This is a genomic window from Streptomyces sp. NPDC102259, from assembly GCF_044766465.1.
In the GTDB taxonomy this organism is placed as follows: domain Bacteria; phylum Actinomycetota; class Actinomycetes; order Streptomycetales; family Streptomycetaceae; genus Streptomyces.
The window spans coordinates 705,331-819,142 of sequence record NZ_JBIWMA010000001.1 but is presented as its reverse complement, the minus strand read 5'-3'; the positions used below and the strand labels follow the sequence as shown (position 1 = coordinate 819,142).

Genomic DNA, 113,812 nt, shown 5'->3' with positions numbered 1-113,812 from the left:
GGGTGCGGTGACCGCGGCGACCGACGTGTTCGCGCTCGGCCAGACGGCGGCGTTCGCGGCCCTGGGCGAGCCGCTGTACGGGGACGGCCCCTCGGTCAGCGTGCTGTACCGGATCGTGCACTCGGAACCCGACCTGTCCCTGCTGCCCGAACCGCTCCGTCCGCTGCTCGCCCGGTGCCTCGCCGCCGATCCGGAGGAGCGGGCCACCCCGGCGGAGGTCGTCGAGTGGTGCCGACGACGTCTGGACGGAGACGCGGCCGACGCCGAGGACGCCGGACCGGCCGTCTGGCGGGAGGTCAGCGGTCCGGAGGTGACGGTTCCGTCTCCGGTCCCCGAGCCCACCGCGGTGCACACGCTGCCCTTGATCCCACGGCCCACGCACAAGACACCCCAGCACACGATGTCCCCGCACACGACGCCCTCGCACACGATGCCCCGGCCCGCGATGCCCTTGCTCGCGCCGGTGCAGTCGCAGCTCACGCGGCCGGACGGGCGGCCGGCCCGCCGTCGGCGCACCGCGTTGCTCACGGCCGCCGCCGTGACCGCGGGCGCGCTGGTGCTGACCGGCCTGGCGTGGACGGTCATGGAGGCGGCGGACCGGCTCCGCGACCGGGACACGGCCGGGGCGTCCTCGACGCCCGGTCCGTCCGGGTCCACGCGGTCGTCGGCGTCCTCGTCGACAGCCGCGCCGGACTCGGTGGCCGGTGACCGCACAGCGGAGGAGGGTGCGGCCCCCTCCTCGACCACGCCCAAGACACCGCAGGCCACCGCCTACCCCCTCCAGTGGCTCGACGCGAAGACCTCGCTGGACGTCAGGGAGCCGGTCCGGCGCGAGGACAGCAAGGGGGACATCCGCTTCACCTGCGAGCAGACCGGCTGCGCGCTGGAGAGCGACACCAGCGTGTTCTCCATGCTGTACGGCGACCCCGGCGGCTCCCTCGACTCGTGCCGCATCCTCCTCACCGGCGCCAAGAGCCACCGGCTCCCCCTCGCCGCGGCGGCGGCCGGCAGCGAGATCTGCGTCAAGCACCCCTCCGGGGACATCGCGCTGCTCGTGATCCAGGTGAAGTCGACCGCGCTGCCGGACATCGCCTTCGTGACCGCGGACATGACGGTCTGGCGGGCGGCCCAGTAGTGCTACTACTGGTCAGCAGCCCGCCGTCGACCTGATCAACTCAGCTGCCGGCAGGAGGAGTTGTGTCTCCTCGCGGCTCATCGTCGGGTTGGCCGCCCGTCTCCGTAGGGCCTCCGCCAGGCCCTCCTCGGAGGGGTCGGCGAGCAGCGCGGTCAGCATCGCCCGGGCCGGGCCGGCGATCGGCTGGGGAGAGACGGCCACCTGGGCGAGGATCACCGCGGACATGCCCCAGTCGAGCCCGGGGCGCCCCTCCTCCGCGTTGGCCCAGTCGATGACCCGGGGGCCGTCGGGCGTGAGGATCACGTTGTCCGGGTGGAGGTCCAGGTGCAGCATGCGGGCGTCGGCCGAGAGCCGTCCCGGCAGGGCGTGCAGCTCGCGCAGCAGCCGGGCGAGGACGGCCCCCGCCTCCTCGGCGTCCAGGGCGCCCGCCCCGAACGCGTGGAGCATCGTCGGCCCGTCCAGCCGCTCCATCACCAGGTCGGCGCGTGCGCCGGAGGGCCGTACGGCGGGTGCGGGGTAGCCGTGCCGGCGCACATGTGTCATCACGGCCGCGAGGACGGCCGAGTCCTCCCGGCCCTCCCGGTCGCGGCGCAGCACCCACGCCTCGTCGATCTCGTACACGTCGGCCGTTCGGCCCGAGCCGAGCAGTCGGCCCGGCAGCTCGGCGAACGGCCCGCCCGCCAGTCCGCCCGGCAGTCCGCCCGACAGCTCGCCCGGCAGCCCGCCCGGCGCCCTCCCCGTATGGGTCATGGTCAGAAGATATCGGGGCTTCCCGGCCCTCCCGGGGCGCTTTCACAGCCACCCCTCAGGCGTCCGGCTACCTGCCGGTAGAGTGGCCGCGTCGTCATCACGCCCGTACAGGGGGAAGCCGGTGCAATTCCGGCGCTGACCCGCAACCGTGAGCCGTCCGAGCCGTCCAAGTAGGCGCGGTGGCAAGCCGGATCGCCCGGTACGGGACCGTGACCGGCTCACGTGCGTCGGCAGGCCCGTCGTCGCACGGCACCGTCGAGGTATACGGAGCCGAGCCGCCGGGATGTCCCGTGCTGCCCGGCCGCGTGACCTCACCGACCGGGAGAGGCACCCGCCGATCATGAACATCCGCCGCAGCGCCGCCGCTCTGGCCGCCGCCACCGTCGTGCTGGGTGTCGCCGTCCCCGCCGTCGCCGCCACCCCGTCCCCGACCCCAACCCCGTCGGTGGCGATATCCGACGGGCTGTACGGGACCACCGATCCGACGTACGACGGCGTCTGGCGCCAGTCGCTGGCCCTGCTCGCGCAGCGGACCACGGGCGTCACTCCCGCCGACCGGGCCGTGGCCTGGCTGACCGGGCAGCAGTGCGCGAACGGCGCCTTCGCCGCGTTCCGCGCGGACACCGCCAAGGCGTGCGACGCCAAGCTGATGGTGGACACCAACAGCACGGCGGCGGCCGTCCAGGCGCTGGCCGCGCTGGGCGGTCACCAGGCCGAGACCGAGAAGGCCGTCACCTGGCTGAAGTCGGTCCAGAACGCCGACGGCGGCTGGAGCTACACGCCCGGCGGCGCGAGCGACGCGAACTCCACCTCCGTCGTGGCGGGGGCGATGGCGGCGGCCGGGCAGCAGCCCGCGCAGGTGAAGAAGGCCGGCAAGTCGTCGTACGACGCTCTCGTCAAGCTCTCCATCCGGTGCGACGACGACGCCGAGGGCGGCGCGTTCGCGTACCAGCCGGACAAGAAGGGCGGACTCGCGGCCAACGCCGACGCGACGGCGGCGGGCGTGCTCGGCGCCCTCGGCAAGGGGTTCGTGACGAAGGCGGGCACGGCGCCGAAGGACGGCTACGCCTGCGGCAACTCCCCCGAGCCGCTCACCCCGTTCGAGCTCGCCCGCAACGGCTCGGCGTACCTCGCCCAGTCGGTCCAGGAAGCCGGCTACCTGAAGTCCGCCCTCCCCGGCGCCGAGGACCAGCCCGACTACGGCAACACCGCCGACGCCGTCGTCGCCCTCGCCGCGCAGGGGTGGACCAAGTTCGCGAAGAAGCCCCTCGGCTGGCTCGAGCAGAACTCCGCGGCCTGGGCGAAGCAGAGCGGCCCCGCCGCCTACGCCCAGCTGATCTTCGCGGCCCACGCGATGGGCGCCGACCCCCGCCACTTCGGCGGCGCCGACCTGGTCGCCCAGCTCAACGCGACGGGCCCGGCCCCGCAGGCCGCGACGAAGGCCACCGATCAGGCGGCCGACACCGACGCCGACAAGAAGGACGACTCGGATTCCGGTTACGGCGTCTGGTGGATCGTCGGCGTCTTCCTCGTCGTCGGTATCGGCATCGGCTTCCTGATCAGCGGCCGTGGCAGGAAGCGACAGCCGTGACGCGCCGGTGCGCCGCCCTCGTCCTCGCCGCGCTGCTGCTGTCCCTGACCGGCACGGTTCAGTCGGCCCAGGCCGCCGGCTACCGCTACTGGTCCTTCTGGGACCGTTCCGGCGACCGCTGGACGTACGCCACCCAGGGGCCGTCCACCGCCCGCCCCGCCGACGGCGACGTCCAGGGCTTCCGGTTCGCGGTGAGCGCGGACTCCCAGGACGCCTCGCAGCCGCGCGGCGCGGCCTCCTTCGCGGCGATCTGCGCGAGGACGCCCGCGCGGGACGACACGAAGCGGGTGGCCCTGGTCATCGACTTCGGCACGGCGGCCGACGCCCCGAGCGGCGAGACCCCGCCGTCGCCGCGCACGGCCTGCGCCCGGGTCTCCCCCGACGCGACGACGGCCGAGGCCCTCGCCTCGGTCGCCAAGCCCCTGCGCTACGACACGAACGCCCTGCTGTGCTCGATCGCGGGGTATCCGAAGACGGGCTGCGGCGAGCAGGTGTCCGGGCAGGCGCCGGGGACGGCCGAGGGGACGGACGCGCCGACGTCGGCCGCGCAGCCGGAAGCGGGAAAGGCCGAACCGGAAGCGGACGGCGGGCCGTCCGTGGGCCTGTACGCGGGCGCGGCGGTGGTGGCGGTACTGGGCGCGGCGGCGGTCCGGCAGGCCCGGCGGCGAGGATCCCGCAGGGATGGCTGACGGCCGCCCCCGCCTCCGGCGCGCCCCGCTCCACCCCGCCGCCTGGTGGCTGTGGGCCCTCGGTCTCGGCACCGCGGCCACCCGCACCACCAACCCGCTCCTCCTCGGTCTCCTCCTGACCGTCTCCGCCTATGTCGTCACCACGTGCCGTCCGGACACCCCCTGGTCCCGCTCCTACTCCGCGTTCCTCAAGCTCGCCCTCGCCGTCCTCGTCATCCGTCTCGTCTTCGTCGTCGCCCTGGGGTCCCCGATCCCGGGCACGCGGGTGCTTCTCACGCTGCCTGAAGTCCCGCTCCCGGACTGGGCGCAGGGCATCCGGCTCGGCGGCCCGGTCACGGCCGAGGGCCTGCTCTTCGCGTTCTACGACGGTCTGAAACTGGCGGCCCTGCTCGTCTGCGTGGGTGCCGCCAACGCCCTGGCCAGCCCCTCCCGGCTCCTCAAGACGCTCCCCGGCGCCCTGTACGAGACCGGCGTGGCGGTGGTCGTGGCCCTCACCTTCGCCCCGAACCTCATCGCGGACGTCCACCGCCTGCGCGCCGCCCGCCGTCTCCGGGGCCGCCCCGACACGGGCCTGCGCGGCCTGCTCCAGGTGGGCCTGCCGGTGCTGGAGGGCGCCCTGGAACGCTCCGTCGCCCTCGCCGCCGCGATGGACGCCCGCGGCTACGGCCGTACCGCCGACGTCCCCGCCCCCGTGCGCCGGACGACCGCCGTCCTCACGCTCGGCGGTCTGCTCGGCGTCTGCGCGGGAACGTACGGCCTGCTCACCGCGGCGGGCGGCGCCTACGGCCTCCCGGTGCTGTTCGCCGGAGTCGTCGCGGCCCTCGCCGGGCTGCGGCTGGGCGGCCGCCGTTCACCGCGCACCCGTTACCGCCCGGACCGCTGGACCCCGCGGGCGTGCCTGACCGCCGCCTCCGGTGTCGCGGTCGCGGCCCTCCTCACCGTCGCCGCGTCCGCCGATCCGGCCGCCCTGCACCCCGGGGTGGTCCCGCTGACCGCCCCCGCCCTCCCGCTCTGGCCGGCGGCGGCCGTACTGCTCGGCCTGCTCCCCGCCTTCCTCGCCCCCGAAAGCCCCCTGACCGATCCAGCAGATCCAGCAGATGCAGCAGCCACCGAGGAGCCGTCGTGATCCGCTTCGAGAACGTCTCCGTGACGTACGACGGCGCCACCGAACCCACCATCCGGGACGTCGACTTCACCGTCCCCGAGGGCGAACTCGTGCTTCTGGCGGGCCCGTCGGGCGTGGGCAAGTCGACGCTCCTCGGCACGGTGTCCGGCCTCGTGCCGCACTTCACCGGCGGCACCCTGCGCGGCCGGGTCACGGTCGCCGGCCGCGACACCCGTACCCACAAGCCGCGCGAACTCGCCGACGTCGTGGGGACGGTGGGGCAGGACCCCCTCTCGCACTTCGTGACGGACACGGTCGAGGAGGAACTCGCCTACGGCATGGAGTCATTGGGCCTCGCGCCGGAGGTGATGCGCCGCCGCGTCGAAGAGACCCTCGACCTGCTCGGTCTGGCCGCCCTCCGCGACCGGCCCATCGCCACGCTCTCCGGCGGCCAGCAGCAGCGGGTCGCGATCGGCTCGGTCCTCACCCCGCATCCGCGCGTCCTCGTCCTGGACGAGCCGACCTCCGCGCTCGACCCGGCGGCCGCCGAGGAGGTCCTCGCCGTCCTCCTCCGCCTCGTCCACGACCTCGGTACGACGGTGCTGCTGGCGGAGCACCGCCTGGAACGCGTCCTCCACTACGCCGACCAGGTCGCCCTGCTGCCCTCGCCGGGCGCGGCCCCGCTGCTCGGCGCCCCGGCGGACGTCATGGCCGTGTCCCCGGTGTTCCCGCCGGTGGTGAGCCTGGGCCGGCTGGCGGGCTGGTCCCCGCTGCCCCTGACCGTGCGTGACGCCCGACGACGCGCCGGTGACCTGCGCGAACGTCTGACAGGGCGGGAAGCTGCCCGGAGGGTGGACACTCACCCGGCGCCTCCTGCCGGGCTCCCCGCCGAGTACCGGGCGGATCCTCCCGCCCGCCGCCGCTTCCGCCGTCCTCCCCCCGTGCCGTCCGCCTCCGCGGCGCCCGCCGAGGCGCGCTCGCTCTCCGTGCGCCGGGCCCGGGTCCAGGCGCTGCGCGAGGTGGACCTCACCGTCCTGCCCGGCGAGACCATCGCGCTCATGGGCCGCAACGGCGCCGGGAAGTCGACTCTGCTCAACACCTTCGTCGGTCTCGTCGAGCCGTCGGCGGGAACGGTCCACGTGGGCGGTCTCGTGCCGCACCGCACCCCGCCCCGGGACCTGGTCCGCCGCGCCGGTCTGGTCCCGCAGGAACCGCGCGACCTGCTGTACGCCGACACGGTCGCCGCCGAGTGCGCGGCAGCCGACCAGGACGCGTCGGCCGCCCCCGGCACCTGCCGCGCCCTGGTCTCGGACCTCCTCCCCGGCATCACGGACGACACCCACCCCCGCGACCTCTCCGAGGGCCAGCGCCTCACCCTCGCGCTGGCGGTCGTCCTCACCGCCCGCCCGCCTCTCCTCCTCCTGGACGAGCCGACGCGCGGCCTGGACTACGCGGCGAAGGCGCGCCTGGTCGCCGTCCTGCGTGGGCTCGCCGCCGCCGGGCACGCGATCGTGCTGGCCACCCACGATGTGGAGCTGGCCGCGGAACTGGCCCACCGGGTGGTGCTGCTCGCGGAGGGCGAGGTGATCGCCGACGGCCCGACGGCGGAGGTGGTGGTCTCCTCCCCCTCCTTCGCCCCGCAGGTGACGAAGATCCTGGCCCCGCAGGAGTGGCTCACGGTCACCCAGGTGCGCGAGGCACTGCGGGAGGAACCGGGGGAGGACCCGCGATGACGATGCCCAGGCGGCGTCCGGTACACCTGGGCCCCCGGTCGATCGCCACGTTGGCGCTGGTCAGCACGGTGGGCGTGATCGCGTTCGGCTGGCCCTTCCTCGCCCCGCCCACCTCCGCGCTGAACGCGCACGCCCAGGACGCCCCCTGGCTGTTCGCGGGCCTGCTGGTGCTGCTGGTCGCGGTCGTGACGGCGACGATCTCCGAGTCGGGGCTCGGCGCGAAGGCGGTGGCGACGCTGGGCGTGCTGGCGGCGACGGGCGCGGCCCTGCGTCCGATCGGCGCGGGGACGGCGGGCATCGAGCCGATGTTCTTCCTGATGGTGCTGAGCGGCCGGGTCCTCGGCCCGGGTTTCGGCTTCGTCCTCGGCTCGGTCACCATGTTCGCGTCCGCGCTGCTGACGGGCGGGGTGGGCCCGTGGATGCCGTTCCAGATGCTGGCGATGGGCTGGTTCACGATGGGCGCGGGCCTGCTGCCGGGCGGCGACCGGCTCCGTGGCCGTGCCGAACTGGCCCTGCTCGCGGCCTACGGCTTCGTGGCCGCCTTCGCGTACGGCACGGCGATGAACATGGCCGGGTGGCCCTTCATGGGCGCGCTGGCCTCGGGCGTCTCCTTCGACCCGGAGGCCGCGGTGCCGGCGAACCTGGCCCGCTTCGCCGCGTACTGCGTGGCGACCTCGCTGGGCTGGGACCTGGGCCGGGCGGTGGTCACGGTCCTGTTGACCCTCACCCTCGGCCCGGCGGTGCTGAAGGCGCTACGCAGGGCCACCCGCCGCGCGGCCTTCGAGACCGCGGTCACATTCGAGGCCCCGCGGAAGGCTCCGGAACACCGTTGATCGGTGAACCACCCCACATGACTCACATCACCTACTACCCGACCTAGTCGGACAAACCGGACACCATGCCCATGCCATAACGACCTCTGACCTGCACATTGAGAGCCGGCTCACACGGGACGCCGACCCCCCGAATACGACCACAACTAGCAAAAGGGGTCTTTGCGGACAGCGCTCGATCCTGTTTCTCTGGATGACGTCGCAGGGTGCCGACGAGCCCACGGGCCTCGGCACCACGGCATGCAGCCACCCACCGCAACCACACGGTGCGGCCACGCACCGCGTGACTCCGGCATGCAAGCGACCGCCATCGTCCCCGAAGAAAAAGGTTCTCCGTGTCCGTCTCCGTCATCCGTCGCATCGCTTCCCCGAAGAAGGCCCTCACCGGCATCGCCGTGGCCGCCGCCGCCGCGGGGATGGCGCTGTCCGCCGCCCCCGCCCACGCCGCGACGACGTCCTCCGCCTCCCAGGCCCAGGCGATCGCGCACAAGATGATCCCGGACGCGGCTCAGTACAAGGCCTTCTCCAACATCGTGAAGCACGAGAGCGGCTGGAACGTCAGCGCCACCAACGCCTCCTCCGGCGCCTACGGCCTCGTCCAGGCCCTGCCCGCGTCCAAGATGGCCTCGGCCGGTTCCGACTGGAAGAGCAACGCCAAGACCCAGATCAAGTGGGGTCTGGACTACATGAACTCCCGCTACGGCAGCCCCGTCGCCGCCTGGAACTTCTGGCAGGCCAACGGCTGGTACTGAGCCACGCCACCGCGCTGAACAAGCGCCCCCGTACCGTCGAAGGCGGCGGCCCCCGATCCCCGGGGCCGTCGCCTTCGGCGTTCTCCACTCTCGGTGTTTCTCACCTTCGCGTGATCCACTGATCCGATGACGACCGAGTCCCCGCAGGACACCGAATCGCGTGGTATCCCCCTGGTCCCCGTCCTGCTCGCCCTGACGGTGGTCAGCGGCCTGATCGACGCGGTCAGCTACCTGGGCCTCGGCCACGTCTTCACCGCCAACATGACCGGCAACGTCGTCGTGCTGGGCTTCGCGGCAGCCGGCGCCCCGGGCTTCTCGGTCCCGCACACCGCGACCTCGCTGGCCTGCTTCCTGCTGGGCGCGGTCGTCGGCGGACGGACGTCCCGCCGCCTGGGCGCCGGCTCTCGCCGCAGGTGGACGAGGATGACGCTGACGGCGGAGGCGGTGCTGGTGGGCATCTCGGCCGCGGTGGCCTTCGCCGCCCCCGACCACGCCCCCGTCACCGTCTACTCGGTCATCGCCCTGACCGCCTTCGCGATGGGCCTGCGCAACGCGACCGTACGCAAACTCGGCGTGGCCGACCTCACGACCACCGTCCTGACGATGACCCTCACCGGCCTGGCCTCGGACTCCCGGGCAGGCGGCGGCGCGGGCACCCGTTCCCCCCGGCGTACGGCGTCGGTGATCGCCATGGTCGTCGGCGCGACCCTCGGCGCATGGCTGGTACTCCGCTACGGCATCGCCGTCCCGCTGCTGGTCGGGGCGGTGGTCGTGGCCGTGCTGGCACTGACGGCGTCCGGCCGGGAGTGAGACGGCTCCCGGCCGTACGTCATCCCGCGCTGACCCGAAGCTCCTTCACCCCGTTGATCCACGCGGAGCGCAGCCGCCGGGGATCGCTCACGAGCCTCAGATCGGGCAGGGCATCGGCGATGGCGTTGAAGATGAGGTTGATCTCCAGTACGGCGAGTGACTTGCCGAGGCAGAAGTGGGGCCCGCCGCCGCCGAAGCCGAGGTGCGGATTCGGATCCCGGGTGACGTCGAACTCGTCGGGTCGCTCGAACACTTCGGGGTCGCGGTTGGCGGAGGAGTAGAAGAGTCCGACCCGGTCGCCCTTCCTGATCGACTTCCCGCCGAGTTCGGTGTCCTGGGTGGCGGTCCGCTGGAAGGCGTTGACGGGTGTGGCCCAGCGCACGATCTCCTCGGCGGCGGTGGCGGGCCGCTCCCGCTTGTACAGCTCCCACTGCTCGGGATGGGTGAGGAAGGCGTGCATGCCGTGGGTCGTGGCGTTCCGGGTGGTCTCGTTCCCGGCCACGGCCAGCATCAGCACGAAGAACCCGAACTCGTCGGAGTTGAGGTTGCCCTCGTTCTCGGCGGCCACGAGCGTCGAGACGATGTCGTGGGCGGGGCACTGCTTCCGCTCGGCGGCCATGTTCATGGCATACGCGAGGATCTCGGCGGCGGACTGCTGCCCGACCTCGGCGGTGACGGCGAACTCGGGATCGTCGTACGCGATCATCTTGTTGGACCAGTCGAAGATCTTGGACCGGTCGTCCTGGGGTACGCCGATCAGCTCGGCGATGGCCTGGAGGGGCAGCTCCGAGGCGATGGACGTCACGAAGTCGAAGGAACCTTCCTGCGCGCGGGCACGGTCGACGATCGCCGTGGCCCGGTTGCGCAGCCGCTCCTCCAACGCCCGGATGGCCCGGGGCGTGAACCCGCGCTGCACGATCTGCCGCACGCGCGTGTGCTCGGGCGGATCCATGTTCAACAGGATGAGCCGCTGAGCGTCGATCGAATCCCGTTCGATGTGCTCGTTGAACCGGATGATCGCGGTGTTGAGGTAGGAGGAGAAGATCTCGGGGTGGGTGGAGACGTACCGGACGTCGGCGTGCCGGGTCACCGCCCAGTAGCCGTCGTCCTGGAAGCCGGCCACGTTGCCCGTCTGAGGGATCCAGCGGACCGGTTCGGCGAGCCGCAACTCGGCGAACTCCGGCAGCGGCACATGGTGTTGCAGCAGGTCGGGATCGGTGAAGTCGAACCCGTCGGGAAGCGCTGGACAGGGCATCGGCGGCTCCAGCCATCTGACGATGCGATCTGACGGTATCTGACGGTTCATCAGAAATAGATTGTCGTGAAGGTAGTTCAGGACCCTCGAGGCTGCAAGACCCTTGCGGTGACGCACATCACGTAAGCAGACTGCACACAGCGAAGAACTAGAACACGTACTAGTTCCGAAGGGATCCGCACCCATGGCCGCCGAACCCGTGATCGTGGAAGCAGTCCGCACCCCCATCGGCAAGCGCGGCGGCGCGCTGGCCAATCTGCATCCCGCCTATCTCCTGGGCGAGACCTATCGCGAACTTCTCGGCCGCACCGGCATCCCCGCCGACGCGGTCGAGCAAATAGTCGGCGGCACGGTGACCCACGCCGGCGAACAGTCCATGAACCCCGCCCGCACCGCCTGGCTGACCGTGGGCCTCCCGTACGAGACGGCCGCGACGACGGTCGACTGCCAGTGCGGCTCCTCGCAGCAGGCCGGCCACATGACCGCGAACATGATCGCGGCCGGTGCGATCGACGTGGGCATCAGCTGCGGAGTCGAGGCGATGAGCCGTGTCCCGCTGGGCTCGGGCTCGAAGCACGGCCCCGGAAAACCGTTCCCGGACGAGTGGAACGTGGACCTCCCCAACCAGTTCGAGGCGGCGGAACGCATCGCCCGCAAACGGGGGTTGAGCCGGTCCGATGTGGACGCCCTGGGCCTCCTCTCCCAGAACCGGGCGGTAACGGCCTGGTCGGAGGAACGCTTCAAACGCGAGACCTTCGCCGTCCAGGTCCCGACGACCGAGGAGGAACAGGCGGCGGGCCAGGGCATGTGGCGCCTCGTCGACCGCGACGAGGGCCTGCGCGACACCTCACTCGACGCCCTGTCCCGCCTGAAGCCGGTCATGCCGACGGCGATCCACACGGCCGGCAACTCGTCGCAGATATCGGACGGCGCGGCGGCGATCATGTGGGCGTCGAAACGGATGGCTCGCGCCCTGAAGTTGAAGCCGAGGGCGAGGATCGTCGCCCAGGCGTTGGTGGGCGCGAACCCGCACTTCCACCTGGACGGCCCCATCGACGCGACCCGAGCCGTCCTCGGCAAGGCGGGCATGTCCCTGAAGGACATCGACCTCGTCGAGATCAACGAGGCCTTCGCATCAGTGGTGTTGAGCTGGGCGCAGATCTTCGACGCCGACCTGACGAAGGTCAACGTCAACGGCGGAGCCATCGCCCTCGGCCACCCGGTCGGCGCGACGGGCGCCCGCCTCATCACGACGGCCCTGCACGAACTGGAGCGCACGGACAAGGAGTTCGCCCTGATCACCATGTGCGCGGGCGGCGCACTGGCGACGGGGACGATCATTCAGCGCCTGTAGCGCCACCACCGGTCCAGGCGAGGAACGTCGAGAACGCGGCGGGCTCGATCGTGAGGATCGGGCCCGCAGGGGTCTTGGAGTCGCGGACGGCGATGGTGGCGGAGGTCTCGGCGATCTCGACACAATCACCGCCCTGGTCACCGCTGTACGACGACTTACGCCAGACGGTGCTCTCCATAGCGTTCCTCCACCACTCGCCGGATCAGCTCCGCCGAATCCTTGAGGGAGAGAGCGGCAGCCCGGAGATGATCGTAACGGAGTGAACAGTCGTTGACAGTGCCCGGGTTCGCGCTGGGATGCCCGCTGCCATACCCCTCGGTATAGACGATGGCGGGGTCGCTTCCGAAGCGGTAGACGTTGAACGAGCCTTGTGTACCTGCATGCGCTCCGGCCGAGAACGGCAGCACTTGGATGTTGATCCGAGGATTCCGCTCGAACGACAACAGGTGAGCAAGTTGCTCGCGCATGACTTCCCCGCCACCGATCTCCTGGTGCAGCACACCCTCAGTGAGCACGATCCAGAACACCGGAGGCTCGGACTTCTCGAAGATGCGCTGACGAGCGAGCCGGACTGCGGTTCGGTCCTCAAGGTCGGTCTCGTCGAGTACTCCGAGGACGGCGCGCGCGTAAGCCGGAGTCTGGAGCAGACCGTGAACGATGCCGGCCTGGAAGACACAGATCTCAACGGCCCGCGCTTCCAGCTCGGCGACTTCCCTGAACCAGGCCGGAAGTTGACTGCGCAGGACGAGCACGACGAGCCGCGAAAAGAGGCCGCCGGTCCCGAGGGCCGCATCCACCCGCTCGCTGAACTCGACGGTAGGCGCCTTCCTCGCGGTCTCGATCTGCCCAACCAGCGAGCCGGTGTAGTTGAGGATGTCCCCGAGCTGCTTCTGCGTAAGCTCAGCCGCCTCCCGCAACCGCCGCAGCTCGAACCCGTAGTAGTCGAGCGGCGAAGCTCCGGGATCAAGGACGTTGATATGGGTCACGCAGGCCCTCCCACAACACCACGACACAACGGGTTGTATTCAATGCATAGCCCAGAGTAGTCGCCGCAGCTCACCCTCGTACCGTGAACGGATACTTCCCCTCGATCTACGCCTCCCCGATCCCCACGCAGTACCGCATGACCCTGACGGTCGGCGAACACTCGGCCCGCCACATCCGCAGGATCGCCCGCATGCACCTGGAGAACTGGGAGCTGCAAGACCTGACGGACACGGTCGAGTTGGCCCTGCCAGAACTGATCGCCAACGTGACCCGCCACGTCCCTGGCAGCCGCTGCACGGTGCTCCTGCTGAAGCGGCAGAAGGGCGTCAGAGCAGAAGTGACGGACGCCTACGGCCGGTTGCTCCCGGCCCCGGCGGCGAGGCCGCACCCGGAGTCGGAGGCCGGCCGAGGCCTGCTCCTACTGGACGCGCTGGTCGACAGGTGGGGCGTATCTCCGACGGCCGCCGGCGGAAAGACGGTGTGGTTCGAATGCGAAGCCGTCACTTCTCATGGACGTGCAGAGCCCGACAGATGACGAACCCGTCGCCCGAACCATCCGTGACGAGCAGCTTGACGTAATCGGCCTTGTGCTTCTCCGGAATGACCACGAACTCGTCGAGCGGATCACTGTCTGGGGCGGGCGAGATCAGAAGCTCGCGATAGCGGGACTTGACCTTCATCCCCAGGACGTCCAGGAACTCGATCTCGACGGAGCCCTCCGACCCGTCTCCCGCGCCGGCCCGCAGCACGAGTTGCCGATGAGACGCCCCGTAGGACCAGAGGTGGAAGGCCCGCTCGTAACGGAAAGTCAGGTCCCGGTTCGCGACCGACCGGTCACTCAGAACCGAACCCTCACGTCCGCCCTCCGGCCGCTGCGGTTCGGATCCACGAAAACGCCTGCCCTTGAGCCACACGCTGGTGATGACGGGCGTCGTGAAAGCGGCCCCAAGGGACACACACCACGGCAGGCTCCGGGGAATTTCCTTGAGGGGTCCGAGCACCCAGCACATTCCGGACCAGAAAGCCCACATGCCGAGTGACAGCAGCACCATTCTGGTCGGAGAGATTGGTTCCGCCCGAGCGCCGCACGGCCGCCTGTCGAGCTTCCTCGAGCCTGCCCGTCCTCGCTTCGTATCCGTGCTGCCAGCGCGCAAGCCGACACGCACCCCAGGCGAATAGCCCCATCGCCACACCAAGCAGGACCGCCTGAACCCAAACGCCGGGATCGCCGAAACCGGACAAAGCCCACACGAACGACAGCCCCAGCACACTCCCGCAGACCACACCTGAACACACGGGATGAGCACCACCGCCAACTCCACCCGAGTGGGAGGCTCCCCCGTCCCCAACCGGCGATCAGCTTCCATCAACACCCGTAACCATCGACGCACGAGACGCCCCTCCCCAGAGGGGAAGGAAGGAATCCCCCTCTTCTCGCTCATCGGATCAGTCAGCGTTCGCCGCAACCGTTGTTGTCCATTGACGGACTTCGCGAACCCATGCCTCGCTAGCCATCTCCCAAGCGGGATGGCCGACTCCATATGAGACGTGCGCTGTGGAACCCAGCGCCCACCCGACGCGACAACCGGGCCACCGAGCTGCCCGCCAACAGCCACCAACGCGAAACGGTCTGCCGACTCCGTCGACAGACGTCAAGAAAGATCGAGCTAGTCGACAACACTCATTTCACCGACACCTCCCCGACATGAGTAATAAAAGTCATTCGACTTTCGAATTTCGATTTTCACCCCTGGGTCACCTCCCCGGATATTGAGGTGATATCCAGTGTTGAACACAAATCGCACCAGTGCCGATTTGAAGACGACTGCAGAGACCACGGCGGCCCCCATCAGCCCCTCCAACTTCTGCACGGGGAGCTCCTCGCTCGCCACAGCAGCTGACCCTTCGGTGAGATGCAATCGCCCGTCGAAATTCAACTCCGCACCATCAGAAAGGCTCAGCACATAACCTGTAGGAGCTGACCCTCGAAGGACAACCACAACTACAGCACCTCGGACCCCTAGGATCCAACGGTCTTCCAACTCCGAGATCACGGCCCCTCCGGAAGGTAATCGAATATACTTCCGATACTGTCTCCAGGGGTTTCATCAAGCATCTGCAGGTACACTTCACCAATTTGGGGGTAAATGAGCGTATCTGGTTTTCTATTACCACCGATCCCGCGCCAGCCACCCTGCCCACCAGAAACAGATTCTGGTGGGCTTTCTGATTACGATACCGGAATTCACGCGAAGGTCTAGTTCGCGTCAACTTCGTCAGCCCGTTCGGTTAGTTGCCGAATCGCTTTCTCTCGAACCTGATTCCAGGGATGGCCTGCAAGGTGCTGAATAGCGGCCATTGGAGTCCGCGGGTGCCCTGCCACGGCAGAAGCAACGGAATCATGGCTATCGCGCGACAGCATCTCCAAGATTTCCCCTGGACACGATGCGCGACTCGCGATGCGGTGGCGGACTCGCCAATCGCTATCGCTAGCCAAGGTTCGCAAGATTTCGGCTGGCGTAGTGCGGTTATGAGCCACCCAGAACCGCATGTCTGGATAGTTTTCGATGACAGACGTCCACACGGGTAGCGGAGCATCATCCCAGGTGGCAAGCCGTCTCTCCTCCGGATCATCGCTCTCGACCAGGCGAACGAAGTCCGCAGCAGCCTTGATCGTCATTTACACCCCAGTCCCTTGATATTTACCGACTTAAGCTTACTGAATAGGACCGACTTACCGGCGTCACCCTTGTGTTTACCTACGATGTAGGTGCCATTTACGTCCGCATCCCTATACCATTCCAAGCCTTTCTTTGTCTCAGTAAATATCTTCCACTTCGACTCGCCGTGCCCAGTGATGTCCTTGCTCCACCAGTAGACGTTGCCGAGCCTGTCTGCGGGCATCCGATAATACGTTGCACCGAATTGCCCGCCCTGCATGACCTTCGTGGCTGCACTGGGGGTCCAGCCCCCATTTTCGTTGTGGACTAGTACCGGAATGTCCCCAGCCAGCACATAGTACGTGTGGACGTCACCGATGGTGAGGTCGTAGGTAGTCTGCCGTTCTATGAAGTGGCGGGCCTCGGTGACCGTGACAGTGGCGCCCTTTTCGGTGCGCAGCGTCATGCCGGACTTCAGGTCACCAGCATCGACCCAAGTTCCCTGCGAGGGCGACCAGAACGGGTGCGAAGTCGTCGCGATGACCGACGCATCGTCACCTTCACGCTTGACCGAATCCGTCGCGACAGTCAGGTCGACGAAGTCTTTGTCGTCCTGCGTCACGATGGTGTCGACGACTTCGCGGGTCGTGGTCTCGCCGCTGGCCGGATCGGTGGCGACGACTTCGTCGCCGACCTCGATGTCCTCTATGGGCTTGGTCGTGCCGTCAGCGAGCAGGACCTCGGTTCCCTGGACAAAGCTGTGCGTGAGACATCCGCCGAGCCGGGCCCCTACTGCAACCGCATTCTCGCCTTTCCCCAGGAGCTTGGCAGCTTTTGCGATCTTGCCGAACGGGAGGTAACCCGCGGCTGTCCACAGACAGCCGCTGACGCTGCCGTGGGCACAGGCAACGGCATCGTCGACGCCTAGAAGTGCCAGGAGAAGGCCGGAGGACGGACGGATCCAGCCGAGATCGTTCGCCGCCGAGCAGAAGTCCGATGTGGGGTCCGCCATGCACAGGCCCTCGGCCCACTTCACGACCAACATGGAGTAGCTGTCACCAGCGGGGTACGGGCGTGCTCGCAGTTCCTCCTCAGTCGGGACTACGACGCCGGCGACCACCAATTGCTCTGTGCCGGAAGATGTACCTGAGCCACCTTGAGCCGTGCCACCGGCGTCGCCGGAATTGCCGTCGTCGATCCCGTTGCCATCGGGGTCCCATTCGTGCGCGGGGTCCTTGGCCGTGTCGTAGTCGCCGGTCGTGCCGTTACTGCCCGAGCAGTGGTGCGGGTAGCAGGATTCGAGACCCGTGGGGTCGCTCTCCGTGACGGGACTGTTGTTGGCATAGCTATAACCGTTGAGCGAGCCAGGCTGATCGACGCTGAGGAGCGGGTCGACACTGATGAACTGACCGATGCCGGGGTCGTATTCACGGGCCCCTACGTGGGTCAGGCCAGTGGCCGTATCCCGCGTCTTTCCCATGAATGCCTTGTCGTCGGGCCAGGGACCGTACAGAGGCGTGCCACGGTCCGCGCCGAAGGGTGTCATATAGCGCTTTGTGAAGCTTTGGCTGGCGTCCGGGTTGAGCGCCAGTGAGGAGGTGTTGTGCTGGTCGCCGGTCAGGTAGGTGAGTTTGTTACTGCCTGACTGGTTGGTTCGAACGGCGGCCGTGACGCTATCGGCGCTGTAGTACCGCTGCGCCCAGGACGTGCCGTTGGCTCGGAGATGCAGTTCCGTGGAGCCGGCATAGAGGACGCGCTCGCCGTTTCCCGTATTGCGGATCAGAAGGGTGCCGTCGGCGGAATACAGGTAGTCGGTCGACGTCCCGCTCTCCGTGAGTTTGCTCAACTGGCCCTCTGCTGACCAGTCCAGTATCTGTGTCCCGCTCGCACCAGGACGCTTCCAGGTATTGCCGGTCTTGTCGTAGTCGTAGATACGCTCCTGGCTGGAACAGTCGGCCTTGGTCGTGGTTCCGGTCAGGACGTGCTTCTGGGTGGTGCTGGTGTAGCAATAGGTGGTCTTCGTGTCCCCTGTGGTCTTGTGGACCGTCTCACCGGTCCGTTGACCAGCGGAGTTATAGGAGTAGCTCGTCCAGTACGGGGCCGGGCCCGACAGGCTGGAGGCACTCTGGGCGTCGGAGCACTTTTGTGAGGCGGGGGTCCATGCCTCGGCCAGGCGCTGGTGACCGTCGTAGGTGAAGCACTGGGTCTCCGCGGAGCCGGTACCGCCCAGCAGGGTCGGGTCGCTGATTGCCGTGACATTGCCGGCCTGGTCGTACGCGTAATTGAGGTCCTGCAGCATGTAGCCGTGCGTCTGGTCCGTGACGTGGCTGCGGGTGAGGCGGCCGGTGCCCTCCTCGAAGGTGTTGGCCACGTAGACGTTCTTGTTGCCGGTTCCCCCCGTGCCCAGGGTCAGCAGTTGCGGCTGGGTGAGGGCCGAGTAGTCCACGTCCAGCAGATATCCGGTCGCGCCACCTATCGAGGTCACGTCGCCGAGTGCGTCGTAGTCGTAGTCGATGCTCTCGGCCGACAAGCCTCCGAGGGCCGGCTCCTTCGTCTGCTTCAGGGTGCCGTCGACGTTGTAGTACGTCTCGTACGCCAGTGTGGAGGGCGCGCCGGCCTTTACCAGGGGGTCGCTGGCGGGTAGTTGCAGCTGCGTGCCGGTGGCTCGGTTCAAGCTGTCGTAGGCGGTGACGGCCTGTGTGTAAGCCGCGCCCGTCTTGCCGCCGACGTAGCGAGTGGAGGAGGTGGCCAGGCCCTTGAGGAGAGTGTCGTAGACGAGTCCGGTGAGCTGGTTGGCATCCGTCTTGGAGTCTTTCCAGGTGCCCGCGACACGGCCCAGCTCGTCGTAGCCGGTCAGGACGGACGTGCCGCGGGAGTCCGTGGACTTGACCGGACGGTCGAGGGCGTCGTACTCGGTGGTGGCTGTTCCCTTGTCCGGGTCGGTCGTGCTGACCTGGCGGCCGAACAGGTCATATATGTAGGACCACTTAGCGCTGTCCGGCCCTGTGACCGTCTCCTGCTGGCCGTCCAAGCCGTAGGTGAACTTCGTCGAGGTGTACGAGGCACCAGGGGTTGTGCCGAAGGACGCGTCGGCCGGGCTCGCACTCGCGTACTCGCGTGATTCCGTCGTCTGGCCGCGTACGTCGGTGATCATGCGCTGGGCCGAGCCGCCCTCGAGCGCTGTCGTCGCGACGGAGTCACCGGTGTAGCTGCTGGTGGTGGTCCACTGCTTGACGCCGTACACGTACAGGCTGGTGTCGACGGGGCGGCCGGCTCCGTCGAAGACGGTCCCTGACTGAGTGGGAGCTTCGCCGTATTCGGCCCGGGTGTACGCGGTGTTCGGGGTGCTGGTGTTGTCGAAGATGTCGGCATACGTCTCGTACGCCAAACCACGCGTGTCGTATCGGGTGTCCGTCAGCAGCCGGCCGCCCTGTGGTGTCGGGGACTGCGTCTGCAGGGGACGCAGGAGCGAGTCGTAGAGCGAGTAGCTGGTGGTGTAAGTCTCGCCGTCGTTCTTGAGCGTCGAGGACGAAACCCAGGACGGCTTGGTGTTGTCCAGGTGGTAGGCGAACTTCTGGTTGGGGGCCTGGCTACCGCTGATGGTGTTCGGAAGCCACACCTGGGTCAGTCGACCGAGAGCGTCGTACGTCATCTCGGTCTTCTTCAAGTTGACGTCGTACATGCGAAGCGGCTGGCCGCGTCGCGGATCGAAGAAGCTGACCGCCTTGTACGTCTTCGGGTCTGTGGTGATGGTCTTGGTCAGCGGTCCGGCGTCAACGGGGGTGTAGGCAAGGGAAGTGGGCGCGTTCGTGGAGGCGTCGCTGACGTTGAGGGGGCGGCCGAGGGTGTCGTAAGTCGTGGCGGAGATTCTCTGCCAATCGGTCGGAAGCCGTTCGCCGTTGAGGTCTGCGGTGACGGCGTAACCCGTGGCACGGCCCGTCCAGGTAGCCAGGCCCGTGGTGGGCTTCTGGGACGCCGACCACGCCGTGACGCTCGCGGTGTCGTAGACGGTGCTGACGTCGGCGAGTACGTCGCCTCGCGCGGGCTTGGCCGGGTCCATGGTCGCGGGCAGGGCCAGCGAGGTGTCCGCCGTCGCGCAACTTCGGGCGACCGAGCGGGTCCGGGAAGTCAGCGAGGTGATGCCGATGTCGGTGTTGCGGGCGTACCACGTGCGGGTGCAGGTCTCGTCCGCTGTTTTGCCGACCTGTCCGGCGTCGTCGACCGTGACCGGCATCCCGTAGTCGTCGAAGGAGGTGCTCGTCTGGCGCTCACGCCAGGTCTGGGACGCCGTCAGGTAGGTGTAGCTGTGCACCTTCTGCGTACGGACGTAGCGGGCGACGTGGTCACCGGCGCCGGGCGGAGACTGCCTGGCGGTCTCCTGCGACCAGGGGTCGCTCACGGACGCCGAGATCGCCATGGAGCCGTCGTACGTGACCTGCTCGCGCAGTTGTCCCGCGTACTGACCGCTGTCGGTGATCGACGCCGCGCCGAGAGCCGGGGTCGTCAGGGGCGCGACGGAGACCGACTTGGTGGTGCCATCGCTCTTCTGGTCCCCGTGCATGCCCTGGAGGTAGAGCGAGACCGTCCTGGAGCGGGTCACGTCTGTCGCGCCTGTCCACGCCGTGACCTGGGCGTATCCGCGCCATTCGGACCAGGTCCGCTCTTCCTTCTTGGTGAGCGGGTCGTCGCCGTAGTGCCAGGCGGCACCGCTGTAGGAGTAGGCGTGCTCGACCGCCTCGTTGTTGCCGGTGGGGTCGGAGACGCCGACGGCCAACACTCGGTACTTGTGGAACCAGTCGATCGAGGCGTTCTCGGCACCGTTGATGTGCCAGAACTGTGGATAGCAGGAACGCGTGTTGGTGTCGGGGGCCGCGTTCAGGACCTGGCTGCGCACGCACTCCTCGCCCGAGAGGGTCACCGTGGTGATCGCTCCGGTCTCGGACGTGACGGTGGAGACGCGCGGCCGCGTCAGAGGCAGGATGTTGTCCGTGGCGTCGACCCGGTTGGGCCGCATCTGGTAGGTGAACGTCACCGGGTCGAGCGCGACGGCCGTGTCACCGGCCTTCGCGGTCCGCTTGAGCGACTTCAGGGTCAGCACCTGGTCGGAGCTGTCACCGATGTCCCCGCCGTCCAGGTACTGCTCGGTCAGGTCCCAGGAGTCCACGGCGTCGTAGGCGGCACTGGTGGCGTTGTAGGAGTAGGTGTCGATGCCGGTCAGACGCTTGCGGGAGAAATAGGAAGGACCGGCGGCATTGCATTCGTCGTCACCGCTGGAGCAGATCGCGTCGAAGGGTACGTCCGGCCAGTTGTCGGAGGTGTCCTCCGACAGGCTGGAGCAGTCCGAGGCGGTGCAGCGCTCGGCATAGCCGAAGGTGACCTTCGCGTCCGCCTTGTCGGTGAACAGCGCAGCCTTGCGCAGGCCGTACTCGATTTTCGACAGGTATCCACCGCGCGTGTAGACGGCGTTGGCGGTCTCCGACTTGTTCTTCTTGTAGTAGTTCGACTCCTTCACGTACCAGTACGTGGCCGCGTTGCCGCGGGTGTCCTCGACGTAGTCGAGGTTCCAGCGCCAGGCCTGGGTGAGGGCACGGTCCGCGAAGGCGTCACCTGCCGAGTAGCCCGGCTCACCCGAGTCGTCGCCGAACACCGGGACCGTAGCCACGGAGTTGGTGCGCTGTGTGTCCGCCCCGTCCAGCTTGTTCAGGCCGAACACGTACTTCGTGCCGTCACCCGTGACGACGGTCCAGTACTCGCCGTCGTCGTCGCCGTTGTCCGCGCCGGTGGAACGCATCACCTTCGAGGCGTCGTCGTTCTCCAGCCGCCAGCGCCCGTCTTCGTCGTCCTTGACCAGCCGGGTGGACATGCCGTTCAGCACGAGACGCGCGTTGTCGTATTTCCAGCAGAAGTCGAAGACGTCGTCGTGACCGTCGTCGTCACACGGGCCGTAGGAGCGTTCGACGTAGGACTCGGTGAGTCCGAAGCCTTCTCCGACCGAAGTGCCCTGGTTGTTGGAGGTGGCGGTACGACCGTCGACGCTGCCCGAGTCGTACGAGAGCGACAACGGCGGCTGTGGGCCCGCCGCGGCCGGGGGCAGCGTGAAGTCGTACGACCAGGTGAAGGAGCCCGAACTGCCGCCGGCCTCCCAGGACGAGGATTCCGCCAGCGGAGTCGCCGAGTAGTCTCCGGCGCCCTTGGGGGACTCACCGGAGCCGGCCGCAGCGGTGACGGCCAGCACGGTGGCGGCAGGGGCGGCGCTGCCTGCGGCCCTCATCAACTGAGTGGACGGGCCATCGGCGTGCTCCGCGATGCTCACCTTCGCCGAGACCGACTGCTGTGCGAGATCGTTGGCCGATACCAGCGGACTCTGCGTGCGGCACTCTGTCTTCTCCGGCGTCGTCAGCGCGCACGCGGGCAATTGCACCAGACGCAGCCGTTGGGACCAGCCGCCACCGACGGCGGAGGCGAAGCCGCTGTAGTCGACGCTGACCTCGGCGTTGCCCGCAGTGTCCGCGTCGGTGGTCAGAATGACACCGGTGACACCTGCTGCGCGGGCGGCCTTCTGATCCAGCACCGTGACGCGCGCCTTGCCGCCGGCCGCGGCCTTGGGGCCTGGCGGCGGGGCGATGGTGACGGGTACATCTCCTGGCTCGGCTGTCGTCTCCTTGCCGGTCACGAGACCAAGCGTCGCCGCGCCCTTTGCCGGCCAGGCCGACTTCTGCTCCAGGAGGGCCCGGTCGGCCTGAGCCTTGTTGGTCTTCTTCTCCCGGGCGACCTGCTCGCGTGCCTTCTTCGCGCCGAGGTCGTCGACTTCCTCGACCTTGCTCACCCGGGACTCGGGCACGTCGGGGCGCCCCAGACCGGAGGATTCGGCGGCCTGGGCCAGCTGAGCCACACCCAGGGGTACGACCAGTGCCAGGGCCAACGACTGCACCAGCATTCGCCCGGCCGGTCGACGCCCGGCATCTCTACTCGATCTTGTGGTGCCCCTGCCAAAGGCCATTACTACACCCCACCTGGTCCCGTCAGAAGAAGATTCAGCAAGTCGTGCGCAGACCGCTGCGTCCGCCGCGCTCTGTGTGCGGGTGAGGACAGCGCTCCGAGGCTGTCCTCACCCGATGCCGTCAGTCGCCCACGATCTCTTCGACCTGATCGGACCCGGTCATGGCTCCGGCCCACAGCCGCACCTCGGCGACTCGTCCGGGCAGGTAGTGCCGCCACGCACTGCTGGTGTAGCCCTTGCCGACAGCGAAGTCTCCAGAACCGGCCTTGGCAGTGAATGCCTGAGCGTCCCGGTTCTGCACGCCTCCCAGATAGAGGCTGATCGTGCCGCCCTGGTCATGGGCATCGAACACGCCGGTCAACCGAACCATGCCGTCCACCATCGCGGCCTCTTCGGAGGCCACTGCGCTGAACGTACCGTTGGCGTCCAGTCGGCCGAAGCGCCAGAAGCCCACCGGGACGGTCCTCTCTTCCAGGGTCTCCTCGTCGAGCACCGTCTGTTTGTCGGTGAGTTCGTACCAGAAGCCCCAGGCCGACCCGTCGGCTGTTCGCTGTCCGACGACCTGGCCGGTGTAGCCGATGCTCTTGCCGGCGAGCGCGGTGGCGTTCAGGGACGCCAGTGTCGTGACCGTGAACGAGCCCGTGTCGTCCACCACCGGACCCGCCGCCGCGGCCGCGTCGTCCACTCCGTCGAGCACGATCGACTCGCCGTCCAGCGAGGCTCCACCGCCGAGGGTCAGCGACCGGCCGTAGCCCGAGGTGGTGTCCGCGATCGTCGTGCCGGAACCCCGGTCGGCGGACCAGTCGGCGACCAGCTCCACACCGGCATAGGCCTCCGAGGTCAGCGCCTTCGCTTCCTCCGCGATCGACTCCGCCGACAGGGCTCGTTGCCACGTCGTGGGCTCGTCGATGCTGCCTTGGAAGTAGTCGGTGTAGACGTCGGCCCAGATGCCCCTGCCGATCTGCAGAGGCCCCGACCCCTTCCACGCCGTCCCGGCGTCGACGCTGCTCTGCAGTGCTCCGTTCACGTAGAGGCTGACCTTCTTCGTCTCGGCGTCGTGCACACCGACGACGTAAGTCCACACACCGCGCGGCGTCGCCTGTGAGGCACTGGCCTTGCGAAGGGTTCCGTCGGTACCCATCACGCTCATGCTCCAGGTGTTGGCCCCTCCACCCGCGTACGACAACCCGAACGGGATGTACTTCATCGAGAAGGGGCTCCCGCTGTCGGGTGCCTGGCTGAGCACCGTCAACGTCCGCGAGGCACTGGGATCGACCCGCACCCAGGCCGAGACCGTGTAGGAGGCGGAGGTGTCCAGCACGGTGGCGGCCGTGGCCGCGTACCCCGTGCTGCCATCGAGAGCCAGCCCCTTGTCCGTCACCGGAGTCTCCAAGGCCACGCCCGCCGCGTCACGGGTGATGAGCCCGCGACGGCCACGGTCGTCGCGTACCGCGCCGCCCGTCAGGGTCGCGTTGTCAGAGCCGTCCCATGTCGCGGAGTCCACCGCGGCACCGTCGGCCTCGGTGAAGTTCCAGCGACCGACCGGCTTCTCACCGTCGGCCACGAGGAAGTCGACGACGGACTGCGCGCCGTAGCGGCTGACGTTGTCCTTCGCTCTCACATACAGGCGGTACGTGCCTTCCTTGGGCGGTGTGATGCCCACCGACACCGTCGAACCGCCGGTCTGGTCGGCGGACCATGCGGCCGTGGAGGAGAGCCTGTACTGGTAGGCGACGTTGTTCGCGTCACCCGTAGCCGGCTTGAAGGTGAAGGTGCCCTTCACCGCAGGCCCGCCATGGGCCGTGCAGTCATTGGTCGTGCACACGGTGTACGGCGTACCCACGGTGATCTGCGGTGCCTTGGGCGCCGTCGGATCCACCTTGAAATAGCACGGCGTGGTGTAACCGGTGTTCTGCCGGCTGCTGCCGTCCTCGTAGTACGACAGGGTCAACGCCCTCAACCGGTACAGCACGCCCTCCTGGAGAGTGGGCAGACTGCGCGACTGCTTGATCAGGTTCCCCACGTAACCTGTGGACGGACCGTCCAGGTCGGTGTGGGCGAGTGTCCACGTCGAGCCGTCGGACTTCTCCGTCCGCCACCGGATGCGCAGGCTGGCTCCCACCGAGCCTCCGGGCGCGGTGCGTGGCTTCCCCTGCACCAGCGGGGTGGGATCCGACACGATGGCTGGGTCGGTCGAGTTGCCGGAGCAGACGTATCCGGTACCGGTGACCACGCCCACCTCGGTCGGGAGGGCGGGCACCGCCACGAACTTCACCGCGAGCACGGCGTCGTTCTTGAACCGCTTCCACGCCGACGGGTCGGACTCGTCGTGGGCCTTGATCTCCAGCGTCAGCCGGGAGAACTTGCCCGCGGCGAAGTTCGACACCGTCGAGGTGAGGTTCTCGTTCGTTTCCCCGGCGTTGTCGTTGAACTCGATCGGCGCGTCCGGGGAGTCCGGGTCGCACAGCGAGCCACGGCCGGCCGAGACGTTCTGGTCCACCATCAGGTCCAGCTCCGCCGGCCGCGAGGACCACGTGGTCGCCGAGGAGATGTTGTTCGTGCGGACGAGATCCACCCAGCGCGGATCGCACTGGAACGCCCACGGCTCCGTCACCCGGAACGTCGTGTCCAGGATCTTCTTGCCCTTCAGGCTGGCGGGGGAGAACTCGAAGTACAACTTCTGCACATACCCCGGACCGCAGTAATAGCCGTTCCAGGTACCGCACTTACCGGCGCCCTTGCCCTGGTCGTCGTCGCCGTTGCTCCAGCCGTACGACTCGTAGCCGTCACTGCGCAACAGGGTGCGCTCGGACTCGCCCCAGGTCACCGTCGGGTCGATGAAGAGCGGGAAGGCCGAGGCGGCGGACTTGGTGAGCATCGCCGTGTCCGGGACGACCGACAACGAGTCCTTGGTGACGGCGACCTCCATCTTCGCGACCTTGTCACCCTGGCCAGGCTCCAGACCCGAACCGGACGGCGCCACCTCGGCGGGGTCGGACGACTTCACCGGCTCCTCGCCGAGCACCTGCGCCCGCAGCAACTGCGTCCGGGAACCAGACGCATCGGACTTGGCGGACATCGCTCCCGCCGAGTCCCACATCCGCGCCGGTGGAGCCTTGAACACCGTGCGGCCGCTGCCGTCGACAGCAGCGAGGTTGCCGGCGGCGCCTTCGTGAACGTCCAGCCCCTGGGCTTTGAGCCCGAAGGTGAGCTGCTTCAGCTCCTCGTTCGCCGCCGCCTCGGGCGTCTTGACGACGAAGACCGGCTGGAAGCTCTCCGGCGTCGCGGTCACCTGAAGGTCGACACCCGGAAGAATCTCGGTGTACACGGCACTGGGGCCGTCCAGTTGCGGTGCGGGCAGTTTGCCCGGCCACTGGAGCTCCAGCGAGTTGCCCTGGTCCTCGATCCGGGCCAGAGGCGCCTCGTCGCCTCCAGCCGAGAACGCGATCGACACGGCGGCGGCCTTGGGGCCGACCGAACCGTCGGAACGTTTCTCCAGGGTCGCGTCCGGCGGCTGCCAGCCACCGCCGGGCTTCGCCACGCGTACGGGGACGACCGACTGCTCCATCGTGAACGTAAAGCCATCGGGGTTGGCGTAGACCGTGGTCCGGTCCGTCCTCTCCCCCGGCACCTCCACGCGCTGCCCGGACTCCTCGGCCTCCGCCAGTGCCTGCTGCGCCTCGGTCAGAGCCGCCGAATCCGCCTCCGGAGCAGAAGCCGCCGCCGGCTGTGCGGGCAGCGCCAACATGCCCAGCGCCAAGGCCAACGCAGCCGTCGTCGCTCCCGTTGTCCCGCGTCTGCCGCGTCTACGAAGTCCGAACGTGTCTGACCCACCCCGTGCGAAACGCACAGAACCCCGCCCCCAGAGTTACAAGATCCTCAAAAAAGTAAGCGCATTCAAACCCTCCTCTCACCTTGCGTCAAGGATTTATCACCATGCGCAGTCATCCCTCGACACCACACTTGGCTTGTATGCGATCCCCGTTGACAGCACGGACGTCCTCGTGCGGGCCTCAGGACACCCGACCTGGATTCCGCCGGCCGTTCCCGTGGTGCCAGCCTTGAGAGCGGACCGACTTCAACCCAAGTCCCCCTATCCAATGGCTTTTTGAGCGCGGACTTGGGGGTGGCATCGTAAAGAGCTGAAGGGAGCAGTGGTACAAGCCCCGGGTCCGACCGCCGAGCTTGAGTAGTGCGAGAGGACGGTATTCCGGCGCGACGCACGGTCCCCGCGATCACCTCTCTGACTGAAAGCGGTCACTGGTGGGTGCCAGTCGGCCAGGCCGTGCGATGCCGTCGGACCGCGATGTTAGTCTCGCGCTTTTCAACGACGAAGGCCCCCCATTGACCCCCATACCCGCCCCCGGCCGCGACCGGCTGCCCTCTCTCACCGGGTTGCGGTTCTGGGCCGCGTTGCTCGTCGTGCTGTATCACCTGTCCCGGCAGGTCGGGATCGTGCCGGGGGTCAGTGATGTCGTCTGGTACGGGCGTAGTGGGGTCACGTTCTTCTTCGTGTTGTCAGGGGTCGTGCTCGCCTGGACCTACGACGGTGCGGGGGTGTCCGCGCGGGTCTTTCTGTGGCGGCGGTCCGCTCGGATCTGGCCGTTGCTCGCCGTCAGTGTCGGGGCGTCCGTCGGGGTGTGGTGGGCGCTCATGGACCGGGCCGTGTCGGTCGAGGCGGTGGGCGCGACCCTGCTGCTCGTGCACGCGTGGTTTCCGCAGCCCGTCATCTTCACCGGGGGGAATCCGGCCGCCTGGTCGCTCAGTGACGAGGCCTGGTTCTATCTGACCTTCCCCGTGCTGCTGGCCGTGCTTGGCAAGCAACGAGCCAGGGTGTGGGGGTGGACGGCGGTCGGGGTCTCCCTCGCCGCGCCGCTGCTGTGGGTCGGGCTGTCCGGGCTGTCGGCCACCACGCGTACCTGGGCGCTCGACTATCTGCCGCTGACCCGTTCACTTCAGTTCGTGCTGGGTGTGGTGGCCGGGCTGGCGCTGAAGCGTGGCTGGCGGCCGGCCGTGTCGCTGCCGGTGGCCGTCGGGCTCGTCGTCGGCTGGCATCTGGTGCTGGTTCCGTGGTCGGGCGCGGTGCCCGAAGACGTCTGGTACAGCCCCTACTCCGCCTCCCAGTTGCTCTCCGCGCCCCTCTTCGCCGCCCTGATCTGCGCCGCCGCACGTGCCGACCTCGACGGGCGGCGGACCGGGCTGGGCGGGGCCTGGATGATCCGGCTGGGGCACTGGTCCTTCGCCTGGTACCTGATCCACGAGATCGTGATCCGGGTGGCCGTGTACGAGTGGGGCAAGCCCGCACCCGGCGGCGAGACGGTCGTGTTCTGGGCGGGGGTGCTGGTCGTCAGCCAGGCTCTCGCCGCCCTGGCCTATCAGTGGGTCGAACGTCCGGCCGAGCGTCGGCTGCGGGGCCTGGTGGTCGTGCCCGGCCGTGCCCCCGTGGACGGCTCAGAGCAGCGGAGTCGGACGGTCGCCTGAGCGGTCGTGGTCCTGGTCACGGTCGTCTGAGCGGTCGTGGTCCTGGTCACGGTCGTCTGAGCGGTCGTGGTGACGATCGCCCGAGGAGGCCTCGCCGCGGGCGCGGTGACGGGCGCGGTAACGGGAGATCGTCCTTGAGACGGCGACGATCAGCAGGCTCACGCCGGTGATCAGGGAGCCCGCGGCGAGGAGCGCCAGGAGGACCAGCGTGGGGTTGACCCAGGCCGGGACGAGGTCGTACGAGGCGTTGCACTTGTTGTGCAGCGGGAAGAACCGGGACGGCTCGCGCCAGTGTTCCGCGCGGTAGGCGTCGTCGTACTTCTGGCCCCTCAGGAGCGCGCAGGTCTCCGCCACGTCCAGGCCGCCGGACCACGCTCCCCAGAACCACGTGAGGAACAGCCCTACGCACGACAGCGCCGAGAGCGTCAGCCAGAAGACCGGCGTCCGCCCGATGAGCCACGCCCTCGCGTTCCCGATCGCCACCTTGCCGAATGCCTTCTCACCGACCATCCCGTGATTCTCCCCTTCCGGTGATCAGAACGCTCCGTCATCCCCAACTGCCGTCTGTACTATGCCTTTTGTCCCGAGTGCGCAGTCGGCGGGCCGGGCGACCACGGGGAGGGGACCGACGTGCTGAGCGAGGCGTTGACCGCGGCTGCGGCCGGTGGGGGGATGGCCGTCGTGCAGTCGGCGGGGGCGGACAGCTGGGCCTGGTTCCGGGCGCGGTGCGCTCGGCTCGTCGCACGGGGAGACGGCGACGCCGAGCGTGAGGCGCTGGACCGGCTCGATCGGACCGCGGCCGTACTCGGCGCCGTCGACGAGGGCGAGCGGGAACGGGTGCGGGCCGTGCACGCGGTGTTGTGGCAAGGGGAGTTCGCCTCGTTGCTGGAGTCCCTCGCGCAGGAGGAGCGGGATCAGCTCGTCGAGCAACTCGTGGAGCTGACGAGGGAGTTCGAAGCCGAGGACGGGCCGTCCCGTGGCGCGGTCAGCGGCAACACCTTTCACGGGCCGACCGCCGTTCAGACCGGCGACCACAACCGGCAGGAGAATCACTTCGGGTCCGGTAGATGAACGATCCCGGGGCCGAGAGCACGCCCGCGTCCGGCGAGGTCTCCGGCAACGACTTCCACGGGCCGACCGCCTTCCAGGTGGGTGACCACAACAACCAGCACATCCATCACCACGTCACCCATGCCGCACCCACCGCCGTGGACCCCCTCGACGCCGCCGCCGACGAACTCGCCCGGGTCGTCGGCGCCCAGTGGCAGGAGGAGGCCGGTCTGCGACGGCTGCTGGAGCCCGCGCCGCTGCCCGTGCGGTGGCGGGTGAGTGAGCGGAAGGTGGCGGGGCGGGTCGTCGGGGCGACGGGAGAGGGAGCGGGGCGGGCGCGGTTCGGGCCGTTGCCGGGGCTCGGGCCGGCCACCCGGGATCGGCTCCGTGACGGCGGCGGGCTGCCCGAACTGCACGCCCTCTACGGTGGGTTGGCCTCCGGGCGGCTGCTGCTGGTCGGGCCGCCGGCGGTCGGCAAGACCGCCGCCGCGGTGCTGCTGCTCCTCGACGCGCTAGCCCATCGGGCCGCGCGGGCCGCGCCGGCCGACCGGGCTCGGGTGCCCGTGCCCGTGCTGCTCTCCCTCGACGGGTGGAACCCCGGCGAGGACACCGCCACCGACTGGGCCGCCGACCGGCTCAGCCGCGAGTACACCCTCTTCCATGGGAAAGGCGGACGCGCCCGCGCTCGGCAACTCCTGGAACAAGGACGTGTCTCCCTCTTCCTCGACGGCCTCGACGAGGTCGCCGGCAGACTGCGCGGGGCCATGGTCAGCGCACTGGAGACGGCGCCCTTCCGGCTGGTGCTGGTGTCGAGGGCCCGGGAAGCCGTGCTCACCGCGAAGAGGGCCCGGCTGGGCGGCGCGCTCGCGGTGGAGATCCAGCCGGTCCGCCCCGCCGACGCCGCCGGATATCTGCTGAACCGGCTGCCCGCCGAACCCTCGACAGCCTGGCGGGCGCTCACGGGGCGGCTCCTCACCGAGCCCGGACCGCCCGCCGCCGGACCGCCCGCCGCAGGTCCGCTCGCCGCCGCCCTCGCCGGGCCGCTCGCCATCGCCCTGCTCCGCGATGTCTACGGCGACGACGACCCCGTCGACGAACTGCTCGACACCGCCCGCTTCCCCACCCCCGCGGCCATCGAGAACCATCTCCTCGATCACGCGGTCGTCGCCGCCTACGCCCGGCGCCCCGGACACCCCCGCCCCCGCTACTCCGCCCGGACGGCCGAGCGCACGTTGCGCTATCTCGCCGCTCGGCTCGCCGAGGACGGCACCCGCGATCTGCGCTGGTGGCACCTTCCCGGCTGGACGGGCCACCGGCCCCGGATGATCGCCGTGTGGATCGTCTCCGTGGTGGTGTGCGGGCCGCCAGGCATGGTCATGGCCTGGAGTCTGTACCCGACTCCGCCGGTGGGCGTGATCGGTGTCCTCTCGGCGATCGGGGGCGGCTACGGGGTCGCCCGCCGGGTCGCGGAGCTCAGCGAGCCGCAGCCGCTGTCGAGTGCCGGCTGGCGCGACATCTTCACCCCGGAGACGGTCCGGTCCGGCATCGGGCAGTGGCTGTTCGTGGGTACCGGGCTCTGCCTCGTGCTTCCACTGGCCTTCGACCCCGGCCCGCCGATCTGGTTGCTGTACTTGGTGACGCTGCCCATCGGCTTCAGCGAACTGCTGGTGACGGGCCGAGGGCACAAGATCATTTCCAGCACCCCGTTGCTCTCCGCCGGCTCAGGGCGTCGCTACGACAAGGTGCGGGAGGGCTTCGCCCGCCCCCAGGTGGTGGACACCCGGTCAGTGGGCCCGGTGGACGTGTGGCGGCACCACATAGGGCTGCGGCTCTTCCTGGGGCTGCTGACCGGATTCGCCCTCGCGCTGTACATCGGCCCGATCGTCGCCTGGGGGCAGTACCCGCTCCTCGGAGCGATGTTCGCGCTCACGGCCGCCCTGTGGGCCGGCGCCACCTCGGTCCTCGCCGGCAACCTGGCCGTCGCCACCGCCCTCACCGGCGTACAGCTCCACTTCGAGGAGGGCACGCCCGTCCGGCTGGTGCGCTTCCTGGAGGACGCCCGTCGCCGCAATCTGCTGCGGGCGACGGGCCCCGTCTACCAGTTCCGGCACGCGCGGCTCCAGGAGCGGCTGGCCGCGAGGAACGTGCCGGAGTGATCAGCTCACCGGCCGGGCGCCGGCATCGGAACGGTCTCGGTCCACCGGAACGTCATCGACAACGGCTTCTGGCCGCCGGGGAAGACCGCCCGGGCGGTGTTGGAGATGCCCGACGCCATCGGATCCTTCGCTCCGTTCTCGTACCCTTCCTTCGACACGCCCCGGGTCAGGGACTCGACGGTCATCTTCTGTGTGATCTCGAACTGCACCGTTCCGCGCCGGTTCAGCCTGTTGTAGCCGGTCACGGTCGCCTTCATGTTGAAGGAGCCGAGTACGGCGCGGGTGGCACCGGCCGCCGTCTCCGGGTCGTTGTCACCGGCGAGCTGCATCAGGGCGTCGGACACTTCGCCCGCCATCATTCCCTTGAGGGGAAGATCGTTCATGGCCGCGCCGTACTTGGTCTTGTAGTCGAGCCCCTTGATGGTCTGCCCGATCTTCGTGTTCTTGCGGTGCGAGAGGAACGTACGCACGACCTGCATCCAGATGTGGTCCTGGACGGCCTGTGTCATCTTGTCGTTCTCGTCGAAGTAGTAGGCGGACGGTGTGACTCCCATGAACCACATGGCCGTGAGCTGGGTGGCGTTCGGGTTGAGGATGACCTCCGGGTTGAGAACCAGCTGCTCGCGGTAGGCCGCCGCGGCCCGTCGGCCCAGCTCGTCCTGTCGCGTCCACGTGTCGCCGCTGGCCGTGCCGCAGTTGCTGTTGCACGGGTGGGGCGTCTGCGGCTTCGAGTAGTCGACGGCTTCGTTGGGGCGGCCGTTGCCGGGGGTGCCGTCCGGGCGGGTCGGGCAGGGCGTGTCGTCGCCGTGGCCGCCGCAGGCGAGGCCGAGGCCGGTGGGGTCACTGTGGGTGAGCGGGTTCTGCACCGCGTACGTGTAGCCGTTGAGGGTCTGGAGCTTGTCGGCCTCCAGTAGCGGGTCGACGCTGATGAACTGGCCGATGGACGCGTCGTATTCACGGGCACCGATGTGCGTCAGGCCCGAGGTGGCGTCCCGTGCCTTGCCCAGGAAGCCCTTGTCGTCCGGCCAGGGCCCGTTCAACGTCGTACCGCGGTCGGCGCCGAACGGGGTGGTGTAGCGCTTGGTGAAGGTCTGCCCGGCGTCCGGGTTGAGCGCCAGCGTCGAGGTCTGGTGCTGGTCGGCCGTCAGGTAGGTGAGCTTTTCGGCGCCCGACTGGTTGGAACGGACGGCGACCGTCAGTTCCTCGGCACCGTAGTAACGCTGCGACCAGGTCGTGCCGTTGGCGCGGAGGTGGAGTTCGGTGGCGCCGGTGTACAGGACCCGCTCGCCGTTCTGGGTGCTGCGGATCAGCAGGGTGCCGTCCGTCGTGTAGACGTAGTCGGTCGCCACTCCCCCTTCGGTGAGCTTGCTCAGCTTGCCGTCGGGTGACCACTCCAGGGTCTGGGTTCCGTTCGTGCCGGGGCGGTGCCAGGTGTTGCCGGACTTGTCGTAGTCGTAGGCACGCTCCGGGGCGGTGCAGTCGGTCTTGGTCGTGGTGCCGGTCAGGGTGTGCGGCTGGGCGGTGAGGGTCGAGGGGTAGCAGTACGTCGTCTTCGTGTCGCCGGTGCTCTTGTGGACCGTCTCGCCGGTCCGCTGGCCCGCGTCGTTGTAGGAGTAGGTCGACCAGTACGGGGCCGGGCCCGACAGGCTCGACGCGCTCTTCGCGTCGGCGCACTTCTGGGAGGCCGGCGTCCAGGCCTCGGTCAGGCGCTGGTGGCCGTCGTAGGCGAAGCACTGGGTGTCCGCGGAACTGTTGCCGCCCAGGAGGGTCGGGTCGCTGATCGCGGTGACATCGCCGCTCTGGTCGTAGGTGTAGTTGAGGTCGCGGAGCATGTAGCCGTGCGTCTGGTCCGTGACGTTGCTGCGGATCAGCCGGCCGGTGCCCTCCTCGTACGTGTTGTTCACGTAGTAGCTCTTGGCGCCGGTGCCGCCGGTGCCCAGGGTCATCTGCTGGGGCTGGGCCAGCGCCGAGTAGTCCACGGCCAGCAGATAGCCGGTCGCGCCGCCGATCGAGGTCACGTCGCCCACGTCGTCGTACCCGTAGTCGACGATCTCGGACGACAGGCCGCCCACCGCGGGCTCGCGGGTGAACTTCTTGCTGCCGTCGGTGTTGTAACCCGTCTCGTACGCGAGCGTGGCGGGTGCGCCGGCCTTGACGAACGGGTCGCCGTCCGGCAGCTGGAGCTCGGTACCCGTGGGGCGGTTCAGGCTGTCGTACGCGGTGACGGCCTGCGTGTAGGCCGCACCCGCCTTGCCGTCGATGTAGCGGGTGGAGGAGGTGAGCTGGCCCTTGAGGAGGGTGTCGTAGACGAAACCGGTGAGCTGGTTGGCGTCCGTCTTGGAGGTCTTCCAGGTGCCGGTGGTCCGGCCCAGCACGTCGTACGCGGTCAGGACGGCCGTGCCGCGCGCGTCCGTGGTCCTGACCGGGCGGTCGAGGGCGTCGAACTCGGTGAGCGTCACGCCCTTGTCCGGGTCGGTGCTGATGCCCTCACGGCCGAACAGATCGTAGACGTACGACCACTTGGCGCCGTCGGGGCCGGTGAGCGTCAGCTTCTTGCCGTCCAGGGCGAAGTCCGTCTTCGTGGACGTGTACGAGGCGCCGGCGCCGCCGCCGTAGGAGGCGTCGGCCGGGCTCGTGCTCGCGTACTCGCGGGTCTCCGTCGTCTGGCCGCGGACATCGGTGATCGTACGCTGCGCCGAACCGCCCTCCAGGGCGCTGGTGGCGACCGAGTCGCCCGTGTAACTGGTGCCAGTGGACCACTTCTTGATCCCGTAGGTGTACAGGGTGCTGGTCGTCGCGCGGCCCGCCCCGTCGAACACCGTCCCCGTCTGCTGGGGCGCCTCGCCGTACTCGGCCCGGGTGTACGTGCCGTTGGGCGTGCTGGTGGTGTCGAAGATGTCGGCGTACGACTCGTAGGCGAGTCCCCGGGTGTCGTACCGCGTGTCGGTCAGCAGCCGGCCGCCCTCGGGGGTGGGCGACTGGGTCTGGAGCGGGCGCAGGAGCGCGTCGTAGATCGTGTAGGTGGTCCGGTAGGTCGTACCGTCCTTCTTCAGCGTCGAGGTCGACACCCAGGACGGCTTGCCGTTGTCCGAGTGGTAGGCGTACTTCTGATTGGGCGCCTGGCTGCCGCTCGTCCGGTCCGGCAGCCACACGTCGGTGAGCCTGCCGAGGGCGTCGTAGGCCATCTCGGTCTTCTTGAGGTTGACGTCGTAGGTGCGCAGCGGCACCGCGCGACGCGGGTCCAGGAAGGTGACCGTGTTGTACGTCTTGGCGTCCGTGGCGGTGGTCTTGGTCAGCGGCCCGGCGTCGACGGGCGTGTAGGCGGTGCTGGTGGGGTTCCCCACCGCGTCGGTGACCTTGAGGGTGCGGCCCAGGGTGTCGTACGTCGTGGTGGTCGCCGTCTGCCAGCCGGACGGGAGCCGATCGCCGGCCGCGTCGGCGGTGGCGGCGTAGCCGGTGGGGCGGCCGGTCCAGGTCGCCAGGCCCTTCGTGGGCTTCTGCGTACCGGACCAGGTGGTGGCGTTGGCGGTGTCGTAGACGGTGCCGACATCGGAGAGGACACTGCCCCGCTCGGGGGCGGCCGGCTTCATCGTGGCGGGCAGGGCGAGCGAGGCGTCCGCGGTCGCGCAGCCGCGGGCGACCGTGCGGGTGCGGGAGACCAGGCCGGTGAGGCCGATGTCGGCGTTGCGGGCGTACCAGGTGCGGGTGCAGGTCTCGTCCGAGGCCTTGCCGACCTGCCCGGAGTCGTCGACCGTGGCGGGCATGCCGTAGCTGTCGTAGGACGTGTTCGTCAGGCGCTCGCGCCACGTCTGCGAGGTCGTCAGGTACGTGTAGCTGTGCACCTTCTGCGGGCGGACGAAGCGCGCGACGTGGTCGCCGGCGCCGGAGACGCTCTGGCGGGCGGTCTCCTGGGACCAGGGGTCGTTCACCGTCGCCGAGATCGCCGTGGACCCGTCATAGGTGACCTGCTCGCGCAGCTGACCCGCGTACGGGTCGCTGTCGGTGATGGCGGCGGCCCCGAGCGCGGGCGCCGACAGGGGCGCGACGGAGACGGACTTGGCGGTGCCGTCGCTCTTCTCGTCGCCGTCCATGCCCTGGAGGTAGAGGGAGACCGTTCGGGAGCGGGTCACGCCCGTCGCGCCGGTCCACGCGGTCACCTGGGCGTAGCCGCGCCACTCCGACCAGGTCCGCTCGGCCTTGGGGGCGAACGGGTCGTCGCTGTAGTGCCACGCGGCACCGCTGTAGGAGTAGGCGTGCTCGACGGCCTCGTTGTTGCCGGTCGGGTCGGACACGCCGACGGCCAGCACCCGGTATTTCTGGAACCAGTCGATCGAGGCGTCCTCGCCACCGTTGATGTGCCAGAACTGCGGGTAGCAGGATCGTGTGTTGGTGTCCGGGGCGGCGCCCAGCACCTGACTGCGCACGCACTCGGCCGCCGAGAGCGTCACCGAGGTGATCGCACCGGTCTCCGAGACGACGGTGGAGATCCTCGGCCGGGTCAGGGGCAGGATGTCGTCGGTGCCGTCGACGCGGTTGGGCCGCATCTGGTAGGTGAACGCGACCGGGTCCTGCGCGATGCTCGTGGCGCCGGCCTTGGCGGTCCGCTTGAGCGACTTCAGCGTCAGCACCTGGTCGGAGCTGTCACCGATGTCCCCGCCGTCCAGGTACTGCTCGACCAGGTCCCAGGAGTCCACCGCGTCGTAGTCGGTGGAGGTGGCGTTGTACGAGAAGGTGTCGATCCCGGTGAGCCGTTTGCGGGAGAAGAAGGCGGGGCCGACCGCCTTGCACTCGTCGTCGTCCTTGGCGCAGATCGCGTCGAAGGGGACGTCCGGCCAGTTGTCGGCGGTGTCCTTGGTCAGGGAGGAGCAGTCGGAGGCGGTGCAGCGCTCGGCGTAGCCGAAGGTCACCTTCGCGTCCGCCTTGTCGGTGAACAGGGCGCCCTTGCGCAGCCCGTACTCGATCCGGTTGAGGTAACCGCCGCGCGTGTAGGCGGCGTTGGCCGTCTCGGCCTTGTTCTTCTTGTAGTAGTTCGCTTCCTTCGTGTACCAGTAGGTGGCCGCGTTGTCGCGCAGGTCCTCGACGTAGTCGAGGTTCCACCGCCAGGCTTGGGTGAGCGCGCGGTCGGCGAAGGCGTCGCCCGCGGAGTAGCCCGGCTCGCCCGAGTCGTCGCCGAACACCGGCACCGTCGCGACGGAGTTGGTGCGCTGGGTGTCCGCGCCGTCCAGCTTGTTCAGGCCGAACACGTACTTCGTGCCGTCACCGGTGACGACGGTCCAGTACTCACCGTTGTCGTCACCGTTGTCCGCGCCGGTGGACCGGGTGACCTTCGACGCGTCGTCGCCCTCGAGCCGCCACTGACCGTCGTCGTCGTCCTTGACCAGCCGGGTCGACTTGCCGTTCAGCACCAGACGCGCGTTGTCGTACTTCCAGCAGAGGTCGGATATGTCCTCGTGGCCGTCCTCGTCGCACGAGCCGTAGGTGCGCTCGATGTAGGACTCGGTGAGCGAGAAGCCCTCACCGACCGACGTTCCCTGGTTGTTGGACGTGGCCGTGCGGCCGTCGACGCTGCCCGAGTCGTACGACAGTGACAGTGGCGGCAGCGGGCCGGCCGCGGCGGGCGGCAGCGTGAAGTCGTACGACCAGGTGAACGCGCCCGAACTGGCGCCCGCCTCCCAGGACGAGGACTCCGACAGCGGGGTGGCCGAGTAGTCGCCGGTGCCCTTGGGCGACTCCCCGGACCCGGCCGCGGCAGCGGTGACGGCCAGCACGGTGGCGGCCGGGGCGGCGCTGCCCGCGGCCTTCATGAGCTGGGTCGACGCGCCGTCCGGGGCCTCCGCGATGCCCACCTTCGCCGAAACCGACTGCTGCGCGAGGTCGTTGTGGGACGCGAGCGGACGCTGGGTGCGGCACTCGCTCCTCTCCGGGGTCGTCAGGGCACACGCGGGAAGCTCCACCACACGCAGCCGCTGGGACCAGCCGCCGCCGAGGGCTGAGGAGAAACCGCTGTAGTCCACGCTCACTTCGGCCTTGCCGGCGGTGTCCGCCGCGGCGCTCAGCAGCACCCCCGTGACGCCTGCCGCGCGTGCGGCCTTCTGGTCCAGCACGGTGACCCGCGCCGTGCCCGCCGCCGCGGCCCCGTCCCCGGGCGACGGTGCCAACGTGACTGGGACTCCGCCCGGTTCGGCCTTCCCGGCCTTGCCTCCCGCGAGGGCGAGTGTCGCCTCGCCCTGCCCCGGCCAGGCCGCCTGCTGCTCCGTACGGGCCCGCTCGGCCTGGGCCTTGTTGGCCTTGTTCTCCCGGGCGACCCGTTGCCGGGCTTCCTTCGCGCCGAGGCCGTCGAGCGTCTCGACCTTGCTCACCCGGGACTTGGGCACGTCGGGCCGCCCCAGGCCGGAGGTCTCCGCGGCCTGGGCCAGCTGTGCGGCGCCCAGCGGTGCGACGAGCGCCAGGGCCAGCGACTGCATCAGCAGCCGGCCGGCTCGGTGCCGTCCGGCGGCACTCCCTCGCCAGATTGAGGTGCCCCTGCCAAAGATCATGGTTGTCTTCCCCCGGTCCTGTGCGGTCGTGTGGAGAGAGGCGCGGCGAAGGCGGGGCAGGGCGGCTCGCCGAGCGAGCCGCCCTGCCCCGCCTCGTCAGTCGCCCACGGTTTCTTCGATCTGGTCGGATCCGGCCATCGCGCCCGCCCACAGGCGCACGTCCGCGACACGTCCGGGCAGGTAGTGCCCCCACGCGTTACCGGCGAAGTCCTTGCCGACCGCGAAGTCGCCCGAGCCGATCCTGGCCGTGAACACCTGGTCGTCGCCGTTCTGGACCGCCCCAAGATAGAGGCTGATCGTGCCGTCCTGGGCGTTGAGGACACCGGTCATCCTGACCATGCCGTCCACCGTGGCGGCCTCTTCCGAAGCCACGGCGCTGAAGGTGCCGTCGGCGTTCAGCCGGCCGAAGCGCCAGAAGCCCACCGGAACGGTCTTCTCCTCCAGGGTCTCCTCGTCCAGCACGGTCTGCTTGCCGGTCAGCTCGTACCAGAAGCCCCAGGCCGATCCGTCGGCCGTCCGCTGCCCCACCACCTGACCGGTGGAGCCGACGCTCCTGCCGGCGAGCACGGTGGGATCCAGCGACGCCAGCGCCGTGACCGTGAACGACCCCGTGTCGTCCACCACCGGACCCGCCGTGGTGGCCGCGTCGTCCACCCCGTCCAGGACGATCGACTCACCGTCCAGCGAGGCACCTCCGCCGAGGGTCAGCGACCGGCCGTAGCCCGAGGTGGTGTCCGCGATCGTGGTGCCGACGCCCCGGTCGGCCGACCAGTCGGCGACCAGTTCCACACCGGCGTACCCCTGCGAGGTCAGCGTCCGCGCGTCGTCCTCGATCTCCTCGGAGGACAGGGCCCGCTGCCACGCCATGGGCTCGTCGACACTGCCCTTGAAGTAGTCGACGTAGGTGTCCGCGTACAGCAGGCGGCCGATCTGGAACGCGCCGTCCGCGTGCCAGGCGGGCCCCGCGTCGACCGAGGCCTGGAGTTTGCCGTTCACGTAGAGGTGGACCTTCTTGGCGACGGCGTCATGGACACCGGCCACATAGGTCCACACTCCCTTGGGCGACGTGGTGGGCGCCGCCGCCTCGTGGAAGGTGCCGTCCGTGCCCAGCACGCGCATGCTCCACTTGGTGCCGTAGGAGATGATGAACGGGCTGTACTTGGCGGTGAACGGGCTCGTCGCCGTGGACTGGCTGAGGACCGTGACGGTCTTCGTGGAGGCCGGGTCGACCCGTACCCAGGCGGCGACCGTGTACGACCCGGCCGTGTCCAGCACCGTGCCGCCCGTGGCCGCGTAGCCGGTGCTGCCGTCGAGGGTCAGCCCCTTGTCCGTCACCGGAGTCGCCAGCGGCACGCCGGCGGCGTCACGCGTGATCAGCCCGCGACGGCCGCGGTCGTCGCGGACCGCGCCACCGGCCAGGGTCGCGTTGTCCGCGCCGTCCCAGGTCGCGGAGTCCACCGCGGCACCGTCGGCCTCGCCGAACTGCCACTGGCCGACCGGCTTCTCACCGTCGGCGACCAGGAAGTCGACGACCGACTGGGCGCCGTAGCGGCCGATGGCGTCCTTGGCCCGCACGTACAGGCGGTACGTGCCCGCCTTCGTGGGCGTGATGCCGACCGACACCGAAGCTCCGGTCTGGTCCTTCGACCACGCGGCCGTCGAGGAGAGCTTGTACTGGTAGGCGACGTTGGTGTCGCCGGTGGCGGGTCCGAACTTGAACGTGCCCTTCACCGCGGGCCCGCCGTGAGCGGTGCAGTCGTTGGTCGTGCACGGCGTGTAGGGGCTCCCGACCGTGATGGCGGGTGCCTTGGGCGCGCTGGAGTCCACCTTGAAGTAGCACCAGCCAGTGGTGGAGGCGTTCGACGCGCCGGCCAGATAGCTGGCGCCGCCGTTGTAGTACGACCGCGCCCAGGCCCGGTACCGGTAGAGGGTGCCGTCCGTGAGGGTGGACCAGGTCAGCGTCACCTTGGCGTTGTCGCCGACGTAACCGGTCGAGGGGCGTACGTCGCCGCTGCCCGGCGCGGTGTCCACCCAGTTGCTGCCGCTCTTGCTGTCGAGGTCGTAGGCGATCCGCAGCTGGGCGTCCTTCTCGCCGCCGGCCTTGGTCTGCGCGGTCGCGGCCAGCGCCGGGGTGGGGTCGGAGATGACCGCCGGGTCGCTCTCGGTGGTCTCGCAGACCGTGCCGGAACCGGTGACGAGACCGATGGCGCTCGGCTTGTCGGGCAGGCCGACGAAGTTCACGGCGAGAACGGCGTCGTTCTTGAACCGCTTCCACGCCGACGGATCGGACTCGTCGTGCGCCTTGATCTCCAGCGTCAGCCGGGAGAACTTGCCCGCCGCGAAGTTCGACACCGTCGAGGTGAGGTTCTCGTTCGTCTCGTCCGGGTTGTCGTTGAACTCGATCGGCGCGTCCGGTGCGTCCGGATCGCACAACGACCCACGACCGGCCGACACGTTCCGGTCCACCATCAGATCCAGCTCAGCCGGCCGCGAGGACCAGGTGGTCGCGGAGGAGATGTTGTTCGTACGGACCAGGTCCACCCACCGCGGATCACACTGGAACGCCCACGGCTCCGTCACCCGGAACGTCGTGTCCAGGACCTTCTTGCCCTTCAGACTCGCCGGGGAGAACTCGAAGTACAGCTTCTGCACATACCCCGGACCGCAGTAATACCCGTTCCACGTACCGCACTTACCAGCGCCCTTGCCCTGGTCGTCGTCGCCGTTGCTCCAGCCGTACGACTCGTAGCCGTCACTGCGCAACAGCGTGCGCTCCGACTCGCCCCAGGTCACCGTCGGATCGATGAAGAGCGGAAAGGCGGAGGCGTCGGTCCTGGTGAGCATCTCCGTGTCCGGGACGACGGACAGCGAGTCCTCGGTGACCGCGACGTCCATCCTCGCGACCTTGTCACCCTGACCGGGCTCCAGACCCGACCCCGACGGCGCCACCTCAGCAGGGTCGGACGACTGCACCGGCTCCTCGCCGAGCACCTGCGCCCGCAGCAACTGGGGCTGAGCCCCGGCGGTCTCCGACGTCTCCGGCATCTCGGCCGCCTTTGGTGTCTCCGGTGTCTCCGGGACCTTCGGGGCCTCCGGCGTCACAGCGGTCTCTGGCGTCCCGTCAGCTTTCGGCGTCTCCCGTGCCTTCGGCGTCTCGGCCGCTGTCGGCGTCTGCGGCGTCACGGCGGTCTCGCCGGCCGAGTCCCACATCCTCGCCGGCGGGGCCTTGAACACCGTGCGACCACTGCCGTCGACCGCGGCGAGATTACCCGCCGCACCCTCGCGAACGTCCAACCCCTGAGCCTTCAGCCCGAAGGTGAGCTTCTTCAACTCCTCGTTCGCCGCCGCCTCGGGCGTCTTCACCACGAACACCGGCTGGAAACTCTCCGGCGTCGCCGTCACCTGTAGGTCGACACCCGGCAGCACATTCGCGTATACGGCGCTCGGGCCATCCAACCGCGGGGCCGGAAGCTTGCCCGGCCACTCCAGTTCCAGCGAGTTGCCCTGGTCCTCGATCCGCGCCAGCGGCGCCTTGTCGCCCCCCGCCGAGAACGCGATCGACACGGCGGCGGCCTTCGGCCCCACCGAACCATCGGAACGTTTTTCCAGCGTCGCGTCCGGTGCCTGCCAGCCACCGCCCGCCTTGGCCACGCGTATCGGAACCGCCGACTGCTCCAGCGTGAAGGTGAACCCGTCGGGATTGGCGAAGACCGTCGTCCGATCCGTCCGCTCCCCCGTCACCTCCACCCGCTGGCCGGATTCCTCCGCCTCGGCCAGCGCCTGCTGACCCTCCGTCAAATGCGCGGTGTCCGCCTCCGGGGAGGCTGCCACGGCCTCCTGCGCGGGCAACGCCAGCATGCCCAGCAACACGGCCAACGCGGCCGTCGTTCCCGTCCCCCTGCGTCTGCCGTGTCTACGACGTCCGAACGCGCCTGAACCGCCCCGTGCCGAAAGCACTGAACTCCGCCCCCCAGAGTCAGAAGATCTCGAAAAAGTAAGCGAATTCAAACCGCTCTCTCACCCAGCGTCAAGGAACTATCGCCGTACGCAATGGCCACTTGACGCACCAAAGCCGGTCAACTGCCCCTTGAGAAATGCGCCATCGACGGATCGATGTCCGCGCAGAACACGAAATGAAAGAAAGACGAAAGAAAGGGGAAAGGGAACGACAGCCTCTAGCGATTTACAGCCATCACCACGTAGAGGCCCGCGATGACCGCGAGCACGCAGACGACGGCCAGGACGATCAGCACGAAACCGATCAGACCTGTCGCGCCGGCGATCGCCATCCACCCTGCGCGCTCCGCGCGTTCGGCCTTCTGCGCCGCGTCGCGGTAATCGCTGTCGTCGTTCCAGTCACGATCCGTCATGATCCCCCCGTGTCCACCCGCTGATTGTCCCACTGCTCCGGTCGGCCTGGGCCCGAAGCGGGATCATCTCGATGCCGGGTCCCTCTCCGACACTTCAGGCACCGCGGGCTCGACGGCTCCCGCCGTCGCGGTCGCGGACCGCGCCCGCGGCCCCATGAGCACGTACGACAGGCCGAAGCCGCCGACCACCACCGCCGCGCCGCCGACCGCGTCCAGCACCCAGTGGTTGCCGGTCGCCACGATCGCCGACACCGTGAAGAACGGGTGCAGCAGGCCCAGCGCCTTCATCCACCACTTCGGGGCGACGATCGCGATGACCAGCCCGCACCACAGGGACCAGCCGAAGTGCAGGGAGGGCATCGCCGCGTACTGGTTCGTCAGCGCCGTCAGCGTCCCGTAGTCCGGCTTGGAGAAGTCCTGGGCGCCGTGGACCGTGTCTATGACGCCCAGGTCCGGCATCAGACGGGGCGGGGCCAGCGGGTAGAGCCAGAAGCCGACCAGGGCCAGCAGGGTCGCGAAGCCCAGGGAGGAGCGGGCCCAGCGGTAGTCGACCGGGCGGCGCCAGTACAGGACGGCGAGGACCGACAGGGGCACCACGAAGTGGAAGGACTCGTAATAGAAGTCGAAGAAGTCCCGCAGCCACCCGACCTTGACCACCGCGTGGTTGGCCCAGTGCTCGATGTCGATGTGCAGGAACCGCTCGATGTCGAGGACCTGCCGGCCGTGTTCCTCCGCGCGGGCCCGTCCGCCGGTGTTCGTGCCGCCGGTCGCCCCCAGCCTGACCTGCTGGTACGCCGCGTACGTGACACGGATCAGCAGCAGCTCGAGGAGGAGGTTCGGGCGGGTCGGCACCCGCTTCAGGAACGGCAGCAGCGGTACGTGCTTCCAGCGCGTGGGGACCGGCCGCGCGTACTCCGTCGGGACGGGCCTGCGGTAGTACGGGGACGTGCGCGGCAGGAACGGGACGACCGTGGCCGCCGCGACCGCCGCCAGCAGCACCGCGTTGTCGCGCAGCGGGTACAGGGCCGCCATGTTCGGCAGCATCATCTTCGCCGGGAGGGTCATCACCAGGATCACCGCCACCGGCCACACGTAGCGGTCGGAGGCGCGCTTGCCGACCCGTCCCACGACCGCCGGCAGGACCCACAGCAGCTGGTGCTGCCAGGTCGTGGGCGAGACGACGATCGCCGCGCAGCCCGTGAGGGCGACCGCGAGCAGCAGCTGTCCGTCGCGGGCGTAGCGGACCGACCGGCGGACGCCCAGGACGGCGACGGCCGCGCCGAGCGACAGGAACAGGCCGATTTCCAGCGGGCCGGAGAGGCCGAGGCGGAGCAGGGCGCCGTGCAGGGACTGGTTGGCGAGCGCGTCGGCCTCGCCGCCGAGTCCGACGCCCGCCATGTGGTGCACCCAGTAGGTGTACGAGTCGTGCGGCATCGCCGCCCAGGCGAGCGCGGTGACCGCGGCGAACGAGGCGCCGGTGGCGGCAGCGGCGCGACGGCGGCCGGTGAACCAGAGGAGTGCGGCGAAGAGCAGGACGGTGGGCTGGAGGGCCGCCGCCAGGCCGATCAGGGCGCCGGCCGCCCGCCAGTCCCGTACGACGAAGCAGCCGAGCAGGACCAGCAGCACCGGGATGATGCTGGTCTGGCCGAGCCAGAGCGTGTTGCGCACCGGCAGCGACAGCATCAGCAGGCTGATCGCGACGGGCGCGGCCAGCAGCGCCGTCCGTCTGCTGACCGGCTGGGGCAGCGCCCGCGCCACGACCAGGCCCAGGGCGGCCACCAGCAACAGGGTCCCGAAGGTCCAGCCCCAGCCCAGGGCCTGTTCGGCCGCCCGGGTGAGGGGTTTGAGGACGAGCCCGCCGAAGGGGGTGCCCGTGAACAGCGTGGAGTCGTAGAGCGAGCCTTTGACGTGCAGTACGCCGTTCGGTCCGACCCAGGTCTCCAGGTCCGTCAGCCGTTCTCCGCGCGGGGTGCCGAGGACGACGGCGACCTGGCGCACGGCGAGGACCGCCGCCACCAGCCAGAGGCCGAGGCGGGCCACGCGCAGCCGTGCCCTCACCGTGTCGGCCGCCGTCGACCCGAAGGCCTCCGTCGGCCGCCCGCTGTGCTCCGCATTCGCCACGCCTCGTCGGCCTCCCGCCGCGTTGGTCCCACGCGTCCCGTGCACGAAGTCTCCTACCGCAACCTATGAGGCTCACATCGCCCCCGGACAGAGACGCAGGCCACCCCCGCTTCACCTGACGTCCGCTCTCCTTTTGTCCGAAAGACGATAGTGGTCCCGGGGCGTGGCCGTTTCCACGGGCCGGGAAGCGAGACGGGACGAGGGGCGGGATACGGCTCGGGACGCGGGTCGGGATACGAGTCGGGACACGGGTCGGGATACGGGACCGTCAGCGGGCCGTCGGGGGGCGGGATTTGGATCAGGCCTCGAACGGAACAGGGGCTTCAGCCGTACCGTCGTTGCCACCACAATGCGCGCTGGCGGGTACGGAGAGTGCTGGAGGGGTACGAGGCATGGTCGGTTTCCTGCGTGGACGGCAGGCGCGGCAGGGACGGCAGGCGCGGCAGAGGCGGTCACGGGGGCGGATCACGGCCGTGCTGCTCGCTCTGCTGGCGATCCAGCTCGGTTCGCTCGTCGCGCCGGCGTACGCCTGCGGCTGCGGCGCGCTGCTCCCCGCGGACCAGCGGCAGGTCGTGGTCGGCCGGGAGGTCTCCGTCGTGCGCTGGGACGGCGCGCAGGAACAGATCGTGATGCGGTTGACGGTCGACGGGGACGCCGACCGGGCCGCCTGGATCATGCCCGTGCCGCACCGGGCGACGGTCGGCCTCGGCGACCCGGAGCTGTTCGACCAACTGGCCGCGGCCACGGCCCCCGTGCACCGCACCCGCCAGCACTTCTGGCCGCAGGACGGCGACTGGCCGCTGACCACGGGCGGCGGCATGGCGGGGCCGCCGCCGCCCGGGGCGAGGCCCGGCATCGGCGTGATCGGACGCGAGCGGCTCGGCCCGTTCGACGTGGCCCGGCTCACCGCCACCGACCCGGGCGCCCTCGACGACTGGCTGCGCGCCAACGATTTCACCCTCCCGGGCCCCCTCGAGACCGCGCTCCAGCCGTACGTCGACCGGCGCTGGGAGTACGTGGCGGTCCGGCTGACGCCCGAGAGCACCGGGACCGCCCTGCGCGGCGAACTCGAGCCGCTGCACCTCACCTTCGCCGCCGACACCCTCGTCTACCCGATGCGGCTGTCCCGGCTGGCGGCCATCCCGCAGTCGCTCGGCCTGTACGTCCTCGCCGCCCACCGCATGGAACCGGCCTCGCGGATCGGCGGCGAGCGGCCCCGGGTGACGTTCGCCGGGCCGCTCGGCAGGGCGACGGGGCCGCTGGCCGAGCTGGCGGAGGGCACCCCGTTCCTGACGGCCGTCGCCCAGGAGTTCCCGCGGCCCTCGGAGATCTCCGGGGACCATGAACTGCGCCGGGCGGCGACGGACACCGTGTACCGGCAGGTGATCTATGAGGACCGGCTGCTCGCGCTGGCCGGGATCCCGGTGTGGCTGCTGACGGTCGTCGGCGGACTGGCCGTCCTGAACACGGTCGCGGTCGTCCTGGGCGTCCGCTGGGGCCGGGCCCGCCGGGCGGCCCTGCCCCGCCCCCGACACGCGTCGGGCTTCCTTCCGACGCCCGCCACGCCTGCCGTGCCCCCGCAGCCGCCGTCCGTGCGCAGCGCTCCCCCTCGGCCGACACGGCCGCCCGCCCCCGTCACCCCTCCCGCACCCGTCATCCCTCCCCCCGTTCCCGCCCCGGCGAAGGCGCCCGCTCCCGTCCCGGCGAAGCCGTCCGTTCCGCCGCGGACGCCCCCCATGCCCTCCGCGCGCCCCACTCCGGCCGTGCCCCCCGCGCCCCGCGCCGCGCCTTCCGCGGTGCCCCCTGCGCCGAACGGCTGAAAGCCCCGGCCGGGGATCCGTGGGGCTCGACTTAGCATTCCTGACGAGACATACCGCCGGATATGTCAGGTAAACGAGAGGCAGAGCGCATGAGCGAGTCGCAGGCCTGGGACGCCGTCGACGCCTACTTCACCGACCATCTCGCCCCGGACGACGAGGTGACGGCGGCCGCGCTGCGCGACAGCGAGGCCGCCGAGCTGCCGCACATCAACGTCACGGCGAACCAGGGCAAGCTGCTCCAGCTGCTCGCCGAGATCCAGGGGGCCCGGACGGTCCTGGAGATCGGCACGCTCGGCGGCTACAGCACGATCTGGCTGGCCCGCGCGCTCCCGGCCGACGGCCGGCTGATCTCGCTGGAGTACGACCCCCGGCACGCGGAGGTCGCCACCCGCAACATCGCCCGCGCGGGCCTCGACAAGCTGGTCGAGGTACGGGTCGGCCCGGCCCTGGACTTGCTGCCGCTGCTGGCCGACGAGAATCCGCCGCCGTTCGACCTCGTCTTCATCGACGCCGACAAGGTCAACAACGCCCACTACCTGGAGTGGGCGCTGAAGCTCACCAGTGTGGGCAGTCTGATCGTCGTCGACAACGTCGTACGGGGCGGCCGGGTCGTGGAAGCCGACAGCGGCGCGGGGGACGTGGTCGGCACCCGCGCCGCGATCGAGCTGATCGGCTCGCACCCGAGGCTGAGCGGCACGGCCATCCAGACGGTGGGGGCCAAGGGCTACGACGGCTTCGCGCTGGCACGCGTGCTGGCCTAGCCGCACAGCTCTTTTCCCCCCGGAAGCTGTCACGCCTCGTGATAGAAGCCCACGTTGACGCTGCGCGGCCCGGTGCGGTCGAGGACGATGATCTCGCCGGAGCCGCCGCGCGGCAGCGGCATGGTCCCGCCGTAGGCGAGCGGCTGCGCGTACTGGCCGCTCACCAGCCGCACCTCGGAGGACGGCTCGTCCTGCGAGCCGCGCAGCCACGAGACCTGCCAGGTGCCCTCGGGACCGCACAGGAACTCCAGGTGCACCCGGGAGACGAACAGCCAGTCGTCGGGGGTCGCGAGGCGGCACACGGACTTGTCCCGGCCCACCCGGAGCACGGCACCCGGGTCGCTGGGCGAGTCGGCCATCAGCATGCCGGCCGTGGCGCCCTCTTCCGTCCCGGAGACGGTGGCCATGGTGAGTTCGAGCACGTGCGCTCCCCTTGAAATGTCTTTGACATGCCTGTCGGCGTGCTGGGTCCTAAGTGTGCTTGTACAGCGGGCGCATGATAAATCGCCCGGCCCCACCGCGTCCGGCACAATGGACGCATGACCGAGCGAAAGCCACCGGGTGTCCCGTTCGAGTCCTGGGTCGACAAGCAGATCCGTGAGGCGGAGAGGCGCGGCGAGTTCGCCCAACTTCCGGGCGCGGGAAAGCCGTTGCCGGCGGGTGTGGACACCGCGTACGACGAACTCTGGTGGATCAAGCGCAAAATGGCCCGTGAGGGTCTCTCCGTCCTGCCACCGACGCTCGCCCTGCGCAAGGAGGCGGAGGACGCGCTCGCGGCGGCGTACGCGGCGCCCTCGGAACGCATCGTCCGGAAGATCATCACGGACGTCAACGTCAAGCTGCGCGACATGATGTTCAGGCCGCCGCCCGGCCCCCCGCTGGGCATGAAGCCGTACGACGTCGAAGCGGTCGTACGGGAGTGGCGGGAGCGCCGGGCGACGGCAGGTGGGTCGGCCGCGAGGACCGCGAGGGCCGAAGGGGCCCAGGGGGCCGAGGGCTCAGAGGTGTAGCAGCCGCTCGGTCAGTTCGCGGTAGTCCCGCAGGGCCAGCCGGAGCTGCTCGGTGTCGGTGGCCGTCGCGGCGGACGCGGCGCGGTCCTTGCCGCCCTCCGCCGGCTGCCAGGACCCGCGCAGGGTGCGGCGTCGCCGGTCCACGGCGTCCGTGAAGCGCGCGGCGAGGTCCTCAAGCACCTGGTCGGCCTCCGCGACGGCGTCGCGCGGGCCGTCGACGAACCCGACGACCGCGTGCCGCATGCGGGAGGCGATCCGGTCGCACTCGTCGTCCGGCAGGAGAGACGCGCCGTGATCACGGTGGTCCCCGTGCTCGGCGGTGGCGGCCGTCGACTCACGGCCCGTGACGGCCTCCACCGCGCCCGCGTCCCGGTGCCGGGGCGGCGCCCCTTCGCCGGAGGCGCTGAGCGGGCCCGCGTCCCGGCCGGCGCCGGCCGCCCGGCCGCGCGCCGCTCCGCCGGGGCCGGTCTCGGAGCCGAGCGGTGTCGGCTCGGCCACGGCCGCCGTCCCGCGCGGTTCCGCCGACGTCCGTCCCCTCTCCCCCGGCAGGACGGTCCCGCCCGGCAGCCCGGCCTCGCCCCGCGGGGCGGCCTCGCCGGTCCGTGCGGTCTCGCTCGGTCGGACGGTTTCGCTCGGTCGGACGGTTTCGTCGGCGCGTGCGGCCTCGCCGGCGCGTGCGGTCTCGCCGGTCAGTGCGGTGTCGCCGGGCTTCGTCGCTCGGGCTCGGTCGGCCGCCGGTCGGCGGTTCTCCGCGTTCAGGCCCGGGTTCACGCCCGGGATCGCGTCCGGGTTCGCACCCGTGTCCCGCGTCGTGTTCGGTGTCGTGTCCCGCGTCGTCTTGGGAGTCGTGTTCGGTGTCAGGTCGGGCATGGAGTCAGCTCTCCTTCGCCTGGTGACGGTGGAAGCCCCGCGGCAGGTGGTGGGCGGAGCGGGAGCCGTCCTGGCTCACGCGCTCCTGCGTCCGACGGCGGCCGGCGTCGTGGGAGGCATCGCCGACCAGGTCGTCGAAGAGGGCACGGGCCTCGACCATGGCGGCCCGCATGTCCTCCGTGCCGGGCGCGCCGGACGTGCCGGTCGCGCTCGCGTCGTGCGTGCCGACGCCGTTGGCGCGCACCCGTGCGACACGGTGGACGCGTCGGTAGCCGTGGACATGGTGCGCGTGGTGGACGGAGAGTGCGGCGAGCTGCTCCTCGTACTGGTCGCCGTCCGGGAAGCCCCGGGCGCCGGCCACTTCGGCGAGCAGGCGGTCGGCCTCGGTGACCGCCTCCTGGGGCGAGTCGACGAACCGCTCCTGCGCGGCCGTCCAGCGGGCCTCGAACCTCTCACGCTCCGCGGGCTCCAGCGGGCGCTCGCGCAGCCCGCCGTGCCGCTCCACCAGGGCGTCGAGCTCACGCTCGGCGGCCTTGACGTCTCCGTCGTGCCGGGCCACGGCACGGTCGTACTCGGGCCCGAAGCGACGCTTCAGACCGTGTCCGCCGTGCGAGCCGCGGGCCCGCACGGCCAGAAAGGCCGCGACGGCGACGATGGCCGCCACGATCACGATCAGAGCGATGATCACTCCTGTGGACATGCCTTGCCTTCCGATGTGTCGGCCCCACGGGCCGGTTCACAGGTCGGGTTGCCCGGGCCGCCCCTCCCAAACGGTTCTGCGCACCGCCCCCGCCGAACTCCTCGGGGAATTCCCGGAACGAGGTCGCCGCCGCTTATCGGTTATCCGGTTGCCAACCCGCCGACTGCCTTCGGACCATGTCCGTATGACGACGTCGCCGACCTGGACCATCACCGCCGAACCCTTCGACGCGCCGGCCGCCCGCGCCCTCTGGCGGGCGTACTACACCGAGGTCAGCGACCGTTACTACCTGCTGCACGAGGGGCGCAGGACCGACCCGGTGGAGCTGGATCGGGAGATCGCCGCCCACACCGGCGTCGAACTCGCCCCGCCCGGCGGCCGGTTGCTCGTGGGGCGGTACGGCGGTGAGCCGGCCGGCACCGCGGGCGTACGGCTACGGGACGCCGGGACCGCCGAGCTCACCCGGGTGTTCGTCCGGGCGGAGCTGCGCGGCCGGGGCGGCGCGGCGCTCCTCGTCCGGGGCGCCGAGGACGCCGCCCGCGCGCTCGGCGCCACCCGGATGATCCTGGACACCCGCGGCGACCTCGTCGAGGCCCGCGCCCTGTACGCCCGGCTGGGCTACGCGGAGACCGAGCCGCACAACGCGGACCCGTACGCCGATCACTGGTTCGGCAAGTCGCTCGGCCAGGACCTCAGGTGAGCCGGTGGTCGGGCATCACCCGCCCGTCGTACGGCTGTTCCCGGTCCGAGCCGCACAGCTCGCTGTTCAGTTCCCTGACGAGCTGGACCAGGTCGGTGGGCCGGTCCGGGCCCCACCAGTCGCCGAGCAGCTCGGCGAGGGACTCCTCGCGGACCTCGGCGAGCCGGTCGGCTACCGCGCGGCCCTCCTCGGTCAGCACCATGTCGAGGCCCTCCCGCACGGCGAGCCCGCCCCCCTCGACCTGACGGACGGCCTCGATGATCGCCGGTAGCGGGACGGTCGTGCGCTCGGCCAGCATCGCCGGCTCGACGCTGCCGCAGCGTTTGATCCGCAGCAGCAGCCAGCTCGACGCCGGAAGGAGGTCCTGGCCGGCCCGGGCGGTGATCTTCCGGTAGATCTCGCGGCGGCCCTCGCGGGTGCCGAGGACGGACAGCGCCCGGCACACCTCGTCGTACGAGGACCGTTCCACCGGGTTGCTGGCGAGGGTCTCCGTCACGTCGGGCGCGGTGACCGAGCCGCGCAGCGGGTCCTCCTTGAGGAACCACGCCAGGACGAAGCCGACGAGGGCGACGGGGGCGGCGTACAGGAAGACGTCGGTGATGGCGGACGCGTAGGCGTCCAGGGCCTGCGGCCGCAGCGTGGACGGCAGCTCGGCGATGCCGCGCGGGTCGGACTCGAGTGCGTCCACCGAGACCCCGGACGGGAGACGCTCGCCCCGGTAGGCGTCCGTGAGCTTGTCGCCGAGGCGGCTGGAGAAGATCGTGCCGAAGATCGCGACGCCGAAGGAGGCGCCGATCGAGCGGAAGAAGGTCGCGCCGGAGGTGGCGACGCCGAGGTCCTCGTACGCGACGGCGTTCTGCACGATCAGCACCAGCACCTGCATGACCAGGCCGAGGCCGAGACCGAACACGAGGAAGCAGGCGCTCATCGCGCCCGTGGAGCTGTGCTCGTCGAGCCGGTGCAGGAGGAGCAGGCCGAGCGTGGTGATGCCGGTGCCCGCGACCGGGAACACCTTCCAGCGGCCGGTGCGGCTGACGATCTGCCCGGAGGCGGTGGACGCCAGCAGCAGGCCGGCCACCATCGGCAGCATGTGCACGCCGGACAGGGTCGGCGAGACGCCCTGCACCACCTGGAGGAAGGTCGGCAGGTACGTCATCGCGCCGAACATCGCGAACCCGACGATGAAGCTGATCACCGCGGAGAGGGTGAAGGTGCGGATGCGGAACAGTTTCAGGGGGAGCACCGGTTCGGCCGCCCGCCGTTCCGCGGCCACGAACGCCACGGCCAGGAGCACGCCCAGCACCGCCAGGCCGACGATCTGCGGCGAGTCCCAGTCCCACGTGGTGCCGCCGAGCGACGCCACCAGGACCAGGCAGGTGGCGACCGCGGCGATGAGGAAGGTGCCGAGGTAGTCGATGACGTGCTTCGTCGACTTGCGCGGGATGTGCAGGACGGCCGCGATGACGGCGAGGGCGACGACGCCGACGGGCAGGTTGACGTAGAACACCCAGCGCCAGCTCAGATGCTCGGTGAACAGGCCGCCCAGCAGCGGGCCGAGAACACTGGTGGCGCCGAACACCGCGCCGAACAGGCCCTGGTAGCGACCGCGGTCGCGCGGCGGGACGAGGTCGCCGACGATCGCCATCGACAGCACCATCAGGCCGCCGCCGCCCAGGCCCTGGAGTGCGCGGAAGGCGATCAGCTGCGGCATGTTTTGCGCCATTCCGCACAGCGCCGAACCGATCAGGAAGATGACGATCGCGATCTGGAACAGCCTCTTGCGCCCGTACTGGTCACCGAGTTTGCCCCACAGCGGGGTCGCGGCCGTCGACGCCAGCAGATACGCGGTGACCACCCATGACAGGTGCTCCATACCACCGAGGTCGCTGACGATCGTGGGGAGGGCGGTCGACACGATCGTCTGGTCCAGGGCGGCGAGCAGCATGCCGAGCAGGAGGGCGCCGATGGAGACGAGAACGTTTCCGGACACGTGTTCCTCGCGCGGATCCGCCGTCCTGCTGCGCGCGTCCAAGACCATGGATGCCTCCCGAGGCTGTGGTGACCCCCTCCATCGTGATCGGTGTGACCCGTTATGGCCTCTCGAGTCCTCTTGCGCCCTGACGGAATACGACATTCCGGGGGTCGCGGGCGGCGGGGCGCGTGAAGGATCTGCATAATCTCTGGAGTTTGAATGGGGAGGGACGAACACGTGATCGATCCGACGGGGCACCAGGGGCGCTCGGGGCAGCAAGGGCTGCCGTGCCCGGAGTGCGGGGTGCTCCGCGCGCTCGACAACACCCCGTCCTGCGCCTGCGCCCGGCGCGCCTCCGAGGCCCAGCGCGACACGCGCACGACGGAGGCGGCCGCCGCGGAGGACTTCGATCCGTTGCGCATACGGCCCTACGTCGAGCTGGGAACCGGGGCCGGGGGCGAGCCCGGGGACACGTTCGGGGGCGAGCCCGCAGGCACGTTCGGGAGCGAGCCCGGGGCGAGGGGCTCCGTCGGCCCGGCCGACGTGACCATGCCGCTGCCGACCGTGCCGGCCGCTCCCGCCGTTCCGGCCGCTCCCGCTATTCCGGCCGCTCCCGCTATTCCGGCCGACGCGACGATGCCCCTGCGCACCGTGCCCCCCGGCGGCCCGGCGCCGGACATGACGGCGGCGCTGCCCACTCCCCTGGCGTCGTCCGCCTCCGAGCCCAGCACGACCGATCTGAGCCTGTTCGAGGCGGCGGACGTCGGCACCGCGCACCCCGACGACGAGGAACCGCACCGCCCGCGCCGTCGCCGCGCGCTGCTGGTCGCGACGACCGCGGCTGTCGTGGCCGTGGTGGCGGCGGCCGGGTTCGCCTCCGGGCTGTTCACCTACGAGAAGCCGACCCGGGACGGGGCCACTCCCGAGGATGTGCGGGCGGCCGTGCCGGACGCCTCCACCAGCGCGGCCTCGGCATCGGCGGCACCGAGTCGCTCCGCGTCCCCGTCGGCCTCCGAGGCCTCGCCGTCGCCTTCCGAGAGCGAGAGCGCGTCGCCCTCCGCGTCGGAGTCGAACGCCTCGCCCTCGGCGTCCCCGTCGGCCGAGGCCGGCCTGACCACGCCCACCGCCCGCGCGACCGGCTCCCTGGCGCCCGGGAACGGGGCCGACAACGAGGACGACGACCCGGACGACGCGGTCGTCCTGCGGCGTGGCGACAAGGGCGCGGAGGTGACCGAACTCCAGTCGCGGCTGCGCCAGCTGTTCCTCTACAACGGCGAGGTCGACGGCACGTTCAGCGCCGAGGTCGAGGACGCCCTGCGCAACTACCAGTGGTCCCGGGGCACGACGGAGGACGGCCTGGGCGTGTACGGGGCGCTGACCCGGGCCCGCCTGGAGTCGGAGACGACGGAACCGTAGACCCGCGGGACCACGCGCCCCGCCGGGCCTCACGCACAGTGGATCCGCACCCCGGACGCGTCCGGTTCGACCCGCACCTGCCGCAGATCACGGACCAGCACGTCGGGTCCGTGCGCCGCCGCGCGCGGTCCCACTCCCACGACCCGCATCCCGGCGGCCCGGCCGGCCGCGATGCCCGCCCCGGAGTCCTCGAACACCACGCAGTCGGCCGGGGCGATCCCCAGCTCGGCCGCGCCCTTCAGGAAGCCCTCGGGGTCCGGCTTGCTCGCGCCCACCGACTCGGCGGTGACGCGCACGTCCGGAAGCGCCAGTCCGGCCGCGGCCATCCGGGCCGTCGACAGCGGGACGTCCGCCGAGGTGACCAGCGCGTGCGGGACGCCCGACACGGAGGCGAGGAACTCCGGCGCGCCGGGCACCGGCACGACGCCGTCCATGTCGGCGGTCTCCTCGGCCAGCATCCGCGCGTTGTCCGCGTGGTTGAGGTGCACCGGCCGGGTGGGCAGCAGTACGGCCATCGAGGCGTATCCCTGCCGGCCGTGGACGACCTTCATGACCTCGTCCCCGTCGAGCCCGTGCGCGTCGGCCCAGCGCCGCCAGACCCGCTCCACGACGGCGTCGGAGTTCACGAGGGTGCCGTCCATGTCGAGCAGGAGGGCGCGGGCGGTCAGGACCGGCATCAGCAGCTCCAGGTAGGAAGAGACAAGGCGGCCCCGCCCGCCGGTCAGGGAAAACGGACGGGAGCCACTTTGTTTCTCTACGGTACAAAACAAGTCGGGTCCACCGCCACCCCGGCCACGAAGTGCCCGGGAGCGTTCACCCGCCGTTCAGCTCAGCCGGCGATCGCCTCCCACAGGCTCCACACCCCGAGCGCCAGCATCAGCAGCGCCGCGACCTGCGTGATCAGCTTCAGCGGCACCCGCTTCATCAGCGCCTTTCCGCCGACGATGCCGAGCCCGGCCACCGCCCACAGCGCCAGCACCGCACCCAGTCCGACCGAGAGCGGATCGTCGTAGCGGGCGGCGAGGTTCGCCGTCATGATCTGGGTGAGGTCGCCGAACTCGGCGACGAGGATCAGCATGAAGCCCGCGCCCGCGACCTTCCAGAAGGACTGGTTCTCCGGCCGCCGGACCTCCTCCTCGCCCTCGTCCTTCTTCAGCAGCAGCACCGCCGCGCCGCCCAGGAACAGCACACCGGTCAGCGCGTGCACGAGCTGCTGCGGGAGCAGGGTCAGCACACTGCCCGCCGCGACGGCCAGCACGACATGCAGCGTGAAGGCGGCGGCGACTCCGGCGAAGACGTAGGAGGCGCGGTAGCGGGTGCCGAGGACGAGGCCGGCGAGCGCGGTCTTGTCCGGTAGTTCCGCCAGGAAGACGACGCCGAAGACGAGCGCCGTCACGGTGATGCTGATCAAGATTCCTCAATCGGTCGGGGGCCGCCCCGCCGAGAGTCCTGAGCGTTCAGGAGAAAAGACACCTCGGCACGGCAGCACACATGTCATCCGTGCCGAGGGGCACGGATGTGCACTGCTTGCCGAAGGTCTCGCTGGCCGGCCCTGTGACGGGTCTGCCTCCGGGCGCCGGCTCAGACGAGCTGAGCAGTATGTCGACGGTCCGGCGAAGAGCTACTCCCCTTCTGCGCTCCCCATTGTACGAGATCGTTCTGCCATAAACCTTGTCGTGTCATGTACGTGTCACTAGCTTCTAACCGGACGCACATCTCCCCGCAATGTGCGGCCGCGAGCATTCCCTCGCTCGCGCTCCAACACCCCGCCTCCCCCATGGAGTTCGCATGTCGAAGTTCTACGCGCGTGGACGGCTGAGCATAGTCGCCGCCCTCACCGGCCTCATAGCCTCGGTCGGGCTTCTCAACTCCCCGACCGCCTCCGCCGCGCTCCCCACCCCGGTGAGCGCCGCCACCGCCCGCACCTACCTCGCCTCGCTCACGGTGAAGACCGAGAGCCGCACCGGGTACGACCGCGACCTGTTCCCCACCTGGATCACCATCAGCGGCACGTGCAACACGCGTGAGTACATCCTCAAGCGGGACGGTACGAACGTCGTCACCAACTCCGCCTGCACCGCCACCAGCGGCAGCTGGTACTCCCCGTACGACGGCGCCACCTGGACCGCCGCCTCCGACCTCGACATCGACCACATGGTGCCGCTCGCCGAGGCCTGGGACTCCGGGGCCAGTGCCTGGACCACCGCCCAGCGCCAGGCCTTCGCCAACGACGTCACCCGCCCGCAGCTGATCGCCGTCACGGACAACGTGAACCAGTCCAAGAGCGACCAGGACCCGGCCGAGTGGATGCCGTCGGTCACCTCGTACCGCTGCACCTACGTCCGCGCCTGGGTGCAGGTGAAGTACTACTACAACCTCGCGGTCGACTCCGCCGAGAAGAGCGCGCTCACCAGCTACCTCGCGAGCTGCTGATCGACTCGTGACCGCAGGGATCTCGCCACTCCCCTCCGTCGTTCCGTACCGTACGGGGCGACGGAGGAGGGCGATCGCGTGGCCGAACTGCGGCTGGGACCACTACTGAGATACGCCGACGGCTCGACGGCGACCGTATGGGTCGAGGCGAGCCGCCCGTGCGCCACCGAGGTGCGCTGCGCGGACGGCGCGGGCGGCACCGCCCACACCTTCCAGGTGGCGGGCCACCACTACGCCCTCGTCCAGGTGACGGGCCTGACGGCGGGCACGGCCACGGCGTACGAGGTGCTCCTCGACGGCGCCCGCGTGTGGCCGCTGCCCGACTCCGACTTCCCGCCCTCGGAGATCCGCACCCCCGCCGCGGTCGGCGCCGACGGCGACGGCGACGAGGTCCGGGTGGCGTTCGGCTCCTGCCGCTGGGCGGCGCCCCCGGCCGGCGGGCACGACCCCGTGGGTCCCGACGCCCTCGACAGCCTGGCCGCGTGCCTCGCCGCCGATCCGACGGCCGAACGGCCCGACGTACTGCTGCTCCTCGGCGACCAGGTGTACGCCGACGAGGTCTCCGACGCGACCAAGGAGCGCATCTCCGCCCGGCGCGGCCTCACCGACGCACCGGGCGCCGAGGTCGCGGACTTCGAGGAGTACACCTGGCTCTACTACGAGTCCTGGCTCGACCCCGAGGTGCGCTGGCTGCTGTCCACCGTGCCCAGCTGCATGGTCTTCGACGACCATGACGTCATCGACGACTGGAACACCTCCGCCTCCTGGCTGGCCGACATGCGGGCCACCCCCTGGTGGCGCGAGCGGCTGCTGAGCGGCCTGATGTCGTACTGGGTGCACCAGCACCTCGGGAACCTCTCCCCGGCCGAGCTGGCCACCGACCCGCTCTACGCCGCCGTGCGCGAGGCCCCCGACGGCACCGACGCACTGCGCGCCTTCGCCTGCCGTGCCGACGCGGACCCGGCGTCCGTGCGGTGGAGCTACCGGCGCGACTTCGGGCGGGTGCGGCTGCTGATGGTCGACAGCAGGGCGGCGCGGGTCCTCGACGAGGGCGAGCGCTCGATGCTCCACCCGGGCGAGTGGACGTGGCTGCGCGAACAGACCCACGACGGTCCCGGCTCCTACGACCACCTCCTGATCGGCACCTCGCTGCCCTGGCTGCTGCCGCATCTGGTGCACGACGCCGAGGAGTGGGACGCGGCGCTGTGCCGGGGCGAGCGCGGGGCGCGCTGGGCCCGTATCGGCGAGAAGGTGCGGCGGGGGGCGGATCTGGAACACTGGGCGGCCTTCCCCGATTCCTTCGCCGCACTGGCGGAGCTGATCGCCGAGACGGGAACGGGGACGGGGGCGCCGGCGAGCGTGCTCGTGCTCTCCGGGGACGTGCACCACGCGTACGTGGCCGAGCCGTACTGGCACGAGGGCGACGGCCCCGACGCGCGGGTGCTCCAGCTCACCTGCTCCCCCGTGCACAACTCGGTCCCGCCGTCGATCCGGGTGGGCTTCCGCTTCGGCTGGAGCGCCGTGGCCCGGGCGCTCGGCCGCCGTCTGCGTCGGCACGGCCGCTGTCCCCGGCCGCCCGTCGGCTGGCGCAAGAAGGGCGGGCCGTGGTTCGGCAACCAGCTCATGTTCCTCACCCTGCGCGGGCGTTCGGCCCGGCTGCGGCTGGAGCAGGCGCAGGACGACGGGTCGCTGACGACGGTGCGGGAGTCCGACCTGACCCCCACCTGATCGATCGTCAAGGTCGGCCGCACGCACGGCGGTTGGCCTTCGGGGTGCCCACGGAGGGGGTGCACTGGGTCACCGCGGCGGGTGCCCGCCCAGGGGTGGATTCGGTCACACTCTCGGATGCGGACGCGGTGGCGAGAGCCGCTCTCCGCACGGCGGTCCGGGAGGTCGAACCCCAGGCGGAAGCCCAGGCGGAGCCCCGGCCGGAACCGCGAACGGAACACCGACCGGAACCCCGTACGGAACCCGAGTCGTGGCTAAAAGTTGAACTTGCAAGCATCGATTAGGTACGCCTAACGTGTGTCGCTCATTCGGTACCGCCGCCCCCACCGACCGGTCCTTCCCCCATCCGGGACCGGCCCGACCGACACCGAAGGAGCACCCCCCACCATGTCCGCTCGCCTCAACACCGCACAGCCGTACGCGGTCGGCCTCTTCCGCATCGTCGTAGGCCTGCTCTTCGCCTGCCACGGCGCCGCCTCGCTCTTCGGCGTCCTCGGCGGCGCCGCCGGCACCGACGGCGGCACGCTCGACGCCGGCGCCTGGCCCGGCTGGTACGCGGCCGCCATCCAACTCGTCTGCGGCAGCCTGGTGCTGCTCGGCCTCGGCACCCGGGCCGCCGCGTTCCTGGCCTCGGGCTCCATGGCGTACGCCTACTTCGACGTGCACCAGCCGAGCGCCCTGTGGCCGATCCAGAACGGCGGCGAGGCCTCCGCGATGTTCTGCTGGGCCTTCCTGCTGCTGGTGTTCACCGGTTCCGGCGCCCTCGGCCTGGACCGCCTGTTCGCCGGCCGCCCGGCCACCGAGCGGGAGCCCGCGGCACGAAAGGCCACGGTTTCCGCCTGACCTCGTTCCGACGGCGCCGTGATCCGCGGTCACCCGGGCTCTTCCGACGCCCGGGTGACCGCGGATCAGCATGTGCGCGCCCCGCGTGAAGGTGCTGTGCCGAACACACGAGCCCCCCGTGAATCCACTGTCACACCCCAGGCGTACGCTGTATGGCTGGCATTGGCCGCACCTGCCGCTCCCCCGCGACACAGCGGCACGGTCGTCCGTCACGGGGGAGACACGGGGAGTCAGTGGTGTTGGAAAGTGTGGGGGCCTTGCTGGGCAGCCCATGGATCTACGCGGTGGTGGGCCTGTCGGTCCTCCTCGACGTGTTCCTGCCGGTCCTGCCCAGCGGAGTGCTCGTCATCACTGCGGCGACGGCCGCGGCGGCGGGCTCGGGCGCGGCGACCGGCCAGGTCCCGCACGACGTTCCGGACATCATGGTCCTGATCCTGTCCGCGACGACCGCCTCGGTGCTGGGCGACCTGGTGGCCTACCGGCTGGCCTGGCGCGGCGGTGAGCGCCTGGACCGGGCGATCTCCCGCTCCCGCCGGCTGACCACCGCGCAGGAACGTCTCGGCGAGGCGCTGGCCCGGGGCGGCGGCGCCCTGGTCGTCCTGGCCCGCTTCGCCCCCGCCGGCCGTTCCGTCGTCTCGCTCATCGCGGGCGCCGCCCATCGCCGCCCCCGCGAGTTCCTCCCCTGGTCCGCCCTGGCCGGCCTCTCCTGGGCGGGCTACAGCGCCGCCCTCGGCTACTTCGGCGCGCACTGGCTGGGCACGACATGGCTGGCGACCGGGGTGTCGCTGCTCGCGCTGTTCGGTGCGGGGGCCGGCGCGGCGTACGTCATGCGACGGCAGCCGACGGCGTAGGACGCGACCGGCGCCGGGCGCCCGGTGGAAATCGGAGACCGACGACAACGCCGCAGGTGGCGTGCCGCACCCCGCGACGCGCGGCATGATCCGAACGACAGGACCTAGGTGCGGGCTTCCGCGCCCCGGCCGGCCCCGCGCACCTCCAGCCCGTCCAGCAACTCCGCCGTGGCCGCGGCGATGACCTCGACCGCTCGCTCGAACACCTCCCGGTTGTGCTCGGCCGGCGCCCGGAAACCGGACACCTTACGGACGTACTGAAGGGCTGCGGCGCGCACATCGTCCTCCGTCGCCTTCTCGGGCAGGGCGGGGGGACGCAGCGTCTTGATGCTTCGGCACATGTCTCCCAGTCTCCCCCGGCGCCCCGCCCCCGTGCCATGATCACCTCCGAGGCGGCCACCGCACCCGCGGGGCCGACCGACGAGAGGGACAACAGAACATGACCAACGACATACTCAGCGTCGCCGTGCTCGGTCCCGGCGGGGTGGGCGGCCTGCTCGCGGCCCTGCTGTCGCGCGCGGGACACCGGGTGACCTGCCTGGCCGGCGAGGCGACGGCCGCGTCCCTGCGCGCCGACGGCATCCGCGTCCGCAGCACGCCGTTCGGCGACTTCACGGCCGAGGTCGCGGCGGACACCGCGCTGCGCGCGCCCGTCGACGCGGTGCTGATCACCGTCAAGCACACCGCCCTCGACGCGGCCCTGGCCCGGGTCCCCGCCTCGGCACTCGGCGCGCACACCCTCCTCGTGCCTTTCCTGAACGGCGTCGAGCACCCGGCGGTCCTGCGCGCCCGGTACCGCCCGGACCGGGTCGCCCCGGCCGTCGTCCGGGTCGAGTCGACCCGGGTCGCGCCGGGTGTGATCGAGCACGGGAGCGGCTTCGCGGAGATCGACCTGGCGGGCGACGCCGTGCCGCGCCCGCGCCTGGACGCGCTGGCGCGAGCGCTGGGGGCGGCCGGTCCGGCCGTCCGCGTCGTGCCGGACGAGACGGCCGCCCTGTGGGCGAAGATGGCCTTCCTCGCGCCCTTCGCCCTGCTCACCACCCGGCACGGTCTGCCGCTGGGCGAGATCCGCACCCGGCACCGCGAGGAACTGACCGCCCTGGTCGAGGAGACCGCCGCCGTCAGCCGTGCCTGCGGCGCCCCCGCCGACCCGGCCCGGGCGCTCGCACGCTACGACTCCTTCGCCCCTGCCACCAGGTCCTCCATGCAGCGTGACGCCGAGGCGGGGCGGCCCCTCGAACTCGACGCGATCGGCGGGGGACTGCTGCGCGCGGCCGAGCGGCACGGGGTCGCGGTGCCGGTGGCCGCGCGCCTGGTGCGCGAGCTGGCGGACGCTACCCCGTAGCGGCGGCGGGCCCGGTGCGCAGGTCGACCCACCAGTCGTTGGATCTGATCGGGTTCCCTTTCGGGTACTCGAAGTCGACCTGCCCGCGCAGGGTGAACCCGGCCTTGCGGCAGACCCCGTTGGAGGCGGCGTGCTCCGCCTCGGGGAACGCGTGCAGGGTCGGGGGGCCGCCGTTTCCGGCCCGCTGCCGTACGACGTCGACGAGCGCCCGCGCCGCCGTCGCGGCGAGCCCTCGGCCCTGGAACTCGGGCAGGATCCCCCAGCCCGTCTCCCACACCCGCTCGCCCTGCCACTCGCGCTCCCAGTACCCGATCGAGCCGACGGTCTCCCCGGACTCCGCGAGCGTGACCCGGTACATGCGCCCGGCGAACGGCTCGACATAGCGCCGGTGCCGGTCGGCGAGTTTCTCCTCGCTCTCCGGCCCGCCCAGATGCTCCGTCATCTCGGGGCTGTTGGTCCGCCGCAGCAGCCAGAAGTCGCCCTCGGACCAGGGCACCAACCGCACCTGTTCCACGTCCCGTTCATTCATGCGCGTCACCCTAGGGCCAGGGTCCGACACCGGCGGTGGCCCGCCGCCGTGCGAGGCTGCGGGGAGGAACCAGCCAGCGCCCCCACCCCGGGTGGGGGGTGAAGGGACACCAGTGATCAGCCCCGCTCCGCACGGCCCGCGCTCCGCGCCCCCGGTACTCGCCTACGACGGGGACTGCGGCTTCTGCCAGACGTCCGTCGACCGCATCCGCGACCTCGCCGCACCGACGCTGCAAGCGGTTCCCTGGCAGTTCCTGCCGGCCGAGTCGACCGCGCCGCATCTCGAACGGCTGGACCGGGAGGTGTTGTTGCTGCGCGGCGGCACGGTCCTCGCGGGCGGGGCCGACGCACTGGCCCGCTGGCTCGGCACCTCGCCGTCCGCCGGGTACCGCACGCTCTCCGCCGTCCTGCGGCTGCCCGGCGTCCGGGACTGCGCCCGCGTGGTCTACCGCTGGGTGTCGCGCAACCGCCACCGCCTGCCCGGTGCCACCCCGGCGTGCGCGGTCCCGCCGCGCGGCGAGTGAGCCCCCTCGTGCGTCGTCGCGTCCCGACCTGCGTCCTCACCCCCACGGGCCCGCCCGCCCTCGCCGACGGTCACGCCGTCGACCGCTACGTCGAGATCGGCTCGCTCACCAAGGTCGTCACGGGCACGGCGCTGATCCGGATGGCCTCGGCCGGGGTGCTCGCCCTCGACGACCCGCTCGAACGGTGGCTCCCGGAGGCCCCCGCGACCGGGATCACCCTCCTGCACCTGGCCCGGCACACCTCCGGCCTCCCGCGGCTGCCACCCGGCCGCCTCCCGCCCCGGGACCCGTACGCGGCGTTCGACCGCTCCGCGCTGCACGCGCTCCTCCCCCGGCTGGACACGCTCGCCACCCGTCCCCCGGGCCGGGAGGAGGAGTACTCCAACCTCGGGTACGCCGTCCTCGGCGCGGCCCTGGCCGCCGCGGCCGGGACGACCTACGAGGAACTGGTGACCGCGTACGTGCTGCGTCCGCTGGACGTCACGGAGATGACCGCCCGCCCGGTTCCGGCGCGCCGACTGCCGGCCCCGGGCCTGTTCGGCAGGGGGCGCAGGCCGTGGACGATGGACGGCGCGATGCTCCCGGCGGGCGGGCTGTGGGCCACGCCCCGCGCGGTGGCCGACCTGGTCGTACGGCTGCTGGTGGAGCGCCGGCTGGGGGATCCCGCGCCCACCTGGGTGACGACCGGTCCGCTGCGCTGGCACAACGGGGCGACGCGCCACGCCTCGCTCTTCACCGGGGCCACGGCGGACGGCGGTTGGGTGGTCGTCCACCGCCTCAACGCCGACCCGGAGGGCACGGACCGGCTGGGCGTCGAGCTCCTCGAACGGAGCCGGACGGACACCGCGGACACCGGCGACTCCTGAGACGCAATCGAACATACGTTCACAGGAACACCCCCGAGGAGCTCGCCACTCAAATTCGAACAGGCGTACCATTGCCGCGTGGCTACGACCTATGACTTTCCGAGCGACCTGCGCGCCGGTCAGGAGGAGCTGCATCAGGTCAGGGCCGAGCTGTCGGCACTGCTGAAGCGGCTTCCCTGGTCGGTCGAGCCCCTGGACGGCTTCAGCGACGACACCGGCTGGCGCAAGACCGAGCGCCCCGCGTCCCCCGGCTGGACGGCCGACGAGCAGGCCGAGGTGGAGAAGCTCCGGCAGCGGGAGCACGAGCTCGCGGTGTTCGTGTCCTGCCACCGCTTCTGGGCGGAGGTCGCGGTCCCGGACCGGGTGGCGGCCCGCATGAGCCTCAAGCACACGCACGGGACCCCACCGGGGCACGGCGCCTAGCACCGGCCTGCGCCGCCCCCGGGACACCCGCACCCGGGACTCGCGGGACACGCGGACCACCCGGACCACCCGGACCACGCGGGACTCGCGGGACTCGCGGGACACGCGACGCGGGACAGGGAGCATGCGACACGGGACATGCGAAAGGGCCCCCGGATCTCTCCGGAGGCCCTTTCCCTCACCTGGTGGGCGCGGACGGTTTCGAACCGCCGACATCCTGCTTGTAAGGCAGGCGCTCTACCCCTGAGCTACGCACCCGGGACGAGTCGACAGCCTACATTGCCCTGGGCGGTGCCCGGCAAACCCGTATCCGGGGGCTAGCCCCACCCCGGATCCGGGCGCCTCCCGGATCCTGCGGAGGCCGGCGGCTCCCTAGTGTCGTCAGGGCAACGCCAAGCAGCCCAGGGGGAGATCACCATGGCACGTACGTCACTTTCGGTCCGCGCGGTCCTCGCCACCGGGGCCGTCGTTGCCCTGGCCGCAGGCACGACCGCCTGCGGCGCCTCCGCCGCCGACGACGAGCATCCCGATCACCGCGCCTTCGCCCTTCAGGGCCGCACGCTCACCATCGACTCCGACGACTCGGCGCTCGAGATCGTCGCGTCGGACACGGCCGAGGCGGGCAAGGTCGACGTCACCCGGTGGTTCCAGGGGTCGGTCACCATCGGCAAGGAGCCCAAGGTGACCTGGTCGATGAAGGACGACCGGCTGACGTTGCGCCTGCGCTGCTCCGGAGTGGTCGCCGACTGCGCCGCCAAGCACCGCATCGAGGTGCCCCGGGGCGTCGCGGTGAAGGTCGGGAGCGACGACGGCAGCGTCCGGGCACGGGGCTTCCGGGACGCGCTGAGCGTGCGCACCGAGGACGGCTCCGTGCACGTCACCGACTCGAGCGGACCGCTGGAACTGCGCAGCGACGACGGCTCCGTACGCGCCGAGGTCGCCTCCCGCACGGTGGACGCGCGCACCGCCGACGGCTCGGTCCGCCTGACGCTGGCCGCCGTACCGGACCGGGTGGAGTCCGTCAGCGACGACGGATCGGTGACGATCACATTGCCCGACGCGACCTACCGGGTGACCACGAAGACCGACGACGGCGGGGTGGACGTGTCCGTACCGCGCGACGAGTCCAGCACGCACGTCGTGAACGCCCGCACCGCCGACGGCAAAGTCACTGTCAGGAACGCGAACTAACGGGCCCGTGTGTTCGTCCTTAACCGGTGGGAGAATGACACCGGGCAGGGCGGATCACAGCACGGGAGAGGGATGTGACGGCGACACCAGCGCAGCCGTATTCGCCGTTGGTGCCGCGCGCACAGCGCCGCCGTGCACACCGGGGACCGCACGCGCTCCGGGACACCCTCACCCTCGTCGCCCTCCCCCTCGTGGCCGCCCTCGCGCTGCCCGCCGCGTTCGCCGGCGGCGGCACCCGGCGCTGGTTCGGCGGGCGGGCGGAGGGACAGCGGGCCGAGGCCCAGGCCGCCAAGGACGCGGCGGCGGCCGCCTTCTACGAGCTGGACACCGCCCAGCGCGACCTGCGGATCTCGATCGAGACGATCAGGGCCGTGGACGACACGCCGGCCGCCCGGCGCGCCGTCTCCGACTTCGAGGCCGTCGGCAGGCGGATCGACGAGGCCAGCCACCAGTACATCGACGCCGTCGACGCCCATGACCTCGACCGGGACGACCTGGAGGCCTCGGCGGCCGCCCAGGCGCGCACCGAGCTGACCCGCGCCAAGGACGAGCTGGGCCGCGTCAAGCAGGAGCTGGACCGGTTCGCCGACGGGCTGGGCCCGCTGCTCGGCAAGGCCGAGACCCAGCTGGCCCGCCTCGCGCCCGCCGTGGAGCGGGCCCGGCAGGCGCTGCTGGCGGCCTCGAACGCGCTGGACGCCGTACGGGAGAGCGGGCTGCGGGCGGACGCTCTCGCGGCGCGGCTGGCGGCGCTGGCGCCCGAGCTGACGAAGCTGAACCAGGGCGCGGGCCAGCACGGCGTGCCGCAGACGCTGGAGCGGGCGGAGCGGGTGGCGCGGGAGGCCGAGGCGGTCCGGGTGGAGGCGGAGCGGCTGCCGGAGCGGGCCGCCGAGATCGACCACCGGCTCGTCTCGCTGCGTACCCGCGCCCAGGCGCTGACGACCCGCTCGGGGCAGGTGGAGCCGATCCTGAGCGAGCTGCGGCGGCGGTTCTCGGCCGCCTGCTGGCAGGACCTCCAGCACGTCCCGGACCAGGCCGGGGAGAACGTGGCGCAGGCCGAGGCGAAGCTCGACGAGGCGCGTGGCGCGCGGGACGCGCAGCGCTGGCCGGACGCCACCGCGCTGCTGTCGACGGTGCGCGCCCTGCTGAACAGCACGGACGAGGCCGTCTCGGCCGCCGGTGACCGGCTGACCAGGCTGAACGCCGTACAGAAGGATCCGCAGGCGGAGATCGACCGATCCCGGTTCGCGATCCGGGACGCCCAGCGGCTGGCGATGGCGGGGCGCAACACCCCCGACCCCCGGCACGCGCGCCCGCTGGACGACTCGGTGGCCCGGCTGGATCGGGCGATCGCCACGCTGGAGGGCCGGCACCCCGACTACTGGCACTTCCTGACCGAGACGGAGGCCGTCCGGCATGCGGTGGCGGACGTGGTGGCCGGGATCCGTGAGGAGCGCGGCACGGGGCACTGACATTGCCCCGGACGCCCGGTGGGCGGATATTGAAGGTACGCGCCCGGCGGGCGGATATCGAAGGTACGTACGACCTCCATCGGCGCATCCACCCTCAGGGAGGCGGAGATGGCCACACACGCAGTGCACGGCCGGTCCAGGCGGCGGATCAATTTCGACGAGCATCTGCCGGTCGACCACCATCTGAACCTGGTCTACCGGATCGGCGCCGGGCTGATGGGCCTGGGTCTGATCGTCTTCGGGATCTTCGGGATCGTCCACAGCATCGGCTTCTTCGACACCGGCGGGGACGAGGTGTGGAGCCTCAACACCAACGGGGCGCTCAGCTGGCTGTCGATCGCCGTCGGGCTGCTGCTGCTCGTGGGCATGGTGATCGGCGGGAACTTCGCGTCCACGCTGAACATGGTGCTGGGCGTCCTCTTCGTCCTCAGCGGCTTCGTGAACATGGCGCTGCTGGAGACGGACTACAACTTCCTGGCCTTCAAGATCCAGAACTGCATGCTCAGCTTCGTGATCGGGATCCTGCTGCTCGTCTTCGGGATGTACGGCAGGGTGGGGTCCGCCCTGCCGCACGACAACCCGTACTGGCGGGCCCGCCACCCCCAGGAGTGACGGGCCGGCCGGATCAGGTGCGGTAGGCGTAGAAGTACGCGGTCGGGTACGACGAGACGAGGCTCGCCACCGACCTGCGCAGGGTGTTGTTCGAGTGGTAGGTCACGTACGGCACGCCGCCGCTCTTGGCGGTGACGATCATCGTGTGGTCCTTGGACCCGTCGCGGTCGAAGTCCATCTGGAGGACGTCGCCGACCTCGAGCTGGTAGACGTTGGCGAGCGCGGTGGTCCGCTTGGAGTTCTGGGCGAACCAGGACCACTCGTTGACGCCGACGAACGAGTCGGACTGGATGTCGGCGTTGCCGAACCACTTGGTGTAGTCGTACACGTAGCCGGGGACGTGCTTCCAGCCGCCCGCCTTGAGGGACTGGCTGACGAAGTTGGTGCAGTCGCCGCCGGCGCCGTGGCCGTTGTAGTCCGGGTAGTCCTTGTTGTAGACGTTCCAGTACTTCTCGGCGTAGGCCGCCATCGCCTTGTAGTCGAAGGCGGTGCCGGTCTTCGGGACGGCGACCGGATTGCGGGTGGTCGCCGCGCGCGCGGCGTTCGGCATGGTGTCGTCCGCCGTCGTGGCCGCCTTGACGGACGTCGGCTTGGTGAGCGCGTTCACCGCGAGACCGCCCTGGTCGGTGTCGCGGATGTCCGTGAGCTGCCAGTTGCCCTGCTGGTCGGCCTTGAACGTCAGCTCGTGCTGGGCCTCGAAGCCGGTGCTCTTCGGCTCGTCGCCGCTGACCTTCTGGTAGGTCAGTGTCGTGCTCTCGGTGACCGCGGCCTTGGCGGTACGGCCGGTCACCCGCGTGGCGTTCAGGGTGACGATGGTGCTGGCCTTGCTGTACTTCTCGCCGGCCTTCGCCAGCTTGTCCTTGCGGTCGCCCAGCGTGGACAGGGCGGCGTCCTCGGTGCGGGCCGTGCCGGAGGACAGCTTGACGTCACCGGAGAAACCGTCGGTCAGCGGCTTCTTCCGGTCGCCCTGCTTGCCGGCGACCAGGGCGTCGGTGCGGTCGGTGAAGACCGCGTCCGCCAGCCGCTGGAACGTGGCCTTGGTCCGGGCGTCCACCTTGGGGTCGTCGACCACGGCGGCACCGGCGGACCAGTTGGGCAGCAGCGCCACTCCGGCGACGACCGAGGTGGCGGCTGCCCCGAGTATCGCGACGCGGCGGCGAGTCGCGCTCAATTTCCTTGACTTCACGGATGTTTCCCCTCTTGCCCCGGCGGAGGGATGCCGGGAAGGGCATCTTTGCATGGCGTGTGTGGCCGTTGTGAAGAGGGGACTCGGTTGAGGTTTGGTTACTTCACGACGGTCGACCAGTCCGGATTCTGCGCCGGGTCCAGGGTGCGCAGCCGCTCGAGCGTCGCCGGCGTCTGCACGTCCATCCAGTCGGCCAACTCCTGGAAGGACACGCACTTGACGTCCTTCTTGGTGCACACGTTCTCGATGACCTGGTCGACGGACTTCATGTAGATGCCGCCGTTCCACTCCTCGAAGTGGTTGCCGATGAACAGGGGGGCGCGGCTGCCGTAGTACACGCGGTTGAAGCCGGCCATGTAGGCGTCGACGGTCTCCTGCTCCCACGTCGGGTACTGGGCCGAGTCGCCGTCGACCTCGCCGTCGGACTGGTTGTAGAGGAAGTTGAAGTCCATGGACAGGCCCTGGTACTTGCCGCCGTCGTAGGGCAGCAGTTGCAGCGGGAAGTCCCAGAGGCCGTTCTTCTTCGTCGGCCAGATCTGGAAGTCACCGGTGGAGCTGGCGTCGTAGCGCCAGCCGTAGCTCTTGGCGGCCTTCAGCAGGTTCGCCTGGCCCTCCAGGCAGGGCGCGCGGCCGCCGACGACCGCCTTCTTGAAGTCGAAGGGCAGCGGGTCGATGTCCTTGTAGCCGGTGTTGGTCTTCCAGTTCTCCACGAAGGAGTAGAACTGGTCGATCTCGCTCTTCCACTCCTCGACGCTCCAGTCTCCGCCGCCCTTGGCGCCGCAGAAGTGGCCGTTGAAGTGGGTGCCGATCTCGTTCCCCTCCTTCCACGCCTCGCCGAGCTGCTCCAGCGTGGTGCGGATGTGCTCGTCGGTGGGGAAGCTGATGGCCGCCGTGCCCTTGGGGTGCTGGGGCGGGGAGTACAGGTCCTTCTTGCTCTTGGGCAGCAGGTAGATGCCGGTGAGGAAGAAGGTCATGTGGGCGTTGTACTCCTCGGCCATCTTCCGGTAGTGCTCGAAGAGGCCGTCGTCGCCCATGAGCGCGCCGTCCCAGGAGAAGACCACGAACTGGGGCGGCTTCTCCCCCGGCTTGAGTGGAACCGCTTTCAACTGCTGCGTCTGCGGTCCCGTGTACGAGGTGGAGCCGTCCCCCAGGACATGCGTCTTGCCGTCCCACTCCGGCTCCTTGGTGGCCCCCGCCGACGCCTTCTTGTTCTCCCCCGAGGACGCGGTCGGCGTGGTGTTCGTCGTGCTGTTGAGCACCAGGTAGCCGGCCACCAGGGACGCGACGACGAGCAGCGCCGCAAGCGTCAGGAACCCCGGGTGCGTGGTGGCGGGGTGGCGCGTTGCGCGCGTTGCCGGAGCCTTGCGGCGGCGGCCCGACGGTGACTTCATGTGCGGATCATTCTCCGGATTTCGGGGACGCGGGTGCCCGTGTCGGTGGTCAGCCGAGCGGGCTCATGGCACCTGACCAGATGCCGTACGGAACGCTGTCGTCGGTCGTGCCGGCGATGCCCTTCAGTGGAAGCGGTTGGAGACTCTTGCCGAGGTCGATGCGGTAGACGACGACCGCCGTGGACACGGCCTTGGCCGTGCCGACGTACCAGGCCGCGGTGTCGTCCTGGGTGGTGCCCGCCTTCCCGGCCACCTGACCGAGCGAGCCGGCCCGGGCCGCCGCCCGCTGCGAGGCGGGCACGTCGTCCGGGTGGGCGGTACGGAAGGAGTCCGCGAGCGCGGAGTTGACCTCCTCGGCCACGTCGGCGCCGAACGCCCGGTCGACGGCCGGGGTGTCCAGGACGACCTTGGTGCCGTTCTTGGTGATCAGGCGCACCGAGTACGGCTCGGTGTGCTTGCCGCCCGCGGCGAAGGTGGCGTAGCCGCTCGCCATGCGGATCGCGCTGGGCGTGGAGCTGCCCATGGACAGCGCGGGCACCTGCGCCCCGATGCTGGAGGAGAGCAGCCCGGACTTCTCGGCGGTGGCCCGCACCTTGTCGAGCCCGGTGTCCATGCCGAGCTGCATGAACGGCGTGTTCACCGACAGCTCCAGCGCCCGGTGCAGGGAGATCTGCCCGTACGACTCGCCGTCGTCGTTCTTCGCGGCCACCACCTTGCCGCTGCGGTCCCAGTACGGCCCCTCGGGCGTCGTCACCGGCACCTTGTCGCCGCCGTCGTACAGCGTCTCCCCGGTGACCGGGGTGGTGTCCCCGTCGCGGGTCGTGTGGATCCCGTTCTCCAGGCCGGCGGCGTACACGAACGGCAGGAACGCGCTGCCGGCCGAGACGGTGGTGGCGTTGGACTCGTTGTAGCCCTGCGTACGGTGGTCGGCGCCGCCGTAGACGGCGAGGATCCGCCCGTCGGAGGCCACTGAGGAGGCGCCGTAGTGCGCGGTCTTCGCGTTCTTCGGGTCGTCCTCCAGGGCCTTCTTGCGGGCCTTGGTGACGGCGTCGGTGAGCTGCGTCTGGCGCTTCTTGTCGAAGGTCGTGTAGATCTGGTAGCCGCCCAGGTCGAAGTCCTTGTCGGAGATGTTCCCGGACTTCTTGGCGTACTGGGAGGCGAGTTCCACCAGGTAGTCGCTCTGCTCACCGGTGTCGTAGAGCGGGTTGGACTTGAGCGGCTCGGGGAACTTCGTGTACTTGGCGCGCTCGGCCTTCGACAGTTTGCCGATGTCGACCATCCGGTCCAGGGTCCATGACCAGCGTTCCACGGCCCGGGCCCGGTTGGCCGAGTTCAGGGTCGGGTCGTACAGGCCCGCGCCCTTGAGCAGGGAGGCGAGGAACGCGGCTTCGCTGGCGTTGAGTTCGCCGACGTCCTTGCCGTAGTAGGCCTGGGCGGCGCGCTGGATGCCGTAGGTGCCGCGGCCGAACCAGCTGGTGTTGAGGTAGCCCTCGAGGATGTCGTCCTTGCTCATCTGGTTGTCGAGCTTGAGGGCGATCATGGCCTCGGTGAACTTGCGGCTGACCGTCTGGTTCTGGTTCAGGTAGACGTTCTTCACGTACTGCTGGGTGATCGTGGAGCCACCCTGGGTGTCGCCCTGGCCGATGGTGCGGAACAGGGCGCGGCTGATGCCCTTGAAGGAGATGCCGGGGTCGCTGTAGAAACTGGCGTTCTCGGCGGCCAGCACCGCCCAGCGGACGTCCTCGGGGATGTCCTTCAGCGGCATCGCCTGCCGCTGCACCCAGCCGGTGCGGGCCATCGGCGTCCCGTCGGCCCAGAAGTACACGTTGTCCTGCTGGGTGGCGTACGAGTTGATGTTGTCCGGGACGTCGGTGGCCGCGTAGGCGACGACCAGGAGCATGCTGCTCAGGCCTATGGACGTGAGGACGCCGCCGAGCCACTGCCGCCAGGAGGGTATCCAGCGCCGCCAGTCGGTACGGCCCGGGCGCGGGTACTGCGGGCGCAGCTTGCGGGCGTAGGGCGTGATACGAGCCACATACGGGGCCAGAACGGCGAGGAGCGGGGCGAGTCGAGGAGCCAGAAACGAGGAAACCCGGACAAATATGGAAGGACGGGGCGCTTTTCGGGGATTTTTCGACGAGCGCGGTTTTTCGCCACCCTCACCTTCGCCCTTATCCCTGTTCTCGCTTCCGGGCATATCCGGCATCGCCGGTATATCCGATACCCGCAGCTGCATGGTCTCGTCCGCCCGAAATGACGGCGGGAGCTTCAACTGCATGGTTTCATCCGGCTCTTGGGGCTTATCCCCCTGCCCCGCCTCGCTCACGACGCGTCTCCCTCCGCACTCCGTATTGCTCGCAGGCAGACGTACAGACTGACGAGGGCCTGACATGGTTGCCGTTGACGCGGCCGCAAACCTTGAACCCTCCCGACCATGGAGTTCAATGCGGCGCCCTCAAATTACCAGCGCTCTTCGCAAATTCTCCACAGAAGAAATCGACAGAAGTGAACAGAGGTGAAACTGCTGACACCACCTCCGAGCATAGGGGCTTAGTCTGACGCCATGCCTCGCTACGAGTACCGCTGCCGGACCTGCGGCGACACCTTCGAACTCAGCCGCCCGATGGCACAGTCCGCCGACCCCGCCGACTGCCCCGCGGGCCACGACGACACCGTCAAACTGCTCTCCACGGTGGCCGTGGGCGGCACGAAGTCCGCCCCCGCGCCCAAGGCGGGCGGCGGAGGCGGCGGCGGATGCTGCGGCGGCGGTTGCTGCGGCTGACCGCCGCCCGGCGATTTCTCAGGAACTCTTCAGGAACTCCCGCAGGATGCGCTCCCCGGCCAGCACGCCCCGCTCGGGCAGAGCGGTGACGGCAGGGGCCGTCCAGTCGGCGTCGGCCAGCTCGCCGTGCCCGGGACGCCAGCCCCGGTCGGCGACCAGCAGCAGGTCGGCGTCGAGCAGCGAGTCGCCCGCCGCCAGCGTCAGTTCGGCGCCGGTGCGGCGGGCCACCTCGCGCACGGCCGCGCTCTTGGTCAGCGGCTTCGGCACGGCGTAGACCTTGCGGCCCTGGAGCGACACGGTCCAGCCGCGGTTCTCCGCCCAGACCGCGAGCTCCTTCACCCACTCCTCGGGCAGCAGCTCGCGCTCCACGACGAGATAGGCGAACAGGTCCTCGGCGACCCGCTGCTTGCGCAGCCAGAACGGGTCCGCCGTCTTCGCCAGGTACTCCTCGACCTCCGCGAGCGGCGCGCACTCGTCGGCCAGCCTGGCCTGCACACTCGCGTGCCAGTCCGGATCGGTCACGCCGTCGACCAGCAGATGGCCGCCGTTCGCGCAGATCGCGTACTTCGGCTCCGGGCCCGGCAGGTTGATGCGCTGGTACTGCTTGCGCGTCCGGGTGGTCGTCGGCACGAACACCGCCCGGTCTCCGAGGTCGGTCAGCAGCTGCGCCGACGTCTCCGTCATGAACGACAGCGGCCTCGCCTCGTGCACCTCCACGCACAGCAGCCGCGGCGCCCGCGCGTCCGGCATGGTCAGCGCCAGGGCGGCCGCCGAGTAGATGAGCGTACGGTCGAGATCGCTCGCCACCAGAACCGGCATCAGACCGTCACCGCCTTGCCGTCGGCGCCGGTCGCGCCCCGGGTGAACTGCGGGTGGATCAGCCCCACACAGGTGTACGGCAGGTCGCCGACCTCCTCGACGGGCACCCCTCGCTGTCCGGCGAGCAGCCGTACGTGGTCCAGGTCGGCGCCCGCCCCGGCCCGCGCCAGGATCTTCCACGGCACCCGGCGCAGCAGCACCCGGGTGGTCTCGCCGACCCCGGGCTTGACCAGGTTCACATCATGGATGCCGTACTCCTCGCTGATCCGCTCGACGGCCCGCCAGCCCTCCCAGCTCGGCGTGCGGTCACTGGCGAGCAGCTCCTTCACCGCGCCGCCGACCGCGTCCGCGACCTCCGGGAAACGGGCGGCGACGGCGTCCAGGAAGGCCACCGAGACGTCCGTGCCGGCGAGCTCGCGGTAGAACTTCGCGCCGTGGAAGTCGTTCGGCCCGACCAGGTCGGCCCGCAGCACGGTCCGCGAGATGAGCCCCGAGACAGTCGAGTTGAGGCAGGCGGACGGGATCAGGAAGTCGTCACGGGTGCCGTACGTCCGCACGCACGAGCCCGGGTCGGCCAGCACCGCGATCTCCGCGTCGAAACCGGCCGCGCCGCCGCCCGCCTCGAACTCCTCGATCGCCGCGGCCAGTTCCCGGGTGATCGCGCCCTTGCCGGTCCAGCCGTCGACGAAGACGACGTCACGCGGGTCGTGATGGGCGGCCAGCCACCGCAGCGCGTTGGCGTCGATGCCCCGGCCGCGCACGATCGACACGGCGTAGTGCGGCAGGTCGAGGCCGTGCCGGAACTGCGCCCAGCGGCGCATGAGCACACCGACCGGGGTGCCGGCCCGGGCGAGCGAGACGAGCACCGGCCGGGGGGACCGCTCGGCGATCACCGTCTCCGTGACCACGCCCACGGCCTGCGCGATGCGCGCCGCCGACGTCTCCAGCGCCGCCTGGAACAGCTCCTGGTACTGCTCGCTGGGCTGGTACTCGACGGGCAGCGACTCGGCGTAGTGCGCGCCGCCGCTCTGGATGGCCTCCTCCCGCTCCTCGGTCGGCGCCTCCAGCGTCACGTCCGAGAGGTCCTGGAGCAGCCAGCCGACCTCCTCGGGCGGGTACGACGAGAAGGCGGGGCCGCGGAGGGGCTCGGGCAGCATGGCGGGTCTCTCTTCCGACAAGGCGGCTGCGTACAGCGGCTCGGGGACGTACGAGGGCACGACCGCGAGGACGACGTGCGGGGTGTGCGCGGCGAGCTGGGACAGGAGGCCGCCGGGGGCGTGCAGCTCCCGGGTGTCGGCCACGGAGTCCACGACGGCGACGACGGCGTCGAAGCCACTGCCCGCGACGTTATAGGCATAGCGCTCGCCGGGGCCGTCGGCCGGGTCGTCGTGCGCGGGGAAAACGATGCGGCTGCGTATCGCGTAGCCGGGGTCGTCGACCGCGAGGACGGGAGAGCGGGTGGTGGTCGAGGAGCGGACCTCGGCGGCCACCACCTGCTCCAGCTCACGGGCCAGCCTGAGCGGCGCGTACATCAGCTCCTCGAAGCCGAGCACGAGGACGCTTCGCGCGTCGGCGGGTATCGCCTCCGCGAGGCGGGCCGTCATGGCGGGCAGCGCGCTCTCCAGGCGGTGGCGGTGTGTCGGCGTGAACCCGTGCCGGCCGCCGTCCGGGAGGCCGCGGGGCCAGAAGAGGTTCACGCGGGTTATGCGGCCCCGGGGCCGCGTCCGCCGGGCGCGGTCGTCCTCCGGGTGCGGGTCGTGGGGGGCTTGTCGCGCAGTTCCCCGCGCCCCTGAGGCATTGAGGCGGGCGTCGGCCGCGACCTCCCCCGGGGACGCGGGGAACTGCGCGACCGGCGCCGACGAACCCGCGGACGGCAGATCACCGCTCGCGGCGGCCTCGGCCTCGTACCGGGCGACCAGTTCCTGGCCCTTCTCCAGCACCCCCTCGGGGAGCCTTACCGTGCCGGAGGCGGCGGTGACCAGGTCCACTCGGGCGCCGATCTCGCGGGCGAAATCGTCCAGGCGGCCCGCGTCCGCCGCCGAGCGCATGTCCACGAGGGCGACGACGACGTAGCGCCGCCTCGGATAGCGCTCGTGCAGGGCCCGGACGGTGTTCAGGACCGTGTTGCCGGTCGAGAACTCGTCGTCGACCAGGACCAGCGGCCCGTCCCCGACCAGCAGCGCCGGGTCCTCCGGCAGCAGCAGGTGCGAGGTCGCGTGCGAGTGGGACTCCTCGAAGCCGCCCGCCTGCGCGACCCCGGCGACCGGGCGGCGGGTGGAGTGCAGGTAGGGGGCGGTGCCGAGGCCGTCGGCGACGGAGTGGCCGAGGCCGGTGGCGGTCTCCGCGTAGCCCAGGACGACCGCCTGGGCCGCCTCCTCGGCGCCGAGCAGCTCACGCACCCGGCGGCCCAGGGCGAACCCGTGGCCGTGCACCACGGACGGTGACTGCGGGACGTGCTTGCCCAGGACGTTGGAGACCAGCAGATGCGCCCGCTTGGGGTTGCGGCGCAGGGCCAGTCCCAGCAGGTCCGTCAGCGTGTCGTCGCCCACGAGCTCGACGCCCAGCCGCTCGGCGACCCACGTCCCGGACCAGATCCCGTCGTCGTCCCCGTTGTTCACTGCGTTGTTCATGCGTCCCTTGTGAGTGAGGTGGTTCTTCAGCCGGGTATGCCGGCGGCGAGCAGGTCGACGAAGCTGACGTCCTCGTGCGCGACACCGAAGACCTCGGCGCGGAGCATGGTGCGCTCGGCCCAGGCGCGGTGCGGCTTCACCTCGTTCATCTTGTTCGTGTACTGAGACCGCAGTACACCCCCGCCGCCGCGTTCCGGCCGCAGGATGTCCGCCGCGTCGCTGTACTCCTCGTGACTGACGACGGACAGCGCGTGCACGGCCGGCACGTGCGAGGGGTGGATGCAGGTCTTGCCCAGCAGACCGTTGGCGTGATCCAGGGAGATCTCGCGCAGCAGCCCGTCCATCGCGTGCTCTATCAGTTTCTCGCGCAGCTCGACGGCCTGCCCCTCCAGGAAGGGGCTGTGCCGCAACATCGGCTTGAACATGCGCTCGGGGACCCGGAAGTACTCCCATACCGGCCCGGTCACCGTGAACCCGGTGCCGTCGGCCCGGCCCAGCATGTTCACCACGTCGGCGATCACGGAGGCGACGATCTGGACATCGTAGGCGGTCATGTCGGGCGCTCTGCGCAGCCCGTACGAGGAGCAGAAGTCGGTCACGCCGAGGCGCAGCGCGAGGACCCGGCTGCGGTACTTGTCGACGGCGCGGGCGATGCCCTCCAGGGCGTCCACCCGCGACTCGCGGTACATCAGCTCGGGCGTCTCCAGGACGGGCATGCCGAACAGCCGCCGCCCGCTCGCCGTCTCGGCGCCCGCCAGCGCCTCCAGGAAGGGGATGCCCCGCTCCTCGGTGAACTTCGGGAAGACGAACCCGCTCAGCAGCTCCACGGTGGGACCGAGCCGTCGGACCAGGTCGGGGATCTGCTCGGGCGTCCGTACCCGGATGAAGAGCAGCGGCGGCTCCGCGCCCTCCGCGCCTCCGCGCGCCGCCAGGTCGGCGAACTGCCGGACCAGGTTCTCCTCACCGGCCTCGACGTCCTCGTCGCCGATGGAGTCCTCCAGGCACAGCACCATCGACACCACGCCGCGCCCGGTCTGCTTGACGATGTCGTCCGCCAGCCGGGGCCGAGTGGCCGGGCTGTACAGCGTGGCGCCCAGCGCCGCCGAGAGCAGCCTGGCCGGGGAGTCCGCGTCGAAGACACACGGCTCCCGGTAGAAGAGGCGCTGTCGCACCTCAGGGGCGAGGTGCCCGAAATGACGCATGATTCTCCCCCGTGGTGCAAGGTAAGTCTGTGGATTCGGCATGAGGTGGCCGGTAATAGTACGTAGGGATCCATGTCAGAGGTTCCCACCCGGCATGAACTTCAGGTAACTCGCGGATGAGACTTGCCGTGTACCCCGCGTTGTCGTGAGCAGGCCCGAGAAGGCAGGATGACCGCATGACGCACGCGATGCTGAAGGGGTCGAACGTCCCGCTGAAAGCCACCACGGTACGCGCCGTGCTGCGCTGGACCCCCGGGCAGGGGGTCCCGGACGTCGACGCCTCGGCGCTGCTCCTCGGCCTCGACGGCCGTGTGCGCTCCGACGAGGACTTCGTCTTCTACAACCAGCCCCGGCACCCTTCCGGGAAGGTGTGGCGGCTCGGCAAGAAACGCGTCGCCGAGGGCCTCACGGACACCATCCAGACAGATCTGTCCGGTGTCGAGTCCGGCGTCGGCCAGATTCTGCTGGTCGCTTCGGCGGACGGCGTGACGTTCGACCGCGTACGTTCCCTCACCATCGTGCTGTACGACGCGGCAGCCGACGACGAGCCGCTGGCCACGTTCGACATCCGCCCCGAGACGGGCGAGGAGACGGCACTGATCTGCGGCGAGCTGTACCGGCGCGGAGAGGGCTGGAAGTTCCGCGCCCTGGGCGAGGGCTACTCCAACGGTCTCAAGGGCCTGGCCACCGACTTCGGCATCTCGGTGGACGAGTCGGAGGAGGCCTCGGCCGCGGCCCCCGAGCCGGCCCCCCAGACGCCCAGCCTGTCCCAGCCCCTGCCGCCCGAGCAGCCGGCCTCGGCCGTCCCCCAGCAGCCGGCGTACGGCTACCCGGCCAGTCTGCCGACCTACGGCTACGGCTATCCGGACGGCTCCTTCCGGCTCCCCCCGCAGGGCCCCCAGTTCGTCGGACGGTGACCCGCCCGGGGGCCACTGGCCCGGGTACCGCCCGAGTCACCCCGGGTACCGCCCGGGTCACCGGCCGAGCGCTGCTCGGGCGCTGCCAGGGCGCTACTTCTCGGCCTTCGTCTTGTAGCCCCGGCCCCACTGCAGCCCCCAGCCGTACAGGCGATCCAGTTCCGCCTGGAACCCGTACACGAACCGCACCTCACGCCGCACGATGAGCTCGTCCTTCACGTTCTCGATCATCACCACCGCGCACGACCGGGCCTGCGGGTGCCGCTCGTCGAGGCCTATCTCGATCCGCGGCCCGTTGCTCGGGTACAGCGTGACGATCGCGTGCGTCCGGTCGAACGCCGGCGTCTGGTCGTAGATGTAGACGAAGACCAGCAGCCGCTTGATCTGTTCCCGGTGGTCGAGGTTCACGTACATCGTCTCGCCGGACGCCGAACCGAACCGGTCGTCCCCGCTGAGCTTCACGTAGGGCGCCCCGTTCACGTCGCCCAGCAGGCCGCCCAGCGGCTGCACGACCCCCTTCGTGCCGTCTGCCAGCTCGTACAGGCAGCCGAGGTCGAGGTCGACGTTCACCATGCTCTGGCTGTGTCCGACGACCTCCGGCGGCCGCAGCGCCTTGAAGGGGTGCCGCAGCAGGCTCTCCCGCTGCGGTCCGCCGATGTCGGACGTCCGCATCCGCCAGGTCAGGTTGACGCGCAGGTTGCCGGTCGCGGCGCCCTGCTTGGTCAGCGAGACCTGATGATGCCGCTTGGTCAGTTCGATCGCGTTGGTGGCCGCGTTGCCCGAGTCGAAGTCGGCCGCCCGGCTCCCCAGAAGCCCGTCGAAGATGCCCATTCCCGCCCCCACGTCCACTGATGAAAACCGGCGGGGCGGCCGGTGGAGGACTCGTCCTCACCGGCCGCCCCGCTCAGAGCGTTCCTCACTCCAAAGGTGATCACACCCCGGACGAGACCTCAGTCTTCTCGTCCGAGCCCTGGGCTTTTCCCTCGGCCGCCGCCAATGCGCGGTTGCGGCGGACGGAGGACCAGAAGGACCAGGCGATCAGGACCACGCCGACGAGGCCGGTGATGACCTCGTTGATCTGGTACTGGATGGTGACCATGAGGAGTACGGCCAGCGCGCCGATCGCGTAGTGCGCGCCGTGCTCCAGGTAGACGTAGTCGTCGAGGGTCCCCTGACGGACCAGGTACACGGTGAGCGACCGGACGTACATGGCGCCGACGCCGAGGCCGAGGGCCATCAGGACGATGTCGTTGGTGATGGCGAAGGCGCCGATCACCCCGTCGAAGGAGAACGACGCGTCGAGGACCTCGAGGTAGAGGAACATGAAGAACGCGGCCTGACCGGCCAGGACGACCGCCGGGCGCTGCTTGCCGGAGCGCGCGGCCTCTTCCTCCTCCTCGTGTTCGCGTTCTTCCTCTTCCTCGAGCTTGTCCTCGAAGTAGCCGGAGAGACCGCCGACGACCATGTACGTGATCAGACCGGCGATGCCGGAGATCAGGACCGTCTGCGCCTTGTCGACGTGCGCGCCGCCGTGCTGGTGGGCGTGGGTCGCGAAGGTGAAGGAGGTGATCAGCAGGACGATCAGCGCGATGCAGACCGACAGCATGTCGACCTTGCCGAGCTTGGCGAGCGGGCGCTCGATCCAGCGCAGCCACTGGATGTCCCGGTCCTCGAAGATGAAGTCCAGGAAGATCATCAGCAGGAACATGCCACCGAAGGCGGCGATCGACGGGTGGGCGTCGGTGACCAGCTGCTGGTACTGGTCCTTGTCGTTGAGCGCGAGGTCGACCGCGTCGATCGGACCGATCTTGGCACTGATGGCGACGATGACGACGGGAAAGACCAGCCGCATGCCGAAGACGGCGATCAGCACACCGACCGTGAGGAAGATCTTCTGCCAGAAGGCACTCATCTTCTTCAGGATTCCGGCGTTGACCACCGCGTTGTCGAACGACAGCGAGATCTCGAGGACGCAGAGGATCGCCACGATGCCGAGGGCCTCCCACCCCCCGTAGAAGACCGCTGCGACCAGGCCGAGCGCGGTGACCGCGAACGACCAGCCGAAGGTTTTCAGAAGCACTGGCTACCCAATCGTGTCTGGGGGTCCCCCCAAGCGAAGCTCGGGGAGGGTTTCCCCCGCGCCGTACTCGGCTTTACGAAACGTTGACTCCGAAGTCTAGAGCGATGCCCCGCAGTCCCGACGCGTACCCCTGCCCCACGGCCCGGAACTTCCATTCGCCCTGGTAGCGATAGAGCTCACCGAAGATCATCGCGGTCTCCGTGCCGGCGTCCTCGCTCAGGTCGTAGCGGGCGAGTTCCTGGCCGTCGGCCTGGTTGACGACGCGGATGAACGCGTTGGAGACCTGACCGAAGGTCTGACCCCGCTCGTCGGCCATGTGGATGGAGACCGGGAAGACGATCTTGTCGCACTGGGGTGGCACCTTGGAGAGGTCCACCAGCAGCGACTCGTCGTCGCCCTCGCCCTCACCGGTGAGGTTGTCGCCGGTGTGCTCCACCGAGCCGTCCGGGCTCTTGAGCTGGTTGTAGAAGACGAACCACTCGTCCCCCATCACCCGCCCGCTGTTGCACAGCAGCGCGCTGGCATCGAGGTCGAAGTCGGCTCCGGTGGTGGAGCGCGCGTCCCAACCGAGTCCGACCATCACCTGAGTGAGGTTCGGCGCGGCCTTGGACAGGGAGACGTTTCCTCCCTTGGCGAGCGTGACGCCCATGATTGCTGGTCCTCCCCTAGGTGGTGCTCAGGTGCTTCCTCTTCGGTTGTCCTGCACGTCCGGCGCCGCCCGTAAACGGTGCGGCGCCGGGCGGTCGGACCTTCGGACCCTGCGGGTGACTCAGACGTTGACGCCGAAGTCCTGTGCGATACCGCGCAGGCCCGACGCGTAGCCCTGGCCGATGGCCCGGAACTTCCACTCCGCGCCGTGCCGGTACAGCTCGCCGAAGACCATCGCGGTCTCGGTCGACGCGTCCTCGCTCAGGTCGTAGCGGGCGATCTCGGCGCCGCCGGCCTGGTTCACGACGCGGATGAACGCGTTGCGCACCTGGCCGAAGGACTGCTGCCGGTTCTCCGCGTCGTAGATCGACACCGGGAAGACGATCTTGTCGACGTCGGCCGGGACCCCGGCGAGGTTGACCTTGATCGCCTCGTCGTCGCCCTCGCCCTCACCGGTGGTGTTGTCACCGGTGTGCTCGACGGAGCCGTCGGGGCTCTTGAGGTTGTTGAAGAAGACGAAGTTGGCGTCGCTGGCGACCTTGCCGGCGCTGTTCACCAGCAGCGCGCTGGCGTCCAGGTCGAAGTCGGTGCCGGTCGTGGTGCGGACGTCCCACCCCAGACCGACGATGACCGCGGTCAGGCCCGGGGCCTCCTTCGTCAGCGATACGTTGCCGCCCTTGCTGAGGCTGACTCCCACAAGTCCTCCATTGGTGTCCTGGGGCGGGGAGCCCCTGGTGCGTCGGATATCGGATCAACGATTCGATCCTAGTGACGGGTTCCCGCACCACGCAGGCCCTGGAGCGGAAGAATCACAGGGTGTCGAGCGCGGCGACGTACTCACCGAGGTCGCGGGCGTCCGGCAGTGCGTTGACGACGGTCCAGCGCACCAGGCCCTCCTTGTCGATGACGAAGGTGCCACGCACCGCGCAGCCCTTGTCCTCGGCGAAGACGCCGTAGGCGCGGCTGACCTCGCCGTGCGGCCAGAAGTCGCTCAGCAGCGGGTACTCCAGGCCCTCCTGCTCGGCGAAGACGCGCAGGGTGTGGATGGAGTCGTTGGAGACGGCGAGCACCTGGGTGTCGCGGTCGGCGAACTTCGGCAGGTTGTCACGCACCTCGCACAGCTCACCGGTGCACACGCCGGTGAAGGCGAAGGGGTAGAAGAGCAGGACGACGTTCTTGGGGTTCTCGCCCTCACGGAAGTCGGAGAGCTTCACGGCCCGGCCGTGGTTGTCCTTCAGCTCGAAGTCGGGGGCCTTGTCGCCGACCTGGATCGCCATCGCGTGGATGTCCCTTCGGTGGGGCTGTCTGGGTGAGTCCACCCTACGCAGCGACCACCGAAGGCCGCCGGACGGGCTGAGCACGAGTGCCCAGCCCGTCCGGCGTCACTTCACATCACTTCTTCGGACGTCACTCCCTGGACGTCACTTCTTGGACTTCGCGGCCTTGGGCGTCACCAGCCGACTGCCACTCCAGTCCTTGCCCACGCTGACGCTCTTGCTGGCCGACAGACCCGCAGTCGTCGAGGCTTCGGAGATGTCGCTCGGCTCCACGTATCCCGTACGGCCGGTCTTCGGCGTCAGGAGGAGGATCGACCCGCCTTCTTCGATGTACGTGGTGGCGTCCACCAGCGCATCCGTCAGGTCTCCGTCATCGTCGCGGAACCAGAGCATCACGGCGTCGGCGACGTCGTCGTAGTCCTCGTCCACCAGATCGCTGCCGATGACTTCCTCAATGGACTCGCGGAGCTCCTGGTCGACGTCATCGTCGTAGCCGATCTCCTGGACCACCTGCTCGGGCTGGAAACCCAGCCTGACGGCAGGGCTGGTCCGCTCCTCCGCGTGGTCCGCGGTCGCGCTCACGGGTTGCCTCCTGATCATGTTTTGGGGAATAACTCAGCCACGCGCGTGCGCGAGGCATTGGCCGTAGTCCACACGGGCGGGACGGATCGCGCAAGTACCCGGCGGTTCGGACCGCCGAAACGGTGACGATCCTGGCCGTGTCGACGCAACTCCAGGCACGCGATTCGGACGGATGGTGACGTACACCACACCTATCTGCCCTGTTTGCGCATTTGAGAACCATCCAAGGGTACGAGATTCGAACGAGTGCCGGTTACCTCGGGGTAGAGATGACGTTTGCGGCCCCTAGGTACACGATGGGGGCGGTGCAGGCACGGGAGAGTCGCCGAGACACCCCCGCGAGGCGCCCGCGAGGCGCGAACGAGAAACACCGTCCCACACAGCCCTCTGACAGGTAAGGAACAGCGTGGCTTCCGGATCCGATCGCAACCCGATCATCATTGGCGGCCTTCCGAGTCAGGTTCCTGACTTCGACCCCGAGGAAACCCAAGAGTGGCTCGACTCCCTCGACGCCGCGATCGACGAGCGCGGCCGGGAGCGGGCCCGCTATCTGATGCTCCGGCTGATCGAACGGGCCCGCGAGAAGCGCGTGGCCGTGCCCGAGATGCGCAGCACGGACTACGTCAACACCATCCCCACCAGGGCCGAGCCCTTCTTCCCGGGCAACGAGGAGATCGAGCGCCGGATCCTCAACGCGACCCGCTGGAACGCGGCCGTGATGGTGTCCAGGGCCCAGCGGCCGGGCATCGGGGTCGGCGGCCACATCGCCACCTTCGCCTCCTCCGCGTCCCTCTACGACGTCGGCTTCAATCACTTCTTCCGCGGCAAGGACGAGGGCGACGGCGGCGACCAGGTCTTCTTCCAGGGCCACGCCTCCCCGGGCATCTATGCGCGCGCGTTCCTGCTCGACCGGCTGAGCGAGCAGAACCTGGACGCGTTCCGCCAGGAGAAGTCGAAGGCGCCGCACGGGCTGTCCTCGTACCCGCACCCGCGTCTGATGCCGGACTTCTGGGAGTTCCCGACCGTGTCGATGGGCCTCGGCCCGATCGGCGCGATCTACCAGGCGCGGATGAACCGCTACATGCACGCGCGCGGGATCGCCGACACGTCGAAGTCGCATGTGTGGGCGTTCCTCGGCGACGGCGAGATGGACGAGCCGGAGTCGCTCGGCCAGCTGACCATCGCCGCGCGCGAGGGCCTGGACAACCTGACCTTCGTCGTCAACTGCAACCTCCAGCGGCTGGACGGCCCGGTGCGCGGCAACGGCAAGGTCATCCAGGAGCTGGAGTCGGTCTTCCGGGGCGCCGGCTGGAACGTGATCAAGCTGATCTGGGACCGCTCCTGGGACCCGCTGCTCGCGCAGGACCGCGACGGCACCCTCGTCAACCGGATGAACACGACGCCGGACGGCCAGTACCAGACCTACGCCACCGAGTCCGGCGCCTACATCCGCGACCACTTCTTCGGCGACGACCAGCGGCTGCGCGCGATGGTCGAGGGCATGACCGACGACCAGATCCTGCACCTGGGCCGTGGCGGTCACGACCACCGGAAGATCTACGCGGCGTTCAAGGCGGCCGTGGAGCACACCGGCCAGCCGACGGTCATCCTCGCCAAGACGGTCAAGGGCTGGACGCTGGGGCCGAACTTCGAGGGCCGCAACGCCACCCACCAGATGAAGAAGCTGACGGTCTCCGACCTCAAGGGCTTCCGCGACCGGCTGCACCTGCCGATCTCCGACAAGGAGCTGGAGGGCGGCCTCCCGCCGTACTTCCACCCCGGGCGGAACTCGGAGGAGATCCAGTACATGCACGACCGCCGCAAGGGCCTCGGCGGCTATGTCCCGACCCGTGTCGTGCGCTCCAAGCCGCTCGCGCTGCCGGACGACAAGACGTACGCGAGTGTGAAGAAGGGCTCGGGCCAGCAGTCCATCGCGACGACCATGGCCTTTGTGCGGCTCCTCAAGGACCTCATGCGGGACAAGGAGCTCGGCAAGCGCTTCGTGCTGATCGCGCCGGACGAGTACCGCACGTTCGGCATGGACTCCTTCTTCCCGAGTGCGAAGATCTACAACCCGCTCGGCCAGCAGTACGAGGCGGTGGACCGGGATCTGCTGCTCGCCTACAAGGAGTCGCCGACCGGGCAGATGCTGCACGACGGCATCTCGGAGGCCGGCTGCACGGCGTCCCTGATCGCGGCGGGCTCCGCGTACGCCACCCATGGCGAGCCGCTGATCCCGGTCTACGTCTTCTACTCGATGTTCGGTTTCCAGCGGACCGGCGACCAGTTCTGGCAGATGTCGGACCAGCTGGCGCGCGGTTTCGTACTGGGCGCGACCGCCGGCCGTACGACCCTGACCGGTGAGGGTCTCCAACACGCGGACGGCCACTCGCAGCTGCTCGCCTCCACGAACCCGGGCTGTGTCGCCTACGACCCGGCCTTCGGCTTCGAGATCGCGCACATCGTGCGGGACGGTCTGCGCAGGATGTACGGCAGTTCCGCCGAGCATCCGCACGGCGAGGACGTCTTCTACTACCTGACCGTCTACAACGAGCCGATCCAGCACCCGGCCGAGCCGGACGACGTGGACGTCGAGGGCATCCTCAAGGGCGTCCACCGCTTCAGCGCGGGCACCTCGGGGTCGATCCCGGCGCAGATCCTCGCCTCCGGTGTGGCCGTCCCCTGGGCGGTCGAGGCGCAGAAGATCCTCGCCGAGGACTGGGACGTCAAGGCGGACGTCTGGTCCGCGACCTCCTGGAACGAGCTGCGGCGCGAGGCCGTCGAGGTCGAGCGGCACAACCTGCTGCACCCGGAGGAGGAGCAGCGGGTGCCGTACGTGACGCGGAAGCTGACCGGGGCCCAGGGGCCGTTCGTGGCCGTCTCGGACTGGATGCGGTCGGTGCCGGACCAGATCGCGCGCTGGGTGCCGGGCACGTACCAGTCGCTGGGCGCGGACGGCTTCGGCTTCGCGGACACCCGGGGAGCGGCTCGCCGCTTCTTCCACATCGACGCCCAGTCGATCGTCGTGGGGGTGCTGACGGAGCTGGCGCGGGAGGGCAAGGTCGACCGGTCGCTGCTGAAGCAGGCCATCGACCGGTACCAGCTGCTGGACGTGTCGGCGGCCGACCCGGGTGCGGCGGGCGGCGACGCGTAGCGCGGGGCGCACGCAGGGGTGGTGGAGCTGCGGCTCCACCACCCCTTACTCGTTCTTTACGATGCGGGCATGCAAGAACAATCGGCGCAGAGTCGGTGGGAGCTCTGGACCCAGCGGCCGTTGCTGGCCCTCGCCGTGGTGTTCGCCGTCGCCTACGCCGTTCCGATCGTGGACACCTCGGCCGACCACGGGCTGACCACCGCCTGCACCGCGGTGGAGTGGGTGGTGTGGGGGGCGTTCGCCGCGGACTACGTGGTCCGGCTGGCGCTGGCGCCCGACCGGGGGCGGTTCGTGCGGACGCACTGGCTGGACCTGTGCGCGGTGGTGCTGCCGCTGGCACAGCAGCTCAAGCTGCTGCGGCTGGTCTCGACGCTGCTGCTGGTGGGGCGGCGGGCGCGGATGGCCTCGCAGATCCGGATGACGACGTATGTCGTGGGGGCGGTCGTCGGGCTGCTGATGTTCGGGTCCCTCGCCGTGCTGTCCGTCGAGCGGGAGTCGCCCGACGGGAACATCCGCACGCTGGGTGACGCGTTGTGGTGGTCGTTCACGACGATGACGACCGTGGGATACGGGGACCACGCGCCGACCACCGGACTGGGGCGGCTGATCGCCGTCGGGCTGATGCTCTCCGGGATCGCGCTGCTCGGTGTCGTGACCGCGAACATCGCCGCGTGGTTCATCGCCCGGTTCGACAAGGACGACGTCGAGGAACGCGCCCAGACGGAGGCGATCCTGGCCCTGACGCAGGAGGTGCGGGCCCTGCGGGCGGAGGTGGCGGCGCTGCGGGACGGGCCCCGGGGGGCACTGCCCCCTGGACCCGCGCCCCTGTCCACCCATCAACCGTCCGCGCCCCTGCCCACCACCCACCAACCGTCCCGGTGAGCCCGGTGGGCCCGGCGGGCCCGAAGGCGACGGCCGGCGCTACAGCAGCCCGTTGCCCGTGCCTGCCGCTCCCGCCAGCCAGATGATCGCCAGCAGGGTGTCGATCGCGCCGAGTGCGACGGCGACCAGGGCCGGTACCGGACGGGAGCCCGCCCAGCTGCGGCCCATGGCCAGCCAGCCGCAGACGATCGCCGCCGGGCCGAGGACGATCCCCAGCGCGAAGAATCCGGCGACCGCGCACACGAGGCCGACGATGCCGAGCGTCGCGCGATCCGGCCCGGTCCGTGACCCCATGCGGCCACGTGAGCGGGGGTACCTGCGCGTGCCGTTTCCGAAGCCGGCCATCGAACAACTCCCTGGATTCCGGGGATGTGTTGATAGTCGGGTACCCGCGACACGCGGAACATTCCCCGCAGTTGCCGGGCAGTCGGCGCGCTGTCCCCCTCCGGCAGCGCGCCGCGGCCCTGGCCGCCCTCCCATCCGGAGGGCTTGACTAACTGTGACCTGCGACGCGTGCCGGATGCGAGGAACCTTTAGCGTCGTCACCCTGATAGGGGAAACTTGTTGAAGTTCCGTCAGATGTGACCCGCGCCCGCGCCCGCCTCCGCGTTCTCGCCCCGCTTGGTGAGCAGCGCGACGAACACGGCGACGACCGCCACCCCGGCGGCGACCAGGGAGGCCAGGCTCATCCCGGAGATGAACGTGTCGTGGGCGACGTCCGTGATCTTCGCGGCGATCGCTTCGGGGGTGCCCTTCGCCACCGGCGCCACGCCGACCTGAACCGCCTCGGAGGCCTGGTCCAGCTGGGCGGGGGTGAGCTCGGGCAGGCCCGCGCCCGTCCAGTTGCCGGGCAGGTCACCGTCCACCTTGGAGGCCATCACGGCGCCCAGGACGGCCGTGCCGAGGCTGCCGCCGATCTGCATGGCCGCCTGCTGGAGCCCGCCCGCGACACCGGACAGCTCCATGGGGGCGTTGCCGACGATGACCTCCGTCGCGCCGACCATGACCGGGGCGAGGCCGAAGCCCAGCAGGGCGAACCAGATCGACATGACACCGCTGCCGGTGTCCGTCTCCAGCGTGGACATGCCGTACATGGCGAGCGCGGTGGCGGCCATACCGCCCGCGAGCGGGATGCGCGGGCCCAGCTTGGTGATCGCCGCGCCCGCGAGCGGGGAGCCGACGATCATCATGCCGGTCAGCGGAAGCAGGTGCAGACCCGCGTCGATCGGGCTCATGCCGTGCACGTTCTGCAGGTAGAACGTCACGAAGAACAGGCCGCCCATGAAGGCGATCGCCATCAGGACCATGAGGACCACACCCGCCGACAGCGGGACGGAGCGGAACAGCCCCAGCGGGATGAGCGGCTCCTTCACCTTGGTCTCCCAGAAGGCGAAGGCCGCGAAGAGCACGACGGAGCCGACCAGGAACGCCCAGGTCAGGACGTCTGCCCAGCCCCAGGTCGGCGCCTTGATCAGGGCCCAGACCAGGCAGAACATCGCGCCCGAGAGGAAGGCGATGCCGAGCAGGTCGAAGGAGCGCGGGGCGTTCTCGGCGCGGTGGTCGAGCAGGATCACCGCGCCGAGGACCAGGGCGAGGGCGCCGACCGGCACGTTGATGAAGAACACCGACTGCCAGTTGACGTGCTCGACGAGGACCCCGCCGAGGATCGGGCCGCCGGCGGTGGACGCGCCGATGACCATGCCCCACAGGCCGATGGCCATGTTGAGCTTCTCGGCCGGGAAGGTCGCGCGCAGCAGACCGAGCGCGGCCGGCATCAGCAGGGCGCCGAACAGTCCCTGGAGCGCACGGAACGCGACGACCGCGCCGATGCTGCTGGACAGGCCGATCGCGCCGGAGGCGGCGGCGAAGCCGACGACGCCTATCAGGAACGTCTGGCGGTGGCCGAAGCGGTCACCGAGCTTGCCCGCGGTGATCAGGGAGACCGCGAGGGCGAGGAAGTAGGCGTTGGTGATCCACTGGACCTCGGCGAAGGTGGCGCCCAGGTCGCTGGCGATGGCCGGGTTGGCGATGGCCACGATGGTGCCGTCGAGGGCCACCATCATGACGCCGACGGCGACGGTGACGAGGGTGAACCAGGGGTGGCCGCGCAGCCCCTTGGCGGGCGGGCCGTCCGACGGGTCCGACGGTGCCTTGCCGCCCGGTCCCGTCGCGTCGATGGTCGTCTGACTGGTCATGAGTTCGAGGTTAGTGACAGCCGCTGACAATTGACAAACGAGTTCATAAGTCGGTAACTGACACATCATGGAAACTCTGCGTGAGCGCAAGAAGCAGCGCACCCGGGACGCGCTGCTGCGCGCCGCGGTGGAACTGTTCACCTCGCAGGGATACGAGCGGACCACGGTCGACGAGATCGCCGCCGCCGTCGACGTCTCGCAGCGCACCTTCTTCCGCTACTTCGCGGGCAAGGACGAGGCCGCGCTCGCCCTGGTGGAGATGACGGTGGAGCGGTTCGTCGAGGCGGTGCGCGAACGCCCGCCGCACGAGCCGCCGATGGAGGCGCTGCGCCAGGCGGTGCTGGACGGCTGGCACTCGATCAACGAGGTCGTCGAGTCCGTCGTCCCCGTGGAGCTGTACCTGCGGATGTACCGGGTGATCGAGTCGACGCCGGTGCTGCTCGCCGCGCATCTGCGGCGCTCGGTGGAGGTCGAGGAGGTCCTCGCGCGGGTGGTCGCCGAGCGCGAGGGGCTCGACGTGGACGCCGACCCACGGCCGCGGCTGGCGGTGGCCGTGTTCAGCGGGGTGATGCGCGTGACGGAACGACAGTGGTCCACGGGCGCGGACTTCAGCCTGGACGGGATCCGCGCGCTGACGTCCCTGTATCTCGACGGGGTGGGGCCCGCCCTGCTGGGAGACTGGCGCGAGGCCTGAGAGCATGGACGGCCGCGGAGACGCCTGACGGGCAGGAGCGCCTGACGGGGCAGGAGCGCCTGACGGACATAGAGGCGTAAAAGGTTTTATGACCCTTGCCACGCCCGTTGAAACGTGATCCCCGTCACTTGGGTCACCCGAGACCCTCTCGTTCTCCTAGTGTGTCCTTTCAGTGACTTCCTTCGACACCTCCCCGCAACTCAACGTCTGGCGCGCACTGGCCGCCCTGGCCGTGGTGTTCGTGATGCTGGCGACCACCGGCTGGACGGCCCTGCGCCACCAGCAGGAGACCACCGCCCTCCAGACCTCGCGCTCGGAGTGGGAGCACGGCCGGATGGCCGGGCACCGGTTGCCGGACCCCGGTTCCGCCCCCGCCCGGCTGGCCCGTTTCTTCGCCTCGCTGACCGTCCCGCAGCGGACCGCGCTCGTGCACGACTACCCGCTCGCGGTGGGCAACATGAACGGCGCCCCCGCCGAGCTGCGCTACAGCGCCAACCGGTTGGCGCTGCTCCAGCAGGTGCGGCTCGAGCGCACCCGTATGCACGACAGTCGGCTCACGCCCTCGGGGCAGCAGCTGGCCGGTCGGCGCATGCACCGCTACGAGTCGATGAGCACCGCCGAACGGCAGATCCTCGCCTTCGATCCGGAGGGTTCCGGCCGGGTCGCCGAGGTGTTCGGCAGCCTGGACGAGGCCGAGCGGATCTCCGTCGTCGTCCCCGGCGTCGACACCGACCTGCTCACCTTCCAGCGCACGAACCGCAAGTACTCGGCGCCGGTCGGCATGGCCCAGGCCCTCTACTCGGCCGAGCGCGAGGCGAGCCCCTCGACGCGTACGGCCGTGATCGCCTGGGCCGACTACACCTCCCCCGACGGCCTCGGCATCGACTCGGCCACCGCGATGCGCGCCGAGAGCGGCGCCGTCCGGCTGAACGCCCTGCTGACGGCCCTGCCGGGCAGTACGCCCGTCTCGATGTTCTGCCACAGCTACGGCTCGGTGGTGTGCGGGGTCGCCGCGCACGCCATGCCGGACCGGGTGACCGACATCGCGGTGGCCGGCAGCCCGGGGATGCGGGTGGGGAACGCGGCCCAGCTGGGCACCGCCGCCCGGGTGTGGGCGATGCGGGACGCCGACGACTGGGTGCAGGACGTGCCGCACCTGGAGGTCGGCGGTCTCGGGCACGGCGAGGATCCGATGGCGCGGGAGTTCGGCGCGCGGGTGCTCTCGGCACGGGAGGCCAAGGGCCATGGCGGCTACTTCGAACCGGGCACGGACAGCCTGCGCAACTTCGCCGAGATCGGCACTGGCGCGTACCGGTCGGTGGAGTGCGCAAACGATGATGCCGCCTGCACGGCGGGTTTGTCCTATACAGAAGAGGCCGGACGCGCGTAGAGACGCAGGAATTGCGGCGCGCGCGGGGAGGGGACGAAGAATGGGTGTCCCGCATACGATGAGCCGCATGGGTGACGTACTGGCCGGATTTCATGCCGCCTGGGAGTTCGAGTCCGACTCCGTCCTCATCCGCTACGAACGGGGGCTGCGCACGCCCAAACTGCTGTCGGCACTGGGCGAACGCCGGATTCCGCTGGCGGCCATCGGCCGGGTGACGCTGACCGAGGGCAGGCGTGGGACGGTCGTGCTCCGGGCGGAACCGAGGCCGGGAGCCGATCCGTTGATGGAGGCGGCGGCGGGACAGCTCAAGGAAGGGTGCGACCCGTACCGGCTGGTGCTGCCCGCCGAACGGGAGACGCTCGCCGAGTACTACGTCGACGAACTGCGGTCGCGGTTGACCGACTCCGGACCGACGGAACGGTTCCTGGTGGACGCGCCCGAGGCGCCGCTGTCCTTCAAGGCGTACGACGGCAAGGCCTCGTTCGACGGGCGCACCGTGCGGTTCCGGTGGTTCTGGACGGGGGCGTCGTCGGCGAAGTGGAAGGCCGGTGACCAGAGTTTCGCCGTGTCCGCGCTGAGCGGCGTCGAGTGGCGGTCGCCCGAGGTGTTCGAGGGGCATCTGCGGCTGCTGCGCGGCGAGGCCGCTCCGGCCCAGGCCGACCAGGATCCGGCGACCGTGGTCTTCGGGCTGGGGTACGGGCCGGTGCACGAATCACTGCCGTTCGCGGCGGCGGTCCTCGCGGCGGTCCGCGGACGCGGATCCACGGCGGCGGTCCAGGCGGCGACCGTCCCGGCAGCGGTCGCGCCGCGCCGGGACCCCGCCGACATCGCCGAGCGGATCCGGCACCTCGGGGAGCTGCACCTGGCCGGGCTGGTCACCGACGAGGAGTTCTCCGCGAAGAAGGCCGAGCTGCTGGCCGAGCTCTAGACCTGTCCGGCGGATCACGCCGGACAGGCCCTGGTCCTCAAGCCCCGGTCGTCAGGCCCTGGTCGTCACTCGCGGCCGGCGGAGGTGAACCTCATGTCCGGGTAGCGGTCGCCCGCCACCTTGCCGGCGATGGGCTCCAGCGACGCCAGCTCCTCAGGCGTCAGTTCGATGGTCGTCGCCGCCGTGTTCTCCTCGACCCGGGTGGGCCTGCGGGTGCCCGGGATCGGGACCACGGACAGGCCGTGGACCTGGGACTGCTGCTGTACCCAGGCCAGGGCGATCTGGCCGGGCGTCGCCCCGTGAGCCTCGGCTATCGCGCGGATCGGTTCCAGGAGTGCCCCGTTGGCCGCGGCGTTGTCGCCGGTGAAGCGGGGCTGCTGACGGCGGAAGTCGTCGGCGGTGAGGTCCTGGTCGGCGTTGGCGAAGGAGCCGGTGAGGAAGCCCCGGCCGAGCGGGGAGTACGCGACCAGGGTCACGCCCAGTTCGCGGGCCGCCGGAACCACCTGGGCCTCGATGTCGCGACTGAACAGCGACCACTCCGACTGCACCGCGGCGATGGGGTGGACCTCCTGGGCCGCGCGCAGCTCGGCGGCCGTCACCTCGCTCAGACCCAGCTGCTTGACCTTGCCCTCGCGCACCAGTTCGGCCATCACGCCGACGGTGTCCTCGATCGGCACGTTCACATCGCGCCGGTGCATGTAGTAGAGGTCGATGACGTCGACGTCCAGCCGCGTCAGACTCGCCTCGACGGACTGGCGGATGTAGGGCGCGTCGTTGCGGATGATCCGCCGGGTCGGGTCGTCCGGCGGGACCGCCAGCGCGAACTTGGTCGCGATCACGACCTCGTCGCGGTGGGCCTTGAAGAACGGGGAGAGGAACTTCTCGTTCTCGCCCGCGCCGTACGCGTCCGCCGTGTCGTACATCGTGACGCCGAGTTCCAGGGCGCGTTCCAGGGTGGCCTCGGACTCCTTCGCGTCCGTGGGGCCGTAGGCGAAGCTCATGCCCATGCAGCCGAGCCCCTGGACGCCGATCTCGGGGCCCTGTCCGCCGAGTCGTGCCGTCGGGATCCTGTGGTCGGTCATCGGGCGGTCCCTTCCGCTTCGTGGTGCCGGCCGCCGGTGGCGCCCGCATAGAACGTGATCTTCCGGTCGAGCACGGCGAGGGTGTCCTGGAGCTCGGCGATCCGGGCCCGGACGTCCCGCCGGGTCGCCTCCAGCAGCTCGTACCGCTCGCGGAACGTGCTCTCGCCCTCCCGCACCAGCTCGGCGTACCGCACCATGTCGGCGACCGGCATGCCGGTCAGCCGCAGCTTCCCGACGAGGTCGAGCCAGTCCAGGTCACGGTTGCTGTAGCGGCGCTGTCCGGTGTGCGAGCGGTCGATGTGGGACATCAGCCCGATCCGCTCGTACCAGCGCAGGGTGTGGGCGGTGAGGCCGGTGAAGGCGACGACCTCGCTGATCGTGTAGCTGTCCTGCCCGTCCGGACGGGGGTGCCGCGGGGGTGGCGCGGAGCAGACGTCCGGGGGGCTCAGGGTTTGCTCGATGGTCACGGGCGTGGTCTGCAACACCGTCATGACCTCCACGCTATGGCCTTGGAGTGCGCTCCAAGCAAGCGGAAACGGTAAGAAAACCGGGGAACGAGGCTTGATCACGCTGGTGGTGACGATCGAACTCGTCGTTCTCGGCGGACGGCCTCCACCGGCCCGCAGGCCGAACCGCCGCCCACGCCGCGTGAGGGGCTCTCCGCACCGGACCCCTTGATGGAACCGCTGCTCCGAGGCGCATAGGCTCGACGGCATGTCGCTCAAGAGCCTCGCGTCGATCGAGAACTGGCCGGTTTCCTCCGCCTCGGCGGGTGTCGTCCGGGCCGACGGTACGGTCCTGGGGACCCACGGCCCGGTCGACCGGCGTTTCCCGCTGGCCTCGGTCACCAAGCCGCTCGCCGCGTACGCGGCCCTCGTCGCGTACGAGGAAGGGGCGATCGAGCTGGACGAACCGGCCGGGCCGCCCGGGGCCACGGTCCGCCATCTCCTCGCGCACACCTCCGGGCTGGCCTTCGACGAGCACCGGGTGACGGCGCCCCCCGGGGAGCGGCGGCTGTACTCCAACGCCGGGTTCGAGCAGCTCGGCGACCATCTGGCGAAGGCCACGGAGATCCCGTTCGCGGAGTATCTGCGCCAGGCCGTGCTGGAGCCGCTGGGGATGACCGGCACCTCGCTGGAGGGCTCCCCGGCGAAGGACGGCGTCTCGATGGTCGAGGACCTGCTGCGGTTCGCGGCGGAGGTGCAGGCGCCCCGGCTGCTGGATCCGCGGACGGTGGCCGCGGCGATGACCGTGCAGTACCCGGGGACGAAGGGCGTGCTGCCGGGGTACGGGCACCAGAACCCCAACGACTGGGGGCTCGGCTTCGAGATCCGCGACGCCAAGTCGCCGCACTGGACGGGGAGTTCCTCCTCGCCGCGCACCTTCGGGCACTTCGGTCAGTCCGGTACGTTCCTGTGGGTCGATCCGGAGGCGGGCGTCGCCGGGGTCGCCCTCACGGACCGGGCGTTCGGGCCGTGGGCGGTCGAGGCGTGGCCCGCGTTCACGGACGCGGTGCTGGCGGAGCTCCGGGGCTGAACTCCTCGCCTCCCGGGCTGAACACCCACATCAGCAGCTCCGCGTCGGTCACGCCCACCGCCTCCACGTCCTTCGCGTCCGTGATGCGTGCCGCGTCCCCGGGCGCCAGCTTCTCGCCGTCCAGGCGGGCTTCGCCGCGTACGACGTGGACGTAGACGTGCGGCGCGTCCGGCACCGCCGTCCGCTCCCCCGCGCCCAGTCGCCGTACGTGCAGCATCGCGCCCGCCTCGGGGACGGCGTACGGGGTGGAGTCGGCGATGCCGTGGACCGTCTCGTAGGACGGGTCGCCCCCGGGGTCGAAGGGGGCCAGCCACATCTGGACGAAGGCCAGGGGCACGTCGGCGTCGTTGCGTTCCACGTGCCGTACGCCGCCCGCGGAGCTGAGCCGCTGCACGTCCCCGGGGCGGACCACGCTCTCGTGGCCGGCCGAGTCACGGTGGGTGAGCTCGCCCTCGACCACCCAGGTCACGATCTCGGTGTGGCTGTGGGGGTGTTCGTCGAAGCCGGCGCCGGGCGCGAGGCGCTCCTCGTTGCAGGCGATCAACGGGCCGAAGCGGAGGTTGCCGGGGTCGTAGTGGGAGCCGAAGGAGAAAGCGTGCCGGGTGTCGATCCCGGCGGCCGGGTCCCCGCCTCGGTAGCGCTCGTCGGCGCGCCGTACGTCCATCACGCGTCCACCGTAGACCCGTCGCCGCCCGTGCGACGACCGTGCGACGACCGCGTGCCGCCCCTCCCGCGACCCGGCAGCGCACGCCCCCGTCCCGATAAGGCAGTCTTGTCCCGTGCCCGAACCCGAAACCACTCACCCCGATCCCGCGGCGCACGCCGTCCACCCCCACCCCGCGACGCTGAAGCGGCTGGAGAAGTCCGCCGGAAGTCTCGCCGCCCAGGCCATCGCGCGGATGGACGAGACACTGTCGTGGTACCGGGCGATGCCACCGGAGAACCGTTCCTGGATCGGGCTGGTCGCCCAGGCGGGCATCGCCGCCTTCACCGAGTGGTTCCGGCATCCGGACGCCCCGCAGGCCATCTCCACGGATGTGTTCGGGACCGCGCCGCGCGAGCTGACCCGGGCCATCACGCTGCGGCAGACCGTCGAGATGGTGCGCACCACCATCGAGGTCATGGAGTCCGCGATCGACGAGGTCGCGGCCCCCGGCGACGAGAACGTACTGCGCGAGGCGCTCCTCGTGTACGCCCGGGAGATCGCCTTCGCCACCGCCCAGGTCTACGCCCAGGCCGCCGAGGCACGCGGCGCCTGGGACGCCCGGCTGGAGTCGCTCGTCGTGAACGCCGTGCTGAGCGGCGAGGCCGACGAGGGCGCGGTGAGCCGGGCCGCGGCGCTGGGGTGGAACGCGCCCGAGCACGTGTGCGTGGTCCTCGGGACCGCGCCCGACGGTGACTCCGAGCTCACCGTCGAGGCGATCCGGCGCGCCGCGCGACACGCCAAGCTCCAGGTCCTCACCGGGGTGCTCGGCTCCCGGCTGGTAGTGATCGCCGGTGGCAGCGACAACCCGCTCGCCGTCGCCAGGTCGCTGATCGGGCCGTTCGCCGCGGGATCCGTGGTGGCCGGACCCGTCGTACCCGACCTGCTCGCCGCGACCCGGTCCGCACAGGCCGCCGCGGCGGGGCTCAAGGCCGGTTCCGCCTGGCAGGACGCCCCCCGGCCGGTGCTGGCGGACGATCTGCTGCCCGAGCGCGCGATCGCCGGTGATCCCGGCGCGCGTGAGCAGTTGGTGGAGGAGATCTACAGACCGCTCGAAGAGGCTGGGTCCGCGCTCCTGGAGACGCTCGCCGTCTATCTCGAACAGGCGTCCAGCCTCGAAGGAGCCGCACGGATGCTCTTCGTGCATCCGAACACCGTGCGCTACCGGCTTCGACGTGTGACTGACGTCACCGGTTGGTCGCCCTCGGATGTACGCTCCGCGTTCACGCTCCGGATCGCGCTGATCCTGGGGCGCCTGGTCGACGGCGATCCCCAGACCTAGGCTTTTGTCGGGGCTCCACAAAACCCCCTGCCGTTCTTCGTCCCAGTCCCCACGGGCGGCTTTGGCCGTCCACAAGAGAGAGTGTGAGAGTGCTCGTACTCGTCGCTCCCGGCCAGGGCGCCCAGACGCCCGGCTTCCTGACCCCCTGGCTCGAACTCCCCGGTGCCGCCGCCCGCGTCGCCGCGTGGTCGGACGCCATCGGCCTGGACCTCGCCCACTACGGCACCCAGGCCGACGCGGACGAGATCCGTGACACCTCGGTGGCCCAGCCGCTGCTGGTGGCCGCCGGAATCCTGTCCGCCGCCGCGCTCGGCGACCTCTCGGACATCGCGCCCGGCGCCGTCGCCGGCCACAGCGTCGGCGAGATCACCGCCGCCACCTTCGCCGGAGTCCTCGACGACACCGCCGCGCTGACCCTCGTACGCAAGCGCGGCCTGGCCATGGCCGACGCCGCCGCGATCACCGCGACCGGCATGTCCGCGCTGCTCGGCGGCGACCCCGAGGTCTCCCTCGCGCACCTGGAGAAGCTGGGGCTGACCCCGGCGAACATCAACGGCGCGGGCCAGATCGTCGCCGCGGGCACGCTGGAGCAGCTCGCCGCGCTGAACGAGGACAAGCCCGAGGGCGTCCGCAAGGTCGTCCCGCTGAAGGTCGCCGGCGCCTTCCACACGCGCCACATGGCGCCCGCCGTCGAGACCCTCGCCAAGGCCGCCGTGGAGCTCACGCCGGCCGACCCGAAGATCCGTTACGTCTCCAACCGGGACGGGCAGTCCGTCGCCACCGGCGCCGAGATCCTGGAGCGGCTGGTCGGCCAGGTCGCCAACCCGGTCCGCTGGGACCTGTGCATGGAGACCTTCAAGGAGCTCGGCGCGACCGCGCTGATCGAGGTCTCCCCCGGCGGCACGCTGGTCGGCCTCGCCAAGCGCGCCCTGCCCGGTGTGAAGACGCTGGCGCTGAAGACCCCCGACGACCTCGACGCCGCTCGCGCGCTCATCGCCGAGCACGGCGTCGCCTGAGGAGCCCTGATGGCGAAGATCAAGCCCAGCAAGGGCTCCCCGTACGCACGCATCCTCGGTGTCGGCGGCTACCGGCCCGTCCGGGTCGTCCCCAACGAGGTGATCCTCGAGACGATCGACTCGTCCGACGAGTGGATCCGCTCGCGCTCCGGCATCGAGACCCGGCACTGGGCGAACGACGAGGAGACCGTCGCCGCCATGTCGGTCGAGGCGTCCGGCAAGGCCATCGCCGACGCCGGGATCACCGCCCAGCAGATCGGCGCGGTGGTCGTGTCGACCGTCTCGCACTTCAAGCAGACGCCGGCCGTCGCCACCGAGATCGCCGACAAGCTCGGCACGAACAAGGCCGCCGCCTTCGACATCTCGGCCGGCTGCGCGGGCTTCGGCTACGGCCTGACCCTCGCCAAGGGCATGGTGGTGGAAGGTTCCGCCGAGTACGTGCTCGTGATCGGCGTCGAGCGGCTGTCCGACCTGACCGACCTGGAGGACCGCGCGACGGCCTTCCTGTTCGGCGACGGCGCGGGCGCGGTCGTGGTCGGCCCGTCCAAGGAGCCGGCGATCGGCCCGACGGTCTGGGGCTCCGAGGGCGACAAGTCGGAGACCATCAAGCAGACCGTGCCGTGGACGGAGTACGACAGCTCCGGCAAGTTCCCCGCGATCACGCAGGAGGGCCAGGCGGTCTTCCGCTGGGCCGTCTTCGAGATGGCGAAGGTCGCCAAGGAGGCGCTGGACGCCGCCGGCATCTCCGCCGACGAACTCGACGTCTTCATCCCGCACCAGGCCAACGAGCGGATCATCGACTCGATGGTGAAGACTCTCAAGCTGCCGGAGACCGTCATGGTCGCCCGTGACGTGCGCACCACCGGCAACACCTCGGCCGCCTCGATCCCGCTCGCGATGGAGCGGCTTCTGGCGACCGGCGAGGCGAAGAGCGGCGACACCGCGCTCGTCATCGGATTCGGGGCGGGTCTCGTCTACGCCGCCACTGTCGTTACCCTCCCCTAGGCACTCCGTGCCGGATCAACCGGTCCGGTGCGGGAGACACCCCATGCCACACCCTCTGGAATATCAAAGAAGGAGCGCCAAATGGCCGCCACTCAGGAAGAGATCGTCGCCGGTCTCGCAGACATCGTGAACGAGATCGCCGGCATCCCGGTTGAGGACGTCCAGCTGGACAAGTCCTTCACCGACGACCTGGACGTCGACTCGCTGTCCATGGTCGAGGTCGTCGTCGCCGCCGAGGAGCGCTTCGAGGTCAAGATCCCGGACGAGGACGTCAAGAACCTCAAGACCGTCGGCGACGCGACGAGCTACATCCTCAAGAACCAGGCCTGATCCATCGGTCCCCTGGGCTGAACTGCCCCGCCACCCGGCGGTGGCGCCGCTGAATCCTCGCAACGTTGGAGAAAGAATCCGTGAGCCCGACCAATCGCACCGTGGTCGTCACCGGTATCGGCGCAACCACACCGCTGGGTGGCGACGCAGCCTCTACCTGGGAGGGTCTGGTCGCCGGTAAGTCCGGTGTCAAGGTCCTGGAGCAGGAGTGGGCGGCCGAGCAGGCCGTCCGTATCGCGGCCCCGGTCGCGGTGGAACCCCTCGAGGTCATCCCGCGGCCGCAGGCCCGCAAGCTGGACCGCTCGGCGCAGTTCGCGCTGATCGCGGCCCAGGAAGCCTGGAAGGACGCCGGTTTCTCCGGCAAGGCCGGTGAGGAAGGCAGCGAGGGCGATGTCGACCCCGACCGGCTCGGCGCGGTCATCGCCTCCGGCATCGGCGGCGTGACCACCCTGCTCGACCAGTACGACGTGCTGAAGGAGAAGGGCGTCCGCCGCGTCTCCCCGCACACCGTGCCCATGCTGATGCCGAACAGCCCCTCCGCCAACGTGGGTCTGCTCGTGGGCGCCCGCGCGGGCGTGCACACGCCGGTCTCGGCGTGCGCGTCGGGCGCGGAGGCCATCGGCTACGCCATCGAGATGATCCGTACGGGCCGCGCCGACATCGTGGTCGCCGGCGGTACGGAGGCGGCGATCCACCCGCTGCCCATCGCCGCGTTCGGCAACATGATGGCGATGTCCAAGAACAACGACGACCCGCAGGGCGCCTCGCGTCCCTACGACGTCGCCCGCGACGGTTTCGTCATGGGCGAGGGCGCCGGCGTGATCGTCCTGGAGTCCGCCGAGCATGCCGCGCAGCGCGGGGCCCGGGTGTACGCGGAGGCGGTCGGCCAGGGCATCTCCTCCGACGCCCACGACATCGTGCAGCCGGAGCCCGAGGGCCGCGGTATCGCGCAGGCCCTGAAGAACCTGCTGGACAGCACCGACCTGGACCCGGCGGAGATCGTGCACGTCAACGCGCACGCCACCTCGACGCCGGCCGGTGACGTCGCCGAACTGAAGGCGCTGCGCAAGGTGTTCGGTGACGAGGCCGATCACATGGCGGTCTCCGCGACCAAGTCGATGACCGGTCATCTGCTGGGTGGCGCGGGCGGTGTGGAGTCCGTCGCGACGGTCCTCGCGCTGTACAACCGGGTCGCTCCGCCGACCATCAACGTCGAGAACCTCGACCCCGAGGCCGAGGCCAACGCGGACATCGTGCGGGGCGAGGCGCGCAAGCTGCCCGTCGAGGGCCGTATCGCCGCCCTGAACGACTCGTTCGGCTTCGGTGGACACAACGTGGTGCTGGCGTTCCGCACGGTCTGAGCGGCGCCTGTACACAACCGAAGGGGCCCCACCTGCGAAGGTGGGGCCCCTTCGGGCTGTTCCGGTCTCACACGGGCTGTTCCCGGTCTCAGACGACCTGGTGCAGCCAGCGCACCGGAGCCCCTTCGCCCGCGTATCTGAACGGTTCCAGCTCGTCGTCCCACGGCTTGCCGAGCAGTTTGGAGAGTTCGGCCTCCAGGTCCGTCTCGCCGCGCTGGCTGCGCAACAGGGCGGCGCGCAGCCGGTCCTCGGGGATCAGGATGTCGCCGTGGATGCCGGTGACTGCGTGGAAGATGCCCAGGTCGGGCGTGCAGCTGTAGCGCTCGCCCTCGGCGGTGGCGCAGGGCTCGGCGGTGACCTCGAAGCGCAGCAGGTGCCAGCCGCGCAGCGCGGAGGCCAGCTTGGACGCGGTGCCGGCCTCGCCCTTCCAGGAGAACTCCGAGCGCCAGGTGCCGGGCGCGGCGGGCTGCCGGATCCAGTCGAGGCTGACGCGCGTGCCGAGCACCCCGGCGACGGCCCACTCGACGTGTGGGCACAGCGCGCGCGGCGCGGAGTGCACGTACAGAACTCCACGTGTCGTCACCGGGACCTCCGGGCAGAGCGGGACAGTCTTGCAGGCCGGCATGGCTGCGGTGGCAGGCAGCCGCGTTGATGGCGAGGCTACCGTGCGGCGGCGCAAGGAGTGTGACGTACCGTCGGTCCCAGTGCCGTGAAACCTCCGCCATTCACTCGGCAGGACGCCTGTACGGGCGTGAGGCGTTCCGTCTTGTGGGTGTGATTCGCCGGGAACTCCCGCGCGTTGTCATAGAGGGGCGTTGTTCGAGGAGCGAGGGGAACACGAGCGGATGCGGAAACGGAACCGGCACGCGCGGGCCGTGCTCGCGGGCACGACGGCGGCCGTCCTGGGCCTGGCCGGCTGTGACGCACTGGGGGGCGGCGATGCCGAGGGGTCCTCGGGCACCCAGGCCCGGCAGACGAAGCCGTCGCCGTCGCCGACCCCGTTGTGGGACTCCAGTCCTTCCTCGGTGGCGGCGGTGGGTGACTCCATCACGCGTGGCTTCGACGCGTGTACGGTGCTCGCGGACTGCCCCGAGGTGTCCTGGGCGACCGGCGACAGCGCCGAGGTGAACAGTCTCGCCGTCCGGCTGCTGGGCGCGGCGAAGGCGGCCACGCACAGTTGGAACTACGCGGTGACCGGGGCGCGGATGGCGGACCTGCCGGCCCAGATGACGCAGGCGGCGGCCGAGAAACCGCAGTTGGTGACGGTGATGGCGGGGGCGAACGACGCGTGCCGGGAGTCGACGGCGGCGATGACGTCGGTGGCCGACTTCCGGGCGGAGTTCCAGGACGCGCTGAGCACGCTGCGCCGGGCGCTGCCGAAGACCCAGGTGTATGTGACGAGCGTGCCGAACCTGAAGCGGCTGTGGTCGCAGGGGCGGACGAACGTGCTGGGCAAGCAGGTGTGGAAGCTGGGCCTGTGCCCGTCGATGCTGGGCGACGCGGACGCGCTGGACGCGGCGGCGACCACGCGGCGGGAGACCGTGCAGAAGCGGGTGGAGGACTACAACTCGGTGCTGGCGGAGGTCTGCGCCAAGGACGTGCGGTGCCGGTTCGACGGCGGGGCGGTGTACGACTTCAGGTTCGGTACCGACCAGTTGAGCCACTGGGACTGGTTCCACCCGAGCAAGGACGGACAGGCGCGGCTCGCTGAGCTGGCCTATCGGGGGGTCACCGCGAAGGTCTCGTGATTTAGGGTTTCGCTCATGAGCGAACACTTCGGGACACTTTCCGACGGCACTGAGGTCCACCGCTGGACGCTGGAGCGGGCGGGCACGCGGGTGCGGGTCCTCTCGTACGGCGGGATCGTACAGTCCGTCGAGGTCCCGGACCGGGACGGGCGCGCGGCGAACGTGGTGCTGGGGTTCGCGGACCTGGAGGGCTATCTCGCGCACCCCGAGCCCTTCCTCGGCGCGCTGATCGGGCGGTACGCCAACCGGATCGCGCACGCCCGCTTCCCGCTGGACGACGTGACGTACGCGCTGGAGCCGAACAACGCGCCGAACTCGCTGCACGGCGGCCCGCGCGGCTTCGACAAGCGGGTGTGGGACGTCGTGCCGGTCGAGCACGGGCTGCGGCTCAGCAGGGTCGCGCCGCACGGCGAGGAGGGCTTCCCGGGCCGCCTCGAGGTGACGGCGACGTACACGCTCGACGCGTCGGGGGCGCTGCGGTTCGTGTACGAGGCGGTCACGGACGCGCCGACGGTGGTGAACCTGACCAACCACAGCTACTTCAACCTGGGCGGTCCGGGGAGCGGCGGCTCGGGCGGCCACGAACTGCGGCTGGCCGCCTCCCGGTACACGCCGGTGGACGCGGACCTGATCCCGACGGGTGAGCTCGCGCAGGTGGCGGACGGCCGCTTCGACTTCCGTTCGGCCCGCAAGGTCGGCGCCGGCTACGACCACAACTTCGTGCTCGACAAGGGTGTCACGGACACCCCTGTGGAGGTGGCCGAGCTGCACGATCCGGCGTCCGGGCGAGTGCTGACGGTGGCGACCACCGAGCCGGGGCTCCAGCTGTACACCGCCGACCACCTGGGCGAGCCCTTCGAGCCCGGCGAGGGCGTCGCGCTGGAGACCCAGCACTTCCCCGACTCGCCGAACCGGCCGGAGTTCCCGAGCACCGTGCTGCGGCCGGGGGCCGCGTACCGGTCGGAGACGGTGTACGGCTTCTCGCTCCGGTAGGGGCGGCGGGCGACCGGCGCGGCGCGCGGCCGGGAAGGATGTTGCCCCGGTCCAGGGGTCAGGTCCCGGACCGGGGCTGTCAGTGGGGCGACGGGCGCCGGTTCACACGTTAATCGCCGCGGTGATCCTGCGGTCGGCGATCGAGCGGCCCACCTGAATTTCGTACGAACCTTTCACAAAGGACCACCGGTGGTCCGCCTCGTCCCACACCTCGAAGGCACGGTCCGGGATCTCCACGGTGACCTCGACGCTCTCCCCGGGGCCCGCCTCGACTCCGGCGAAACCGGCCAGCCAGCGGGCCGGGCGTTCGGGGGCCGGGGCCGTCCCGGTGGGGGCGAGGTAGAGCTGCACGACCTCGCGCCCCGGCCGCGCGCCGCTGTTGCGGATCCGCACGGTGACCGTGGAGCCGGTGATGTCGACCGACTCGTACGTCCAGTCGGTGTAGCCGAGGCCGTGGCCGAAGGGGTGGGCCGGGGTGCGGTGCGCCTTCTCCCAGGCGCGGTAGCCGATGAAGACGCCCTCGGTGTAGGTGAGTTCGCCGTCGGTGGGGGTGACCTCGGTGACGGGGGCGTCCTCGAGGGAGCCCCAGGTGGTGGGGAGCCGGCCGCCGGGTTCGTGGGCGCCCGTCAGGACGTCCGCCAGGGCCGCTCCGCCCTCCTGACCGGGGAACCAGGTGAGCAGGACGGCGGCGACGTCCTCGCGCCACGGCATTTCCACCGGGGAGCCCGCGTTGACGACCACGACGGTGCGGGGGTTGGCGGCGGCGACGGCACGGACCAGGTCGTCCTGCCGGCCGGGGAGGCGGAGATCCTTGCGGTCGAAGCCCTCGGACTCCACGCGTTCGGTGGTGGCGACCACGACGACGGCCGTGTCGGCGGCCCCCGCCGCCCGGGCCGCCTCGGCGATCAGCTCGTCGGGGTCGCGCTGCGGCTCCTGGTGGGCCAGGGCGAAGGCGATGGCCTTGAAGGGGATGCCCTCGGGGAGCGCGAAGACATGGGTGAGGGAGACCTCGACCGGTTCGCCGGCGGTCAGTCGCGCCTCGGCGCGGGGCACCGGGGCGCCGAAGAACGCCTCGAAGGGGTCGCCGTCGTCGGCGGGACGCTGGACGTCGTCGTAGTACGTCGTCCCGCCGACCGTGAGGGTGAAGCCGCCCGTGCCCTTGATGCCGAAGGTGTGCGTGCCGCTCTCGCGCGGGGTGAAGGCGCCGGTCAGCTCGACCGTGTGGACGGTGTCGTGGGTGACGCCGTCGGGGAGGTCGGTGCCCATCCACTGGATCAGGCCGTTCGGCGCGGACCGGGTGCCGATGACGGTTCCGGCGGCGTCGCGGCAGACCGCCCGCAGCGAGAAGCCCTTGTCGGCGACGGCGAGTTCGGTGGTGGGGTCGGCGCCGACGGCGTAGCTGAGAGCACCCTCGGGGAGCGCGGCGGTGAGGCCGTCGAGCGGGGAGACCGTGCGGGCCGGGAAGACGGTCGCGGAGCCGCCGCCGAGGACCCGGGCGTCGCGGGCGGCCGCGCCGATGAGGGCGACGGTGCCGGGCCCGAGCGGCAGCGCGTCGTCCTCGTTGCGGACCAGGACGAAGGAGCGGCGGGCCAGTTCGCGGGCCAGGGCCTCGCCGTCGACGGGGGCGGGCGGCCGGGCGACGGCGGGTTCGGCGTCCGCGAGGGCGCCGACGCGGGCGGCCAGGCGCAGGACGCGGCGTACGGCCTCGTCGACCTCGGACTCGTCGAGCCGCCCGTCGCGTACCGCCTCCGCGAGGGCCTCGCCGTAGACGGTCCGCGGTCCGGGCATGGCGACGTCGAGGCCGCCCTTCAGCGCGCCCACGGTGTCGCGGGCGGCCATCCAGTCGGAGACGTTGAAGCCGTCGAAGCCCCACGCGTCGCGCAGGACCTCGTTCACGAGGTGGCGGTGCTCGGTCATCGTCGTGCCGTTGACCGTGTTGTAGGCCGTCATGACGCCCCAGGGGCGGGCCTTCTCGACGATGGCCTCGAAGGGGGCCAGGTACAGCTCGCGCAGGGCGCGTTCGCCGACCAGGTTGTTCACGGTGAAGCGGTCCGTCTCGGCGTCGTTGGCCACGAAGTGCTTGACGGTGGTGCCGACCCCGCCGGACTGGACGCCGTTCACATAGCCCGCGCCGATCACCCCCGTCAGATACGGGTCCTCGCTGTAGGCCTCGAAGTGACGGCCGCCGAGCGGGGAGCGGTGCAGGTTGACCGTGGGGGCGAGCAGGACGTGGACGCCCTTGCGGCGGGCCTCCTGGGCGAGGAGGACGCCGGCGCGGTGGGCGAGCTCCGGGTCCCAGGTGGCCGCGAGGGCGGTCGGGGAGGGCAGCGCGACGGACGGGTCGTCGGCGGTCCAGCGCACGCCTCGGACCCCGATCGGGCCGTCGGACATGACGAGGGACTTCAGCCCGATCTCCGGCAGCGCGGGCAGCGACCACATGTCCCGGCCGGCCAGCAGCCGGGTCTTGGCGTCCAGGTCGAGTGTGCCGAGAGCCGTCTCGACGGCCGCTTCCGTTACCGCCTCGGTTCCCGCCTCGGTTCCCGCCATGGCGGTGCCTCCTCGTTGAGTGCCGGTGCAACGCCTCCATCGTGCACGGGCCACCTGTAGAGCGGTAGGTTTCGTTACCTTGACGTTATGCAGAGGGATCCGAATGCCGTACCGTGACGGCATGAGCGCCAGGACCAGGAGCGAGGAGCGACGGGCCGAGATCGTGCGGGCCGCCCTCGGGGTGATCGCCGAACGCGGTTACCGTGGCGCGAGCCTGGCCGCGGTCGCCGAGCGGGTGGGACTGACCCAGCAGGGGCTGCTGCACCACTTCCCGACGAAGGACGCGCTGCTGGTTGCGGTGCTCCAGGAACGCGACCAGTGGGACGCCGTGCCGGACACCCGGTGGCGGGTGGACCTGCTGGCCTCGCTCGTCGAGTACAACGCGATGCGGCCCGGCATCATCCAGACCTTCTCGGCGCTGCTCGGCGAGAGCGTCACCGAGGGGCATCCGGCGCGGGACTACTTCACCGAGCGGTACACCCGGGTGCGGGCGAGCATGGCGGCGGTGCTGCGCACCGAGTACGGCGACCGCCTCCCGAACGGCCTCACCCCGGAGCGCACGGCTCCGCTGCTGGTGGCGGTCATGGACGGGCTCCAGTACCAGTGGCTGCTGGACCCGGACTCGGTGGACATGCCGGGGGCGTTCCGGGACTTCCTGCGGCTGCTGGGCGAGGACGAACCCGACCGGCCGGCCTAGGCCTCCGTACCGGGGCCGCCGGGCCGGGCCGCGGGCACCGCCGCCACCACCTCCACCTCGATCAGCGCCTCGGGACGGAACAGCCGGGACACCTCGAAGGTCATGCTGGTCGGCGGGGTGCCGGTGAGGAACTCCCGGCGTACGGCGCCGTATTCGGCGAGCCGTCCGATGTCGGTGAGGTAGGTGCGGATGTTGATGACGTCCGCCAGGCCCGCCCCGTGCGCCCTCAGCAGGGCGTCGATCGTCTCGAACACGCCCCGGCTCTGCTCGGCGAGCGTGGCGCCCTCGGCGATCTGCCCGGAGAGGAACAACAGGGCGCTGCCGTCCGCCTGTTGAAGGCGGGCGACCTGGGAGTAGTAGGGGCTCAGGGGCTGGGGGGCGCCGGCCGGGTTGTCGAGGGTGATCTCCATGTCCCGACGCTAGGACGGGACTTGCGATGCGACAAGCGAATGTCCAGCATGGCTGCCATGCCGGATCCGCACCGCACGAGCCTGCCCGAACTCTCGACCGTCTGGCTGGGGGCGTTCATCGAGGTCGTCCGCCACGGCTCGTTCACCGTCGCCGCACGGACCCTGGGGTGGACCCAGTCCGCGGTGTCCCGGCAGATCTCCTCGCTGGAGGCGGCCCTGGGCGGGGGTCCGCTCTTCGACCGGCTGCCCCGAGGGGTGCGGTTGACAGAGGCCGGGCGGGCGCTGGTGCCGTACGCCGAGTCCGTCGCCGAGGCCCTGCACGGTGCGCGGCGCGAGCTGGCCGCGCTGCGGGAGGGCGCCGGCGGGCGGCTGCGGTTCGGGGCGTTCGCGACGGCGGACGCGGCGCTGGTGCCGCGCGCCCTGGCCGTGTTCCGGGACCGCTGTCCGGGTGTGCGCGTCACGCGGGAGGAGGGGCTCACCCCGGCCCTGCTGGAGCGGCTCGGCGCCGGACACCTCGACGTGGCGGTGGTGTCCACGACGGGCCGCGCGGCGCTGGAGTCGTACGCGCTGCGTCGCCTCCTGGACGAGTCCCTGTACGTCGCCGTCCCGGCCGCGCATCCCCTCGCGGGTCGCGGTGGACCGGTGCGACTGGGCGAACTCGCCGACGCCGACTGGGTGTCCGGCTCCGCCCGGCCCGAGGGCACCCTCCTCGACGCGGCACTGCGGGAGGGCTTCCGGCCGCGGGTGGCGCACGTCGTCGCCGAGTGGACCGCCAAGCAGGGCTATGTCGCCGCGGGCCTCGGCGTCGCGCTGGTGCCGGCGCTCGCCGCCTCGTCCGTACGGCCGGACGTCGTGCTGCTGCCGGTGCTCGACGAGGGCGCCCCGGCGCGGGCGGTGTACGCGGCGACGGAACGGGGGCGGTCGCTCACTCCGGCGGCGGAGGCGTTCGTCACCGCACTGCGGGAGGCGGCGACGGCGATCCCCGGCGGCATGGCGTAGACCACTTCCGTCACGGGATACTTCCGCCGTCCCACCCCACGCTCTCCCCCACAGCGACGGAAGGACCTCCACCCCGTGCATTCCGCATACTCCGGACACTCCGCACACTCCGCACACTCCGCGCACTCCCTACGCCTGCGCGTCGGCGTTCTCGGTCTGGCCCTGTCGGCCGGGCTCGTCCTCCCCACCAGCGCCACTGCCGCCACCGCCACGGTGCCCAGCCCCACGGTCGAGGAACAGCGCCTGACGCAGGCCGTTCCCCAGGAGATCCTCACCCGGTCCGGGTTCGACACGGTGGCACCGCGCTTCGCCCGGCTGTTGGAGACCTCGCACTCCTACGCCCAGGCCCGTCGGGTCGTCACCCGCGAGGGCGCGGCCCTGTGGCGGCGGGCGGTGGACCGGGTCCAGGGGCGCGGGCCCGCCGGCGGGGACCTCAGCCGGGACGACGACCGCCCGCTCTACTGGGCGCGGCTCGGCATGACGAGCGAAGTGCGCACCTGGCAGCCCGGCTTCGCGGTCACCGACGGCCAACGGACCGCCCTGCTCGACGCCTTGGAACGCACCTCGCGCGGTCAGAGCGACCTGCACTACCCCCGACACGCCAAGGGATTCAAGCGTGTTCTGGTCACCGGCTTCGACCCGTTCACCCTGGACCGGGACATCCGGATCTCCAACCCGTCGGGGGCTGCGGCACTCGCCCTCGACGGCACGGTGATCCAGACCGCGGACGGCCCGGCGCGGGTGGAGACCGCCATGTTCCCGGTGCGCTGGCAGGACTTCGCGGAGCAGACGGTGGAGCGCGCCCTGCGGCCGTATCTGCCGCACGTCGACCTGTTCACCACCGTCAGCCAGGGCCGCGTCGGCCGCTTCGACGTGGAGCGCACCAACGGGGCCTGGCGGGGCGGCTTCCCCGACAACGAGAACATTGGCCGGACGGAGACGGTCCCGGTCGCCGACCCCGCCTCGCAGCCGCAGTGGACGACCACGACGCTGCCGTACGCCGCGATCGTGGCGGCGGACACGGGCCGGTTCCCGGTCTACGACAACACGAGCGTCACCGAGATACCGGCTGGGGGTGCCCCCTCTGGGGGAGACGCCGAGCCCGTCGTACGGCCGGACGGGCCGACGGCGGGGTCGACCGCACGGGCCGGGGGCGGCGGGAACTACCTCTCCAACGAGATCGCCTACCGGGCCACCCTGCTGCGCGACCGGCTGGGGCTGCACGACAGCCTCCCGGGCGGGCATGTGCACACGCCGGTCCTCCAGTTCGCGGCGGGCAACACCCAGGACGTCACCGATCCCGAGTTCGTGCGGAACCGGCTGGACATCGTCGCCCAGGTACGGGCGATCCTCGCCGCGGCCGTGGAGGCCGGGCGGTAGGCCCCCGCTCGGTCGCCGGCGCTCGGTCGCCGGCATCGAGTCAGTGCGAGGGCGCCAGGGCCTGGCTGACGCCCAGGCCCGCCAGGACCGAGCCGATGACCGCGAAGTCGGCGCCGGGGGCGATGACCGCCGGCACGGTGATGAGGGCCACGGCGAGCAGCTCGGTCATGAGGTGGCGCTCTCCTCCTTCGGGGTGCCGGCCCCGTCGCCGTCGGAGATCTCCTCGCCGAGCAGCTCACGGGCCAGCAGGGTGGCCCCCGCGACCGCGCCCGGCATCAGGAACACCGCGACGACCGGCACCAGGAAGGCCAGCCCCAGGGGGGTGCCGAAGCCCCAGATCAGGGCCTTGCGGGAGCGGAGCAGGGCGAGCCGGGCCCGCAGGTCGACGCCCCGGCGCTGGAGGGCGACGGAGGCGAGTTCCTGGGTGAGGAAGAAGCCCGTGACGAAGAAGCCGATCACCGGAACCACCGTCTGCCCGACGACCGGGATGAACCCGAGGGCGAACAGCAGCACGGCCCACAGCAGCGCGCGGCACAGGATGCGGAGGCTGTCGCGGCCGGAGATCCACAGTTCGCGCCAGAGCGGCAGCCCGGACTCGGGGGCCGTGCCGTCGGGCGAGACGTCCCGGTCGACCTTCTCGGAGAGGCTCTCGTAGAACGGCTGCCCGATGAGCAGGGTGACCGCGGTGAAGGTGAGGACGGCGAGCAGCAGGCCGAGGGCGAACAGCACGGCGACGAGGAAGCCGCGGAACAGTCCGCGCCAGGGGCTCGTCCAGTCGTCGGCGAACGGTGTCGACCACCCGACGAAGTCCTCGCCCCACACCGCGAGCGCCACCAGGGCCGCCGCGTAGAGGACAAGTGTGATCAGGCCGGGAACGAGTCCGAACCCGTACTGCTTGCCGTGCCGGGCCACCCACCGCTGGCCCTTCAGGAGGTACGTGAACCCCACCCCAAGATCGCGCATGGCCGAACTCTATCGGTCGTGCACATTTCATGACCGGCGGCCGCACGCCACGCGCCGCACGCCTGCGGCGGCCCTCGTGGGCCATCCGGGGCATCGGTGACACCAACACCTCCTCGACGCGGTTGAGTCGAACGGGTACACCTCGCCGTACCGATCTACAGAGGCAACGGTCTCGGCAGGTCCGGCGAGGTATTTCGGTGCGACGGCGTGGCACGGGGAGAAGCCGAGCTCGAAGGACTTGTCGGCACACGCGAGCAGTGGGCTGGTTGAGGAGAGCGGATGACTCGATTGACTGGGACGACGAGGGAGATCCACGGCACGGTCGCCGACGGATTCGAAGCGGTACGGGAGGCGTTCGCCACGTTCGTGGCGGAGGAGAAGCCCGACTACGAGGGCCAGTTGTGCGCCCATGTGCACGGGCGGCGAGTGGTCGACCTGTGGGTGCCCGGCGACGGCGCCGGCCCCGACTCGCTCTACGGCGTCTACTCGTCGACCAAGGGCGCTGCCCACCTGGTCGTCGCGCTCCTCGTCCAGGAGGGCACCCTGGAGCTGGACCGCAAAGTCACCTACTACTGGCCGGAGTTCGCGGCCGAGGGCAAGGGCGCGCTGACCCTGCGCGAGCTGCTCGCGCACCGGGCCGGGGTGATCGGCACGGACAGCGGGTTCTCGCCGCAGGAGCTGGCCGACGACCGGCAGATCGCCGAACGCCTCGCCGACCAGCGGCCGTTCTGGCGACCGGGCACCGCCTTCGGCTACCACGGGCTGGTCATCGGGGCGCTCACCGGCGAGGTCGTACGGCGGGCCACCGGCCGTACGCTCCAGGAGGTGTACGAGGAGCGGGTGCGCGTCCCGTACGGGCTGGACTTCTTCCTGGGGCTGCCCCGGGCGCACGAGCCGCGGTTCCGCACCGCTCAGCCGATGGCGCCGACCGCCGAGCAGCGGGCGCTGCTGGACTCCCTGCCGGGCGGGCCGCACACGCTCGCCGCCGTCGCCTTCAACCGGCACGCCGCCGAGCCGACCGACCTGGAACTCCTGCCGAACGACCCCCTGATCCGGGCCAAGGGGCCGGCCTCGGTGGGCGGGGTGGCCTCGGCGCGCGGGCTGGCCGGGCTGTACGCGGCGGCGATCAGCGAGGTCGGCGGGAAGGCGCCGCTGCTCAAGGAGGACACGGCGGCGGAGTTCGGACAACTGCACTCGGTGGGCTACGACGTGGTGGCGCGCTCGCACAAGTCGTACGGACTGGGCTTCCAGGCGACCGCCGACACCTGGCACCCGTTCCTCGGCGCCGGGGCCTTCGGCCACAGCGGGGCGGGCGGCTGCCAGGCCTTCGCGGATCCGCGCAGCGGTCTCGCCTACGGCTACACCCGGCGCCGGTTCGCCTTCCCGGGCGGCTCCGCCCCGGAGAACGACCGCCTGGCGGCAGCGGTGCACACGGCGGCCCTGACCACCGGCTGACGAACCTGCCTGCCGCGGCGATCCGCCGGGCCCCGACGGATCGCCGGGACAAGAGCGAAGGCCGCGCCCCACGTCCAGGGGTGCGGCCTTCGTCGTACGTGACGACCGGTCAGGGCGGTGTCACGGACCGGAGGTCAGAGCTTGACGATCATCTTTCCGGTGTTGTCGCCGCGCAGCACCCCGAGGAACGCCTCCAGGTTGTTCTCGATGCCCTCGACGACCGTCTCGCGGTACTTCAGCTCGCCGGAGCGGACCCAGGCGCCGACCTCCCGGACGAACTCCGGCTGGAGGTCGTAGTGGTCGCCGACCAGGAGGCCCTCGATACGGCCGCGGGTCGCGATGAGGCGGGCGAGGTTCTTCGGGCCGGGGGCCGGCTCGGTGTTGTTGTAGACGGAGATCATGCCGCAGATCACGATGCGGCCCTTCTCGTTGAGCGAGCCGATGGCCGCTTCGAGGTGATCGCCGCCGACGTTGTCGAAGTAGACGTCGACGCCGTCGGGAGCGGCCTCGCGCAGCTGCGCCGCGACGGGTCCGTTCTTGTAGTTGAAGGCGGCGTCGAAGCCGTACTCCTCGACGAGCAGCTTGACCTTCTCGTCGGAGCCTGCCGAGCCGATGACCCGGGAGGCGCCCTTCAGCCTGGCGATCTGGCCGACCTGGCTGCCGACGGCGCCGGCCGCGCCCGACACGAAGACGGAGTCGCCCTCCTTGAAGGAGCCGGTGCGCAGCAGGCCCGCGTAGGCGGTGAGACCCGTCATCCCGAGGACGCCGAGGTAGGTGGAGAGGGGCGCGGCCTCGGGGTCGACCTTGACGGCCTGCTTGGCGTCGAAGGTGGCGTACTCGCGCCAGCCGCCGAAGTGCAGGACGTGATCGCCGACGGAGACGCCCTCGGCGGCGGAGGCGACGACCTCGCCGACCGCCCCGCCCTGCATGACCTTGCCCAGCTCGAAGGGGGCCACGTACGACTTGGCCGCGCTCATCCGGCCGCGCATGTAGGGGTCGACGGAGACGTAGGCGTTGCGGACCAGCACCTCACCCGGGCCGGGCTGCCGGATCTCCGCGTCGGCCAGCTCGAAGTCCTCGGGCTTCGGCCAGCCGACGGGACGGCTGAGCAGACGCCATTCGCGGCTGGTGGTGGGGAGGGCCGACTCGGTCATGGGGGGCTGCCTTTCCTGCGCTCGCAAATGCTTCACTACCTGAAACAACCATGCTCCTGAATATTTCAGGATGTCAAGTAACGGGGTACCCTGAACGCATGCCCACCCCACATCCGGCCCCGCTCCCCGATGCCCTGACCATGGAGGTCGTCGGCCTGATCGGCGAGGTCGTGGCCCGCTACTACGAGGACTACGAGGAAGCCGCCGCAGGTCACGCCCTCACCGGCGCACAGGCGCGGCTGCTGAGCCTGCTCTCGCTGGAGCCGCTGCCGATGCGGAAGCTGGCGCAGAAACTGAAGTGTGAGCCGTCCAACGTGACCGGCATCGTCGACCGTCTGGAGTCCCGCGGCCTGGTCGAGCGGCGTCCCGATCCGGCCGACCGCCGGGTGAAGCTGGCGGCGGCCACGGTCGAGGGCCGGGAGATAGCCAAGGGGCTGCGCGAGTCGCTGCGGTTCGCGCGGGAGCCGCTGGCGGGACTGGCGGAGGAGGAGCGGGTGGCGCTGCGGGGACTGCTGCGGCGCATGCTGGGCACGGAGAGCGGCCAGGCCTGACGGCGAGGGGCCGGGGCGGGTGGCGCTGCGGGGGCTGCTGCGGCGCATGCTGGGCACGGAGAGCGGACAGGCCTGACGGCGAGGGCCGGCCGGGGGCGCGTCCTTGCGCCTCCCGGTTCCGCCTCAGTCGTCCGAACCACCCGAGTCGCCCGAGCCGCCCCAGCCCGACTTCCGCTTCCCGCGGTTGGCCTCGTGGAGCACTTCGCCGATCGTCACGGTCACGAGGGCCACGACGCGCACCCAGCGGGGGCCGCCCCGCTCCGCCCACCAGATGCAGGCGCAGCCGCCGATGACGAGGGCGAGGATCGCCGAGAGGACGAGCACGATCACGCTCCTCCCCCTCCTTCCGCTGTGAACTCGTACTGTAGTTCGTAGAGATGGCCCGCCTTCACCATCACGGTGGCCTCGACGGGGCGGTCGCCGTCACTGTGGATCAGGCGCAGGGTACGCAGGACCGGCATGCAGCTGGTGAGGCGGAGTGCCTGGTACTGGGCCTGGGTGGGGACCCGGGCGGAGATCCGGTCCGTGCTGCGCCGGGGCGGGTGGCCGAGCTCGGTCAGCAGGGCGGGCGTGCCGCCCCTGATCCTGCGGCGCTCGGCCAGCGGCGTGCCCCGGGCGATGTCCAGCGGGTAGTAGGACTCGACGAGTTCGGCGGGCTCGTCGTCGACGAGGAGTATCTGGCCGCGGAGCAGCGCGATGCCGTCGGCCGGGAGGTCGAGGGCGGCGCGGACGTCGGCGGGCGGGTGGCTCTCGGCCACGTCGAGAAGCTGGATGCGGGCGTGCGTGCCGTGCTTGGCCGCCTCGGTGAGCCAGCGGTAGGGCGCTCCGGGGCTGCCCGGCCTCATGAGCGTGGCGGGCCGGACGGTGCGCTGGCGGTGCTCGCGGACGGTGACGGCGGCGCCCGCCCTGCCGACCACCAGGCGTTCTTCCTTGAGGAGTTGCAGGGCCTTCTGGACCGTGGCGCTCGACGCCTCGAAGCGTTCCTTGAGCTGGGCGGTGGTGGGCAGGTTGGCGCCGGGGGCGAGCTCTCCGCTCATGATGTCGTCGCGCAGATCGGCCGCGATGCGCTCGTGCAGGGAGCGGCGGTCGACGGCTTCCGGGTCTGCCTTGGGCACGGTCATCCGATCCTGATCTGGTAGCGCAGCCTCTGCCGTAGGGCAGGCATCACCATACGGTCGACCTGGATCGGCCGGTCGGCGTGGTCCAGCGTGAGCCGGACGAGCCGCAGGACCGGTTCCTCGGGGGCGGTCCGCAGGACCCGGCGCTCCCCCTCGTCCGGGATCCCGGCCGTCACGTCCTCCCGCACAAGGACGCCGACGTGACCGAGCTCGGCGAGCAGGGTGAGGGCTCCGCCGGGGATCTTGGCGGTCCCGGCGAGACGGGTGCCCGCGGCTATGGCCGTCGGGTAGTACG

At 70.6% G+C, this 113,812-nt stretch carries 95 protein-coding genes, 1 tRNA gene, 2 pseudogenes and 1 riboswitch (2 of these 99 running past the window's edge); of the genes and pseudogenes, 50 read left to right on the top strand and 48 right to left on the bottom strand.

The features are described from left to right. On the top strand, positions 1-1,135 hold the 3' portion of the coding sequence (locus ACIRPU_RS03655) for a serine/threonine-protein kinase (protein WP_403861111.1). Its footprint begins 578 nt before the window's first position; the window shows 1,135 of its 1,713 coding nt (coding positions 579-1,713); the start codon falls outside the window, past its left edge; it ends in the stop codon at positions 1,133-1,135. Between the two features lie 12 nt (positions 1,136-1,147). Here ACIRPU_RS03655 and ACIRPU_RS03650 read toward each other — a convergent pair whose 3' ends face one another. Beyond that, positions 1,148-1,885 (bottom strand): phosphotransferase, encoded by a 738-nt coding sequence (locus ACIRPU_RS03650; RefSeq protein ID WP_403861108.1) that lies wholly within the window; start codon positions 1,883-1,885, stop codon positions 1,148-1,150. A 77-nt stretch (positions 1,886-1,962) separates the two neighbouring features. Beyond that, positions 1,963-2,104: riboswitch (cobalamin riboswitch) on the top strand. Between the two features lie 121 nt (positions 2,105-2,225). On the opposite strand from ACIRPU_RS03650, the gene ACIRPU_RS03645 reads away from it, so the two are divergent. The 7 genes from ACIRPU_RS03645 (at position 2,226) to ACIRPU_RS03615 (ending at position 9,398) form a co-directional block, all read left to right on the top strand. Further along, positions 2,226-3,476 (top strand): prenyltransferase/squalene oxidase repeat-containing protein, encoded by a 1,251-nt coding sequence (locus tag ACIRPU_RS03645; RefSeq protein ID WP_403861606.1) that lies wholly within the window; start codon positions 2,226-2,228, stop codon positions 3,474-3,476. Continuing rightward, positions 3,473-4,165, top strand: coding sequence for an SCO2322 family protein (locus tag ACIRPU_RS03640; RefSeq protein ID WP_403861105.1), 693 nt, complete (start codon positions 3,473-3,475; stop codon positions 4,163-4,165). The genes ACIRPU_RS03645 and ACIRPU_RS03640 overlap by 4 nt, the downstream gene beginning before the upstream one ends. Continuing rightward, positions 4,158-5,291, top strand: a complete 1,134-nt coding sequence (locus ACIRPU_RS03635) for an energy-coupling factor transporter transmembrane component T (RefSeq protein WP_403861102.1) — start codon at positions 4,158-4,160, stop codon at positions 5,289-5,291. Before ACIRPU_RS03640 ends, ACIRPU_RS03635 begins: the two co-directional genes overlap by 8 nt. Next, the gene (locus ACIRPU_RS03630) at positions 5,288-7,003 is read left to right on the top strand and encodes an ABC transporter ATP-binding protein (protein ID WP_403861099.1); all 1,716 of its coding nucleotides are present in this window, start codon (positions 5,288-5,290) and stop codon (positions 7,001-7,003) included. The genes ACIRPU_RS03635 and ACIRPU_RS03630 overlap by 4 nt, the downstream gene beginning before the upstream one ends. Continuing rightward, complete coding sequence (locus ACIRPU_RS03625; protein WP_403861096.1) at positions 7,000-7,836, top strand: ECF transporter S component; 837 nt, start codon at positions 7,000-7,002, stop codon at positions 7,834-7,836. The genes ACIRPU_RS03630 and ACIRPU_RS03625 overlap by 4 nt, the downstream gene beginning before the upstream one ends. 335 nt (positions 7,837-8,171) lie before the next feature. After that, a complete protein-coding gene (locus ACIRPU_RS03620; RefSeq protein ID WP_384116168.1) occupies positions 8,172-8,588 on the top strand; it encodes a transglycosylase SLT domain-containing protein in 417 nt (138 codons plus the stop codon). A gap of 126 nt (positions 8,589-8,714) precedes the next feature. Next, on the top strand, positions 8,715-9,398 hold the full coding sequence (locus tag ACIRPU_RS03615; RefSeq protein WP_355703008.1) for a YoaK family protein: 684 nt from the start codon (positions 8,715-8,717) through the stop codon (positions 9,396-9,398). A 19-nt stretch (positions 9,399-9,417) separates the two neighbouring features. On the opposite strand, the gene ACIRPU_RS03610 is transcribed toward ACIRPU_RS03615, so the two are convergent. Continuing rightward, positions 9,418-10,653: a cytochrome P450 gene (locus ACIRPU_RS03610; RefSeq protein ID WP_403861092.1), complete on the bottom strand. Its 1,236-nt coding sequence runs from the start codon at positions 10,651-10,653 to the stop codon at positions 9,418-9,420. A gap of 184 nt (positions 10,654-10,837) precedes the next feature. Here ACIRPU_RS03610 and ACIRPU_RS03605 point away from each other — a divergent pair, with 184 nt between their 5' ends. After that, the gene (locus ACIRPU_RS03605) at positions 10,838-12,007 is read left to right on the top strand and encodes a steroid 3-ketoacyl-CoA thiolase (protein ID WP_403861089.1); all 1,170 of its coding nucleotides are present in this window, start codon (positions 10,838-10,840) and stop codon (positions 12,005-12,007) included. Here ACIRPU_RS03605 and ACIRPU_RS03600 read toward each other — a convergent pair. Next, positions 11,991-12,185, bottom strand: coding sequence for a DUF397 domain-containing protein (locus ACIRPU_RS03600; RefSeq protein WP_403861086.1), 195 nt, complete (start codon positions 12,183-12,185; stop codon positions 11,991-11,993). The genes ACIRPU_RS03605 and ACIRPU_RS03600 overlap by 17 nt on opposite strands. Further along, complete coding sequence (locus tag ACIRPU_RS03595) at positions 12,163-12,993, bottom strand: helix-turn-helix transcriptional regulator (RefSeq protein ID WP_403861083.1); 831 nt, start codon at positions 12,991-12,993, stop codon at positions 12,163-12,165. Before ACIRPU_RS03595 ends, ACIRPU_RS03600 begins: the two co-directional genes overlap by 23 nt. 83 nt (positions 12,994-13,076) lie before the next feature. Here ACIRPU_RS03595 and ACIRPU_RS03590 point away from each other — a divergent pair, with 83 nt between their 5' ends. Continuing rightward, the gene (locus ACIRPU_RS03590; RefSeq protein WP_403861080.1) at positions 13,077-13,529 is read left to right on the top strand and encodes an ATP-binding protein; all 453 of its coding nucleotides are present in this window, start codon (positions 13,077-13,079) and stop codon (positions 13,527-13,529) included. Here ACIRPU_RS03590 and ACIRPU_RS03585 read toward each other — a convergent pair. From ACIRPU_RS03585 to ACIRPU_RS03570, 4 genes are all read right to left on the bottom strand, one after another. Next, a complete protein-coding gene (locus tag ACIRPU_RS03585; protein ID WP_403861077.1) occupies positions 13,495-14,046 on the bottom strand; it encodes a hypothetical protein in 552 nt (183 codons plus the stop codon). The genes ACIRPU_RS03590 and ACIRPU_RS03585 overlap by 35 nt on opposite strands. 615 nt (positions 14,047-14,661) lie before the next feature. Further along, positions 14,662-14,865 carry a hypothetical protein gene (locus tag ACIRPU_RS03580; protein WP_403861074.1) on the bottom strand — a complete coding sequence of 68 codons (204 nt, stop codon included), beginning with the start codon at positions 14,863-14,865 and terminating at the stop codon, positions 14,662-14,664. 805 nt (positions 14,866-15,670) lie between these two features. Continuing rightward, positions 15,671-22,591 carry a polymorphic toxin-type HINT domain-containing protein gene (locus ACIRPU_RS03575; RefSeq protein WP_403861071.1) on the bottom strand — a complete coding sequence of 2,307 codons (6,921 nt, stop codon included), beginning with the start codon at positions 22,589-22,591 and terminating at the stop codon, positions 15,671-15,673. A gap of 184 nt (positions 22,592-22,775) precedes the next feature. Continuing rightward, positions 22,776-26,402: a LamG-like jellyroll fold domain-containing protein gene (locus ACIRPU_RS03570; protein ID WP_403861603.1), complete on the bottom strand. Its 3,627-nt coding sequence runs from the start codon at positions 26,400-26,402 to the stop codon at positions 22,776-22,778. 596 nt (positions 26,403-26,998) lie between these two features. Between ACIRPU_RS03570 and ACIRPU_RS03565 the strand changes: the two genes are divergently transcribed. Continuing rightward, a complete protein-coding gene (locus ACIRPU_RS03565; protein WP_403861068.1) occupies positions 26,999-28,135 on the top strand; it encodes an acyltransferase family protein in 1,137 nt (378 codons plus the stop codon). On the opposite strand, the gene ACIRPU_RS03560 is transcribed toward ACIRPU_RS03565, so the two are convergent. Then, entirely contained in the window at positions 28,106-28,645 is a 540-nt protein-coding gene (locus ACIRPU_RS03560) for a hypothetical protein (protein WP_403861065.1), read from the bottom strand. The genes ACIRPU_RS03565 and ACIRPU_RS03560 overlap by 30 nt on opposite strands. Positions 28,646-28,807: 162 nt before the next feature. Here ACIRPU_RS03560 and ACIRPU_RS03555 point away from each other — a divergent pair, with 162 nt between their 5' ends. Both ACIRPU_RS03555 and ACIRPU_RS03550 read left to right on the top strand, forming a co-directional pair. After that, positions 28,808-29,206: a hypothetical protein gene (locus tag ACIRPU_RS03555; RefSeq protein ID WP_403861062.1), complete on the top strand. Its 399-nt coding sequence runs from the start codon at positions 28,808-28,810 to the stop codon at positions 29,204-29,206. Further along, positions 29,203-31,341, top strand: a complete 2,139-nt coding sequence (locus ACIRPU_RS03550) for a hypothetical protein (protein ID WP_403861059.1) — start codon at positions 29,203-29,205, stop codon at positions 31,339-31,341. Before ACIRPU_RS03555 ends, ACIRPU_RS03550 begins: the two co-directional genes overlap by 4 nt. A gap of 5 nt (positions 31,342-31,346) precedes the next feature. On the opposite strand, the gene ACIRPU_RS03545 is transcribed toward ACIRPU_RS03550, so the two are convergent. The 4 genes from ACIRPU_RS03545 to ACIRPU_RS03530 all read right to left on the bottom strand — a co-directional run bounded on the left by ACIRPU_RS03545 (position 31,347) and on the right by ACIRPU_RS03530 (position 44,368). Then, positions 31,347-37,805 carry an RHS repeat-associated core domain-containing protein gene (locus tag ACIRPU_RS03545; protein WP_403861600.1) on the bottom strand — a complete coding sequence of 2,153 codons (6,459 nt, stop codon included), beginning with the start codon at positions 37,803-37,805 and terminating at the stop codon, positions 31,347-31,349. Positions 37,806-37,973: 168 nt separating this feature from the next. Next, entirely contained in the window at positions 37,974-41,735 is a 3,762-nt protein-coding gene (locus ACIRPU_RS03540) for a LamG-like jellyroll fold domain-containing protein (protein WP_403861597.1), read from the bottom strand. Positions 41,736-42,052: 317 nt separating this feature from the next. Continuing rightward, positions 42,053-42,247, bottom strand: coding sequence for a hypothetical protein (locus tag ACIRPU_RS03535; RefSeq protein ID WP_403861056.1), 195 nt, complete (start codon positions 42,245-42,247; stop codon positions 42,053-42,055). Between the two features lie 63 nt (positions 42,248-42,310). Continuing rightward, positions 42,311-44,368 carry a phosphatase PAP2 family protein gene (locus ACIRPU_RS03530; RefSeq protein ID WP_403861053.1) on the bottom strand — a complete coding sequence of 686 codons (2,058 nt, stop codon included), beginning with the start codon at positions 44,366-44,368 and terminating at the stop codon, positions 42,311-42,313. Positions 44,369-44,841: 473 nt separating this feature from the next. On the opposite strand from ACIRPU_RS03530, the gene ACIRPU_RS03525 reads away from it, so the two are divergent. Together ACIRPU_RS03525 and ACIRPU_RS03520 are read left to right on the top strand one after the other, a co-directional pair. After that, positions 44,842-46,188 carry a DUF2330 domain-containing protein gene (locus ACIRPU_RS03525; protein ID WP_403861050.1) on the top strand — a complete coding sequence of 449 codons (1,347 nt, stop codon included), beginning with the start codon at positions 44,842-44,844 and terminating at the stop codon, positions 46,186-46,188. A gap of 89 nt (positions 46,189-46,277) precedes the next feature. Then, positions 46,278-46,949, top strand: a complete 672-nt coding sequence (locus ACIRPU_RS03520; protein ID WP_355708334.1) for an O-methyltransferase — start codon at positions 46,278-46,280, stop codon at positions 46,947-46,949. Between the two features lie 29 nt (positions 46,950-46,978). On the opposite strand, the gene ACIRPU_RS03515 is transcribed toward ACIRPU_RS03520, so the two are convergent. Then, complete coding sequence (locus ACIRPU_RS03515) at positions 46,979-47,371, bottom strand: hypothetical protein (protein ID WP_403861046.1); 393 nt, start codon at positions 47,369-47,371, stop codon at positions 46,979-46,981. A gap of 117 nt (positions 47,372-47,488) precedes the next feature. Between ACIRPU_RS03515 and ACIRPU_RS03510 the strand changes: the two genes are divergently transcribed. After that, positions 47,489-47,959, top strand: coding sequence for a DUF1992 domain-containing protein (locus ACIRPU_RS03510; RefSeq protein WP_403861043.1), 471 nt, complete (start codon positions 47,489-47,491; stop codon positions 47,957-47,959). Here ACIRPU_RS03510 and ACIRPU_RS03505 read toward each other — a convergent pair. Further along, positions 47,948-48,829, bottom strand: a complete 882-nt coding sequence (locus ACIRPU_RS03505) for a hypothetical protein (protein ID WP_403861040.1) — start codon at positions 48,827-48,829, stop codon at positions 47,948-47,950. The genes ACIRPU_RS03510 and ACIRPU_RS03505 overlap by 12 nt on opposite strands. Positions 48,830-48,833: 4 nt before the next feature. Then, complete coding sequence (locus tag ACIRPU_RS03500; protein WP_355708341.1) at positions 48,834-49,529, bottom strand: hypothetical protein; 696 nt, start codon at positions 49,527-49,529, stop codon at positions 48,834-48,836. Positions 49,530-49,713: 184 nt separating this feature from the next. Here ACIRPU_RS03500 and ACIRPU_RS03495 point away from each other — a divergent pair, with 184 nt between their 5' ends. Continuing rightward, the gene (locus tag ACIRPU_RS03495) at positions 49,714-50,229 is read left to right on the top strand and encodes a GNAT family N-acetyltransferase (protein ID WP_403861037.1); all 516 of its coding nucleotides are present in this window, start codon (positions 49,714-49,716) and stop codon (positions 50,227-50,229) included. Here the strand turns inward: ACIRPU_RS03495 and ACIRPU_RS03490 are convergent. Continuing rightward, positions 50,222-52,267: a DHA2 family efflux MFS transporter permease subunit gene (locus ACIRPU_RS03490; RefSeq protein WP_403861034.1), complete on the bottom strand. Its 2,046-nt coding sequence runs from the start codon at positions 52,265-52,267 to the stop codon at positions 50,222-50,224. The two genes, ACIRPU_RS03495 and ACIRPU_RS03490, sit on opposite strands and share 8 nt — an antisense overlap. 171 nt (positions 52,268-52,438) lie before the next feature. Between ACIRPU_RS03490 and ACIRPU_RS03485 the strand changes: the two genes are divergently transcribed. After that, positions 52,439-53,617, top strand: coding sequence for a peptidoglycan-binding protein (locus ACIRPU_RS03485; RefSeq protein ID WP_403861031.1), 1,179 nt, complete (start codon positions 52,439-52,441; stop codon positions 53,615-53,617). A 29-nt stretch (positions 53,618-53,646) separates the two neighbouring features. Here ACIRPU_RS03485 and ACIRPU_RS03480 read toward each other — a convergent pair whose 3' ends face one another. Beyond that, entirely contained in the window at positions 53,647-54,294 is a 648-nt protein-coding gene (locus tag ACIRPU_RS03480) for an HAD-IA family hydrolase (RefSeq protein WP_403861028.1), read from the bottom strand. Between the two features lie 152 nt (positions 54,295-54,446). Continuing rightward, positions 54,447-55,028 (bottom strand): TMEM165/GDT1 family protein, encoded by a 582-nt coding sequence (locus ACIRPU_RS03475; protein WP_403861025.1) that lies wholly within the window; start codon positions 55,026-55,028, stop codon positions 54,447-54,449. Between the two features lie 377 nt (positions 55,029-55,405). Between ACIRPU_RS03475 and ACIRPU_RS03470 the strand changes: the two genes are divergently transcribed. From ACIRPU_RS03470 to ACIRPU_RS03450, 5 genes and pseudogenes are all read left to right on the top strand, one after another. After that, positions 55,406-56,050 carry an HNH endonuclease family protein gene (locus tag ACIRPU_RS03470; RefSeq protein WP_355708353.1) on the top strand — a complete coding sequence of 215 codons (645 nt, stop codon included), beginning with the start codon at positions 55,406-55,408 and terminating at the stop codon, positions 56,048-56,050. Between the two features lie 78 nt (positions 56,051-56,128). Further along, the gene (locus tag ACIRPU_RS03465) at positions 56,129-57,778 is read left to right on the top strand and encodes an alkaline phosphatase D family protein (protein WP_403861022.1); all 1,650 of its coding nucleotides are present in this window, start codon (positions 56,129-56,131) and stop codon (positions 57,776-57,778) included. After that, positions 57,748-58,062 (top strand): annotated as a pseudogene (locus ACIRPU_RS03460) (FAD-binding protein); the annotation flags it as partial. The gene ACIRPU_RS03465 and the pseudogene ACIRPU_RS03460, both read left to right, overlap by 31 nt. A gap of 103 nt (positions 58,063-58,165) precedes the next feature. Beyond that, on the top strand, positions 58,166-58,621 hold the full coding sequence (locus ACIRPU_RS03455) for a DoxX family protein (protein WP_355708357.1): 456 nt from the start codon (positions 58,166-58,168) through the stop codon (positions 58,619-58,621). Positions 58,622-58,857: 236 nt separating this feature from the next. Next, positions 58,858-59,472, top strand: a complete 615-nt coding sequence (locus ACIRPU_RS03450; RefSeq protein ID WP_385560136.1) for a DedA family protein — start codon at positions 58,858-58,860, stop codon at positions 59,470-59,472. 104 nt (positions 59,473-59,576) lie between these two features. Here ACIRPU_RS03450 and ACIRPU_RS03445 read toward each other — a convergent pair whose 3' ends face one another. Continuing rightward, a complete protein-coding gene (locus tag ACIRPU_RS03445; protein ID WP_385560139.1) occupies positions 59,577-59,813 on the bottom strand; it encodes a DUF2277 domain-containing protein in 237 nt (78 codons plus the stop codon). A gap of 98 nt (positions 59,814-59,911) precedes the next feature. Between ACIRPU_RS03445 and ACIRPU_RS03440 the strand changes: the two genes are divergently transcribed. Further along, positions 59,912-60,817 (top strand): ketopantoate reductase family protein, encoded by a 906-nt coding sequence (locus ACIRPU_RS03440; RefSeq protein WP_403861017.1) that lies wholly within the window; start codon positions 59,912-59,914, stop codon positions 60,815-60,817. Here the strand turns inward: ACIRPU_RS03440 and ACIRPU_RS03435 are convergent. Continuing rightward, positions 60,807-61,346 carry a GNAT family N-acetyltransferase gene (locus tag ACIRPU_RS03435; RefSeq protein ID WP_403861014.1) on the bottom strand — a complete coding sequence of 180 codons (540 nt, stop codon included), beginning with the start codon at positions 61,344-61,346 and terminating at the stop codon, positions 60,807-60,809. The two genes, ACIRPU_RS03440 and ACIRPU_RS03435, sit on opposite strands and share 11 nt — an antisense overlap. Positions 61,347-61,458: 112 nt before the next feature. On the opposite strand from ACIRPU_RS03435, the gene ACIRPU_RS03430 reads away from it, so the two are divergent. The 3 genes from ACIRPU_RS03430 to ACIRPU_RS03420 all read left to right on the top strand — a co-directional run bounded on the left by ACIRPU_RS03430 (position 61,459) and on the right by ACIRPU_RS03420 (position 63,158). Next, positions 61,459-61,869 carry a thiol-disulfide oxidoreductase DCC family protein gene (locus tag ACIRPU_RS03430; RefSeq protein WP_403861011.1) on the top strand — a complete coding sequence of 137 codons (411 nt, stop codon included), beginning with the start codon at positions 61,459-61,461 and terminating at the stop codon, positions 61,867-61,869. Between the two features lie 8 nt (positions 61,870-61,877). After that, positions 61,878-62,735, top strand: coding sequence for a serine hydrolase domain-containing protein (locus ACIRPU_RS03425; RefSeq protein WP_403861008.1), 858 nt, complete (start codon positions 61,878-61,880; stop codon positions 62,733-62,735). 78 nt (positions 62,736-62,813) lie between these two features. Then, positions 62,814-63,158 carry a hypothetical protein gene (locus ACIRPU_RS03420; protein ID WP_403861005.1) on the top strand — a complete coding sequence of 115 codons (345 nt, stop codon included), beginning with the start codon at positions 62,814-62,816 and terminating at the stop codon, positions 63,156-63,158. Positions 63,159-63,341: 183 nt separating this feature from the next. Here the strand turns inward: ACIRPU_RS03420 and ACIRPU_RS03415 are convergent. Then, positions 63,342-63,416 (bottom strand) — tRNA-Val (locus ACIRPU_RS03415). Between the two features lie 159 nt (positions 63,417-63,575). Between ACIRPU_RS03415 and ACIRPU_RS03410 the strand changes: the two genes are divergently transcribed. From ACIRPU_RS03410 to ACIRPU_RS03400, 3 genes and pseudogenes are all read left to right on the top strand, one after another. Beyond that, on the top strand, positions 63,576-64,349 hold the full coding sequence (locus tag ACIRPU_RS03410) for a DUF4097 family beta strand repeat-containing protein (protein ID WP_403861002.1): 774 nt from the start codon (positions 63,576-63,578) through the stop codon (positions 64,347-64,349). Between the two features lie 74 nt (positions 64,350-64,423). Beyond that, the gene (locus ACIRPU_RS03405) at positions 64,424-65,818 is read left to right on the top strand and encodes a hypothetical protein (RefSeq protein ID WP_403860999.1); all 1,395 of its coding nucleotides are present in this window, start codon (positions 64,424-64,426) and stop codon (positions 65,816-65,818) included. Positions 65,819-65,926: 108 nt separating this feature from the next. After that, positions 65,927-66,427: pseudogene (locus ACIRPU_RS03400) on the top strand (DUF4383 domain-containing protein); the annotation flags it as partial. A gap of 16 nt (positions 66,428-66,443) precedes the next feature. On the opposite strand, the gene ACIRPU_RS03395 reads toward ACIRPU_RS03400, so the two are convergent. The 3 genes from ACIRPU_RS03395 to ACIRPU_RS03385 all read right to left on the bottom strand — a co-directional run bounded on the left by ACIRPU_RS03395 (position 66,444) and on the right by ACIRPU_RS03385 (position 71,285). Continuing rightward, entirely contained in the window at positions 66,444-67,616 is a 1,173-nt protein-coding gene (locus ACIRPU_RS03395) for an amidase domain-containing protein (RefSeq protein WP_403860996.1), read from the bottom strand. A 98-nt stretch (positions 67,617-67,714) separates the two neighbouring features. Continuing rightward, positions 67,715-69,007 (bottom strand): hypothetical protein, encoded by a 1,293-nt coding sequence (locus tag ACIRPU_RS03390; RefSeq protein WP_403860993.1) that lies wholly within the window; start codon positions 69,005-69,007, stop codon positions 67,715-67,717. A 49-nt stretch (positions 69,008-69,056) separates the two neighbouring features. Then, on the bottom strand, positions 69,057-71,285 hold the full coding sequence (locus ACIRPU_RS03385) for a transglycosylase domain-containing protein (protein ID WP_403860990.1): 2,229 nt from the start codon (positions 71,283-71,285) through the stop codon (positions 69,057-69,059). 285 nt (positions 71,286-71,570) lie between these two features. On the opposite strand from ACIRPU_RS03385, the gene ACIRPU_RS03380 reads away from it, so the two are divergent. Beyond that, positions 71,571-71,789 carry a zinc ribbon domain-containing protein gene (locus ACIRPU_RS03380; protein ID WP_057599835.1) on the top strand — a complete coding sequence of 73 codons (219 nt, stop codon included), beginning with the start codon at positions 71,571-71,573 and terminating at the stop codon, positions 71,787-71,789. 18 nt (positions 71,790-71,807) lie between these two features. Here ACIRPU_RS03380 and ACIRPU_RS03375 read toward each other — a convergent pair whose 3' ends face one another. The 3 genes from ACIRPU_RS03375 to ACIRPU_RS03365 are packed head-to-tail and all read right to left on the bottom strand — an operon-like array spanning position 71,808 to position 76,440. Then, positions 71,808-72,608, bottom strand: coding sequence for an HAD family hydrolase (locus ACIRPU_RS03375; RefSeq protein WP_355708385.1), 801 nt, complete (start codon positions 72,606-72,608; stop codon positions 71,808-71,810). Continuing rightward, complete coding sequence (locus ACIRPU_RS03370; protein ID WP_403860987.1) at positions 72,608-75,238, bottom strand: phosphoribosyltransferase; 2,631 nt, start codon at positions 75,236-75,238, stop codon at positions 72,608-72,610. The genes ACIRPU_RS03375 and ACIRPU_RS03370 overlap by 1 nt, the downstream gene beginning before the upstream one ends. Before the next feature lie 26 nt (positions 75,239-75,264). Next, a complete protein-coding gene (locus tag ACIRPU_RS03365) occupies positions 75,265-76,440 on the bottom strand; it encodes an HpcH/HpaI aldolase/citrate lyase family protein (RefSeq protein ID WP_403860984.1) in 1,176 nt (391 codons plus the stop codon). Positions 76,441-76,616: 176 nt separating this feature from the next. On the opposite strand from ACIRPU_RS03365, the gene ACIRPU_RS03360 reads away from it, so the two are divergent. Then, positions 76,617-77,357, top strand: coding sequence for a TerD family protein (locus ACIRPU_RS03360; protein WP_355708391.1), 741 nt, complete (start codon positions 76,617-76,619; stop codon positions 77,355-77,357). Positions 77,358-77,450: 93 nt separating this feature from the next. Here ACIRPU_RS03360 and ACIRPU_RS03355 read toward each other — a convergent pair whose 3' ends face one another. From ACIRPU_RS03355 to ACIRPU_RS03330, 6 genes are all read right to left on the bottom strand, one after another. Further along, positions 77,451-78,188, bottom strand: a complete 738-nt coding sequence (locus ACIRPU_RS03355) for a Tellurium resistance (protein ID WP_403860981.1) — start codon at positions 78,186-78,188, stop codon at positions 77,451-77,453. Positions 78,189-78,288: 100 nt separating this feature from the next. Then, positions 78,289-79,437: a DUF475 domain-containing protein gene (locus tag ACIRPU_RS03350; protein WP_403860978.1), complete on the bottom strand. Its 1,149-nt coding sequence runs from the start codon at positions 79,435-79,437 to the stop codon at positions 78,289-78,291. Between the two features lie 73 nt (positions 79,438-79,510). Further along, on the bottom strand, positions 79,511-80,086 hold the full coding sequence (locus ACIRPU_RS03345; RefSeq protein ID WP_403860975.1) for a TerD family protein: 576 nt from the start codon (positions 80,084-80,086) through the stop codon (positions 79,511-79,513). Positions 80,087-80,206: 120 nt separating this feature from the next. Further along, the gene (locus ACIRPU_RS03340; protein WP_062649187.1) at positions 80,207-80,782 is read right to left on the bottom strand and encodes a TerD family protein; all 576 of its coding nucleotides are present in this window, start codon (positions 80,780-80,782) and stop codon (positions 80,207-80,209) included. A gap of 112 nt (positions 80,783-80,894) precedes the next feature. Next, on the bottom strand, positions 80,895-81,362 hold the full coding sequence (locus ACIRPU_RS03335; RefSeq protein WP_355708400.1) for a peroxiredoxin: 468 nt from the start codon (positions 81,360-81,362) through the stop codon (positions 80,895-80,897). A 144-nt stretch (positions 81,363-81,506) separates the two neighbouring features. Then, the gene (locus ACIRPU_RS03330; RefSeq protein ID WP_403860971.1) at positions 81,507-81,944 is read right to left on the bottom strand and encodes a DUF3052 domain-containing protein; all 438 of its coding nucleotides are present in this window, start codon (positions 81,942-81,944) and stop codon (positions 81,507-81,509) included. 406 nt (positions 81,945-82,350) lie between these two features. Here ACIRPU_RS03330 and aceE point away from each other — a divergent pair, with 406 nt between their 5' ends. Continuing rightward, positions 82,351-85,098 (top strand): pyruvate dehydrogenase (acetyl-transferring), homodimeric type, encoded by a 2,748-nt coding sequence (aceE, locus tag ACIRPU_RS03325; protein WP_403860968.1) that lies wholly within the window; start codon positions 82,351-82,353, stop codon positions 85,096-85,098. 69 nt (positions 85,099-85,167) lie between these two features. Next, entirely contained in the window at positions 85,168-85,980 is an 813-nt protein-coding gene (locus ACIRPU_RS03320; RefSeq protein ID WP_403860965.1) for a potassium channel family protein, read from the top strand. Positions 85,981-86,019: 39 nt separating this feature from the next. Here the strand turns inward: ACIRPU_RS03320 and ACIRPU_RS03315 are convergent, their stop codons facing one another. Beyond that, the gene (locus tag ACIRPU_RS03315) at positions 86,020-86,325 is read right to left on the bottom strand and encodes a small hydrophobic protein (protein ID WP_355708406.1); all 306 of its coding nucleotides are present in this window, start codon (positions 86,323-86,325) and stop codon (positions 86,020-86,022) included. Positions 86,326-86,555: 230 nt separating this feature from the next. Beyond that, on the bottom strand, positions 86,556-88,175 hold the full coding sequence (locus tag ACIRPU_RS03310) for an MFS transporter (RefSeq protein WP_403860961.1): 1,620 nt from the start codon (positions 88,173-88,175) through the stop codon (positions 86,556-86,558). A gap of 67 nt (positions 88,176-88,242) precedes the next feature. On the opposite strand from ACIRPU_RS03310, the gene ACIRPU_RS03305 reads away from it, so the two are divergent. The 3 genes from ACIRPU_RS03305 (at position 88,243) to ACIRPU_RS03295 (ending at position 91,187) form a co-directional block, all read left to right on the top strand. Next, positions 88,243-88,869, top strand: a complete 627-nt coding sequence (locus tag ACIRPU_RS03305) for a TetR family transcriptional regulator (RefSeq protein WP_403860958.1) — start codon at positions 88,243-88,245, stop codon at positions 88,867-88,869. A gap of 172 nt (positions 88,870-89,041) precedes the next feature. Continuing rightward, complete coding sequence (locus tag ACIRPU_RS03300; RefSeq protein WP_403860955.1) at positions 89,042-90,259, top strand: alpha/beta hydrolase; 1,218 nt, start codon at positions 89,042-89,044, stop codon at positions 90,257-90,259. 58 nt (positions 90,260-90,317) lie between these two features. Next, on the top strand, positions 90,318-91,187 hold the full coding sequence (locus ACIRPU_RS03295; protein WP_403861594.1) for a DUF4429 domain-containing protein: 870 nt from the start codon (positions 90,318-90,320) through the stop codon (positions 91,185-91,187). Between the two features lie 65 nt (positions 91,188-91,252). Here ACIRPU_RS03295 and ACIRPU_RS03290 read toward each other — a convergent pair whose 3' ends face one another. Next, positions 91,253-92,269 carry an aldo/keto reductase gene (locus ACIRPU_RS03290; RefSeq protein WP_403860952.1) on the bottom strand — a complete coding sequence of 339 codons (1,017 nt, stop codon included), beginning with the start codon at positions 92,267-92,269 and terminating at the stop codon, positions 91,253-91,255. Next, positions 92,266-92,760, bottom strand: a complete 495-nt coding sequence (locus ACIRPU_RS03285) for a MerR family transcriptional regulator (protein ID WP_403860949.1) — start codon at positions 92,758-92,760, stop codon at positions 92,266-92,268. Before ACIRPU_RS03285 ends, ACIRPU_RS03290 begins: the two co-directional genes overlap by 4 nt. Positions 92,761-92,983: 223 nt before the next feature. On the opposite strand from ACIRPU_RS03285, the gene ACIRPU_RS03280 reads away from it, so the two are divergent. Continuing rightward, the gene (locus ACIRPU_RS03280; RefSeq protein ID WP_403860946.1) at positions 92,984-93,805 is read left to right on the top strand and encodes a serine hydrolase domain-containing protein; all 822 of its coding nucleotides are present in this window, start codon (positions 92,984-92,986) and stop codon (positions 93,803-93,805) included. On the opposite strand, the gene ACIRPU_RS03275 is transcribed toward ACIRPU_RS03280, so the two are convergent. Next, on the bottom strand, positions 93,771-94,469 hold the full coding sequence (locus ACIRPU_RS03275; protein ID WP_403861591.1) for a pirin family protein: 699 nt from the start codon (positions 94,467-94,469) through the stop codon (positions 93,771-93,773). The two genes, ACIRPU_RS03280 and ACIRPU_RS03275, sit on opposite strands and share 35 nt — an antisense overlap. Before the next feature lie 115 nt (positions 94,470-94,584). On the opposite strand from ACIRPU_RS03275, the gene ACIRPU_RS03270 reads away from it, so the two are divergent. The 5 genes from ACIRPU_RS03270 to fabF all read left to right on the top strand — a co-directional run bounded on the left by ACIRPU_RS03270 (position 94,585) and on the right by fabF (position 99,502). Continuing rightward, entirely contained in the window at positions 94,585-95,790 is a 1,206-nt protein-coding gene (locus ACIRPU_RS03270) for a helix-turn-helix domain-containing protein (RefSeq protein WP_355708420.1), read from the top strand. 89 nt (positions 95,791-95,879) lie between these two features. Beyond that, positions 95,880-96,806: an ACP S-malonyltransferase gene (locus tag ACIRPU_RS03265; protein WP_403860942.1), complete on the top strand. Its 927-nt coding sequence runs from the start codon at positions 95,880-95,882 to the stop codon at positions 96,804-96,806. Positions 96,807-96,815: 9 nt separating this feature from the next. Then, a complete protein-coding gene (locus ACIRPU_RS03260; protein WP_403860939.1) occupies positions 96,816-97,811 on the top strand; it encodes a ketoacyl-ACP synthase III in 996 nt (331 codons plus the stop codon). 81 nt (positions 97,812-97,892) lie between these two features. Continuing rightward, the gene (locus tag ACIRPU_RS03255) at positions 97,893-98,141 is read left to right on the top strand and encodes an acyl carrier protein (protein ID WP_351753355.1); all 249 of its coding nucleotides are present in this window, start codon (positions 97,893-97,895) and stop codon (positions 98,139-98,141) included. Positions 98,142-98,221: 80 nt separating this feature from the next. After that, entirely contained in the window at positions 98,222-99,502 is a 1,281-nt protein-coding gene (fabF, locus tag ACIRPU_RS03250) for a beta-ketoacyl-ACP synthase II (protein WP_403860936.1), read from the top strand. A gap of 88 nt (positions 99,503-99,590) precedes the next feature. Here fabF and ACIRPU_RS03245 read toward each other — a convergent pair whose 3' ends face one another. Beyond that, positions 99,591-100,085 (bottom strand): DUF3145 domain-containing protein, encoded by a 495-nt coding sequence (locus tag ACIRPU_RS03245; protein WP_355708429.1) that lies wholly within the window; start codon positions 100,083-100,085, stop codon positions 99,591-99,593. A 262-nt stretch (positions 100,086-100,347) separates the two neighbouring features. Here ACIRPU_RS03245 and ACIRPU_RS03240 point away from each other — a divergent pair, with 262 nt between their 5' ends. Both ACIRPU_RS03240 and ACIRPU_RS03235 read left to right on the top strand, forming a co-directional pair. Next, positions 100,348-101,250, top strand: coding sequence for an SGNH/GDSL hydrolase family protein (locus ACIRPU_RS03240; RefSeq protein WP_403860933.1), 903 nt, complete (start codon positions 100,348-100,350; stop codon positions 101,248-101,250). A 15-nt stretch (positions 101,251-101,265) separates the two neighbouring features. Beyond that, positions 101,266-102,243: an aldose epimerase family protein gene (locus tag ACIRPU_RS03235; RefSeq protein ID WP_403860930.1), complete on the top strand. Its 978-nt coding sequence runs from the start codon at positions 101,266-101,268 to the stop codon at positions 102,241-102,243. A gap of 102 nt (positions 102,244-102,345) precedes the next feature. On the opposite strand, the gene ACIRPU_RS03230 is transcribed toward ACIRPU_RS03235, so the two are convergent. Continuing rightward, positions 102,346-104,790 (bottom strand): glycoside hydrolase family 3 protein, encoded by a 2,445-nt coding sequence (locus tag ACIRPU_RS03230; RefSeq protein WP_403860927.1) that lies wholly within the window; start codon positions 104,788-104,790, stop codon positions 102,346-102,348. A 103-nt stretch (positions 104,791-104,893) separates the two neighbouring features. On the opposite strand from ACIRPU_RS03230, the gene ACIRPU_RS03225 reads away from it, so the two are divergent. Further along, positions 104,894-105,487 (top strand): TetR/AcrR family transcriptional regulator, encoded by a 594-nt coding sequence (locus tag ACIRPU_RS03225; RefSeq protein ID WP_403860924.1) that lies wholly within the window; start codon positions 104,894-104,896, stop codon positions 105,485-105,487. Here the strand turns inward: ACIRPU_RS03225 and ACIRPU_RS03220 are convergent. Next, positions 105,484-105,897: a RidA family protein gene (locus tag ACIRPU_RS03220; protein WP_403860921.1), complete on the bottom strand. Its 414-nt coding sequence runs from the start codon at positions 105,895-105,897 to the stop codon at positions 105,484-105,486. The two genes, ACIRPU_RS03225 and ACIRPU_RS03220, sit on opposite strands and share 4 nt — an antisense overlap. A 57-nt stretch (positions 105,898-105,954) precedes the next feature. Here ACIRPU_RS03220 and ACIRPU_RS03215 point away from each other — a divergent pair, with 57 nt between their 5' ends. After that, positions 105,955-106,896, top strand: a complete 942-nt coding sequence (locus ACIRPU_RS03215; protein WP_403860918.1) for a LysR family transcriptional regulator — start codon at positions 105,955-105,957, stop codon at positions 106,894-106,896. Between the two features lie 75 nt (positions 106,897-106,971). After that, the gene (locus ACIRPU_RS03210) at positions 106,972-108,276 is read left to right on the top strand and encodes a pyroglutamyl peptidase (protein WP_403860915.1); all 1,305 of its coding nucleotides are present in this window, start codon (positions 106,972-106,974) and stop codon (positions 108,274-108,276) included. Between the two features lie 40 nt (positions 108,277-108,316). Here the strand turns inward: ACIRPU_RS03210 and ACIRPU_RS03205 are convergent, their stop codons facing one another. Both ACIRPU_RS03205 and ACIRPU_RS03200 read right to left on the bottom strand, forming a co-directional pair. After that, the gene (locus tag ACIRPU_RS03205; protein ID WP_403860912.1) at positions 108,317-108,445 is read right to left on the bottom strand and encodes a hypothetical protein; all 129 of its coding nucleotides are present in this window, start codon (positions 108,443-108,445) and stop codon (positions 108,317-108,319) included. Next, a complete protein-coding gene (locus ACIRPU_RS03200; protein ID WP_403860909.1) occupies positions 108,442-109,239 on the bottom strand; it encodes an EI24 domain-containing protein in 798 nt (265 codons plus the stop codon). The genes ACIRPU_RS03205 and ACIRPU_RS03200 overlap by 4 nt, the downstream gene beginning before the upstream one ends. Before the next feature lie 279 nt (positions 109,240-109,518). Here ACIRPU_RS03200 and ACIRPU_RS03195 point away from each other — a divergent pair, with 279 nt between their 5' ends. Continuing rightward, on the top strand, positions 109,519-110,694 hold the full coding sequence (locus ACIRPU_RS03195; RefSeq protein ID WP_403860906.1) for a serine hydrolase domain-containing protein: 1,176 nt from the start codon (positions 109,519-109,521) through the stop codon (positions 110,692-110,694). Between the two features lie 134 nt (positions 110,695-110,828). Here the strand turns inward: ACIRPU_RS03195 and ACIRPU_RS03190 are convergent, their stop codons facing one another. After that, positions 110,829-111,848 (bottom strand): NADP-dependent oxidoreductase, encoded by a 1,020-nt coding sequence (locus ACIRPU_RS03190; protein ID WP_403860903.1) that lies wholly within the window; start codon positions 111,846-111,848, stop codon positions 110,829-110,831. 98 nt (positions 111,849-111,946) lie between these two features. Between ACIRPU_RS03190 and ACIRPU_RS03185 the strand changes: the two genes are divergently transcribed. After that, positions 111,947-112,399, top strand: a complete 453-nt coding sequence (locus ACIRPU_RS03185) for a MarR family winged helix-turn-helix transcriptional regulator (RefSeq protein WP_403860900.1) — start codon at positions 111,947-111,949, stop codon at positions 112,397-112,399. 123 nt (positions 112,400-112,522) lie between these two features. On the opposite strand, the gene ACIRPU_RS03180 is transcribed toward ACIRPU_RS03185, so the two are convergent. The 3 genes in view from ACIRPU_RS03180 to ACIRPU_RS03170 are tightly spaced (each overlapping or abutting the next) and all read right to left on the bottom strand, a layout consistent with a single transcriptional unit that may run on beyond the window. Continuing rightward, positions 112,523-112,729, bottom strand: coding sequence for a hypothetical protein (locus ACIRPU_RS03180; protein WP_403860897.1), 207 nt, complete (start codon positions 112,727-112,729; stop codon positions 112,523-112,525). Continuing rightward, positions 112,726-113,520 (bottom strand): GntR family transcriptional regulator, encoded by a 795-nt coding sequence (locus ACIRPU_RS03175; RefSeq protein ID WP_384119458.1) that lies wholly within the window; start codon positions 113,518-113,520, stop codon positions 112,726-112,728. Before ACIRPU_RS03175 ends, ACIRPU_RS03180 begins: the two co-directional genes overlap by 4 nt. Continuing rightward, on the bottom strand, positions 113,517-113,812 hold the 3' portion of the coding sequence (locus tag ACIRPU_RS03170; protein ID WP_403860893.1) for a GntR family transcriptional regulator. 247 nt of this gene lie beyond the right edge of the window; 296 of the gene's 543 nt are visible here — the last part of the coding sequence; its start codon lies off the right edge, out of view; the stop codon is at positions 113,517-113,519. The genes ACIRPU_RS03175 and ACIRPU_RS03170 overlap by 4 nt, the downstream gene beginning before the upstream one ends.

What these genes read in the sequence shown, in the direction of transcription:
- ACIRPU_RS03280 (WP_403860946.1), top strand. Translation starts at nt 92,984, where the DNA reads ATGTCGCTCAAGAGCCTCGCGTCGATCGAGAACTGGCCGGTTTCCTCC.
- ACIRPU_RS03455 (WP_355708357.1), top strand. Translation starts at nt 58,166, where the DNA reads ATGTCCGCTCGCCTCAACACCGCACAGCCGTACGCGGTCGGCCTCTTC.
- ACIRPU_RS03560 (WP_403861065.1), bottom strand. Translation starts at nt 28,645, where the DNA reads ATGGTCGGTGAGAAGGCATTCGGCAAGGTGGCGATCGGGAACGCGAGG.
- ACIRPU_RS03310 (WP_403860961.1), bottom strand. Translation starts at nt 88,175, where the DNA reads ATGACCAGTCAGACGACCATCGACGCGACGGGACCGGGCGGCAAGGCA.
- ACIRPU_RS03285 (WP_403860949.1), bottom strand. Translation starts at nt 92,760, where the DNA reads ATGACGGTGTTGCAGACCACGCCCGTGACCATCGAGCAAACCCTGAGC.
- ACIRPU_RS03390 (WP_403860993.1), bottom strand. Translation starts at nt 69,007, where the DNA reads ATGAAGTCACCGTCGGGCCGCCGCCGCAAGGCTCCGGCAACGCGCGCA.
- ACIRPU_RS03255 (WP_351753355.1), top strand. Translation starts at nt 97,893, where the DNA reads ATGGCCGCCACTCAGGAAGAGATCGTCGCCGGTCTCGCAGACATCGTG.
- ACIRPU_RS03235 (WP_403860930.1), top strand. Translation starts at nt 101,266, where the DNA reads ATGAGCGAACACTTCGGGACACTTTCCGACGGCACTGAGGTCCACCGC.
- ACIRPU_RS03175 (WP_384119458.1), bottom strand. Translation starts at nt 113,520, where the DNA reads ATGACCGTGCCCAAGGCAGACCCGGAAGCCGTCGACCGCCGCTCCCTG.
- ACIRPU_RS03570 (WP_403861603.1), bottom strand. Translation starts at nt 26,402, where the DNA reads ATGTTGGCGCTGCCCGCACAGCCGGCGGCGGCTTCTGCTCCGGAGGCG.
- ACIRPU_RS03345 (WP_403860975.1), bottom strand. Translation starts at nt 80,086, where the DNA reads ATGGGCGTCACGCTCGCCAAGGGAGGAAACGTCTCCCTGTCCAAGGCC.
- ACIRPU_RS03545 (WP_403861600.1), bottom strand. Translation starts at nt 37,805, where the DNA reads ATGCAGTCGCTGGCCCTGGCGCTCGTCGCACCGCTGGGCGCCGCACAG.
- ACIRPU_RS03320 (WP_403860965.1), top strand. Translation starts at nt 85,168, where the DNA reads ATGCAAGAACAATCGGCGCAGAGTCGGTGGGAGCTCTGGACCCAGCGG.
- ACIRPU_RS03610 (WP_403861092.1), bottom strand. Translation starts at nt 10,653, where the DNA reads ATGCCCTGTCCAGCGCTTCCCGACGGGTTCGACTTCACCGATCCCGAC.
- ACIRPU_RS03520 (WP_355708334.1), top strand. Translation starts at nt 46,278, where the DNA reads ATGAGCGAGTCGCAGGCCTGGGACGCCGTCGACGCCTACTTCACCGAC.
- ACIRPU_RS03335 (WP_355708400.1), bottom strand. Translation starts at nt 81,362, where the DNA reads ATGGCGATCCAGGTCGGCGACAAGGCCCCCGACTTCGAGCTGAAGGAC.
- ACIRPU_RS03625 (WP_403861096.1), top strand. Translation starts at nt 7,000, where the DNA reads ATGACGATGCCCAGGCGGCGTCCGGTACACCTGGGCCCCCGGTCGATC.
- ACIRPU_RS03295 (WP_403861594.1), top strand. Translation starts at nt 90,318, where the DNA reads ATGAGCCGCATGGGTGACGTACTGGCCGGATTTCATGCCGCCTGGGAG.
- ACIRPU_RS03290 (WP_403860952.1), bottom strand. Translation starts at nt 92,269, where the DNA reads ATGACCGACCACAGGATCCCGACGGCACGACTCGGCGGACAGGGCCCC.
- ACIRPU_RS03225 (WP_403860924.1), top strand. Translation starts at nt 104,894, where the DNA reads ATGCCGTACCGTGACGGCATGAGCGCCAGGACCAGGAGCGAGGAGCGA.
- ACIRPU_RS03200 (WP_403860909.1), bottom strand. Translation starts at nt 109,239, where the DNA reads ATGCGCGATCTTGGGGTGGGGTTCACGTACCTCCTGAAGGGCCAGCGG.
- ACIRPU_RS03220 (WP_403860921.1), bottom strand. Translation starts at nt 105,897, where the DNA reads ATGGAGATCACCCTCGACAACCCGGCCGGCGCCCCCCAGCCCCTGAGC.
- ACIRPU_RS03260 (WP_403860939.1), top strand. Translation starts at nt 96,816, where the DNA reads ATGGCGAAGATCAAGCCCAGCAAGGGCTCCCCGTACGCACGCATCCTC.
- ACIRPU_RS03600 (WP_403861086.1), bottom strand. Translation starts at nt 12,185, where the DNA reads ATGGAGAGCACCGTCTGGCGTAAGTCGTCGTACAGCGGTGACCAGGGC.
- ACIRPU_RS03490 (WP_403861034.1), bottom strand. Translation starts at nt 52,267, where the DNA reads ATGGTCTTGGACGCGCGCAGCAGGACGGCGGATCCGCGCGAGGAACAC.
- ACIRPU_RS03505 (WP_403861040.1), bottom strand. Translation starts at nt 48,829, where the DNA reads ATGCCCGACCTGACACCGAACACGACTCCCAAGACGACGCGGGACACG.
- ACIRPU_RS03205 (WP_403860912.1), bottom strand. Translation starts at nt 108,445, where the DNA reads ATGACCGAGCTGCTCGCCGTGGCCCTCATCACCGTGCCGGCGGTCATC.
- ACIRPU_RS03615 (WP_355703008.1), top strand. Translation starts at nt 8,715, where the DNA reads ATGACGACCGAGTCCCCGCAGGACACCGAATCGCGTGGTATCCCCCTG.
- ACIRPU_RS03645 (WP_403861606.1), top strand. Translation starts at nt 2,226, where the DNA reads ATGAACATCCGCCGCAGCGCCGCCGCTCTGGCCGCCGCCACCGTCGTG.
- ACIRPU_RS03275 (WP_403861591.1), bottom strand. Translation starts at nt 94,469, where the DNA reads ATGGACGTACGGCGCGCCGACGAGCGCTACCGAGGCGGGGACCCGGCC.
- ACIRPU_RS03555 (WP_403861062.1), top strand. Translation starts at nt 28,808, where the DNA reads ATGGCCGTCGTGCAGTCGGCGGGGGCGGACAGCTGGGCCTGGTTCCGG.
- ACIRPU_RS03540 (WP_403861597.1), bottom strand. Translation starts at nt 41,735, where the DNA reads ATGCTGGCGTTGCCCGCGCAGGAGGCCGTGGCAGCCTCCCCGGAGGCG.
- ACIRPU_RS03315 (WP_355708406.1), bottom strand. Translation starts at nt 86,325, where the DNA reads ATGGCCGGCTTCGGAAACGGCACGCGCAGGTACCCCCGCTCACGTGGC.
- ACIRPU_RS03495 (WP_403861037.1), top strand. Translation starts at nt 49,714, where the DNA reads ATGACGACGTCGCCGACCTGGACCATCACCGCCGAACCCTTCGACGCG.
- ACIRPU_RS03355 (WP_403860981.1), bottom strand. Translation starts at nt 78,188, where the DNA reads ATGGGCATCTTCGACGGGCTTCTGGGGAGCCGGGCGGCCGACTTCGAC.
- ACIRPU_RS03190 (WP_403860903.1), bottom strand. Translation starts at nt 111,848, where the DNA reads ATGACCGAGTCGGCCCTCCCCACCACCAGCCGCGAATGGCGTCTGCTC.
- ACIRPU_RS03195 (WP_403860906.1), top strand. Translation starts at nt 109,519, where the DNA reads ATGACTCGATTGACTGGGACGACGAGGGAGATCCACGGCACGGTCGCC.
- ACIRPU_RS03535 (WP_403861056.1), bottom strand. Translation starts at nt 42,247, where the DNA reads ATGACGGATCGTGACTGGAACGACGACAGCGATTACCGCGACGCGGCG.
- ACIRPU_RS03435 (WP_403861014.1), bottom strand. Translation starts at nt 61,346, where the DNA reads ATGAATGAACGGGACGTGGAACAGGTGCGGTTGGTGCCCTGGTCCGAG.
- ACIRPU_RS03375 (WP_355708385.1), bottom strand. Translation starts at nt 72,608, where the DNA reads ATGCCGGTTCTGGTGGCGAGCGATCTCGACCGTACGCTCATCTACTCG.
- ACIRPU_RS03550 (WP_403861059.1), top strand. Translation starts at nt 29,203, where the DNA reads ATGAACGATCCCGGGGCCGAGAGCACGCCCGCGTCCGGCGAGGTCTCC.
- ACIRPU_RS03500 (WP_355708341.1), bottom strand. Translation starts at nt 49,529, where the DNA reads ATGTCCACAGGAGTGATCATCGCTCTGATCGTGATCGTGGCGGCCATC.
- ACIRPU_RS03185 (WP_403860900.1), top strand. Translation starts at nt 111,947, where the DNA reads ATGCCCACCCCACATCCGGCCCCGCTCCCCGATGCCCTGACCATGGAG.
- ACIRPU_RS03440 (WP_403861017.1), top strand. Translation starts at nt 59,912, where the DNA reads ATGACCAACGACATACTCAGCGTCGCCGTGCTCGGTCCCGGCGGGGTG.
- ACIRPU_RS03380 (WP_057599835.1), top strand. Translation starts at nt 71,571, where the DNA reads ATGCCTCGCTACGAGTACCGCTGCCGGACCTGCGGCGACACCTTCGAA.
- ACIRPU_RS03410 (WP_403861002.1), top strand. Translation starts at nt 63,576, where the DNA reads ATGGCACGTACGTCACTTTCGGTCCGCGCGGTCCTCGCCACCGGGGCC.
- ACIRPU_RS03215 (WP_403860918.1), top strand. Translation starts at nt 105,955, where the DNA reads ATGCCGGATCCGCACCGCACGAGCCTGCCCGAACTCTCGACCGTCTGG.
- ACIRPU_RS03470 (WP_355708353.1), top strand. Translation starts at nt 55,406, where the DNA reads ATGTCGAAGTTCTACGCGCGTGGACGGCTGAGCATAGTCGCCGCCCTC.
- ACIRPU_RS03635 (WP_403861102.1), top strand. Translation starts at nt 4,158, where the DNA reads ATGGCTGACGGCCGCCCCCGCCTCCGGCGCGCCCCGCTCCACCCCGCC.
- ACIRPU_RS03650 (WP_403861108.1), bottom strand. Translation starts at nt 1,885, where the DNA reads ATGACCCATACGGGGAGGGCGCCGGGCGGGCTGCCGGGCGAGCTGTCG.
- ACIRPU_RS03585 (WP_403861077.1), bottom strand. Translation starts at nt 14,046, where the DNA reads ATGGTGCTGCTGTCACTCGGCATGTGGGCTTTCTGGTCCGGAATGTGC.
- ACIRPU_RS03605 (WP_403861089.1), top strand. Translation starts at nt 10,838, where the DNA reads ATGGCCGCCGAACCCGTGATCGTGGAAGCAGTCCGCACCCCCATCGGC.
- ACIRPU_RS03240 (WP_403860933.1), top strand. Translation starts at nt 100,348, where the DNA reads ATGCGGAAACGGAACCGGCACGCGCGGGCCGTGCTCGCGGGCACGACG.
- ACIRPU_RS03365 (WP_403860984.1), bottom strand. Translation starts at nt 76,440, where the DNA reads ATGCGTCATTTCGGGCACCTCGCCCCTGAGGTGCGACAGCGCCTCTTC.
- ACIRPU_RS03385 (WP_403860990.1), bottom strand. Translation starts at nt 71,285, where the DNA reads ATGCAGTTGAAGCTCCCGCCGTCATTTCGGGCGGACGAGACCATGCAG.
- ACIRPU_RS03510 (WP_403861043.1), top strand. Translation starts at nt 47,489, where the DNA reads ATGACCGAGCGAAAGCCACCGGGTGTCCCGTTCGAGTCCTGGGTCGAC.
- ACIRPU_RS03370 (WP_403860987.1), bottom strand. Translation starts at nt 75,238, where the DNA reads ATGAACAACGCAGTGAACAACGGGGACGACGACGGGATCTGGTCCGGG.
- ACIRPU_RS03305 (WP_403860958.1), top strand. Translation starts at nt 88,243, where the DNA reads ATGGAAACTCTGCGTGAGCGCAAGAAGCAGCGCACCCGGGACGCGCTG.
- ACIRPU_RS03230 (WP_403860927.1), bottom strand. Translation starts at nt 104,790, where the DNA reads ATGGCGGGAACCGAGGCGGGAACCGAGGCGGTAACGGAAGCGGCCGTC.
- ACIRPU_RS03360 (WP_355708391.1), top strand. Translation starts at nt 76,617, where the DNA reads ATGACGCACGCGATGCTGAAGGGGTCGAACGTCCCGCTGAAAGCCACC.
- ACIRPU_RS03480 (WP_403861028.1), bottom strand. Translation starts at nt 54,294, where the DNA reads ATGCCGGTCCTGACCGCCCGCGCCCTCCTGCTCGACATGGACGGCACC.
- ACIRPU_RS03575 (WP_403861071.1), bottom strand. Translation starts at nt 22,591, where the DNA reads ATGCTGGTGCAGTCGTTGGCCCTGGCACTGGTCGTACCCCTGGGTGTG.
- ACIRPU_RS03445 (WP_385560139.1), bottom strand. Translation starts at nt 59,813, where the DNA reads ATGTGCCGAAGCATCAAGACGCTGCGTCCCCCCGCCCTGCCCGAGAAG.